This is a genomic window from Gottfriedia endophytica (assembly GCF_017814275.1).
GTDB lineage: Bacteria > Bacillota > Bacilli > Bacillales > Bacillaceae_G > Gottfriedia > Gottfriedia endophytica.
Genome location: NZ_JAGIYQ010000003.1, coordinates 1 through 115,343 on the forward strand (window position 1 = coordinate 1; position 115,343 = coordinate 115,343).

General features: G+C 33.2%; 101 protein-coding genes, 1 tRNA gene and 1 other annotated feature (1 of these 103 running past the window's edge). Of the genes, 61 read left to right on the forward strand and 41 right to left on the reverse strand.

Annotated elements, in window-relative coordinates:
* Window positions 1–167: 167 nt before the first annotated feature.
* Complete coding sequence (gene yhfH / locus J5Y03_RS04945; protein ID WP_209403176.1) at window positions 168–299, reverse strand: protein YhfH; 132 nt, start codon at window positions 297–299, stop codon at window positions 168–170.
* A gap of 461 nt (window positions 300–760) precedes the next feature.
* Between yhfH and J5Y03_RS04950 the strand changes: the two genes are divergently transcribed.
* The 5 genes from J5Y03_RS04950 to J5Y03_RS04970 all read left to right on the forward strand — a co-directional run bounded on the left by J5Y03_RS04950 (window position 761) and on the right by J5Y03_RS04970 (window position 5,393).
* On the forward strand, window positions 761–1,489 hold the full coding sequence (locus J5Y03_RS04950; RefSeq protein ID WP_209403178.1) for an MBL fold metallo-hydrolase: 729 nt from the start codon (window positions 761–763) through the stop codon (window positions 1,487–1,489).
* Between the two features lie 18 nt (window positions 1,490–1,507).
* Window positions 1,508–2,497, forward strand: coding sequence for a lipoate--protein ligase (locus J5Y03_RS04955; protein WP_209403180.1), 990 nt, complete (start codon window positions 1,508–1,510; stop codon window positions 2,495–2,497).
* A gap of 221 nt (window positions 2,498–2,718) precedes the next feature.
* The gene (locus tag J5Y03_RS04960) at window positions 2,719–4,251 is read left to right on the forward strand and encodes a fatty acid--CoA ligase family protein (protein ID WP_209403182.1); all 1,533 of its coding nucleotides are present in this window, start codon (window positions 2,719–2,721) and stop codon (window positions 4,249–4,251) included.
* A gap of 282 nt (window positions 4,252–4,533) precedes the next feature.
* Window positions 4,534–4,857: a hypothetical protein gene (locus tag J5Y03_RS04965; RefSeq protein WP_209403184.1), complete on the forward strand. Its 324-nt coding sequence runs from the start codon at window positions 4,534–4,536 to the stop codon at window positions 4,855–4,857.
* Window positions 4,858–4,982: 125 nt separating this feature from the next.
* Complete coding sequence (locus J5Y03_RS04970) at window positions 4,983–5,393, forward strand: hypothetical protein (RefSeq protein ID WP_209403186.1); 411 nt, start codon at window positions 4,983–4,985, stop codon at window positions 5,391–5,393.
* 149 nt (window positions 5,394–5,542) lie between these two features.
* On the opposite strand, the gene J5Y03_RS04975 is transcribed toward J5Y03_RS04970, so the two are convergent.
* The gene (locus tag J5Y03_RS04975; RefSeq protein ID WP_209403188.1) at window positions 5,543–6,130 is read right to left on the reverse strand and encodes an SCO family protein; all 588 of its coding nucleotides are present in this window, start codon (window positions 6,128–6,130) and stop codon (window positions 5,543–5,545) included.
* A gap of 163 nt (window positions 6,131–6,293) precedes the next feature.
* On the opposite strand from J5Y03_RS04975, the gene J5Y03_RS04980 reads away from it, so the two are divergent.
* Window positions 6,294–7,559, forward strand: coding sequence for a M48 family metallopeptidase (locus J5Y03_RS04980; protein ID WP_245208765.1), 1,266 nt, complete (start codon window positions 6,294–6,296; stop codon window positions 7,557–7,559).
* Between the two features lie 77 nt (window positions 7,560–7,636).
* On the opposite strand, the gene pstA is transcribed toward J5Y03_RS04980, so the two are convergent.
* The 4 genes from pstA to J5Y03_RS05000 all read right to left on the reverse strand — a co-directional run bounded on the left by pstA (window position 7,637) and on the right by J5Y03_RS05000 (window position 11,849).
* Window positions 7,637–8,512, reverse strand: coding sequence for a phosphate ABC transporter permease PstA (gene pstA, locus J5Y03_RS04985; protein ID WP_209403190.1), 876 nt, complete (start codon window positions 8,510–8,512; stop codon window positions 7,637–7,639).
* A 1-nt stretch (window position 8,513) separates the two neighbouring features.
* Window positions 8,514–9,437, reverse strand: a complete 924-nt coding sequence (pstC, locus tag J5Y03_RS04990) for a phosphate ABC transporter permease subunit PstC (RefSeq protein ID WP_245208766.1) — start codon at window positions 9,435–9,437, stop codon at window positions 8,514–8,516.
* Between the two features lie 77 nt (window positions 9,438–9,514).
* Window positions 9,515–10,381, reverse strand: coding sequence for a phosphate ABC transporter substrate-binding protein (locus tag J5Y03_RS04995; RefSeq protein WP_209403195.1), 867 nt, complete (start codon window positions 10,379–10,381; stop codon window positions 9,515–9,517).
* A 28-nt stretch (window positions 10,382–10,409) separates the two neighbouring features.
* Complete coding sequence (locus J5Y03_RS05000) at window positions 10,410–11,849, reverse strand: YncE family protein (RefSeq protein WP_209403197.1); 1,440 nt, start codon at window positions 11,847–11,849, stop codon at window positions 10,410–10,412.
* Between the two features lie 243 nt (window positions 11,850–12,092).
* On the opposite strand from J5Y03_RS05000, the gene aceB reads away from it, so the two are divergent.
* The 13 genes from aceB to J5Y03_RS05065 all read left to right on the forward strand — a co-directional run bounded on the left by aceB (window position 12,093) and on the right by J5Y03_RS05065 (window position 32,079).
* Entirely contained in the window at window positions 12,093–13,679 is a 1,587-nt protein-coding gene (gene aceB / locus J5Y03_RS05005; protein WP_209403199.1) for a malate synthase A, read from the forward strand.
* 47 nt (window positions 13,680–13,726) lie between these two features.
* Window positions 13,727–15,010, forward strand: coding sequence for an isocitrate lyase (gene aceA, locus J5Y03_RS05010; RefSeq protein ID WP_209403201.1), 1,284 nt, complete (start codon window positions 13,727–13,729; stop codon window positions 15,008–15,010).
* 657 nt (window positions 15,011–15,667) lie between these two features.
* Window positions 15,668–16,294 (forward strand): competence protein ComK, encoded by a 627-nt coding sequence (locus tag J5Y03_RS05015; protein ID WP_209403203.1) that lies wholly within the window; start codon window positions 15,668–15,670, stop codon window positions 16,292–16,294.
* A gap of 656 nt (window positions 16,295–16,950) precedes the next feature.
* Window positions 16,951–17,589, forward strand: coding sequence for a TVP38/TMEM64 family protein (locus J5Y03_RS05020; RefSeq protein WP_209403205.1), 639 nt, complete (start codon window positions 16,951–16,953; stop codon window positions 17,587–17,589).
* Window positions 17,590–17,623: 34 nt separating this feature from the next.
* On the forward strand, window positions 17,624–18,178 hold the full coding sequence (gene lepB / locus J5Y03_RS05025; protein ID WP_209403207.1) for a signal peptidase I: 555 nt from the start codon (window positions 17,624–17,626) through the stop codon (window positions 18,176–18,178).
* A 94-nt stretch (window positions 18,179–18,272) separates the two neighbouring features.
* Entirely contained in the window at window positions 18,273–21,794 is a 3,522-nt protein-coding gene (gene addB, locus J5Y03_RS05030; RefSeq protein ID WP_209403209.1) for a helicase-exonuclease AddAB subunit AddB, read from the forward strand.
* Complete coding sequence (gene addA / locus J5Y03_RS05035) at window positions 21,775–25,524, forward strand: helicase-exonuclease AddAB subunit AddA (RefSeq protein ID WP_209403211.1); 3,750 nt, start codon at window positions 21,775–21,777, stop codon at window positions 25,522–25,524. Before addB ends, addA begins: the two co-directional genes overlap by 20 nt.
* 22 nt (window positions 25,525–25,546) lie before the next feature.
* Window positions 25,547–25,735 (forward strand): hypothetical protein, encoded by a 189-nt coding sequence (locus J5Y03_RS05040; RefSeq protein WP_209403213.1) that lies wholly within the window; start codon window positions 25,547–25,549, stop codon window positions 25,733–25,735.
* Window positions 25,736–26,407: 672 nt separating this feature from the next.
* Window positions 26,408–27,637 (forward strand): arginine deiminase, encoded by a 1,230-nt coding sequence (arcA, locus tag J5Y03_RS05045; protein WP_209403215.1) that lies wholly within the window; start codon window positions 26,408–26,410, stop codon window positions 27,635–27,637.
* Between the two features lie 158 nt (window positions 27,638–27,795).
* On the forward strand, window positions 27,796–28,791 hold the full coding sequence (argF, locus tag J5Y03_RS05050) for an ornithine carbamoyltransferase (RefSeq protein ID WP_407648408.1): 996 nt from the start codon (window positions 27,796–27,798) through the stop codon (window positions 28,789–28,791).
* A gap of 69 nt (window positions 28,792–28,860) precedes the next feature.
* Entirely contained in the window at window positions 28,861–30,279 is a 1,419-nt protein-coding gene (arcD, locus tag J5Y03_RS05055) for an arginine-ornithine antiporter (protein ID WP_209403217.1), read from the forward strand.
* Window positions 30,280–30,303: 24 nt separating this feature from the next.
* The gene (arcC, locus tag J5Y03_RS05060) at window positions 30,304–31,245 is read left to right on the forward strand and encodes a carbamate kinase (protein ID WP_209403219.1); all 942 of its coding nucleotides are present in this window, start codon (window positions 30,304–30,306) and stop codon (window positions 31,243–31,245) included.
* A 129-nt stretch (window positions 31,246–31,374) separates the two neighbouring features.
* Window positions 31,375–32,079 (forward strand): Crp/Fnr family transcriptional regulator, encoded by a 705-nt coding sequence (locus J5Y03_RS05065; protein WP_209403221.1) that lies wholly within the window; start codon window positions 31,375–31,377, stop codon window positions 32,077–32,079.
* Window positions 32,080–32,506: 427 nt separating this feature from the next.
* On the opposite strand, the gene J5Y03_RS05070 is transcribed toward J5Y03_RS05065, so the two are convergent.
* The 8 genes from J5Y03_RS05070 to J5Y03_RS05105 form a co-directional block, all read right to left on the reverse strand.
* Window positions 32,507–32,725, reverse strand: coding sequence for a spore germination protein (locus J5Y03_RS05070; protein ID WP_209403223.1), 219 nt, complete (start codon window positions 32,723–32,725; stop codon window positions 32,507–32,509).
* A gap of 14 nt (window positions 32,726–32,739) precedes the next feature.
* Window positions 32,740–33,159, reverse strand: a complete 420-nt coding sequence (locus tag J5Y03_RS05075; protein ID WP_209403225.1) for a spore germination protein GerPE — start codon at window positions 33,157–33,159, stop codon at window positions 32,740–32,742.
* The gene (locus J5Y03_RS05080) at window positions 33,159–33,335 is read right to left on the reverse strand and encodes a spore gernimation protein GerPD (protein WP_209403227.1); all 177 of its coding nucleotides are present in this window, start codon (window positions 33,333–33,335) and stop codon (window positions 33,159–33,161) included. Before J5Y03_RS05080 ends, J5Y03_RS05075 begins: the two co-directional genes overlap by 1 nt.
* The gene (gerPC, locus tag J5Y03_RS05085; protein WP_209403229.1) at window positions 33,335–33,946 is read right to left on the reverse strand and encodes a spore germination protein GerPC; all 612 of its coding nucleotides are present in this window, start codon (window positions 33,944–33,946) and stop codon (window positions 33,335–33,337) included. Before gerPC ends, J5Y03_RS05080 begins: the two co-directional genes overlap by 1 nt.
* Window positions 33,947–33,980: 34 nt before the next feature.
* A complete protein-coding gene (locus J5Y03_RS05090) occupies window positions 33,981–34,184 on the reverse strand; it encodes a spore germination protein GerPB (RefSeq protein ID WP_209403231.1) in 204 nt (67 codons plus the stop codon).
* Window positions 34,185–34,260: 76 nt separating this feature from the next.
* Window positions 34,261–34,482, reverse strand: a complete 222-nt coding sequence (locus J5Y03_RS05095) for a spore germination protein (RefSeq protein WP_209403233.1) — start codon at window positions 34,480–34,482, stop codon at window positions 34,261–34,263.
* 134 nt (window positions 34,483–34,616) lie between these two features.
* The gene (locus J5Y03_RS05100; RefSeq protein ID WP_209403234.1) at window positions 34,617–34,784 is read right to left on the reverse strand and encodes an aspartyl-phosphate phosphatase Spo0E family protein; all 168 of its coding nucleotides are present in this window, start codon (window positions 34,782–34,784) and stop codon (window positions 34,617–34,619) included.
* 504 nt (window positions 34,785–35,288) lie between these two features.
* On the reverse strand, window positions 35,289–36,479 hold the full coding sequence (locus J5Y03_RS05105) for an ornithine--oxo-acid transaminase (RefSeq protein ID WP_209403236.1): 1,191 nt from the start codon (window positions 36,477–36,479) through the stop codon (window positions 35,289–35,291).
* 128 nt (window positions 36,480–36,607) lie between these two features.
* Between J5Y03_RS05105 and J5Y03_RS05110 the strand changes: the two genes are divergently transcribed.
* On the forward strand, window positions 36,608–36,994 hold the full coding sequence (locus J5Y03_RS05110; protein ID WP_209403238.1) for a DUF1516 family protein: 387 nt from the start codon (window positions 36,608–36,610) through the stop codon (window positions 36,992–36,994).
* A 41-nt stretch (window positions 36,995–37,035) separates the two neighbouring features.
* Here J5Y03_RS05110 and J5Y03_RS05115 read toward each other — a convergent pair whose 3' ends face one another.
* Window positions 37,036–37,599 (reverse strand): DUF2777 family protein, encoded by a 564-nt coding sequence (locus J5Y03_RS05115; protein ID WP_209403241.1) that lies wholly within the window; start codon window positions 37,597–37,599, stop codon window positions 37,036–37,038.
* A 312-nt stretch (window positions 37,600–37,911) separates the two neighbouring features.
* Between J5Y03_RS05115 and asnB the strand changes: the two genes are divergently transcribed.
* The 3 genes from asnB to J5Y03_RS05130 all read left to right on the forward strand — a co-directional run bounded on the left by asnB (window position 37,912) and on the right by J5Y03_RS05130 (window position 42,339).
* Window positions 37,912–39,759, forward strand: coding sequence for an asparagine synthase (glutamine-hydrolyzing) (asnB, locus tag J5Y03_RS05120; RefSeq protein ID WP_209403243.1), 1,848 nt, complete (start codon window positions 37,912–37,914; stop codon window positions 39,757–39,759).
* Window positions 39,760–40,496: 737 nt separating this feature from the next.
* Window positions 40,497–41,300 (forward strand): NHL repeat-containing protein, encoded by an 804-nt coding sequence (locus J5Y03_RS05125; RefSeq protein ID WP_209403245.1) that lies wholly within the window; start codon window positions 40,497–40,499, stop codon window positions 41,298–41,300.
* A gap of 187 nt (window positions 41,301–41,487) precedes the next feature.
* A complete protein-coding gene (locus tag J5Y03_RS05130) occupies window positions 41,488–42,339 on the forward strand; it encodes an aminoglycoside phosphotransferase family protein (RefSeq protein WP_209403247.1) in 852 nt (283 codons plus the stop codon).
* A gap of 609 nt (window positions 42,340–42,948) precedes the next feature.
* Here J5Y03_RS05130 and J5Y03_RS05135 read toward each other — a convergent pair.
* On the reverse strand, window positions 42,949–44,715 hold the full coding sequence (locus tag J5Y03_RS05135; RefSeq protein WP_209403249.1) for an alpha-glycosidase: 1,767 nt from the start codon (window positions 44,713–44,715) through the stop codon (window positions 42,949–42,951).
* A 221-nt stretch (window positions 44,716–44,936) separates the two neighbouring features.
* Between J5Y03_RS05135 and J5Y03_RS05140 the strand changes: the two genes are divergently transcribed.
* Entirely contained in the window at window positions 44,937–46,445 is a 1,509-nt protein-coding gene (locus tag J5Y03_RS05140) for an alpha-amylase family glycosyl hydrolase (RefSeq protein WP_209403251.1), read from the forward strand.
* 99 nt (window positions 46,446–46,544) lie between these two features.
* The gene (locus J5Y03_RS05145) at window positions 46,545–47,588 is read left to right on the forward strand and encodes a LacI family DNA-binding transcriptional regulator (RefSeq protein WP_209403253.1); all 1,044 of its coding nucleotides are present in this window, start codon (window positions 46,545–46,547) and stop codon (window positions 47,586–47,588) included.
* Between the two features lie 474 nt (window positions 47,589–48,062).
* On the opposite strand, the gene J5Y03_RS05150 is transcribed toward J5Y03_RS05145, so the two are convergent.
* On the reverse strand, window positions 48,063–48,554 hold the full coding sequence (locus J5Y03_RS05150) for a YajQ family cyclic di-GMP-binding protein (RefSeq protein ID WP_209403255.1): 492 nt from the start codon (window positions 48,552–48,554) through the stop codon (window positions 48,063–48,065).
* Window positions 48,555–48,826: 272 nt separating this feature from the next.
* Between J5Y03_RS05150 and J5Y03_RS05155 the strand changes: the two genes are divergently transcribed.
* The gene (locus tag J5Y03_RS05155) at window positions 48,827–49,702 is read left to right on the forward strand and encodes a CvfB family protein (RefSeq protein WP_209403257.1); all 876 of its coding nucleotides are present in this window, start codon (window positions 48,827–48,829) and stop codon (window positions 49,700–49,702) included.
* Between the two features lie 183 nt (window positions 49,703–49,885).
* Window positions 49,886–50,737: a YitT family protein gene (locus J5Y03_RS05160; protein ID WP_209403259.1), complete on the forward strand. Its 852-nt coding sequence runs from the start codon at window positions 49,886–49,888 to the stop codon at window positions 50,735–50,737.
* A gap of 424 nt (window positions 50,738–51,161) precedes the next feature.
* On the opposite strand, the gene J5Y03_RS05165 is transcribed toward J5Y03_RS05160, so the two are convergent.
* Window positions 51,162–51,293 carry a DUF3941 domain-containing protein gene (locus tag J5Y03_RS05165; RefSeq protein ID WP_209403261.1) on the reverse strand — a complete coding sequence of 44 codons (132 nt, stop codon included), beginning with the start codon at window positions 51,291–51,293 and terminating at the stop codon, window positions 51,162–51,164.
* Between the two features lie 214 nt (window positions 51,294–51,507).
* Here J5Y03_RS05165 and J5Y03_RS05170 point away from each other — a divergent pair, with 214 nt between their 5' ends.
* A complete protein-coding gene (locus J5Y03_RS05170) occupies window positions 51,508–52,359 on the forward strand; it encodes a YitT family protein (RefSeq protein ID WP_280849513.1) in 852 nt (283 codons plus the stop codon).
* Between the two features lie 99 nt (window positions 52,360–52,458).
* The gene (locus tag J5Y03_RS05175; protein ID WP_209403263.1) at window positions 52,459–53,277 is read left to right on the forward strand and encodes a BsuPI-related putative proteinase inhibitor; all 819 of its coding nucleotides are present in this window, start codon (window positions 52,459–52,461) and stop codon (window positions 53,275–53,277) included.
* 99 nt (window positions 53,278–53,376) lie between these two features.
* On the opposite strand, the gene J5Y03_RS19970 is transcribed toward J5Y03_RS05175, so the two are convergent.
* Together J5Y03_RS19970 and J5Y03_RS05180 are read right to left on the reverse strand one after the other, a co-directional pair.
* Complete coding sequence (locus J5Y03_RS19970; protein WP_280849515.1) at window positions 53,377–53,502, reverse strand: hypothetical protein; 126 nt, start codon at window positions 53,500–53,502, stop codon at window positions 53,377–53,379.
* A 101-nt stretch (window positions 53,503–53,603) separates the two neighbouring features.
* Window positions 53,604–54,425, reverse strand: a complete 822-nt coding sequence (locus J5Y03_RS05180) for a Cof-type HAD-IIB family hydrolase (RefSeq protein ID WP_209403265.1) — start codon at window positions 54,423–54,425, stop codon at window positions 53,604–53,606.
* A 211-nt stretch (window positions 54,426–54,636) separates the two neighbouring features.
* On the opposite strand from J5Y03_RS05180, the gene J5Y03_RS05185 reads away from it, so the two are divergent.
* Window positions 54,637–54,816 carry a YjzC family protein gene (locus tag J5Y03_RS05185; RefSeq protein ID WP_209403267.1) on the forward strand — a complete coding sequence of 60 codons (180 nt, stop codon included), beginning with the start codon at window positions 54,637–54,639 and terminating at the stop codon, window positions 54,814–54,816.
* A gap of 245 nt (window positions 54,817–55,061) precedes the next feature.
* Here the strand turns inward: J5Y03_RS05185 and J5Y03_RS05190 are convergent, their stop codons facing one another.
* Window positions 55,062–55,250 (reverse strand): YjzD family protein, encoded by a 189-nt coding sequence (locus J5Y03_RS05190; protein ID WP_209403269.1) that lies wholly within the window; start codon window positions 55,248–55,250, stop codon window positions 55,062–55,064.
* Window positions 55,251–55,377: 127 nt separating this feature from the next.
* On the opposite strand from J5Y03_RS05190, the gene J5Y03_RS05195 reads away from it, so the two are divergent.
* The 6 genes from J5Y03_RS05195 to J5Y03_RS05220 all read left to right on the forward strand — a co-directional run bounded on the left by J5Y03_RS05195 (window position 55,378) and on the right by J5Y03_RS05220 (window position 61,715).
* Entirely contained in the window at window positions 55,378–56,103 is a 726-nt protein-coding gene (locus J5Y03_RS05195) for an alpha/beta fold hydrolase (RefSeq protein ID WP_209403271.1), read from the forward strand.
* A gap of 15 nt (window positions 56,104–56,118) precedes the next feature.
* Window positions 56,119–56,916 carry an NAD(P)-dependent oxidoreductase gene (locus J5Y03_RS05200; RefSeq protein WP_209403273.1) on the forward strand — a complete coding sequence of 266 codons (798 nt, stop codon included), beginning with the start codon at window positions 56,119–56,121 and terminating at the stop codon, window positions 56,914–56,916.
* A gap of 207 nt (window positions 56,917–57,123) precedes the next feature.
* Window positions 57,124–58,059: a beta-ketoacyl-ACP synthase III gene (locus J5Y03_RS05205; protein ID WP_209403275.1), complete on the forward strand. Its 936-nt coding sequence runs from the start codon at window positions 57,124–57,126 to the stop codon at window positions 58,057–58,059.
* A 44-nt stretch (window positions 58,060–58,103) separates the two neighbouring features.
* The gene (gene fabF, locus J5Y03_RS05210) at window positions 58,104–59,339 is read left to right on the forward strand and encodes a beta-ketoacyl-ACP synthase II (RefSeq protein WP_209403277.1); all 1,236 of its coding nucleotides are present in this window, start codon (window positions 58,104–58,106) and stop codon (window positions 59,337–59,339) included.
* A gap of 712 nt (window positions 59,340–60,051) precedes the next feature.
* Entirely contained in the window at window positions 60,052–60,846 is a 795-nt protein-coding gene (locus J5Y03_RS05215; protein WP_209403279.1) for a DUF2268 domain-containing protein, read from the forward strand.
* Between the two features lie 116 nt (window positions 60,847–60,962).
* Window positions 60,963–61,715 (forward strand): YjbA family protein, encoded by a 753-nt coding sequence (locus tag J5Y03_RS05220; protein WP_209403281.1) that lies wholly within the window; start codon window positions 60,963–60,965, stop codon window positions 61,713–61,715.
* A gap of 104 nt (window positions 61,716–61,819) precedes the next feature.
* On the opposite strand, the gene trpS is transcribed toward J5Y03_RS05220, so the two are convergent.
* Window positions 61,820–62,815 carry a tryptophan--tRNA ligase gene (gene trpS / locus J5Y03_RS05225; protein WP_209403283.1) on the reverse strand — a complete coding sequence of 332 codons (996 nt, stop codon included), beginning with the start codon at window positions 62,813–62,815 and terminating at the stop codon, window positions 61,820–61,822.
* 367 nt (window positions 62,816–63,182) lie between these two features.
* Window positions 63,183–63,418 (reverse strand) — a binding site (T-box leader).
* 59 nt (window positions 63,419–63,477) lie between these two features.
* Window positions 63,478–63,852 (reverse strand): DUF3899 domain-containing protein, encoded by a 375-nt coding sequence (locus J5Y03_RS05230; protein WP_209403285.1) that lies wholly within the window; start codon window positions 63,850–63,852, stop codon window positions 63,478–63,480.
* A 668-nt stretch (window positions 63,853–64,520) separates the two neighbouring features.
* Here J5Y03_RS05230 and opp3b point away from each other — a divergent pair.
* From opp3b to J5Y03_RS05255, 5 genes are all read left to right on the forward strand, one after another.
* On the forward strand, window positions 64,521–65,450 hold the full coding sequence (gene opp3b / locus J5Y03_RS05235; RefSeq protein ID WP_209403287.1) for an oligopeptide ABC transporter permease: 930 nt from the start codon (window positions 64,521–64,523) through the stop codon (window positions 65,448–65,450).
* Window positions 65,450–66,472: an oligopeptide ABC transporter permease gene (gene opp3C, locus J5Y03_RS05240; protein WP_209403289.1), complete on the forward strand. Its 1,023-nt coding sequence runs from the start codon at window positions 65,450–65,452 to the stop codon at window positions 66,470–66,472. The genes opp3b and opp3C overlap by 1 nt, the downstream gene beginning before the upstream one ends.
* Window positions 66,473–66,493: 21 nt before the next feature.
* Window positions 66,494–67,540 (forward strand): ABC transporter ATP-binding protein, encoded by a 1,047-nt coding sequence (locus tag J5Y03_RS05245; RefSeq protein ID WP_209403291.1) that lies wholly within the window; start codon window positions 66,494–66,496, stop codon window positions 67,538–67,540.
* A complete protein-coding gene (locus tag J5Y03_RS05250; RefSeq protein WP_209403293.1) occupies window positions 67,530–68,462 on the forward strand; it encodes an ABC transporter ATP-binding protein in 933 nt (310 codons plus the stop codon). The genes J5Y03_RS05245 and J5Y03_RS05250 overlap by 11 nt, the downstream gene beginning before the upstream one ends.
* A gap of 198 nt (window positions 68,463–68,660) precedes the next feature.
* Window positions 68,661–69,083 (forward strand): 2'-5' RNA ligase family protein, encoded by a 423-nt coding sequence (locus tag J5Y03_RS05255; protein WP_322099555.1) that lies wholly within the window; start codon window positions 68,661–68,663, stop codon window positions 69,081–69,083.
* Window positions 69,084–69,362: 279 nt separating this feature from the next.
* On the opposite strand, the gene J5Y03_RS05260 is transcribed toward J5Y03_RS05255, so the two are convergent.
* Window positions 69,363–69,566 carry a hypothetical protein gene (locus J5Y03_RS05260; protein ID WP_209403295.1) on the reverse strand — a complete coding sequence of 68 codons (204 nt, stop codon included), beginning with the start codon at window positions 69,564–69,566 and terminating at the stop codon, window positions 69,363–69,365.
* A gap of 329 nt (window positions 69,567–69,895) precedes the next feature.
* Between J5Y03_RS05260 and spxA the strand changes: the two genes are divergently transcribed.
* The gene (spxA, locus tag J5Y03_RS05265) at window positions 69,896–70,294 is read left to right on the forward strand and encodes a transcriptional regulator SpxA (RefSeq protein ID WP_209403297.1); all 399 of its coding nucleotides are present in this window, start codon (window positions 69,896–69,898) and stop codon (window positions 70,292–70,294) included.
* 139 nt (window positions 70,295–70,433) lie between these two features.
* On the opposite strand, the gene J5Y03_RS05270 is transcribed toward spxA, so the two are convergent.
* Complete coding sequence (locus J5Y03_RS05270; RefSeq protein WP_209403299.1) at window positions 70,434–71,108, reverse strand: TerC family protein; 675 nt, start codon at window positions 71,106–71,108, stop codon at window positions 70,434–70,436.
* Between the two features lie 428 nt (window positions 71,109–71,536).
* On the opposite strand from J5Y03_RS05270, the gene mecA reads away from it, so the two are divergent.
* From mecA to pepF, 4 genes are all read left to right on the forward strand, one after another.
* Entirely contained in the window at window positions 71,537–72,211 is a 675-nt protein-coding gene (gene mecA / locus J5Y03_RS05275) for an adaptor protein MecA (RefSeq protein WP_209403301.1), read from the forward strand.
* Between the two features lie 50 nt (window positions 72,212–72,261).
* On the forward strand, window positions 72,262–73,812 hold the full coding sequence (cls, locus tag J5Y03_RS05280) for a cardiolipin synthase (protein ID WP_209403303.1): 1,551 nt from the start codon (window positions 72,262–72,264) through the stop codon (window positions 73,810–73,812).
* Between the two features lie 118 nt (window positions 73,813–73,930).
* On the forward strand, window positions 73,931–75,118 hold the full coding sequence (locus J5Y03_RS05285; RefSeq protein ID WP_209403305.1) for a competence protein CoiA: 1,188 nt from the start codon (window positions 73,931–73,933) through the stop codon (window positions 75,116–75,118).
* A 280-nt stretch (window positions 75,119–75,398) separates the two neighbouring features.
* A complete protein-coding gene (pepF, locus tag J5Y03_RS05290; RefSeq protein WP_209403307.1) occupies window positions 75,399–77,213 on the forward strand; it encodes an oligoendopeptidase F in 1,815 nt (604 codons plus the stop codon).
* Window positions 77,214–77,460: 247 nt separating this feature from the next.
* Here the strand turns inward: pepF and J5Y03_RS05295 are convergent, their stop codons facing one another.
* The 3 genes from J5Y03_RS05295 to J5Y03_RS05305 all read right to left on the reverse strand — a co-directional run bounded on the left by J5Y03_RS05295 (window position 77,461) and on the right by J5Y03_RS05305 (window position 80,273).
* Window positions 77,461–78,333, reverse strand: coding sequence for a DsbA family protein (locus J5Y03_RS05295; RefSeq protein ID WP_209403308.1), 873 nt, complete (start codon window positions 78,331–78,333; stop codon window positions 77,461–77,463).
* Window positions 78,334–78,993: 660 nt separating this feature from the next.
* Window positions 78,994–79,680 (reverse strand): lytic transglycosylase domain-containing protein, encoded by a 687-nt coding sequence (locus tag J5Y03_RS05300; protein WP_245208769.1) that lies wholly within the window; start codon window positions 79,678–79,680, stop codon window positions 78,994–78,996.
* Window positions 79,677–80,273, reverse strand: a complete 597-nt coding sequence (locus J5Y03_RS05305; RefSeq protein WP_209403310.1) for a CYTH domain-containing protein — start codon at window positions 80,271–80,273, stop codon at window positions 79,677–79,679. Before J5Y03_RS05305 ends, J5Y03_RS05300 begins: the two co-directional genes overlap by 4 nt.
* Window positions 80,274–80,684: 411 nt before the next feature.
* Here J5Y03_RS05305 and J5Y03_RS05310 point away from each other — a divergent pair, with 411 nt between their 5' ends.
* The 4 genes from J5Y03_RS05310 to J5Y03_RS05325 are packed head-to-tail and all read left to right on the forward strand — an operon-like array spanning window position 80,685 to window position 83,421.
* Window positions 80,685–81,062, forward strand: a complete 378-nt coding sequence (locus J5Y03_RS05310) for a UPF0738 family protein (RefSeq protein ID WP_209403312.1) — start codon at window positions 80,685–80,687, stop codon at window positions 81,060–81,062.
* A 15-nt stretch (window positions 81,063–81,077) separates the two neighbouring features.
* Window positions 81,078–81,701, forward strand: a complete 624-nt coding sequence (locus J5Y03_RS05315; RefSeq protein ID WP_209403314.1) for a GTP pyrophosphokinase — start codon at window positions 81,078–81,080, stop codon at window positions 81,699–81,701.
* Window positions 81,702–81,714: 13 nt separating this feature from the next.
* Window positions 81,715–82,509 carry an NAD kinase gene (locus J5Y03_RS05320; RefSeq protein ID WP_245208770.1) on the forward strand — a complete coding sequence of 265 codons (795 nt, stop codon included), beginning with the start codon at window positions 81,715–81,717 and terminating at the stop codon, window positions 82,507–82,509.
* A 12-nt stretch (window positions 82,510–82,521) separates the two neighbouring features.
* Window positions 82,522–83,421 carry an RluA family pseudouridine synthase gene (locus J5Y03_RS05325; protein WP_209403318.1) on the forward strand — a complete coding sequence of 300 codons (900 nt, stop codon included), beginning with the start codon at window positions 82,522–82,524 and terminating at the stop codon, window positions 83,419–83,421.
* Between the two features lie 404 nt (window positions 83,422–83,825).
* On the opposite strand, the gene prpE is transcribed toward J5Y03_RS05325, so the two are convergent.
* Window positions 83,826–84,569: a bis(5'-nucleosyl)-tetraphosphatase PrpE gene (prpE, locus tag J5Y03_RS05330; protein WP_209403320.1), complete on the reverse strand. Its 744-nt coding sequence runs from the start codon at window positions 84,567–84,569 to the stop codon at window positions 83,826–83,828.
* A 414-nt stretch (window positions 84,570–84,983) separates the two neighbouring features.
* Complete coding sequence (locus J5Y03_RS05335) at window positions 84,984–86,147, reverse strand: FtsW/RodA/SpoVE family cell cycle protein (protein ID WP_209403322.1); 1,164 nt, start codon at window positions 86,145–86,147, stop codon at window positions 84,984–84,986.
* Between the two features lie 362 nt (window positions 86,148–86,509).
* On the opposite strand from J5Y03_RS05335, the gene fabI reads away from it, so the two are divergent.
* Window positions 86,510–87,280, forward strand: a complete 771-nt coding sequence (gene fabI, locus J5Y03_RS05340; RefSeq protein ID WP_209403324.1) for an enoyl-ACP reductase FabI — start codon at window positions 86,510–86,512, stop codon at window positions 87,278–87,280.
* A 410-nt stretch (window positions 87,281–87,690) separates the two neighbouring features.
* Here fabI and J5Y03_RS05345 read toward each other — a convergent pair whose 3' ends face one another.
* Together J5Y03_RS05345 and J5Y03_RS05350 are read right to left on the reverse strand one after the other, a co-directional pair.
* A complete protein-coding gene (locus J5Y03_RS05345; protein ID WP_209403326.1) occupies window positions 87,691–88,356 on the reverse strand; it encodes a DUF2642 domain-containing protein in 666 nt (221 codons plus the stop codon).
* Window positions 88,357–88,572: 216 nt separating this feature from the next.
* Entirely contained in the window at window positions 88,573–89,058 is a 486-nt protein-coding gene (locus J5Y03_RS05350) for a hypothetical protein (protein WP_209403329.1), read from the reverse strand.
* 303 nt (window positions 89,059–89,361) lie between these two features.
* Here J5Y03_RS05350 and J5Y03_RS05355 point away from each other — a divergent pair, with 303 nt between their 5' ends.
* Window positions 89,362–89,799 (forward strand): CotO family spore coat protein, encoded by a 438-nt coding sequence (locus J5Y03_RS05355; protein ID WP_209403331.1) that lies wholly within the window; start codon window positions 89,362–89,364, stop codon window positions 89,797–89,799.
* A 54-nt stretch (window positions 89,800–89,853) separates the two neighbouring features.
* Here J5Y03_RS05355 and J5Y03_RS05360 read toward each other — a convergent pair whose 3' ends face one another.
* On the reverse strand, window positions 89,854–90,450 hold the full coding sequence (locus J5Y03_RS05360; RefSeq protein ID WP_209403333.1) for a CotY/CotZ family spore coat protein: 597 nt from the start codon (window positions 90,448–90,450) through the stop codon (window positions 89,854–89,856).
* Between the two features lie 156 nt (window positions 90,451–90,606).
* Here J5Y03_RS05360 and J5Y03_RS05365 point away from each other — a divergent pair, with 156 nt between their 5' ends.
* Together J5Y03_RS05365 and J5Y03_RS05370 are read left to right on the forward strand one after the other, a co-directional pair.
* Window positions 90,607–90,963, forward strand: coding sequence for a DUF1360 domain-containing protein (locus J5Y03_RS05365; RefSeq protein ID WP_407648404.1), 357 nt, complete (start codon window positions 90,607–90,609; stop codon window positions 90,961–90,963).
* A 69-nt stretch (window positions 90,964–91,032) separates the two neighbouring features.
* A complete protein-coding gene (locus tag J5Y03_RS05370) occupies window positions 91,033–91,236 on the forward strand; it encodes a hypothetical protein (protein WP_209403335.1) in 204 nt (67 codons plus the stop codon).
* 73 nt (window positions 91,237–91,309) lie between these two features.
* Here the strand turns inward: J5Y03_RS05370 and J5Y03_RS05375 are convergent, their stop codons facing one another.
* Window positions 91,310–93,583: an ATP-dependent helicase gene (locus J5Y03_RS05375; protein WP_209403337.1), complete on the reverse strand. Its 2,274-nt coding sequence runs from the start codon at window positions 93,581–93,583 to the stop codon at window positions 91,310–91,312.
* A gap of 137 nt (window positions 93,584–93,720) precedes the next feature.
* On the opposite strand from J5Y03_RS05375, the gene J5Y03_RS05380 reads away from it, so the two are divergent.
* Window positions 93,721–93,978, forward strand: coding sequence for a hypothetical protein (locus J5Y03_RS05380; RefSeq protein ID WP_209403339.1), 258 nt, complete (start codon window positions 93,721–93,723; stop codon window positions 93,976–93,978).
* A 62-nt stretch (window positions 93,979–94,040) separates the two neighbouring features.
* Here the strand turns inward: J5Y03_RS05380 and J5Y03_RS05385 are convergent, their stop codons facing one another.
* From J5Y03_RS05385 to J5Y03_RS05395, 3 genes are all read right to left on the reverse strand, one after another.
* A complete protein-coding gene (locus tag J5Y03_RS05385; protein ID WP_209403341.1) occupies window positions 94,041–94,472 on the reverse strand; it encodes a GNAT family N-acetyltransferase in 432 nt (143 codons plus the stop codon).
* Window positions 94,469–94,984: a 2'-5' RNA ligase family protein gene (locus tag J5Y03_RS05390; protein ID WP_209403343.1), complete on the reverse strand. Its 516-nt coding sequence runs from the start codon at window positions 94,982–94,984 to the stop codon at window positions 94,469–94,471. The genes J5Y03_RS05385 and J5Y03_RS05390 overlap by 4 nt, the downstream gene beginning before the upstream one ends.
* A 95-nt stretch (window positions 94,985–95,079) precedes the next feature.
* Complete coding sequence (locus tag J5Y03_RS05395) at window positions 95,080–95,808, reverse strand: alpha/beta hydrolase (protein ID WP_209403345.1); 729 nt, start codon at window positions 95,806–95,808, stop codon at window positions 95,080–95,082.
* A gap of 116 nt (window positions 95,809–95,924) precedes the next feature.
* On the opposite strand from J5Y03_RS05395, the gene J5Y03_RS05400 reads away from it, so the two are divergent.
* Together J5Y03_RS05400 and J5Y03_RS05405 are read left to right on the forward strand one after the other, a co-directional pair.
* Entirely contained in the window at window positions 95,925–96,836 is a 912-nt protein-coding gene (locus J5Y03_RS05400; RefSeq protein WP_209403347.1) for a DMT family transporter, read from the forward strand.
* Between the two features lie 236 nt (window positions 96,837–97,072).
* Window positions 97,073–97,145 (forward strand) — tRNA-Val (locus tag J5Y03_RS05405).
* A gap of 194 nt (window positions 97,146–97,339) precedes the next feature.
* Here the strand turns inward: J5Y03_RS05405 and J5Y03_RS05410 are convergent.
* Window positions 97,340–97,606: a tyrosine-type recombinase/integrase gene (locus J5Y03_RS05410; protein WP_209403855.1), complete on the reverse strand. Its 267-nt coding sequence runs from the start codon at window positions 97,604–97,606 to the stop codon at window positions 97,340–97,342.
* A 626-nt stretch (window positions 97,607–98,232) separates the two neighbouring features.
* Between J5Y03_RS05410 and J5Y03_RS05415 the strand changes: the two genes are divergently transcribed.
* Entirely contained in the window at window positions 98,233–107,754 is a 9,522-nt protein-coding gene (locus tag J5Y03_RS05415; protein ID WP_209403348.1) for an InlB B-repeat-containing protein, read from the forward strand.
* A gap of 155 nt (window positions 107,755–107,909) precedes the next feature.
* Here the strand turns inward: J5Y03_RS05415 and J5Y03_RS05420 are convergent, their stop codons facing one another.
* Window positions 107,910–109,130 carry a helix-turn-helix domain-containing protein gene (locus J5Y03_RS05420; RefSeq protein ID WP_209403350.1) on the reverse strand — a complete coding sequence of 407 codons (1,221 nt, stop codon included), beginning with the start codon at window positions 109,128–109,130 and terminating at the stop codon, window positions 107,910–107,912.
* Between the two features lie 596 nt (window positions 109,131–109,726).
* On the opposite strand from J5Y03_RS05420, the gene J5Y03_RS05425 reads away from it, so the two are divergent.
* From J5Y03_RS05425 to J5Y03_RS05435, 3 genes are all read left to right on the forward strand, one after another.
* Window positions 109,727–110,557, forward strand: coding sequence for a hypothetical protein (locus tag J5Y03_RS05425; protein ID WP_209403352.1), 831 nt, complete (start codon window positions 109,727–109,729; stop codon window positions 110,555–110,557).
* Window positions 110,558–111,245: 688 nt separating this feature from the next.
* Window positions 111,246–112,508 (forward strand): amidohydrolase, encoded by a 1,263-nt coding sequence (locus tag J5Y03_RS05430; RefSeq protein WP_209403354.1) that lies wholly within the window; start codon window positions 111,246–111,248, stop codon window positions 112,506–112,508.
* Window positions 112,509–113,452: 944 nt separating this feature from the next.
* The gene (locus J5Y03_RS05435; RefSeq protein WP_209403357.1) at window positions 113,453–113,983 is read left to right on the forward strand and encodes a hypothetical protein; all 531 of its coding nucleotides are present in this window, start codon (window positions 113,453–113,455) and stop codon (window positions 113,981–113,983) included.
* A gap of 206 nt (window positions 113,984–114,189) precedes the next feature.
* Here the strand turns inward: J5Y03_RS05435 and J5Y03_RS05440 are convergent, their stop codons facing one another.
* Window positions 114,190–114,948, reverse strand: a complete 759-nt coding sequence (locus J5Y03_RS05440) for an anti-sigma factor (RefSeq protein WP_209403358.1) — start codon at window positions 114,946–114,948, stop codon at window positions 114,190–114,192.
* Window positions 114,945–115,343, reverse strand: the 3' portion of a protein-coding gene (locus J5Y03_RS05445) for an RNA polymerase sigma factor (protein WP_209403360.1). It continues 177 nt past the right edge of the window; the window shows 399 of its 576 coding nt (coding positions 178–576); its start codon lies off the right edge, out of view; the stop codon is at window positions 114,945–114,947. Before J5Y03_RS05445 ends, J5Y03_RS05440 begins: the two co-directional genes overlap by 4 nt.

The following is a 115,343-nucleotide window of genomic DNA, read 5'->3' on the forward strand; positions in this document are numbered from 1 at the left end:
GCTTTAATTTCGAAACTATATTTTTGGAACTTCTGACCTTTTTTCGCCATAAGAAAACACCCCTTAAAGTCAATGTTGCCCAACTCTGGGTTTTTCAACATCTACTTTAAGGGGTGCAATCTACTTTAGATTGCTCTTTTTTTGCGTTTGGAAATAATAGTCTTTTATTAAAAAGTATTTTTTAAACAATTAGAGCAAGTGTTGTGATAACAATCATGTTGTTCTTCGATCGTTGTACCACAGTTAGCGCATTTTTTCTTTGGTAACGATTTTAAAAATTCTGACATCTTCTGAAGCATTCCAACCACTCCTTCTGGATTACTTACTAACATTGTATTAAAACACGATATGAAGTGTTAATCTGTATTAGTACAATTTTTAGAAAATTAATAATTTATATTGTCTGAAGTGATATTTAGGAAAGAATAGTCTTAGATAACAAGGGTATGTATATAATCACTGTACTAAGTCACATTTTTCTTATTGTTCTTTTTTAAAGATTGTTTTGCTTTCAGGTTGTGCATTTTAAAAGACAGAAGTTGATTGGAACGGAAGGATGCTCGACTCCTTTGGGAGATGCGGGAAGGCTGAGACCCCGCAGGAGCGTATGCGACGAGGAGGCTCAGCTCACGCCCCTAGGAAAGCGAGCATCCTGGAGTGGAAATTACACATACTAAATATCAACAATGTATACGAAAATATCCTTCTTTTTTAAACTCAATTATTTTAGTTATACTAAAGAAAGATAAGGAGTGAGAATATGAAAGTAACAGTCGTAGGTTATTGGGGTGGCTATCCTGAAAAAGGAGGGGCTACATCCTGCTATTTATTTGAAGAAAATGATTTTAAGTTAGTCGTAGATATTGGCTCTGGTGCACTTTCATTACTACCTAACTTTACGCAATTACAAGAAATAAATAGTGTACTAATCTCCCATTATCATCATGACCATATAGCAGATCTTGGGGTACTACAATATTTCAAATTAATTAATCAAGGAAATAATGCTTCTTTGTTACCAATCTACGGTCACAACCTTGATCAAGTAGGATTTACAAAATTAACACATCCTAATGCAACGGAAGGGATTGTTTACGATCCTAGTCAAAAGCTAACTGTTGGACCGTTTAATGTATCATTTTTAAAAACAAATCATCCGGTTGATTGTTTTGCAATGAGAATAGAAACTGCAAGTGCATCAGTTGTCTATACAGCAGATTCATCATATAAAGAAGAGTTTATTCCGTTTTCACTAGATGCAGATTTATTAATATGTGATTGCAATTTTTATGAACATCAAGATGGAACAAAAGCGGGGCACATGTCGAGTAAAGAAGTTGCAACAATTGCATCTAATGCGAATGTAAAAGAGTTATTACTATCGCATTTACCTCATTTTGGGACAATCGATGAATTAGTATTAGAAGCAAAAAAATATTATAATGGTCCTGTACAATTAGCCAAAACAGGGCTAATTTGGAAGAATTAAAACTGGGGGAAAATAAGTATGTTATTTCTTGATAATAAGGGTGTTACAGATCCAAGTTTAAATTTAGCAATGGAAGAATATGCTTTAAAAAATCTAGCTTCCGATGAGACATATTTTTTATTTTACATAAATCAACCATCTATTATTATTGGAAAAAATCAAAATACTGCTGAAGAAATTAACGCAAAGTATGTACATGATAATGATATAAAAGTTGTACGTAGACTATCGGGTGGTGGAGCGGTTTATCATGATTTAGGTAATTTAAACTTTAGTTTTATTACGAAGGATGATGGTAATAGCTTTCATAATTTCTTGAAATTCACGGAACCAGTTATTGAGGCTTTAAAAGAATTAGGCGTCAATGCGGAGTTAAGTGGACGCAATGATATTTTGGCAGAAGGCCGTAAAATTTCAGGGAATGCTCAATTTTCTACAAAAGGAAGAATGTTTAGTCATGGAACATTACTATTTGATAGTAATATTGATGAGGTTGTAAATGCTTTAAATGTAAAATTAGATAAAATACAATCAAAAGGCATAAAATCAGTTCGTAGTCGTGTTGCGAATATAAAAGAATTTTTAAAAGAAGATTTGACTATTGAAGAATTTAGACAACTATTGTTACGGTCAATTTTTAAAGAACAAGGTGAGATTCAAATTTATGAATGGACTGAAGAGGATATGAAAGCCATTCATGAACTTGCTGAAACAAGATATCGAAATTGGGACTGGAATTATGGAAAGTCTCCAAAATGTAACATCGGGCATAGTAAGCGTTTCTCTATAGGACAAGTTGATATTCGTTTAGATGTAAATAAAGGTATAATCGAAACTGTAAAAATTTACGGTGACTTTTTCGGAGTTGGAGAAGTTAGTGATATTGAAAGTCTGATTATTGGTACTCGTTATGATCAGCAAGAAATTAAAAATAAACTAAAAGAGATTGATTTAAAATATTATTTCGGAAACATTTCTGAGGATGAATTTTATAGTTTATTCTTTTAATAACAATGAGGTGATGCGTTGATGCATTACCTTTTTTTATTGTTATTTTTTGAAGTTATCTTTTATTTTACTAGGTTTTTTAGAAATAAATATTATCAGTCAGATAATAGTTTTTAATTTTCAGAAAAATTATCTTTATTCCATGCTTGTCAATAAAGTTTTCTGGCAATATAATATATTTAGAATATTTTAAAAAGTATTAAAATAAAGGAGGTATTACCTTGAATTTAGTACAAAAATTATCTGAAACAGCTATGAATCATCCTGAAGATATCGCCGTTTTTTTTGAAGGGCAACAAATTACATACAAAACGTTAGATTCTTTAATTACAAGATTTGCTTGTGGTTTATCAAAATTAGGTATTCAAAAAGGTGATAATGTAGCATTAGTAGTTGGGAATTCCCCGCATTTTATTATTTCATTGTACGGTGCATTGAAAGTGGGGGCCTCGGTCATTCCAATAAATCCTTTATACACTCCAGATGAACTACTATACATTCTTACAAATGGGGATGCAAAAGCAGTCATTACATTAGATTTATTACTTCCACTTGTTGAAAAAGCATCTCAAGTCCTAACAAAAGTAGAACACTATATTATTTGTGAAACGAAGCAGGGTGAGGAGCCAGTTTTATCTGGCGAAAAGTTGAAAACGTTTACAACGATAATTGGCTTAGGAGATACAACTTTTGGGCAGCCAGAAATACATGAAGATGATATTGCGGTTATTTTGTATACTTCTGGTACGACTGGAAAGCCAAAAGGGGCAATGTTAACTCATAAAAATATGTATTCAAATGCAATTGATACTAGCAGATTTTTATCAATATCAAGTAAAGATCGAGTCATTGCAACACTACCAATGTTTCATGTGTTCTGTTTAACAGTTGCACTTAATGCACCTTTAATGGCAGGAGGAAGTGTGATTGTTGTTCCAAGATTCAGTCCAAAAGAAATTTTCCATATTACAAAAGAATTAGGAGCAACAGTTTTTGCTGGAGTACCTACAATGTATAATTTCATGTATCAATATCCAGATGGACAGCCAGAAGATTTAAAAACGTTCAGAATTTGTATTTCAGGTGGTTCTTCATTACCCGTGGCTTTACTTGAAAATTTTGAAAGAAAGTTTAATGTTCAAGTCTCAGAAGGCTATGGATTGTCAGAAGCTGCTCCGGTTACATGCTTTAATCCTTTAGACAAAAGAAAAGCTGGATCAATCGGAAAGAATATAAATAATGTTATTAACAAAGTCGTAAATGAGTTAGGTGAGGAAGTACCTGTTGGTGAAGTTGGCGAGCTGATTGTAAAAGGTCCTAATGTCATGAAAGGGTATTATAAAATGCCAGAGGATACTGCAAAAACATTACGTGATGGCTGGCTTTATACAGGTGATTTAGCAAGAATGGATGAAGATGGCTACTTCTTTATTGTTGATCGTAAAAAAGAAATGATACTCGTTGGAGGCTATAATGTCTATCCACGTGAAGTAGAAGAAGTAATCTATAATCATTCAGATGTTGTTGAAGTAGCAGTAATTGGAGTACCAGATGAGAACTTAGGAGAAAGTGTAAAGGCGTATGTTGTCTCGAAGAATCCGTCTCTTTCTGAAGAAGAGTTAATTGAGTACTGTAAAATTCATCTAGCAAAATATAAAGTGCCTTCATCGATTGAATTCATTGAAGAACTTCCAAAAAATTCAACTGGAAAAATTTTGCGTAGAGCTTTAAAAGAAGAATTACAGACTAAATGATAGTGGTAAGGCATTCCTGAATGATTACATTTTGGGAATGCTTTTTGTTACTTGTTTTTTTGAGTGACATAAGTTACTTTCTGCTTTGGCAAAATAAACTATCGAATCATTTGAAAGAATTATAGAGGTTTCATGCGTACTTAGTACATTGGAAATAAACAAATCATTAAGGTTGAGAAACGTTGTATTTTGACACAAAACTTTGAATATTCAGGCCTTATTAATCTGAAATAGAGTATAATCAATAAAAATGAGGTTCTTTGAACAGAAAGGAATGAAAGAATGAAGAAACTTATTTTCGCTGTAATTACGATAGGAATATTATTTGGTTTAACATGGTTTGTAGCAGACTTTATGCATGGTAAAATGATCGAATATGCCTTTATCGTAGGTCTAATTGTCACTTTTAGCATTAAGTTTTTTACAAGTAGTGGAGGATTTTCATCTGATAATGCGAGGCTAATTGCTCAATCACAAACAGGAATAAAAGTAAAAGATGAACCTACAGTTCATATTGAAGGTAAATCATTTTCGTTTATAGTGTCACTTTTATTTACAATTGTATCTTTATTTGTAACTGTAATTTATTATTGGAAAGAATTTTGAATTAAAATAGTAAAACAAAAAAACTCGCTTAGTTATGGCGAGTTTTAAATTTGTCCAATTTTAGTAATAATGCCTCACATTTCATAATAAGATGAAATATCTTTGTATGAAATGTGGTGAATAAAATGAAAAACGATAATATTTATCAAATTACAGAGGAAATGTTAGCTGATTATTATGATTTAAGCCAACGAAAAAAAGAGATTGAATATCGAATGGAAGAGTTAAAGAAAATTTTTCATGGATATTTTGATCTTGAAGTTGGACAGAATGCGAATGGCGAAATTGAAATGGAACATTTTAAAGTACAGCGAACGATTAGGAACACTGAAAAATTTGATGATGCAGAAACAGTTTATAGACTTGAAGAATTAAAATTAAATGATCTTGTTCAGATCATAAAAAAACCAGATGGAGAAAAAATAAAATCGGCTATTCATCTTGGGTTTTTAGATGAAAAAGATCTTGAAGGTTGTATAGTAACCAATTCTACTCAAGCCATTTATGTTAAACCATTAAAATCAACTAAATATTGAAATGTTTGAAGGAAGTTAAACAACAAGAGAAGGATAAAATACTCCTTCTCTTGTTGTTTGTTTCAATTAGTTGTAGTTAAGCTGGTTACTTCCGTTTTTCGACTTGTCTAGTTCCCAAGAGCTAAACAAGGAGCCTCCGCTTTTCAATTTTATTGTACTGTCTTAAGTATTTGATTTTGCACATCATTAGTTTTGAATCCATTTTCGCCCATTCCAAAGCGATCAACAACGTTACCTTTTGGGTCTATTAAGTATGTTTGAGTAGTGTGAACAAGCATACCACCACCTGCATCTCGGTACATAAATTGTAGTTTTTCAGTAATTTTCTTTGTATCTTTTTCAGAGCCCCTTAGTATATGCCATCCATTTGTTTTATGCATTTGAAAGGTTTGGGCATATTTTTGTAATTGATTAGTATTATCTCGTTTAGGATCGATCGTCATTGTAATAAATTCAATTTTAGAAGGGAATACTTTTTTTGCTTGTAAATGATCACGAAGTTTTTCCATTTTATAAGTTGTAGATGGGCATATATCAGCGCAATTTAAATAGACAAACTCAACCAATCTATACTTTTTGGGTTGCCCGGTTAAGGAAAATGAATGATCTTGATCATCGACTAGTGTAATGTTTTTTGGAAAATAGGAAGTATCTTTTTGGTAAAATCCAAAATAATAAACACCTATTCCAATGAGAGAAAAAATACATGAAAAAATAATAATGTAAAATTTATTCATTTTTTACCACCCTTATTAGAACTTTCTGATTATATCATATAAAATTAGAGAAACTGATTATATACTAATGTGTGTAAATTATTGAACAATGTGTGAACTTAAGGAATAGAATCGTTCTTAAAAATCGGACAAAGTTGAAATGATGTTAATAGGGGGGATTCATTTGATCGAAGAAAAGATGAAAAAGGTGAACAAATACATACTATATGGTTATTTAATCTATATAGCATTCATTTTATGCTACTTTTATGTGTTCACTAATCCATCAATACCAGTAACGTTAAAAGGGACTGTTATGGACCCATCTACATTTATGAATAAGAAACAGCTAGAAATTAGTACAACATATAGTACGATAAAAAATGTGATTTACTTTATTAGTCTTCCATTTGACTGGTTTGTTTTTTTGTGGATTATCAGTAGTGGATTTGCGAAAAGAACAGGTGAACGGTTAGAGAAATTAACAAAGTTTCGTTCTATCCAAATACTACTATTCTTTTTCTTTGTCTCAATCAGTACATATCTTGTAACGTATCCAGTTGATGTCATTCGATTTTTCCTATCGAAGCATTATCATATAAATACTCAAACCTTTCCAAGTTGGATGAAAGATCAAGTGATCGACTTTTGGGTTAATTTTATCATTATGTATTTGGTCGTATATGTGGTGTTATGGTTAATGAAGAAGAGACCTAAAAGATGGTGGTTTACGGTTTGGTTGTTAAGTATCCCATTTACAGTTTTTTTAACATTTATTCAGCCGGTTGTAATTGATCCACTGTACAATCAGTTTTATCCATTAAAGGACAAAGCACTTGAAAAGGAAATTATGACATTGGCTCATAAAGCAAATATTCCAGCGAAGCGAGTGTATGAAGTGGATATGTCGACAAAGACAACGACCTATAATGCGTATGTTACGGGAATTGGAAATAATGCTCGTATTGTTTTATGGGATACAACAATAAATGGTCTAAAGGATGATGAAATCTTGTTCATCATGGCTCACGAGATGTCTCACTATATTAAGAAGGATATCTATACATCAATGTTTGGTGGAATTGCTGGAAGTTTAATTGGATTATATTTAATTGATTGGTTAATAAGAAGGGTATATAAAAATCGAAATGCTTATGAAAAAGTTACAATGGTTCATTTGACATTATTTTTATTGTTTAGTTCATTGCTTAGCTTTGCAGCGACTCCGATCGAAAACGCTATTTCACGCCATGCTGAAAAAGTTGCTGACTTATATGCTGTTAAACTTACAAAAGACCCTGAAGCTGGAGTAACAGCTTTTCAAAAATTAACAGAAAATAGTTTAACTCAGGTGAATCCACCTGGATTAGTTAAGTTCTTTCGATACGACCATCCTACTATGTTAGAGCGTATAACTTATATTGAAAATGCTGTACCACAGAAGAAGTAGTTAGGAATAAATATGTAAGCATATATAGAAGAATAGAACCCCACCTGACAAAGGTTGGGGTTCTACTTATGAGAAGACTATTTACGTTTAATCATAAACGGTAAACGGATGATTAGCGATAAAAGTAGTACAATAACTACTAACAAAGCTGCTGCCTGATCAGCGATTTTAGTTGCATCCGGTACTACAGCTGCAGATAAAACATACCATAATTGAACTGGCAAGGTTGCACCAGGAGCGGTTAAAGAAAAGTCCCACATTTTGTCTGAAGCACTAGTACCACCGGCTAATAAAATAATGGCAGATTCACCTAATGCACGACAAGCTGCTAATGAAATACCTGTAAAAATTCCTTTTAATGCTGCAGGGATAATGACTGTAATGATACAAGTTGCCTTAGAAGCACCAAGAGCGTAAGATGCTTCACGAAATGAAGAGGGAACACTACGTAATGATTCCTCTGTAACTCTTGTAAGAACAGGTAAATTTAAGAATGATAATGTTACAGCAGCACCAATTACTGTTAATCCAATATTGAAAACTTGTACAAATAATACATAACCAAATAATCCAAAAAGTATAGAAGGGACAGAGGCTAAAGCTTCTACACAAGTACTAATCCATTCGGTTAATTTATTTTTTTTAGCATATTCAGCTAAGTAGATCCCAGCACCAAGTCCAATTGGAATCGAAATTAGTAGTGATAGTAATAAGATATAAAAACTATTAAGTAAGAAAGGTCCAACACCACCACCAGCTAACATTTCATCCGGTAAACCAACTAAGAAGTGCCAATTAATTGTAAATAATCCATTTTTGACGATTCTACCTAATAATGCTAGTACTAATGCTAAAACCGAAAATGTAAAAACAGTAATCAAGGATTTATATAATTTATTTAAACGATTATTCCGTTTAATCGATGAATTCAAGTTTAATGGAGTATGCTTCACGTTATTGAACTCCTTTGTTTCGTAATTTTCGAACAATGACAATTAATAGCAATGAAATACATAATAAAAGGAAAGCCATCATATACAGTGCGTAATTCCAAGTAGAATCGAATGCTACATCCTGTATTTGCATAACTATATTACTTGTTAGTACAGCTGTTGGTGTTGTCAATGTATGTGCCAATTGAGCTGTATTTCCAATAACCATAACAACTGCCATTGTTTCTCCGATTGCGCGAGCCATTCCTAAAACAACTGCTGTTGTAATACCTGAAAGGGAAGAAGGGATTAGCACTCTTCGGATCATTTGAATATGGGTACTTCCAAGGCCGAAGCTAGCCTCTTTTAATTCATTTGGTACAGATAAAAATGAATCTTCTGTAATTTTTGCAACAGTAGGTATACACATAACACTTAAAACAAGTGCTGCTGCTAATAGGCCATCACCAATAGAAGTATGGAATGTATCACGAATAAAAGGTACTAATAAAGTAGCTCCTAAATAACCATAAACAATTGACGGAATCCCAACTAGAATATCAAGGACCAACCCAATAATGTTACTTAGCCACTTTGGAGCAAATTCTGAATTATAAATAGCAATACAAAGAGAGATTGGCACAGTAATTAACATAGTTAGTGCCGTTAAACTAAAAGTTCCAATAACAAAAATGCCTGCTCCAAAATGATTTGATTCAGGTTTCCAATTTAGAGAAAAGAAAAAATGATTTGGTGAAACGTCTTTAAAAACTAGTAATCCAGTTTTACCAATAAATAGAACAATGGCTAAAAGAATTAGTCCTAACAATAAGGAACTAGTTATACAAGCAATAAAATATGATCGATTAAAAAATGATGTTTGTAAAAATGAAGTCTTTTTTTTAATTTTAGTGTTTGATTCTTCTTGGAGTAAAGGAATTGCCATTTTGAAAACCCCCATGTTCATAATATAAGATACAAGCCCCATTAGACTTGGGGCTTGTATCTACTTATTTATCTGTATTATTTTGCTTGTTTGAAAGGAACGAATTTTAGGCTAGAAAGTGTTGTGTTTTGGAATTTACTGCCTTGGATATAATCAATGAATTTTTTGTTAGCACCAGTAGCATTTCCTTTAGTTAATAAATAGCCATATGCCCAAACTTTATATGTACCATTTTTAACATTTGTGATAGATGGTTTTACATTATTTAAACTTAAAGCTTTTACATTACCACCAACATAAGCTAAGTCAACAAAGCCGATAGCATATTTATCTGATCCGATAGAGCTTACCATTGAACCACTGCTTGCTTGTTCTTTGTAATTCCCACCAGACATAAAATCTTCACCATTTAAAGCTTTTGCTTGGAAGTTTAAACGAGTACCAGAACCAATTTTACGGTTGTTTACGATGATATCATGATCAGGACCGCCAACTTCTTTCCAGTTAGTGATTTTACCTGTGAAGATTTTTTGTAATTGAGCTGTAGTTAAATTTGATACAGGGTTATCCTTATTTACAATTGCAGCAAATGGAGTTGCTGAAACTTTATAAGCAACAAGTCCGCTAAATGCTTTAAATCCACCTTGTGCTTTTGTTGCATCCCAGTCACATGCACCGATTGTTGCAGCACCTTTTTCTACAGCTTGCGGGCCAGCGATAGAAGAAGAAGCTGAAACTAAAACACTTACGCTAGGATTAGATTTAATGAATTCTTTTTTAGCTTGACTTACTAAAGGTAGTAAAGCAGATGATCCAGCTACGACTACTTTATTACTATTAGACGCAGCACCTACAGTTTTATTATTTACAAATGTAGTTCCGATACCAAAAGCTAAAGAAGTTGTTAAAGCTGCCACTGTAATTTTTTTTGCAATATTTTTCATTTTTTTTCCCTCCAAAATGGTTTTATATTTATTTTGTAATTTGGAATACTTTTCCGTTAGCTTCATAAGCAACTTTTTCAGAACCATCTTCACCATAAGTGAAAGTGATTGAATTACTATTCATTGCTTCGATTGAATTAATCGTTTGAGATGTTGAGAATAATGATTTTAATGTCCAATCTTTTGTTAATTGAACTACTTGATCTCCATTTTTCTTAGGAATTACCAATAAGATATCTCCATTAGCTGCTTTTGTAATAGAACGAGCTGGATTATCAGCAAGGACTAATAATTGCTTTGTAGCACCAGTTGCGTGATCAATTAACATTAATTTTTCTGGAGCTGAATCATCATCAGTATTTTTAGTGATGTATAGAAGGTCTCCATTAGCTAAAGTTGTAGCAAAAGCCTTATTTTCAGTTGGAGCTGTTGTCAATTGAACAGCTTTTTTATCAGCTGAAGTTGTATCATAAGAGAATAATTCATTTGATGCTTTACTCTCATCTTGACCTGAATAATCTCCATTAGGATCAGTTGTAGTAGAGAATTGTGACTCAACTTTATAAGCAAATTTTAAAGGTGCTTCACTAAGAACAATTAGGTCTTGTTTGAATTTTACTCCATCAGTTACAACATCCGTTACGCTATTATCAGCAAGGTTTAAAACTGAAACAATTTCATTGTTACCACCTTTAAGGAAGTAAACTTTACTGTTATCTTTTGACCAAACTAACCCAGTTTTTGGATCATCGCTTTTGTCATTTACTAACGTTTTTCCAGTCGTAAAATCATAAACATTGATAAATCCATCTTCATCAACGAAAGCAGCTTTATTTCCGTTTGGAGAAACGACTGAAACACCAAATGGTAATGTTTTTTCTACTTTAAATGTCACTGGATTAACAAGATAAGATACAGCACCATCATCAGTATCAGCTTTTAGAAGTAGTTTGTTACCAGCGACAAATTGTGCATCGTTAATGTCACCTTGTAATAAATTACTTGATGTAATAAATAAATCAGATGTATTTTCAGTTTTAATGATTTCTTTACCAATCATTTTTACAAATGATTGAACATCACCAAAAGGAATATTATTTACTGAAGTAACCACAAAGTTTACTTTTTTATTATTTAACATCGTAATATTTGTTTTTAAATTAATGACTAAGTTAATTTTGTTCTTACCTGCTGTTGTACTAAATGTCATTGTATTTGCTTTTTGGTTATATACACTTGAAATCTTTAAACCACTGCTAATTTCATTTAAAGAAAATAACATTTTTCCATTGTAGTTAATTGCGCTAACTTTCTTAAAAGAACCATCAATTGAAACTTGTTGTTTCGTTGTTACATATTTTACAGATGAAATTTTTGTTTCAGCATGTGCACGATCTTGATGGAATAGTCCAGATTGACTTGTTAATAAAGCTGAAGCAACAATAAATGCAGGTAATGCTTTTTTCATTTACTTTCCCCCTCGGATTATTAAGGAATATGTATTATTCCTAGTTCACAAATCCATCTTACTACCCAAATGTTGATATAATATTAAGAAAAAATTTAAAATTGTAAATTGATAGTAAATAAATATAAAGACTTTGTCGAATTTTCTTGAAATTATAAAAATGAAAAGAAGTATCGTTTTCTTGGTTCTGTTATATAATAATTTAAAATAAATTAATCTGTTATATAACTAAGGAGGATGGAAATGGCGATAGATCTTTCGGATATTAAAATCATTGGAAACAGTCTAGAAGGTGGAAATGAAATTCTTACAAAAGAAGCATTATTGTTTTTAGGAAAACTTCACAGTCAGTTTGAGGATAGAAGACAGGCCTTATTATTAAATAGAAAAGAAAGAATGGACAAGTTGAAAAATGGAGAAAGCCTCCACTTTCTAGACGAGACAAAAGATGTTCGAGAAGGCGAATGGACAATTGGTCCACTTCCGAGTGATTTACAGAACCGAAGAGTAGAAATTACTGGTCCTGTTGATCGTAAAATGGTCATTAATGCTTTGAATTCAGATGCATTTGTTTTTATGGCTGACTTTGAAGACGCTACGTCACCGACATGGGAAAACATAATGAATGGCCAAATCAATTTACGTGACGCTGTGAACCGCACCATTTCTTTTTCTTCAAATGGAAAAACGTATCATTTAAAAGATAAAACGGCTACTTTAGTTGTAAGGCCACGTGGTTGGCATTTAAATGAAAAACACATTCTAGTTAATGGGCAACAAATGTCTGGTAGTTTAGTAGATTTTGGACTTTATTTTTTTCATAATGTTAATCAATTGTTAACAAATGGATCAGGACCGTACTTTTACTTGCCTAAGATGGAAAGTTATTTAGAAGCTAGGTTCTGGAATGATGTATTTATATTTGCACAAGAATACTTGAATATACCAAGAGGAACAATCAAAGCAACTGTATTAATAGAAACAATTGCAGCAGCTTTTGAAATGGAAGAAATTTTATTCGAATTGAGAGAGCATTCTGCAGGCTTTAACTGTGGGAGATGGGATTATATTTTTAGTGTTATAAAAATGCTTCGATATGATAAAAAGTGTATTTTACCCGATCGTTCTGAAGTAACAATGGAATCACCGTTTATGAGGGCATATTCACAAAAAGTAATTCAAGTTTGTCACAGGAGGAATGCACCCGCAATCGGAGGAATGGCAGCTCAAATCCCTATTAAAGGTGATGAAGAGAAAAATGCAGCAGCCTTTTCGAAAGTAAGACTAGATAAAGAACGTGAAGCGCGTGACGGACACGACGGTACATGGGTTGCTCACCCAGGGTTAGTTCCTGTTGCTCTAAACGTATTTGATGAGTTGATGCTTACGCCGAATCAAATTCATGTAAAACGTGATGATGTAAATGTAAAAGAAGAAAATTTATTAGAACTACCAATTGGAAAAATTACAGAACAAGGGTTACGTACAAATATCACCGTTGCTATCCAATACATTGAAGCATGGCTTGGTGGGAAAGGTGCGGTCCCTTTATATAACTTAATGGAAGATGCTGCAACAGCGGAAATCTCTCGTGCTCAAATTTGGCAATGGATTCGCCATGAAAAAGGCGTATTAGAGAACGGAGAAAAAATCACATTAAATCTAGTTCATACGTTGAAAAACGAGGAAATGAACAAGCTACAGCATGAAATTGGAATGGAACGGTATAATAGCGGTCGTTTTTCTGAGGCAATTACATTGTTTGATCATTTAATTGAAGAAGATGACTTTGAAGATTTCTTAACATTGAAGGGGTACGATTATTTATAAAGATAAATTTCTGAAAAATATGAAAATAATTTCGGAGGGAAGATAAAATGAATCGTGAACAACGCATTATAGCTTTACAGGAAAATTGGGAGTTGGATGAACGCTGGAACGGAATTACTCGTCCTTATCGTGCTGAAGAAGTAATAAGGCTAAGAGGATCGATTGATATTGACTATACTTTAGCAAGGAATGGTTCAGAAAAATTATGGAAGTTACTACATGAAGAAAGTTACATTTCTTCATTAGGTGCATTAACTGGGAATCAGGCGATTCAACAAGTTAAAGCTGGGCTTAAAGCAATTTACTTAAGTGGATGGCAAGTTGCTGCTGATGCCAATTTATCAGGACATATGTACCCAGACCAAAGTCTTTATCCAGCAAATTCAGTACCAGCAGTTGTAAAAAGAATAAATCAAGCATTCCAACGTGCAGATCAAATTCAATATGTTGAAGGTGTAGAAGAAATAGATTACTTTGCACCAATTGTTGCAGATGCTGAGGCAGGATTTGGCGGACAATTAAACGTATTCGAACTGATGAAAAGTATGATTGAGGCAGGTGCAGCAGCTGTTCATTTTGAAGATCAATTGTCATCAGAGAAAAAATGCGGCCATCTTGGAGGAAAAGTCCTATTACCAACACAGACAGCCATTCGAAATTTAATTTCTGCTCGACTGGCAGCTGATGTAATGGGAGTGTCAACACTTATAGTGGCTCGAACAGATGCAGATGCTGCTGATTTAATCACAAGTGATATTGATCCAGTTGATCAACAATTCATTACTGGAGAAAGAACAACTGAAGGCTTTTATCGTACTAGAGCAGGATTAGATCAAGCAATAGCTAGAGGTTTAGCTTATGCACCATATGCTGACTTAGTATGGTGTGAAACATCTGAACCAAATTTAGAAGATGCAAAACGTTTTGCAGATGCGATTCATGCAAAGTTCCCTGGTAAATTACTCGCATATAATTGTTCACCCTCTTTTAATTGGAAGAAAAAATTGGATGATGAAACAATCGAAACGTTCCAACAACAAATTGCAGAAATGGGATACAAATTCCAATTTGTCACATTAGCAGGTTTTCATGCCTTAAACTTTGGGATGTTTGAACTTGCACGGAAATATAAAGAACGTGGAATGGGAGCATATTCAGAACTACAACAAGCTGAATTTACAAGTGAGCAATTTGGTTACACTGCTACTAGACACCAGAGAGAAGTAGGAACTGGTTATTTTGATGAAGTAGCACAAATTATAACAGGTGGAACTTCATCAACAACAGCATTAAAAGGTTCAACTGAAGAAGAACAATTTACGGGTAAATAATATGAGTAGTCATCCAATAAATGCTTTGGGTGACTTTTCTTTTTTATTTGCTCTGCTTGACTAAAATCCTGATATTAAAGACTGTTTAAATATAATAGTCTTATTACAACCTTTTCTAAAAGATTATTGTTTTAAAAGATTATCTTATAGGTAACTGTTGATAAAGAAGTTGATTGGAACGGAAGGTGCGAGACTCCTGTGGGAGCAGCGGGACAGGTGAGACCCCGCAGGAGCGATAGCGACGAGGAGGCTCACCGCCCGCCCCAAGGAAAGCGAGCATCCTGAAGTGGAAATCAACTTCTCCTCGTAAATATCGAAAATAACCGAGCTGAAAAATTAAAAAATAGAGCTGAAATTCCTAGTTAATAAGATTGATGTGAACATTTTTACTTATTTTTGTTTTGTATCGGTAATAGGTAAAGAAGTAATAAGTAGTGAAATGTTATTTTAAAAAAATATGAATATTTTGTTAAAAATTCTGATAATTTGTATTTTTATGTAAAAATTATGATAACATGTCACTAACAACGTAGAATAATCATTGTTTTAACTGCGAGACAATATAGAAAATCTATTCATTTAAAGATTTTTAAAAATAGTATATAGAATTGGATTTTGTATGACTATTGTCTCATCTACTAAAAAGGAGGAATTTATTTGTACAATTATACTAGAGTAGAGAAAGGAATTAATGTATTAAACCCGACCACTGATCGTGTAAAAGTTTTGGTTGATTATGAGATTAATAAATACACGATGTTGATTATGGCGGAATATACCGTTGATCATGCAGTTATTTCAAAAGTGTTTGAAACAGAAGAAGTTTTTTATGTATTGCTAAAACCGATGGAAATTATTGAAAGAAGCTGTGCCTATTTCGGAAGTAGTTATAAAGGAAGAAAAGAAGGCACAAAAAGAATGATTTCCATTTCCCATAAGGCACCAATTGCGATTAGCGCAACAAATCAAATCTTCGTTTTTCCCACAACTTCCTCTAAAAAGAATGAATGTACTTGGATTTCTCATCAGCATGTAAATCAGTTTAGAGGTGGACGTTTTAATCGAACGATTGTACGATTTTCAAATGAATTAGAAATTGAATTAGATATTTCGAAAGGTTCTTTTGAAAACCAGTTATATCGTACAGCACATTTAAGAGCAATTTTTGAAGAACGAATGAAATGTCCATCAAAACCGAAAAAGAATTACACCTTAATTCCAAATCAAGATATCAACACATATATTAAAAATGTGTTAGTAAGTGAAGACTGCCATCAGGTATAATGTAATAATTATATTTTTAAGCTGTTTTCTTATACTTTAATACTATTAAAAATGTGATAAGTTGATTTCCGCTTCAATCAACTTCATGATCAGCAATTTACTATTAAAAAATAATAAAAAAACAATCTATTAAAATAGATCCTATTTTTAACAAAAATCCTTATTTCTTAATGGATAAGGATTTTTTATTTTGAGTTAAAAGAATAGGATAAGCTTCTATAAAATAAAATTTTACTAACTGGTTTAAATAGGCTCTTTTTATAAAGATTGTTGCTTTTAGGGATTGTAATTTAAAAGACAGAAGTTGATTGGAACAGAAGGGTGAAGGGCTTCTGTGGGAGATGCGGGAAGGCTGAGACCCCACAGGAGCGATAGCGACGAGGAGGCTCAGCTCACGCCCCTAGGAAAGCGAGCATCCTGGAGTTGTAATCAACTAACGCATTCTAAAATAGCAAAAATGTATACGAAAACAGCCTTTAAATTGAAAAATAAGATAGGAGAAAATTAGATAAAAAGAACGATTTTAATCTGAAATAAAAATTTCTAAGATCAAGTTAAAGGGATTTAAATGAATTTATTGAAATAATTAATAGATGTGTTAATGTAAAGAGTAAGACAGTTAAGTGTTAATAAGGGCTTAAGGAGATACTTACTTCATGGATTTCTATAGTATAAAGGGATTTTTTACAGAGGCACATTTCTTAGAATTAATTGATCACTATCGAGGATTTGGACCGCTAATTGGTATATCTTTACCATTAATAGAAGCTTTTTTTCCAATACTTCCTCTTGTTGTATTTGTTTTAGCAAATTCAGTTGCTTTTGGACCATTTTTAGGTTTCATTTATTCGTGGCTTGGTTCATGTTTAGGTTCAATTTTATTGTTCTATTTAGTTCGTAAATTTGGGCAAAAGCGCTTTTATAATTTTTTGAATAAACATCCAAAAGCAAGTAATGCAATTAAATGGATTGAAAAACGTGGATTTGGTCCTATATTTTTATTGTTTTGTTTTCCGTTTTCGCCATCATTTTTAATTAATATTGTTGCAGGTATTTCAAAAATTAATATAAAACAATTTATTATTGCTTTAGTACTTGGAAAATTTACATTGATTGCGATCATTAGTTATTTAGGAAAGCATATTACATCCGTCTTTCATGATCCAAGGAAAGCAACAGTTACAGTTATATTAATTGCAGTTTTATGGGTTGTTGGAAAAGTGATTGAAAAAAGAATGAACTTCAATGAGAAAACTCCCTCAGACACTGATCAAACTCAACCTTCTGACGAGTAATCGTACGATTCGTTATTTAAAGGGGAGACACTGAGTGAAGGTGAAGAAATTTGTTTTAGATTGGGGTAAAGCAATAATTGTTGGATTGGTAATTGCGTTTCTTGTAAGGAATTATTTATTTTCAACATATGTCGTTGATGGAGAATCGATGATGCCAACTCTTCAGAATGGTAACTTACTAGTTATTAATAAAATTGGGTATCAAATTAGTGATTTAAACAGGTTCGATGTGATTGTTTTTCATGCCAACAAAAAAGAAGATTATGTTAAACGAATTATTGGTTTACCTGGAGATTCGATTGAGTACAAGAAAGATCATTTATATATAAATAATAAACAATATTCAGAACCATACTTAGATCAGTATAAAAAGAACTTAAATGGTAGAAGTTTTACAGGTGATTTCACGTTAAAAGAAATTACTGGTAAAACAGTGGTACCTCCTGGCTATATTTTTGTAGAAGGAGATAATCGTCCGAAAAGTTACGACAGCCGTTTGTTTGGTTTCGTAAAAATTGATAAAATTGTTGGTAAGGTAGATGTACGTTATTGGCCATTATCGAAATTCAATATAGATTTTTACAAATAACGAATGAAAGCTCCTTTAAGGGGCTTTTCTTTATTGGTAAGGTCTGAAAATCAAAATTAAAATAGTAAAAAGCATTTGTAAAGGAGGTTCATTTATGTCATTCCAATTTATTCTAGGTCCTGCTGGGAGCGGGAAGACTTATTTTTGTATAAATGATATTAGTATGAGAATGAAAAATAATGATGAAAAAGTTATTTTTATTGTTCCTGATCAAATGACATTCCAGATGGAATATGAGCTTGTAAAAAAAGCAGAACATAAGGGGATGTTAAACTCACAAGTATTTAGCTTTTCCCGTTTAGCATGGAAGGTTCTTCAAGAAACTGGTGGAATGAGTCGTACTCATATTAGTGATGTTGGAATTTCAATTCTCTTAAGAAAGATTATTGAGGAACGAAAAGAAGAATTGAAGATTTTAAAAAATGTTTCCAATCAGCAAGGTTTTTTTGATGATTTAACGAAGTTGATGGCAGAATTTAAAGGATTTCAAGTATCATCTGATGCTCTTCAAGAGATTATTCATCAATTAGAACAAGAGCAGTCTAAGAATACTATGTTTGTACAACAAAAGCTACATGATATTCGAATTGTGATGGATGCTTTTGAGGAACATGTAAAAGATAAGTATCTAGATTCTGAGGACTATTTAAATTTACTAATTAAGCAAATTCCTACTAGTGAATATGTAAAAAATAGCATCGTTTATATTGATGGTTATTATGACTTGGCACCACAGGAACGAAGTGTTGTTGAAGCGTTAATGAAGGTGTGTAAAGAGATCAAGTTTAGTTTAACGATTGATCGTGCGTATGATAATGGTTTACCTAATGAGCTTAACTTATTTTATAAACCAGCTGTGCTTTATCAACAGCTATTAGGACTTGCAAGTGAAAATAATCAGGTAATCGAAGAGCCAGTTCGACTAACGAATACTGAAAATCGATTTGGTCATCGTAAAGATCTACAACACCTTGAACAAAATTTTGATTCTCGTCCGGTCAAACCGTTTCTACAATCTGAACATATTTCGATTATCGGGGCAGTTACAAAGCGTGCTGAGGTCGATGCGGTTGCAAGAGAAATTACTAGTCTTGTAAAAGAAAAAGGTTATCGTTACCGAGATATTGCAATTTTTTTACGCAATAGTGATGATTATAGCCACTTGATATCTACTATTTTTCAATCATATGATATCCCTCTTTTTATAGAAGAAAAGCGTTCGATGATGCAGCACCCAATGTATCGACTTTTACTAGCTGTAATTGACATTATCCAAAAAAATTGGAGATACGATGGTATTTTTACTGCGTATAAAACAGAATTATTATATCCATTACAAAGCCATATGAAAAAAAGACGCGAGAGAATTGACGCATTTGAAAATTTTTGTATTGCTTACGGAATGCAAGGGAAAAAGTGGACAAGCGAAGACCGCTTTACGTATCGAAAATATCGTTCACTAGATGGTGTCAAAGCTACTGTGACAGATGAAGAGAAGATGTTTGAGGAACAAATTAACGAAGATCGCGCTCTATTAGTTGAACCGGTTCAACAACTTGTTTCAGAGTTGAAGAATGCTAAAAATACGAGAGAAATGTGTATAGCATTATATGAATTTACTGAAGAAATTCAGTTACCTGAGAAGCTGCAACGATTAAGAGATGAAGCAGAGGAACAAGGTAGGTTATTAGAAAGTAAAGATCATGAACAAGTCTGGAAAGGATTTGTCAATTTACTTGATGAATGCGTTGAATTAATTGGGGATGAGAAAATTTCAAGAAAGACATTTTTTGAATTACTTCAAACAGGGATCCAATCGTTACAATTTGCAAATGTTCCTCCTTCTCTTGATCAAGTTTCTGTTGCAAACTTTGACCATTCTCGTTTGCAGCGTGTGAAGTGTGCTTATGTAATTGGGGTTAATGAAGGGGTTATTCCAAGTAAGGTTAGAGAAGACGGGTTATTAGGTGATGAAGCTAGAACCCTTCTAATTCAAAATGGAATTGAAGTAGCTCCAACAAGCACCTATCAGCTATTTGCCGAGAATTTTAATATGTATGTCGGTTTAACAAGAGCAAGTGAACGATTAACAATCACATATCCTCTTACGAATGATGATGGAAAAGCATTAGCACCTTCTAGTTTAATTTCTAGAATGAAAGGGTTGTTTCCTGGCTTTCAGCAACGTTTTGAAAGTGGTGACATTTCAATGCGTACACCTAAAGAACAATTGTCTTATGTAACAAACAAGGAAATGGCTGTTTCCAATCTTGTTCTTCAAACTCAAAATTGGATTGTTCAAGAAGAACGTGTAAATATGGATTTATGGTGGACTATTTACAACGTGTTAATTGAAGATGACATCTGGCGCGATCAATTATTCAAGGCTTTAAGTAGTATAACGTATGATAATGTCGCAGTTTCTCTAGGAGAAGAGTTAAGTAGTGAGTTGTATGGTGAAGAGTTACAAGGTTCCGTTTCCCGAATTGAATTGTTCCATCAATGTGCTTATGCTCATTTTGCAAGATTTGGTCTTCAGCTACAAGAACGTGATGTTTATAAATTTGAAGCATTTGATATGGGACAACTTTTCCACAGTGCCTTAACGGTAATTGGAGAAGCTTTAATGAGAGAAAATAAAAGCTGGAGTAATTTATCACAGGCTGAATGTGACAAGCTAGCTCATGAAGTAATCGAAGAAATTGCTCCAAAATTTCAACGTGATATATTGCATAGTACGAATCGCTATCGTTTTTTAAAGAAAAAAATGCAATCTGTTATTTCAAAAGTTTCCTATATTTTAAGTAAACAAGAGGAAGTAGGAGAGTTCAGACCAATTGCGTTAGAGGTTGGGTTTGGAAAAAATCAAATATTAAGTTCGTATGAATTACCAATCGGTAAAAATAAAAAAATGAACTTAGGCGGACGTATAGACCGTATTGATGAAGCAGTTAGTGAAAATGGAGAATATCTCAGAATTATTGATTATAAATCAAGAGATAAAGCTTTAAAACTATCGGATGTTTATTATGGATTAGCATTGCAATTACTAACTTATTTAGATATTGCAATTACAAATTCGCAAACACTTACTGGTCAAAAAGCAAATCCTGCAGGAGTATTATATTTTCATGTTCAAAATCCAATCGTTGATTTAGGGAATAAAGTAGATGAAAGTGATGCTGAGGACGAGCTTTTTAAAAAATTTAAGATGAATGGTCTATTACTTGGTGAACGAGAAAGTAATGTGTTAATGGACAGAACGTTGGATCAAGATGGTGGGTCATCTAGCATTGTCCCAGTTGCTATTAAAAAGGATGGGAACTATACAAAGAGTTCAAAGGTTATTGATAAAGAACATTATCCTTTAATGAGCAATTATATTAAACAAAAATTTACTGAAGCTGGTGAACAAATTTTAGCAGGGGAAGTAACGGCAAATCCTTATCAGCAAAAGGATCATGTACCGTGCAAATACTGTTCATATCAATCTATATGCCAATTTGATAAAACAATAAAAGGTAATGAATATCGTATTTTACCACCTTTAAAAGATGAAGATGCAATACAAAAGATGATTGAGGAGGTGGCGAATAATGAGTCAAGAACAAAATAAAACACCAAAAAATCAATGGACCGAAGACCAATTAAAAGCGATTGAAATGGAAGGTAGTGACATTTTAGTTGCAGCAGCTGCTGGGTCTGGAAAAACTGCAGTTCTAGTCGAGAGAATAATTCAAAAAGTACTTCGGGAAGAAAATCCAATTAATGTTGATGAATTACTTGTTGTAACGTTTACAAAAGCCAGTGCTCAAGAAATGAAGGAAAGAATTGGGAATGCACTTGAAAATCAGCTCCAAATTAATCCAACCTCTGATCATTTACGAAAGCAAATTGCTCTCTTAAACAAGGCATCTATTTCGACAATACATTCATTTTGTACAGATGTTATTCGTTCGAATTATTATTTATTAAATATCGATCCGAATTTTCGAACAGCAGAAGAAATTGAAATTAAGCTATTAATGGATGAAGTACTCGAGGAATTGTTAGAAGAAGAATATAGTAATGAGACGAACGAGGTGTTCTTTGAATTTGTATCACGGTATACAAGTGATCGTGATGATCAAGAGCTATCGCAATTTATTTTAAAATTATATCGTCATGCAGTGGCAAATCCCGATCCAAATGCATTTCTTGATCAACTTCTAAAAAATTATGATGTAGAAGATAAAACAATTGATGAGCTTCCTTTTGTTGAGTTACTAAAAAAATATCTAGAAGAAGATATCCGATCTTTCCGATCTTCTTATGAACAGGCATTACAACTAGCAAACAGCCCGGATGGTCCTATTAAATATGTTGATTTATTTCAAGAGGAATATTTTTCTCTAGAAAAACTAGCTAGATTAAGCGGAATGAACTGGGATGATATTCGAAATGAGTTTCAAAATATCCAGTTTAAACGCATTGCTGCAATAAAAAAAGGCGAGTGTAATGAACAGAAAAAAGAGTTAGCTAAAGGGTATAGAGATGATGTGAAGAAGGGAATATCAGATCTTTTAACAAAGTATTTTTCACGTCCATCTTCAGGCTATATTGAACAGCTAAGAGAACTTCAGCCACTATTAATGAAGCTGGCCGAATTAGTTAAGAATTTTCGATTAAGATTTCAAGAAGCCAAAATGGAAAAAGGGATTCTAGATTTTAACGATTTAGAGCATTTTGCACTTCAAATTTTAATGGATGAAAATGGAGGGGGTAAGCTTCTACCATCAGCCGTTGCAAAAGTTTATCAAGAGAAATTTCATGAAGTGCTAGTAGATGAATATCAAGATACAAATTATGTACAAGAATCCATTTTAAAATTGATTACAAGTGGTGAGGGTGCTGATGGAAACTTATTCATGGTTGGCGATGTGAAGCAATCTATTTATCGTTTTCGTCTAGCTGAACCACAGTTATTTATTTCAAAATATAATACCTTTCATAAGAACAAGAATGAAGAAACAGGCTTAAAAATTGATTTATCGAAAAATTTCCGTAGTCGTGCCGAAGTGTTAGATTCAACAAACTTTATATTTAAACAAATAATGGGTGAGAGTCTAGGTGGTATTGATTATGATGAAGATGCCATGCTTAAACTAGGCGCGAGTTATCCATCATATGATGCATGTATGAGTGAACTAGTCCTTTTAACGAAAGCAGATCTTGATGAAGAAATTCAGGAAGAAAGTGAAAATCCTGAAGAAATGAATACTAGTTTAATAGAGGAAAAGTTAGAGCAAATCGAAGCGAGATATGTTGCTAAACGAGTGAAAGAACTTGTTTCAACAGGTTATCTTGTAACGGAAAAGAACGGTAATATGAGACCAGTTCAATATAAAGATATTGCTATTTTAGCGCGTTCACTTTCTAATGCGGACATGTATATTGAAGAGTTCAAAGCTCAGGGCATTCCTTTGTATGCAGAAAAGAGTAATAATTTATTTGAAACGATTGAAATAGCGATATTTTTAAATTTATTAAAGGTGATTGATAATCCAATCCAGGATATTCCTTTAGCTTCAGTTTTACGTTCACCAATCGTAGGACTTTCAGAAAAAGAGCTTGCTGAAATTCGAATTCAGTCGGGAAAAGGGTCTTTCTACGATGCAGTTATGAAGGTAGTAAATGGTGATATAGTAGAATATAGTAATTCACGAGTGAAAAGAATTCTTTCAAATTTTATCGAACAACTTAGCGAATGGAGAAGTATAGTTCAAAGTGAAAGTTTATCGCTATTTATATGGAGAGTATTAAAAGCCTCTTCGTATTTTGATTTTGTAGGTGGCTTACCAGGTGGAAAACAGCGACAAGCAAATTTAATGACAATATTTGAAAAAGCAAAAGTTTTAGAGGAAACAAATTACCGAAGCTTGTTCCAGTTCTTACGATTTCTCGATCGAATGCAAGAACGTGGAGAGGAATTAGGAGAAGTTCGTTTAATTGGTGAGCAAGAAAATGTTGTTCAAATGATGACGATTCATAAAAGTAAGGGGCTAGAGTTCCCAGTTGTCTTTGTCATTAATACGTCTAAACAATTTAATACTAGGGATTTAGCTTCAAAATTAATCCTTCATAAAGAATTAGGATTAGGTATTAATTATGTACATCCAGTTTACCGAACATCTACCTCAACTTTGTTAAAAGAAACAATTAAACGTACAGAGAGAGACGAGTTATTATCTGAAGAACTACGTATCTTATACGTTGCGTTAACACGTGCAAGAGAGAAACTGATATTAGTAGGTAGAGTAAAAGACATAGAGAAATCAGTTTCTTCGTGGCGAGAAGTTGAAAATATAGAGGAATGGTTACTTCCTCGTAGTGTAATTTCAGGTGCGAAGAGTTATCTGGATTGGATTGGTGCTTCGATTATTCGTCATGATTCTAGTAACGTTTTAAGAGATGAGAAAGAAGACTGGCACACTATGGAGGAGATAAAATCCCATCCTACACGCTGGCATTTTGAGATCATTGATTCATCAACGCTAACGAAAGATGAAACCGATGAATACTTAAATGAAAAGGAAGATGTATTAACTAGTATTCAAAAGAAAGAAATGATAGAAGTCTCTGAAAGTGATTTAGCGGATATTGTGAAAGAACGTTTGCAATGGCAATATCCATATTCCCAAGCAACTCTCGAACGACCAAAGCAGTCTGTTACTGAATTAAAGCGAAAAATGCAGGAAGAAGAACTGTTTGCTCCAAAATTTATGAAACAGAAACGAATGACACTTTCCAGACCGAAATTTATGGAATCAATGAAATTAACTGCTGCTGAAGTTGGAACAGCAACACATTCTGTTATGCAGTACTTAAATTACGATAATGTCGATACAATAGATTCAATAAAAGGTCAATTGGAAGAAATGGTTCAGAAAGAATTACTAACTAGCGACCAAGAGAACGCCATTGATATAAAAAATATTTATGGTTTTTGTCATTCTCTTCTAGGTCAAAAGGTTAAAAATGCAAATCAAATACAGCGAGAAGTGCCTTTTAGTTATGGGATTTCTGCATCTGAATTATATCCGAATTGGATAGAGGAAGATGAATTGATTTTAATTCAAGGGATCATTGATTTACTGCTTGTTGAAGAAGATGGAGTTGTATTAATTGATTATAAAACCGACAAAACAACTGCATATCAAGAAGAAGGTGCCCTTGAAAAAGAAGCAAAAAAACGTTACGGTGTTCAAATTGATTTATATTCAAAAGCAATAGAAGCTAGCTTAGGTAAAGAAGTGAAGGAACGCTATCTGTATTTCTTTGACGGTGGGCATATTATAAAATTATAATTAATTTTGAGTAGAGGAATATATGAAGATTGAAAATGTATATCTAAGGTCGTTCGTGATAAGTTTAATTGGTTCGATTATGCTATTTATTTTAAGCTTATTTTTTGGGAAAAATGTTAATTATTCATGGGAAATTACAATGGTTTATTTTGTATTAATGATGCTTGCCATTATAGGTAAACACTTTCTCAAAAGATACGATAATAAATAAAAAAGTGCTAAGGAGCTTTTTAGCACTTTTTTATGGCATATAGATTATGTCCTTCCAATCAAACACCTTGTTTGTTCTTCCAATTCTTTGAACAGTAGTATGCATTTTCTTATTACTGCCTTTTCGGTAGATTTGAAGAATATTTTTTTAAGAATGTCTGACTGAAAAGGGAATGGAAGAAGAACTAATTTTTTTTTAAGAAGGCTCTTTTCTAGAAGATTGTAGTTTTGAGATTTATAATTTTAAAGACAAAAGTTGATTACAATGGAAGGTGCGAGACTCCTGTGGGAATAGCGGGATGGCTGAGACCCCGCAGGAGCGATAGCGACGAGGAGGCTCAGCTCACGCCCCACGGAAAGGGAGCAACCTGGAGTTGTAATCAACTAACGCATTCTAAAATGGCAATAAAGTTTACGAAAACAGTCTAAAGTAGGATAGTAATAAAGTTAAACCACAAAGATTAATTTTCTCTGTGGTTTTTTTATTAAAGTTTTATATTATTTATCATAAAAATGTGAGCGTTTTCACAAAAGTGGTGTGATGAAATAAATCTTTAATCTAGTAAACTTTCACATTAATTATGTGAATTGTTTCACAATGCATTTACCGTATTAATTCTATACTTACAAGTGTAATAGGTTATACAAACAAACAAACTTCGAGGTGAGAAGAATGAAACACCCAATCAATGTTACATCAGAAATCGGTGAATTGAAAACTGTTTTATTAAAACGGCCTGGCAAAGAAGTTGAGAATTTAACACCCGACTTCTTGGAGAGATTATTGTTTGATGATATTCCTTATTTGCCAACTATTCAAAAAGAGCATGATTATTTTGCGAATGCTTTAAGAAATCGTGGAGTTGAAGTTCTTTATTTAGAAACGTTGGTTTGTGAAGCATTACATACTCCAGAAATTCGTGAACAATTTGTTGAAGAGATGCTGATAGCGAGTAAGGCAAACATTAATGGTGCCTTTAATCAGTTAAAGAATTATTTATTGGAAATGACCAATCAACAATTAGTAGATAAAGTGATGAGTGGAATTTTGAAATCAGAAATTCCATCTAACCAAAAAACTCATTTATATGAGTTAACTGAAGATTTTTATCCATTCTATATCGATCCAATGCCAAACTTATATTTCACACGTGATCCGGCTGCATCAATTGGGAACGGAGTAACGATCAATCCAATGAAACGAACAGCCCGTAAAAGAGAATCGCTTTTTATGAAATATATTATTAACCATCATCCACGTTTTGTAGGACATGATATTCCAGTTTGGATTGACCGGGATTATAATTTTTCGATTGAAGGTGGAGATCAATTAATCTTAAGTAAAGAAACGATTGCGATAGGAATTTCTGACAGATCGACTGCTCAGGCAATTGAAAAGCTTGCAGTGAATCTCTTTGAAAATAACAGTACGATAAAAAAAGTGGTAGCGATTGAGATTCCTAAATGTCGTGCGTTCATGCACCTTGATACTGTATTTACAATGGTTGACTTTAATAAATTTACGATTCATCCAGAAATTCTAGGTAAACATGGGACGATGAGAATTTACATTTTAGAAAATGGTAGTGATGGGGCGGTCCAAATTACGGAACGAAACAATCTCAAAGAGGTATTAATGGAAGTACTTGATTTAGAAGAGATTGTCTTAATACCATGTGGCGGTGGAGACCAAATTGCTGCTTCTCGTGAACAGTGGAATGACGGATCAAATACACTTGCAATTGCTCCAGGCGTAGTAGTGACTTATGACAGAAACTTCGTATCGAATGAATTGCTACGTCAACATGGCATCGAGGTAATTGAAATCCCAAGTTCGGAATTATCTCGTGGCCGTGGGGGTCCCCGTTGCATGAGTATGCCAATTTATCGTGAGGATCTTTAAAAACAGGGGACAAGAGACAAGGGAAAAGGAACAGGACTTAACGTCCGCCCCTCAGAATGCGAGCAACATGGAGAGGAAATCAACTTGTCACATTGTTAAATAGTAACAAAGTTTACGAAAACACCAAAAAATAAAAAGGGATGATAAATATGATAAATATGACATCAACACATTTAGTTGGACGAAGCTTTTTAGCAGATAAAGACTTTTTACCAAGTGAGATTTTATATTTAATTGATTTAGCAGCCGAATTTAAAGACTTAAAAAGAAGAAATGTTTCTCACCGTTACTTAAGAGGAAAAAATATTGCATTATTATTTGAAAAACCATCTACTCGTACTAGATGTGCATTCACTGTTGCTTGTACAGATCTTGGCGCACACCCAGAGTACTTAGGTAAAAATGATATTCAGTTCGGTAAAAAAGAATCCGTCGAAGATACAGCGAAAGTATTAGGCCGGATGTTTAATGGAATTGAATTTCGAGGATTTTCTCAAGAAATTGTTGAACAATTAGCTGAGCATTCAGGTGTTCCTGTATGGAATGGGTTAACAGATCTTTGGCATCCAACACAAATGCTTGCTGACTTCCTAACAATTAAGGAGAATTTTGGATACTTAGAAGGAATCAAACTTGTGTATGTTGGTGATGGTAGAAATAATGTTGCCAATAGTCTATTAGTTGGCGGAGCAAAAATGGGAATGGATGTCAGAATTTGTTCACCAAAAGAATTGTTCCCTCACGAGGAAATTGTCTTAATCGCAAACGAAATTTCTAAGGAAACAAATGCAAAAATTACAATTACAGAAAGTATAGATGAAGCAGTAAAAAATGCAGATGTCATTTATACAGATGTTTGGGTTTCTATGGGGGAAGAAGATCTGTTTGCAGAGCGCATTAGACTATTAAAACCATATCAAGTAAATATGGAAATGATTGAAAAAACAGAGAATGGTAATGTTATTTTCTTACATTGCTTACCTGCCTTCCATGATTTAGATACAAAAGTAGGTAGAGAGATTTATGAGGAATTTGGTTTAGATGCAATGGAAGTTACTGATGAGGTGTTCCGAGGTATGCATTCAAAAGTGTTTGATCAAGCTGAAAATCGTATGCATACAATTAAGGCGGTCATGGCTGCAACATTGTGTTAAATAAGTAAACAAGTAAAGGAGGGGATGTCCCTCCTTTCCATTCTAAATCGCCAGATAGAGGTGGTCGAGTTGAAAGAGGAAAAGAAATTAGGTCTCTTTACATTAATTGCGATGGTAGTTGGATCGATGATTGGTGGAGGTGCATTTAACTTAGCAGGTGATATGGCTAGAAATGCTAGTGCAGGTGCAATCTTAATCGGTTGGATTATTACCGCAATCGGTATTATTGCATTGGCTTTATCTTTCCAAAATTTAACGAGTAAACGTCCAGATCTAGAAGGAGGAGTTTATAGTTACGCAAGAGCGGGCTTTGGAAATTTTATGGGGTTTAATAGTGCATGGGGATATTGGTTAGCAGCTTGGCTTGGCAATGTTGCTTATGCGACTCTTCTATTTTCATCGTTAGGATATTTCTTTCCAATTTTTAAAGGTGGACAAAATATTGCATCAATCATTGGTGCCAGTATTCTACTTTGGTTAGTGCATGCGCTAATTTTAAGGGGGGTACAAGGTGCAACTCTTGTTAATTTAGTGACAACAATTGCAAAGTTAGTTCCAATCTTTGTTTTTATCGTTGTCGCAATTTTTGCTTTCAAATGGAAAACGTTTGTGCTTGATTTTTGGGGAACAAATGGTAGTGACTTTTCATGGAAAGTCATTGGTGGTCAAGTAAAAAATACTATGCTTGTAACAATTTGGATATTTACTGGAGTAGAAGGTGCGGTTGTTTTTTCAAGCCGAGCAAAAAATAAATCGGATGTTGGTAAAGCAACAATCATGGGGTTATTAGGAACATTAGTTATTTATGTATTAATCTCATTTGCATCTATAGGAATTTTAGCGCGACCAGATGTAGCCAAATTGCCGAACCCAACTATGGCTTATGTACTTGAAGCGATCGTTGGTAAATGGGGAGCAATCTTAATTAATGGAGGTCTAGTAATTTCTGTATTAGGAGCTTGGTTAGGATGGACATTATTAGCAGCTGAAATCCCATTTCTTGCAGCGAAAGATGGATTGTATCCAAAGATTTTTGCGAAAGAAAATAAACATAAAGCGCCAGTCATCTCATTATGGGTTACAAATAGTTTAGTTCAATTATTTTTAATTACATTAGTCATTTCAGATGCAGCTTATACATTTGCATTTTCTTTAGCATCATCAGCAATATTAATTCCTTACTTGTTCTCAGCATTTTATCAGTTTAAATATTCGTTACAAACGAAGGATAATGATCATAAAAAAATGGTTGCAATTGGTTTCATAGCCAGTATCTATGGTGTGTGGTTAGTTTATGCAGCGGGCTTAGATTATTTACTGTTAACTTCCATACTCTATGCACCAGGGATTTATATTTATCGTAAGGTACAAAAAGAACACGCTGAAGGAACATTCCTTACGAAGAAAGAAATCTATATTGCGATTGGTATAGGAGCTGCAGCTATCTATGCACTTTATGCACTTATTTCAGGAAGCATTAAAATTTAAAGAATGAAATAGGAGAGAAGTAAAATGGGAAATAGAATGGTTATTGCGTTAGGTGGAAATGCAATTCAATTAGGAAATGGTTCGACAGCAGCGGAACAACGTGAAGCTTGTTATCATACTGCAGAACAATTAGTTTCTATTATTCGTAATGGATATGAGATTGTCCTTGCACATGGTAACGGTCCCCAAGTAGGAAATATCATTTTACAAAATCAAATTTCTCAATGTGAAAAACTTCCCGCAATGCCGTTAGATACTTGTGGTGCAATGAGTCAAGGAATGATTGGATATTGGTTACAAAGTGCATTATATGAGGTATTTAAACAACAAGGTATTGAGAAAGAAACAGTTACAATCTTAACTCAAGTACAAGTAGATAAAGAGGATCAAGCATTTCAAAATCCTACAAAACCGATTGGATCATTTTATACAAAAGAAGAAGCGGATAAATTACAAGAAGAAAAAGGCTATACAATGGTGGAAGATGCAGGTCGTGGGTTTAGGAGAGTTGTTGCTTCACCTAAACCAATTAATATAATAGAGAAAAACGTTATAAATTCCCTATTAAATCAACAAGTTGTAGTAGTCGCTACAGGTGGAGGTGGCATTCCTGTAACAATCTGTGGATCACATCTTGAAGGTGTAGAGGCAGTAATTGATAAAGATTTTGCTTCTGAAAAACTAGCAGAATTAGTTGATGCGGAGACTCTATTAATTTTAACTGCGGTAGAAAAAGTAGCAATTAATTATGGGAAGGACAATGAACAGTGGTTAAGTGAGTTGTCAGTAGAAGAAGCTGAAGAATATATTAAAGAGAAGCATTTTGCACCTGGTAGTATGTTACCAAAAATAGAAGCTGCCATTACTTTTGCTAAATCTAAACCAGGTCGAAAGGTTATTATCACATCTCTAGATAAGGCAAATGTTGCAGTTGAAGGAAGAACAGGAACTGTCATTAGTGCTTGAAGTGATGTTTAATCTACTTGTTCATAATATAGACAAACCTTTCATCGTTCTAGAGTTTTTTTAAGATTTTTAAAATGGTAGAATTAGATTGAAAAATCTAAATAGTAGCTTTCGGTAAGGAGTTATACGATGCTAAATACCATAAAAAAAGACTTAAAGGACTATGAATTACTTTCGATATTAGATAATACAGAACTAGAAGAGGTTATTAGTAATTTTCATCGGAAGCAATATAAAAAAGGACAAGTTCTATTTATGGACGGTGATTCACGTAAAAGGATTTATTTTTTAGAAAAGGGTTACGTACGCATTGAGAAGAGTGATCTAAATGATTGTTATACGTACTATGATTATATCAAGCCTTACTTAATGTTCCCATTTGCAGGTATATTTCAAGATGAATATTATCAATATACATGCGAAGCCGTAACAGATGCAACAGTCTTTTATATTAATGTGGATGTTTTAGAAAAACTATTAAGTGATAACCCTAAAGCTATGGTTTATATAACAAAAAGTTTGACACGCCTTCTTAGATTACAAGAGTGTAGGGTTCAAAAATTATCAAATCAGATTGCGAGTGAAAGAGTCATTCAATCAGTCAAATACTTAGCTGAAAACCTAGGGTCCAAAAAAGGGAATGAAATTATTATTGATTGTCCATTAACTGCAAAAGACATATCAAACTTCTCCAGTACGTCTCGTGAAACTGTTTCTCATGTGTTGAAGCAAATGAAAGAGGATAATATTATTCAAATGAAAAATAAAAAAACATATATTTATAACCAAAATTATTTTGGGGATATTCATTTGCATCATCATTTGGTTGATTAGAGTTTTCTAAGGAAAAAAATATTTAGTTTAATTTCCAAGAAAGGAGCTATCTCAATGTTACTTTTGAGATAGCCCTGTTCTTTTTTATTTAAATAGAGTCATGATGTTTGATACTAAATGTAATTCTAGTGATCTATAAGTTTGAATATCCGAGCTAAACAAATTTTCTCCACTTTTACTGTCCAACTACAGTACCTACCTCCTCGGCCATTTCACTAATAGCAAGTGAAGGGAAAAAGCACCCTTCCCATGGTATTTCCTCCAATGCCTTTCAGAGCTAAACAAGTCTTCTCCACTTTTCTTACTGTCCAGCTACAGTGCCTACCTCCTCGGCCATTTCACAAATAGCAAGTGAAGGGAAAAAGCACCCTTCACTTGCTATTTGCTCCAATGTCTGTCGGAGGTAAACAAGGCACTTTCGCATTTCTTACAATGTAGCGATGTTGTCTTGATCTGCAACATCAGCGTCTAATGTATTTGTAGCACTAGCACCATTTATCGTTACAGGAAATAATCCGGTGTTGCTCCCTCCAGAACCGTTATAAGTTTTAGAAGCTGTTTTGGGTGAGATATTATTTAAATCTCCTGTTGCAATAATACTATTTTCATTAGCTGGTATAAAAATTGCTCCAACAAAAGTAGGCATATCGTAACCTCCTTTCAAATGTAATCTAAAATAGAAGTATCAGGTTTTTCTTCCTGACTAAAATCACGAAAATGTTTGTTTCGAACGATATTCGACACACTGTTGATCGACCCAACCATAAGTACCCCTGAGTTTGAAATGGCAAGACCAGAAATAGAGTTTACAGATATTACTGGTTCCGGATTGTTAAAAGTTACTTGAATATTATCTGTTAAGTCTGGCATGGCTGGTACATGAGAGTAAAATGAAGCATATATTTTTTCAATATCTGATTGGACAAAGTCCGCAACATTTTTTTGATAAGCAAGAACTTTTGCATCAGCCGATAGTGAGAAAGCATCACCAATTTGAACAACACTACCAATAATAACAATCGTGAAATCAATACATTGCACAACCGATAAACGATTGAGATTTCTTAAACATGTGGCCATTATATTACTGCTAATGGAACAAATGGACCAGCGATTAACGCTTCAGGTGGCGTATCAAATTCTGAAGAAAGCAAGATGTTACATGCATCTCCAATTAAGACTAAAGAGGATGATGTAACACTCAATAAATGGATATCGTTGACACATAGCTGATGATTTGTAACGTTAAATTTCATTAGTTGTTCCCCTTTCTAATGTTTTCCGGTAAATTGTGAAGAAAAGCAACAAATGCTTGATTAATATCTTGAAGCATTTTTTGAATGATTTCTTCTTTAAACAGTGAAGGATTGACAGAGAAGTCAGGGTGGTCTTCAAATTGACTAATATAGTAAGGGATTCTTGTTTCCATTTGATTTCGAATGTCATCAATCATCATTTGTCTATAATAGTCATCCACATGGCTTCTAGTTGATTCTTCAATACCCCTAATTTGTGACCATGCATCTTCTTTTAAATGCTTCTGAATTCGATCTGTAATGTACTGTCTTAACTCATCAAATTGAGGTTGCTTCTGGACTAGAATTGATTGATTTTCTACTGTGAAATCATCAATTGAAGGAGCTTGTAAAGGATTTAATCCAATATTTAACGTACCTTCCAGGCGTTCAACCTTCAATTGATCGAATTTATATTCAACTTTTTCGAAGACAGTTTGAGGGCGTTTTTTTAATTCAGATACTTCTTTTTCTAATTGCACTATTCGTTCTTGTAAAGCAGTAAGTAAAATAGACTGCTCTTGAGCAAGTTGTTGAAGATAATAAATTTGTGATGAAATTGTAGGGTCCATATTTAAACCTCCTAAGAAGTGAGGGTATCTCTATTTAGTCCTCACTAGTTTCAGGCGTTGAAATCTCTTGACCTGCTTCTATGATAGGTGGAGCGGGCTCTGTAAAGCCACCAGTGTTTTTAGTCAAGGATTGAGCTTTTATACTTCCAGCACTTCCGATTTGGAAAACAGATGAATTTGTTAAGTTCCCTAATTTTAATTGTTGAATCGTAATATTTTGGTGTATATAAATATTCAAGATGATCGCCTTCTTTCTTTGCAAGCGTCACGAATAAATCTAAGTTAATTTAGAATAGCTTTTCTTTCTGTTATATTCAAAACGTTCCAGCAATATTTTGATCGAATTGATCAGAATCATTTACATTGGAAATACTTTTATTATTATAGACTGTTAATCCGTTACCGGTGTTGAAAGAACCAGCACCCGCAAAAGTCTTGGCTTCACTTCGTGGTGCAATTGTATAAGTATCCCCAATATTAATAACACTCCCAGTACCAACACTTACGATATTAATGAATCCAACACTTGCAGGCATTTTAAACATCCTTTTTTTTTGATGATACTTAATATATGCCTATTCGCCCTATTTGGTGCTTTACAACAGAAGTAGCATATTATTTAGAATGAAAAAAACAGGTGGACAAATTAGTCAATCTCGACTACTTTTGTTCACCTGAGAGCACGTTCATTTATTTGTTTAGAAGATGATAATAGAATCATATTGATGAGCTTGTCCAATTCTTGGCTACATAGAATTGTCTTTTTATCTGTAAATCCATATCGGCTTGCATAATATACCATAAGGGCACGTTTTTTTTCTATTACAAGTAATAACAAAATAGTCACCAACTTTGTTCAGAAATAGGAGAATATGTCTACGTGTCTCGATGTATGTATTGTTATTATACAAAATCATTTGTAAATGAGAAGGCTTTCGCTAAAAGAAGTGTTGAAGTTACAAAATATTACAAAGTTTTTAATTTTGTAACAACCTTTACATTGTAATAAAATAAATAGGTTTTAAGTCATATAGTTTTGAAATGAGTACCAACCTTTTTACTTAAAAAAAAGTTGCTTTCGTATACATTGTTACTATTTTAGAATACGATAGTTGATTACAACTCCAGGATGCTTCCTTTCCGCGTGGCGTGAGGTAGCCTCCTCGGCAAGCCTACTGGGTTAAGTCTTCCCGCTATACCCCAGGAGTCTCGCACCTTCCGCCCGAATCAACTTCTGTCTTTAAAGTTACAAATCTCGGGTAGCAACAATCTTTTAGAAAAGTGCCTAATTAAAAAAAGATTAGATCCTACCAAAAGAGGGAGAATCTAATCGCTCATTTAATTAAAATACAGATTTGATTTTTTCGATTGCAAGATCTAAATCTTCTTTTGAAATGATTAGAGGTGGTGCAATGCGAATGACATAATCATGTGTCTCTTTACAAAGAACACCTAATTCTTTTAGTTTTTCGCAATATGAGCGTGCATGCTCTGATAACTCGATTCCAACAAATAATCCACGACCACGGATTTCTTTAACCACTGGAAGAGATAGAAGTGTTGATAATTCATTCATTAAATAATTTCCAAGTTCATTTGAACGATTGACTAAGCCTTCATCTTCTAAAACATCTAAAGATGCGATAGAAACTGCACATGCTAATGGATTTCCACCAAATGTAGAACCATGAGAACCTGGCTCGAATACTTCTAATATTTCACGGTTTGCAGCAACACATGAAATAGGGAATACCCCACCGCCAAGTGCTTTTCCTAGAATATACATATCAGGAATCACTTCTTCCCAATCACAAGCAAATAATTTCCCAGTTCTACCTAAACCAGTTTGGATTTCATCTGCAATAAATAGAACATTTTCTTTCTTACAAAGCTCAGAAGCAGCTTTTAGAAAACCTTCTTTAGGGATGATAATTCCTGCTTCTCCTTGAATTGGTTCAAGTAAAAATGCAGCAGTATTAGGTGTAATAGCAGCTTTAAGTGCTTCAAAATCACCATATGGTATAATTTTTATATTTGATAATAATGGTCCGAAACCACGTTTATACTCATCAGTTGAAGATAATGAAATTGCTCCAAGTGTACGACCGTGGAAATTATTTTCACAAACAATAATTTCTGCACAATTGTCTTCTACTTTTTTCACATCATAAGCCCATCTTCTAGCAGTTTTTAAAGCAGTTTCAACGGCTTCAGCACCACTATTCATTGGAAGAATCATTTCTTTATTTGTTAATTTAGCAACCTTTTCGTACCAAGGTCCTAAGTTATCACTATGGAAAGCACGAGAAGTTAATGTAACTTTATCAGCTTGTTCTTTAAGAGCAGAAATAATTTTTGGATGACGATGCCCTTGATTTACAGCTGAGTAAGCGCTTAATAAATCTAAGTAACGATTTCCTTCTGGATCTTCTACCCAAGCTCCTTCTGCTTTCGTAATTACGATTGGTAGTGGATGATAGTTTTTTGCACCAAACGCTTCTGTTTGTTCGATGATTGATTTAGTTTGTAGCATGAGTAATTTCCCCCTTTTTGATCTCACTGAATATTGTAACATTTTAAATGGAATAAGCATATTTTTATGAGGATTGTAAAAATTTATGGTATGATATGATTGACTAAATATGATTTAGGAGGAAAAAGATGGTTAATACAGTGCTTCATTTACATATTGCAAGCTGGATTATTGGTGTTTTATTAGCGTTGTTTGTTGGACACGGATATAGTAGAGGAAAGAATGTAAAAGTACCACATATGATTTTACGTTTAATTTATTTTGCTATTCTTGGAACGGGTTTATATGTTTTTATCGAAATTCCAAAGGCAAATATGCCAACTAATTTGATGATGTTATATAATATCAAAATGACTGCTGGTATCATTATGCTTGGGATTTTTGAATTTTTTACAATTTCATCAAAAAAAGGCCGCAAAATGTTAGTTCCTGCAGTAATTTTTGGACTATTATTTTTAACGCTTCTATATTTAGGATTCCGTTTACCAATGGGTATCCAACTTTTTGGAAAATAATAAAAAATAAACCAGCCTACTAAATAGGTTGGTTTATTTTTTTAAGAAAGTTGAGTCAATAAATATCTCTTACCTGTTGCTTCTGTTAACTCAAATCGGTGGTTTTGTCCTTCTGGAGTGATCCGGAATAAATGATAGACAGAACAAACCATATCATTGTTATCAAATACTAGAAAATTAACTCCTTCTGCAGGATTTTGCTCAGATTGGAATGCTAAAAAGTTGTGACAATAAAGGCAGTCATAAAAAGAAAATGAATGACTATTTAATAAATGAGCGAGAGTAAAAAATGATTCGTCACTTAAGCTCTTTAGTAACAATTCGAAACTGTAAAGTAATTTTTGGTGAATGCGGATCGTATCACCATTTTCTAATTTTTTTCTTGTTGGGTGAGAAACTGTAAATTCTCCCTTTTGATGAAGTACGGGAAACCATTCTTCATCTAGCTCTATTTCGCATTCTTCACTAACTATTTCTTCAAGTAAAAAAGCTTCATCTGTTTCCTCATCAAAAAAGATCCATTCTGTATTCATTTTTTCAATAGAACCAATAATAAAAGCACGAGGCTGTTCTTTGAATAGTTTCATTCGGTGTTTTTGAGACATATAGTAACCTCCAGTTACCATTTAAATGTAAACTGAAAAGAATGTATTTCATTTCACCATGCATGAAAAGTTGTGATAAGGACATTTCGTCTTTACATACAGATTTAGTAAGTAATTCTTTCTTGTTTTCGTTATTGACATAACATTACTATTTTATAACTATGCATTATTTGACAAGTGGTATGGACAAATATGGATAGGCTTCAAAAATATTTTTAAAATATGCACCTATTTTTTTAGTTTTTAATAGCATATAGGATTAATGCATATAAAAAGGCGCTTTAATAGTGTCTTGAAAGGAGCCAATTCATTATGTGTGGAATATCGGGTTGGATTGATTATGGGGTGAACATTCAAAATGAGGCAGTAAAAGTACAGAAAATGGCTGCAACACTTTCAAAAAGAGGACCAGATGAATCCAATATTTGGCTATCGACTCATTGTGGTTTCGGTCATAAACGGTTAGCTGTTGTTGATCTAGAAGGCGGAAAGCAGCCAATGAACAAAGCGAAAGGTGAAGAGATGTATACGCTTTGTTATAATGGAGAGCTATATAATACCGAGGACATTCGAAAAGAACTATTAAAACGTGGTTATACTTTTCAAGGACACTCAGATACTGAGGTGCTTTTGACTAGTTATATAGAATGGAAAGAGAAATGCCTTGATTTCTTAAATGGAATTTTTGCTTTTGCAATTTGGGATAGTCAAAGAGATCAAGTTTTTATTGCACGGGATCGTCTAGGGGTTAAACCATTATTTTATAAAGAAGATTTTAAGAGATTATTGTTCGCTTCTGAGGTTAAAGCTATTTTAGCACATCCAGATGTAAAAGCTGAATTAACTGAAGAAGGGTTATCTGAAATATTTGGGTTAGGGCCATCGCGTACACCAGGTAACGGTATTTTTAATGGAGTGAAAGAATTAAGACCAGGTCATGCGATGACATTTTCCAAAAAGGGATCAAGAATATGGGAATATTGGGAAGTAACTAGTAAAAAACATACTGATTCATTAGAAGAAACAATTGAGAAAGTACGATTTCTTGTGAAAGATGCAATTGTGCGTCAGCTTGTTTCTGACGTCCCTCTTTGTACGTTCCTTTCAGGTGGAGTAGACTCCAGTGCTATTACAGCAATTGCTTCGAATCATAACAGTGAAGTAGGAAGAGGAAAGCTTACAACGTACTCAATTGATTATGAAGATAATGAAAAATACTTTAAATCTAGTGTATTTCAACCAAATTCGGATGCTCAGTGGATTGAGCTAATGTCGAACACATTTGAAACGAATCATAAGGGTTGTGTGATATCTAATGAAGAACTTGTCAATTTATTAGAAGAAGCAACGATATGTAGAGACTTACCGGGTATGGCAGATGTAGATTCATCATTATTATGGTTCTGTCGCCAAATTAAAAAGGATTTTGTCGTTAGTTTATCAGGAGAATGTGCAGATGAAATTTTTGGAGGCTATCCATGGTTTCATCGAGAAGAAGATTTAAATCGGTCGGCTTTTCCATGGATGCGTTCAACTGAAGCTCGTCAAAAATTGTTGAAAAATGAATGGAATGAAAAACTGAATTTGGCCCAGTACGTACAAGATCGCTTTGATGAAACTGTAAAAGAGACTCCACTTTTAGAAGGTGAATCGGATTTAGAGTCCAAAAGAAGACAACTATTTTACTTAAATAAAAACTGGTTTATGGCTCAGCTTCTTGATCGGAAAGATCGAATGAGCATGGGGGCAAGTTTAGAGGTTCGAGTTCCATTTGCAGATCATCGTTTAGTTGAATATGTGTGGAATATCCCGTGGGAAATGAAAATGTTAGGAAACAGGGAAAAAGGTATTTTACGAAAAGCGTTAGAAGGTATACTTCCCGAAGAGATATTATATCGTAAAAAGAGCCCATATCCAAAAACTCATAATCCAATGTATACAAAGCTAGTTGTACAATTATTAAAAGAAAGTTTATCAGATAAAAGCTCAGCTCTTTATGAATTTTTTGATAAAGATGAGCTAACTCAATTAGTAGAAAGTGAAGGGAAGTCTTTCAAAACACCTTGGTATGGCCAGCTAATGTCAGGTCCACAGCTGTTGGCATATTTATACCAAATTCATGTTTGGTTTAAAAAATACGGAATTAATGTGAAGGCTTAAATGTTTCTCCCGCATTAACGGGCAGTAAGACCCCCACCTCAAGATTTAAAGTTAAACGAGGAAGATTGGTGGGGGATAACTGCCCGTAAAAGCCCGATTGGTTCAAACTTCCATCAGTAGGGATGAACCCCCCCACTGATGGAAGTTTCACTTTATGAAAGCTGCCTCTTAAAAGGAATTTATTTTCTTTTTGAGTCAGCTTTTTTGTTTTGGCTACCCTGAAAATTACATCTTAAAAGACAATTATTATAGGGAGAATTCCTTATTTTCATGGGCCATGGTACGAATGTTATTAGCAGGGCTGTCTCTTTTCTAAAAGAGTGTTGCTACCCAAGATTTTTCATTTTAAAGACAGAAGTTGATTCGGACGGAAGGTGCGAGATTCCTGTGGGAATAGCGGGAAGGCTGAGACCCCGAAGGCTTGCCGAGGAGGCTAGCTCACGCCACGCTGAAAGGGAGCATCATGGAGTTGTAATCAACTAACGAATTCTAAATAGCAACAATGAATACCAAAACTGCCTTTTGTTTAGAAAAGATTTCTGCTTCTTTAATAGATTTAATATTTGTCGAAATGAGACGATAAATAATAATAAGATAATACTTTTTAGGATCAATCTGCCAACTAGAACATTTGAATTTGCTAAACATAGTCTATTAAGGCAAGAAACTAAAAATTGTTAGAGTAAATATCCTTATTTAAGAAAAACTATAAAAAAAAGCAATGGTTGGTAGTTAGTATGATGAATAGAAAATATATTAATAAACTTTTTATTTTTTTAACAGCTATTTTTGTATTTAGTTATTTTCCAATTGAAGGAATGGCAGCTACGATATTCAATGTTATTAAAGGCAATTTACTATTTGGGATAGAAAGCAAAGATAATATGCAAGGTGTAGCTTATGCTAATGGGTTTTATTATGTAAGTTTTGATATTGGAAAAGGCTACGGTGTAATAAGAAAATATACAAAAACTGGGATACTTGTACAACAATCCCCACCTCTTTTAATTGGTCACAGTTCTGAAATAGATTACCGTGAAAAAAATGGTAACTTCTATGTTTCAAATGGTGGAGGAACGAATCCAACAAAGATTACGGAGGTTAATTTCAATACCGAAAATCCTTATGTAGTTCAAACTATAGACCTTTCTTATCTTGGGAATGCTGCTTTAGTCGCAGTAGACAATTATTCTGATACGCTAGTTGTTCATACGGCAGCGAATAATAAAGCTAACCCAACCATTAATATTATTGATTTTAATGGAAAGTTAGTAAACAAATTTTCAATAAAAAACCAAGGAGTGCCTCAAGGGATAGCTGTCAATAATAGCATCATTTATTACTACACGAATAATAAAATTACGTTGATAAATTATAGTGGTCAAGTGATTGGAACAGTAAGAATCTGGCAGCCCGGTGAAAGTGAAGGCATCGCGATTGAACAAGAGGGATCAGATGCATCCGTGGTTTATGGATATAATAAATCAAATCGTCTTCTTAAAGTTGATATTAATGATATCCATAAAATAATGACTCAATAATGATTAATTAACAAGAAATAAAAAATATATGAATTGTAAAAAAGTCAGCCTTCATTGCTGGCTTTTTTTTGCTTGTTAGATTGTTGCTTCTTTACCTAAACATAGTAAATTACTGAAAAAGGACTTTTAGATTAATAAACAGAATATAAGTAAATGATGAGAGATACTTAAAAATAAGGGGTAGTGTATGAATATTGAAATCATTTTAAATGAATTAAACATTACTTCATTTCTATCATATGAAAATATTATTGGTGGTAGAGACAGTTCAGTGTGGAAAGTAAAAGTTTCTGATGAGGATTCATATGCATTACGTTTAATACCTAAACATAGGCATCAACAATTCAAAGAGGAGAAAATGATCATTCAATTAGCGGAGGAAAATGGTATTCCTGTGCCAAAAGTTCATTTTGTAAAAAAAATTGAGGATTATTCCTTGATGTTAATGGATTGGGTAGCAGGTAAAACGATCTTTAATGAATTATACGAATATCCTGAAAATGCACGGGAAATCGGGATTCAGTTTGGTAAGGTTCAAGCAGCAATCCATATGATTTCTTTACCAAAAACGGGTGAAAGTGGTTCAGAAGAGTGGCTATCACCAAAAACGTCGGAAGAAAATGAAATCTTAGATTTAATTTCTACTCATGGATCAAAAAATGAAAATGTTTTACTTCATTTAGATTATCATCCATTAAATGTGTTAACAGATGGTGAGAAGATTACGGCTGTGATTGATTGGAACAATGCTTCTAGAGGTGATTACCGTTTTGATCTAGCTCGGACATTATCCATTCTTCGGATCGAAGCGACTAAACCAGGTACACCTTTTGAAAATTCTCCATCTGTAATTGAAGAATTTGAGAAAGGCTGGCTAGAAGGGTATGGAGAGATAAGAAAAATAAACATTGAACCTTTATCTTTATACAATGCTTGGGCTGGTATTCGAATGAAACGTGATTTATCAGAAAATCTACTAGAAACTGATCGATTAAGAATTCAACAATGGATCTCGTATTGGCTTGAAAAAAAGAAATGAAAATAATAAATCAATTTGGCGAGAAATTATTAAAATTTCAAGCTATTTTTATATATTGTTTTTACTTTAGTATGTGTAAGTTGATTTCCACTCGAGGATGCTCGCTTTCCTAGGGGCGTGAGCTGAGCCTCCTCGTCGCATACGCTCCTGTGGGGTCTCAGCCTTCCCGCATCTCCCACAGAAGCCTGGCACCCTTCCGTTCCAATCAACTTCTGTCTTTTAAATTACAAAACCTTAATGCAATAATCTTATAAAAAGAGCCTAATTATAGGAATAACCCATGTATTTCAAAGGTGGCAAACTATCATATTTTAAGATGTTCCAATTTCTTTTAATAAAAGGAATAGTCCAGATTAATCCAATTTTTAGTATTATAGGGCATTATTAGAATATTAGTTAATTCAGGCTGTAATCCGTATTTTCATATGTTCGAAAATATTATTCATAAACATTCTCCTCTTGCAAATTCTCAGTTCGTTTTATGGTTTGATTTCATTAATTTTTCGAAGGGATTATTGTTAATTGTTTAAAAAGTAAATTGAAATGAAATAAAAAAAGAAGACCTAACCCTATTTCGAACGAAATAAGCAGGTGGCCTTCATTAAATACTTAAATAGGAAAGTGCAAAATAAGGTAAGAATAAGGTGTAACATCTACAAAAATAGCATTACTTTCCGCAGAAAATTGTTCATTCGTCCAAATGTTTGTGATTTTTTTACTTAGTAGTTGAAAAGGGAGCTTTATAGACGAGGTTTTTTCATTACGATTAAGAATTATTAAATAAACCTCTTTTTCATTCGAGCGCTCATATATGATTAAATTTGGTTCGTTTTCAAATGAATGCCATTTGAATTGTCCATCATTTGCAATAAGAGGATGGTTTTTTCTTAATGAGATTAATTTTTTAACTACATCATAAATTTGTTTGTTTTGATCTGATTCGTTCCAACTCATACAACCTCTACATTCGGGATCTCCTCCACCAATAAGGCCAATTTCATCTCCATAATAAACACATGGTGTTCCATAAAAGGTAAATAAGAAAACATAGATTAAAATGACCAATCGTTCATTCTGTTTACATTGAGTTAATATTCTCGGAGTATCATGGCTCCCTACCAAATTGAAAAGTGAAAATAAGGTTGGTGTAGTGTACTGAGAAAAAAGATAATTTATGTTATTAATAAATTCAGCTGAGTTACAATTTTGAAATGCAAAGAAAGAAAGTATTGCATGCGATAATGGATAATTCATCACACTATCAAATTGATCTCCTTTTAACCAAGGAAGTGCGAAATGCCAAATTTCTCCTAATAAATAAACATCTTTCTTGATAGTCTTCATTTCTTTACGAAACTCTCTCCAAAAGTTGTGATTAATTTCATTTGCAACATCTAATCTCCAACCATCAATATCATATTCTCTTAGCCAATAGGCACCAACTGAAAGTAAATATTTTTGTACATCTTTGTTTTCAGTATTTAGCTTAGGCATCGCACTAACAAAAGAAAATGTTTCATAATTTGGTACTGGAGAAGAAACGACTGGAAAAGAGTGAATATGAAACCAATCTTTATAAACAGAATTTATTCCATTTTTTATAACATCTTGAAAGGGAGGAAAGTATTGACTTGTGTGATTAAAAACCGCATCAAGCATTACTTTTATTCCTCTTTTGTGGCAGATTTGGATTAGTTTTTTTAATTGCCTTTCATCCCCAAATTGAGAATCAATTCGAAAGTAATTTGTCGTATCATATTTATGATTAGATGGAGATTCGAAAATTGGTGTTAAATAAATTCCAGTAATTCCAAGTCCTTTTAAATAATCTAGTTTATCGATAATGCCTTGTAAGTCACCTCCATAAAAACTTGAAGATTTAGGAGGTAATCCCCAAGGTAAAATGTTAACTGGATCATTTAATTCATCGCCATTTTCAAATCTATCTGGAAAAATTTGATACCATACTGTATTTTTTACCCATTTTGGAGGATAATTACGATCACTTAAATGAAGATAAGGCTTCGTAAAATAAAATGATAAATCAAAAAGAGGAAGTTGATCACAAAATCCAGTTTCTCCAAAAAATAGATTATTTGATTGATTCGATACTTTAAATGCGTATTTTAAACGTTTATTTGGAGGTTCCACTAAACACTCCCAAAAATCATGGAGCTTAGTTGAAAATACTTTTTTCATTTCAATCGGCTGTTCATATTTCCAGCCACTCTCCGAAAATAAAAAAGGATCACCATAATAAACTTGAACCTTTTTTAAATCATCTTTCTTCGATTGTAGACGAATGACGTATGAATGATTGTCGTTTATATATAAATATGGTTCATATGGTTGATGAAAAATCGTTTCGATTTGCATTTAATATCACCCATTCTAAAACTAGTGAAATTGTCGAAATTTCTATAAAAATGTAGGAATTATCTTGATATATGCCTTATTCAAAGTATAATAAAGTTAGTTTATGCAATCGTTTTCATATCTATTTAAAATAATTTACACATTGAACAAATACCAATTACTGTGCAAAAATAGAAAATATAGGGAAAAGATAGAGTAATTGAATTTTTGGGGGAATTGAAATGAAGAAATTGAATTGTTTTCTATTAATTTTTGCACTTGTATTTAGTTTATTTCCAAAACAATCTAACGCCGCAACAAACGATCAAAACGATAGCAGTCAGATGATCTATCGAATTATGGTTGATCGTTTTTTTGATGGGGATCCTACAAATGACCAAAATAGTAAGCCATTGGATCCAAATGGTTTTCATGGTGGAGATATTCAAGGAATCATTAAAAAGTTAGATTATATAAAAGGATATGGCTACACGATGATTTCGTTGACACCTATCCAACAAAATGATGAAAATGGATACCATGGATTTTGGATAACTGATTTTAATAAAATGGACAAGCGATTTGGTAATCTAAACGATTTAAAGAAGCTCGTAAAGGAAGCTCATAAACGTAATATAAAGGTAATGTTAGACTTTGTTACAAATAATACATCATCAAAGTCACCATGGTTAGAGGATCCAGCGAAAAAAAATTGGTTCCATGAGAAAAGTTCAACGAACAATAAAGAAAACCAATGGGTTAACAGTTTACCGGATTTGAATCAAGATAATCCAGCAGTTGCGAATTATTTAATTAATTCTGCAAAGTGGTGGATGAATGAAACTAAAATTGATGGATATAGATTAGACCATGCTGATTATGTGCCTGTATCCTTTTGGAAGAAATTTGTTAGTGACATTAAATCAGTTAATTCGTCCTTTATTTTAATGGCTGATGTAAAAGACACAAGTGATCAAACAATAAAAGAATTTAAAAATGCTGGGTTTGATGCAGTATCTGATACAGCTTTATTTACTGATTTAACGAATTCATTTTTAACGAAAGGTGTTTCAATTGCTCAATTAGTTAAGCATCAATCTGTATTAGATCAAACTAATATTCCATTAGTAAATTACTTAGATGACGAAACTACTAAAAGATTTGTAAATAATGTTAATCAGAAATATGAATATCCACCATCACGTTTAAAATTAGCATTAGTCTATCAATATACGACACCAGGAATTCCTATGAATCTATATGGAACAGAAATAGCAATGAATGGTGGAGAAATACCAGACAATTTAAAAGACATGGATTTCCGTACAGATGATAAATTTTCAGATTATATTACAAAATTAATTGAGCTTCGTAAGACTTTGCCATCCTTAACAAAAGGTTCTTTTCAACTTATCTATGATAAACAAGGATTGTCAGTGATTGAACGAACTTATAAAAATGAGACAACTTATACAGTTATTAATAATACAGCCAAAGATCAAACTGTTCACTTGAGTTTTAATAAAATATCTAAAAAGAACGAGCTTAGAGGGTTACTTGCTGATGATTTAGTCCGCGCTAACTCAAATGGATTTGATATTGTGATCAAACGTGAGTCAGCTAATATTTATGCTGTGGCTCCAAAAACAGGTGTACGCTATGGAGTAATCGCAATTCTTATTTTCATTTTTGTCGGATTTTTTATGTTTATAGCTTTCGCAAAAAAGAGACAAAAACAAGCAAATAATTAAGAACTAGAAGGAAAGGTGACTTAGAACACACCTTTTCTTTTATAAAAATATGTTAACGGTTTCAAAAAGTGGAATTGGTAAGGGAGAGGGGCTTTCAAAATGTCTGTAACTATAAAAGATGTTGCTAAACTAGCAAACGTCGCACCTTCAACAGTATCTAGAGTTATTTCAAATAGCCCTAGGATTAGTGAAAAAACAAAACGGAAAGTAAGAAAGGTGATGGATGAACTTAATTATCATCCAAATCTTAACGCTCGCTCACTTGCAAATAGTTCAACAAAATCAATTGGTGTAGTTTTGTCACCTACAGTTAATACTTCATTTCAAAATCCATTTTTTGCGGAAGTAATTAGAGGAATCACATCATATATAAACCAAAAGGACTATTCATTATATTTTATTACTGGTAAAAATGAAGAAGAAATTGCCCAATTAGTAAATAAAACTGTAAAAGGTGGCAGAGTCGACGGGATAATTTTACTTTATTCTAAAGAGAATGACCCGATTATCCAGTATTTAAATTCACATAATTATCCTTTTGTTTTAGTTGGAAAACCATACTCTCATTTAGAAGAAATAACGTATATCGATAATGATAACTATAGCGCTTCTAGAGAAGTAACAAATTATTTACTTTCTCTTGGCCATAAGAATATTGCTTTTGTTGGTGGAGAGAAAAACCTTTTAGTGACAAAAGAGAGACTTCGTGGATATGAAGATGCATTAAAATTAAATGGTTTACGAATCATAGATGAGTTCAGTATTTTTACCTCTTTTACTAGAGAAGGTGGGATGAATGCTGTAGAACAGTTGTTAAGTATTAATCATGAGCCTACTGCAATCGTTGTAACTGATGATATTCTTGCGTTAGGAGTCATTAGTGCATTAAAAAATAAAGGATTTTCTGTGCCAGAAGATATATCAGTTGTTAGCTTTAATAATGCGCTCATTGCTGAATTAGCTTCACCTCCATTAACATCAGTTGATATAAATATTTATCAATTAGGATATGAGGCAGCTAAAAATATCATTTATAAGGTAGAAGAACCAGATGGGTCAGAAAAGAGTATTATTGTACCTTATAAGTTAATTATTAGAGATACATGTAGTATTAATAATGTGAGAAAATTGATTGAAAGTTGAGAATAGCAGTAATTAAGATTTAAAAATTGTACGTTATTAGTAAAAAAATAAAGGCTGTTTTCGTATACATTGTTACTATTTTGAATGCGTTAGTTGATTACAACTCCAGGATGCTCGCTTTCCGAGGGGCGAGAGCTGAGCCTCCTCGGCAAGCCTGCGGGGTCTCAGCCTTCCCGCTATTCCCACAGGAGTCTCGCACCTTCCGCCCGAATCAACTTCTGTCTTTAAAATTAATACACTCAAAAGAGACAATCTTTTAGAAAAGAGACATCCATGCTAATAAAATTTGCACCATAGCCCGTGAAAATAAGGAATTCACCCTGTAACAAGTTTCCTTTAACATGTTATTTTCAGGGTTGCTTATTATTAATAATAAAACCCACATTCAGTTAATTGGATGTGGGTTTTAATATCTTTTTATGTATTTTTTGCAAATCTCATCGGAGTTAAACGGGTCTTTTCCGCTTTTCTACATTATCGATAATTTAAAAATTGAACATCAATCGGTAAATCGGCAGCTCTTACTGCGGCGATAATTGATTGTAAATCGTCACGGCTTTTGGCAGTAACTCGAATTTGGTCATCTTGGATTTGAGATTTAACTTTTAGACCTGAGTTTTTGATAATCGTATTAATTTTTTTTGCATTTTCTTTATCAATACCTTGAACTAATTTAGCTCTTTGACGAACTGTACCACCAGATGCTGGTTCAACTTTGCTGTAGTCTAGGTTTTTGATCGGAACATTACGTTTAACTAATTTACTTATTAATACATCTTTCAACTGCTCTAATTTAAAATCGTCGTCTGAAACTAATACAAGTTCTTCTTTTTCAAGAGCAATTGAACTTTTACTTCCTTTAAAATCATATCTAGTAGCAATTTCTTTTGTTGCAAGCTGAATTGCGTTTGATACTTCTGGTAAATCTACCTTTGATACAATATCAAATGAACTTTCTTTTGACATAGATAGAAACCCTCCATTAAGTTAATAATTGTATTATAAGACATTGTAACAAAAACCAAAAGAAGTGTGAACTTCAGAAAAGCGGAATGAACTTGTTTAGCACTGATAGACGCTTTGAGGAAACTATGAATGAAGTGCGGTTTTCACAAGTGCTAGTTCATGTAACTAGACAATAAGAATAGCGGAACCTTCCAGGTACTGCCACGTATAGCTATAAAAAAAGAAAGATGATATAATCTAGTTTCTAGGAAAGACAGAGAGGATGTAATTTAATGACATTACAAGCGGGCGAGATTGTTACATTAGTGTGCAGTCGTGAAACAGATATAGGGTATATGTTAGGAAATGATCAAGAAGAGGTTTTTTTACATAAAAACGAAGCGGCTGGAGAAGTTGAGTTAGAGCAGGAGATTACGGTTTTTTTATACCATGATTCTAAGGGACGTTTATCTGCAACAATGTCAATGCCTCATATTTCATTAGAAAGTTACGGTTTTGCAAAGGTTGTTGATGTATTAGAAGGAATCGGTGTTTTTGTAGATATCGGGATTCAAAAGGATATCCTTTTAGAAAAAGGAGATTTACCACCTCTTGAATCAGTATGGCCAAATGAAGGTGATGAAGTTTACTGTACACTGAAACGCACGAATAAAGGCAGACTTCTAATCAAACTTGCAACTGAGCCAGTAATGAAAATGATTGCAATTCAGCCGGAACCGAGTATGTTAAATAAAAATGTATCAGGGATTATTTATCGTACATTACGTGTTGGATCTTATATTTTAACTGATGAGCGTTTAATCGGATTTATTCACGAGTCACAGCGTAGAACGGAGCCTAGAATTGGCGAAAGAGTAAATGGTCGGGTTATTGATATTAAAGATGATGGCACAGTAAATGTTTCTTTATTGCCACGAGTACATGAAGGTCTAGATGAAGATGCGAGTCAACTTTTTGACTATTTAATGGGCCGTGGTGGGGCAATGCCGTATTGGGATAAAAGTGATGCTGAAGATATAAAAATACGCTTTAATATGAGTAAAGGTTCTTTCAAACGCGCATTAGGAAGACTAATGAAGGAAGATAAAATTTATCAAGAAGAAGGCTGGACATACGCAAAAGAGCTTTTTCAAAAACATAATCAATAATTAATAAAGGTTGTTCCATCATTGCATTTAGTAATGGAACAACCTTTTTATAAATAAAAAAATTCCCAAAATTCAATTTATGATAATTGAAAAGTTGAACAATGTTCTTGTAACTCTTAACAAATGCAATAAAATATACCATTTAGCACATAATAGAAAATACAAGAACTAGGAGGAACTTTCGTGATTTATGCAAAAGAAAAGATAATTAAGTTAATAGTAGTAATTGTAGGAGCTTTTTTGATTGCAGTAGGAATGAATTGTTTTTTAATTCCGGTTAAAGTTTACTCTAGTGGTTTCTCAGGATTAGCTCAATTATTATCAAGCATACTTAATGATTACACATCGCTAAAAGCTTCAACTGGGTTATTGTTAGCATTATTAAACATTCCTATCATTTTTTTAGCATGGAAGAAGATTGGAAGATCATTTACATACTATAGTATTTTAAGCGTTGGAGTCATGTCATTTTTTTTAGAAGTCATACCAATTACACCTCTTTTTTCTACTAATATCCTTTTAAACTCTGTTTTTGGCGGAATAGTTAGTGCAGTTGGGATTGGTTACACTTTGAAATATGGAGCCTCAACAGGTGGAATGGATATAATTGCTTTAATATTATCTAGAACAAAGGGGAAACCAGTTGGCACATATTTCTTTTTATTCAATGCTGTCATTATTTTAACTGCAGGCTATCTATATGGAATGGAAAAAGCACTTTATACACTGATCAATCTTTATGTTGCCTCACGAATTATTGATGGTATACATACAAGTCATGTTAAATTAACAGCTTTAATTGTGACAACGAAGGGTGACGAGTTAAGAAAAGAAATTCATTCAAAGCTTGTTAGAGGAATTACCACAGTCAATGTAAAAGGAGCTTTTACAAATCAAGATAAACAAATGTTGATGATTGTCCTCTCACGTTACGAATTATATGATTTAGAACGTATTATTCGAACAGTAGATTCTAAAGCTTTTACGAATGTAGTCCAAACGATAAATGTCCTTGGAGAATTTCGAAAAACATAAAAGAAAAACGAATATGAAAGTGAATATAAAAGGAAATGAAAAAGTACAGATAGAAAGACTACTGAAACAAAAACTCTATTTTGATTCAGTAGTCTTATTTTTGTTGAAAAGGCTTTCAATTATTGGAAAAATTTAAATCTTGGAGCTTTTCTTTCGTTGATAATATCTTGTTGTTTTTTGCTTAGATTTCTTTATACTTATTATTAGAAGAATGATTTCTCGGTGAATAAATATTCATTTTTATTCATTTTTTTTAATAAATAATTAATTTTTTTCGTTTTTTATCCCGCATTAACGAGCAATAATACCCTCACTTCAAGATTGAGAAAAGAAGATAGGCCCTGGAATAACTGCCCCTATAAGCCCAATTGGGCGGGCTAACCATCAGCGGAAGGTGAAAAAACCCACTGATGGAAGTTTTAATTTATAAATGATCTACACTTTTAGAATAAGAATTTTTTGCTGATTGAGCATTTTTATTTGCTAATGCATTGTTCTCTTTTCGAGCTGCATTTTTATCTTTTTTCTTTTTATCATTGTCACTTGTATTTGGCATATAATTTGCTCCTTTCAATATGCAATTCACTTTAGTTTTACCCTTTATAAATAAAAATATGTAAATCAAATAATTTAAAAAATGGCTCTGTTAAAGTTTATTGTTGATTTTTAATACAATTGAGTTTTGAGATATAATCCGATTTTAGCGAATATCAACAATCTTGTTTAACAGAGCCAAAAATATAAATTGGCATCAAGAGGAGGAAGGTTGGTTGGAAAGAAATAAAGATTTATTGATTAAAATTTTTGTTGTAATCGTTGGAGCATTTTTAAATGCTTTTGCAATGAATTGTTTTTTAATTCCTGTTCATGTATATTCAAGTGGATTTGCAGGACTTGCACAACTTCTTTCTAATATTATTGGTGATTTTACACCTTTTACTGTATCAACTGGTTTTTTATTAGCACTATTAAATATTCCTGTAATCATACTTGCATGGAAGAAGCTTGGACGTTCTTTTACATTTTTTAGTGTTCTAAGTGTTGGTGTTATGACTTTCTTTTTAGAAATCATTCCTGTTAAACCACTTTTTTCACATGATATTTTATTAAATTCAGTCTTTGGTGGTTTAATTGCTGCAATTGGGATTGGATATACATTTAAATATGGAGGATCTACTGGTGGTTTAGATATTATTGCTCTTGTCTTATCTAAATTAAAAGGTAAATCCGTTGGTAACTATTTCTTCTTGTTTAATGCAATTATCATTTTAACAGCTGGCTATTTATATGGAATGGAAAAAGCTCTTTATACATTAGTGAATTTATATGTTGTGACAAAAGTAATTGATACGATTCATACAAGTCATGTCAAAGTAACAGCTATGATTATTACTTCAAAAGGTGAAGAATTAAGTAAGGAAATTCATTCAAAACTTGTTCGTGGAATTACCAAAATGGATGCAACTGGAGCATTTACAAATCAAGAAAAAGATGTCTTGATGATTGTCCTAACTCGATATGAATTATATGATTTAGAACATATTATAAAACAAGTTGATCCTAAGGCTTTTACAAATGTAGTAGAGACTGTAGACGTATTAGGAGAATTTCGTAAAGCATAAAAGGTAGGTCTTCCTGCCTTTTTTTTAATTATTTTACTTTTATTTGATTGTTTTTTGGTATAATTCTGAATAAGGATAATACAAAGGTGGAGATGGATTATGAAAAGACGTATCATTCTAATTGCAGCATGTCTATTTACATTAAGTGCTTGTGGGGTAAAGGAAAAAGATGTTAAACCTGCTACAAGTACGAAGCAAACTATCGAACACAATGACTCATTTAAAGTAGAAAGTCTAAAACCGGGTTTAAAGGTTAATGTTGCGAGTGGGCTATTAACAATGTCTTACTCCATTAAAAATGGAAATACAGTCCCAGCAAACATATCATTTCCAACCGCTCAACAAATTGAATTTACGATCTCTTCAGAAGATGGGACAATCGTTTATCAGTCATCAAAAGATGGTGCTTTTTCTAATATCGAAACAAATAGTGACATATTAGCAAATCAAACGAAAACATGGGAAGAACAAGTCAATCTTTCCACAAGAAATTTACAATATGGAAAATTTAAAGTACAAGCTGAATTAGTGGCTAATAAAATTAATGATGAAAAGGTAGTAAGTCCTTCACAAGCTTTGTCAGATGAGTTTTCATACGAAAAAGTAAAAGTTAGTCCAACGAAACAAACTGATATACAAGTAACAGGTGAAAATGGACTGTATCATGTGAAAGGTACTTTTGTGAAAATAGGTCACAAGGCATATTATACTGTTGAAGACGGCCACAATAATTTAATTGATGAAACGCTATTACCAATTAAAAGTAAAGATGGCTCTGTTGCAAACTTAGACTTTGATATTAAAATTCCAAAAAGTGATTTACCAAAAAATGGAGTTGTATCATTAGTTATTTATGAAAAAGATAGTGATGACCAAATTAGTAACTCTGTTGATACAACACTTCAAGATTTTCAATAAAAAACGACAAGGAAAAAACAAGGCTGTCTTATTTTGAGACAGCCTTGTTTCCATTTTCAATAGGCTTTTAGGCGTTTGCAGATGAAAGATAACACGATTTTATCGTTTTGTTTTTCGTTGTTCAGCTTCAGCAAGTGTAGAGTGATAAGGGAACTTTTCAGAATGCTTTGTAAGAAAATCTGTACTTTGTTGAATAAAGCGTTTAGATTTAGTACCTCTGCCCATCATCATTCCCCCCTTAAAAATAACACTTATTAAGTGTCATTTCTAGTTTGGGCAAATCGCGATTTTTTATAATTGGTTAAATATGATTAATCAGTCAATATCTACTTTGTATTTGGTAAATTTAAAAAATCTTCCAGAAAAATAGCGAGACCATCTTCTTCATTTGTTAAAGTTTGATAATTGGCGATATTTTTGAGCTTATCAATGGCATTCCCCATTGCAACACCATGACCAGCGTATTCAATCATTTCTAAATCGTTATCCTCATCTCCAAATGCGATAATATTTTTTTGTGGAATGTTATAATATGACGCAACTTTTTGGAGACCAATTGCTTTATTGATGCCTGCTTTAATCACTTCTATTACATGAAATGGTGCAGCCCATCTACGATGATCAATAATCTCAGCGTGAACATTCGATAAGTGCTCACGAATGCTACTTACATGTTTTTCATCACTATCAATTAGTAAACAAGTTGGTGGATTAGTTAAATTTTCTAATAAATCACCATGCTTTATGTCTTCATATATATACTGAAAAAGCGAAATCGATTCCTCGATATCTTTATCAGCATAGATGTCATCTAATACTTCAGCATACATATTCTTTAATTCATATTCTTTACATGAAGCAATGACTTCACGTGCGACTTCTAGAGGAAGTGTTTCATGATAATATCCAAAGGAAGGATCAAGTGGGTGATGTACATATGCCCCATTGAAATTCACGATTGGCGTAGTTAATTTTAACTCATCATAATACATTTTACTTGCCCTAAAAGGACGCCCAGTAGAAATAACAATTTGGTGTCCAGCTTGTTTAGCTGCTTCGATTACTTTTTTTGTTTTGGTTGAAATTGTTTTTTGATCAGTAAGTAATGTGCCATCTAAATCAATTGCGATTAAATAGTTGGAATTCATGGAATCACCCTTTCTTATTTATAAGTGTAAATGTATCTATATAGAATTGTCTAGAAAAGATATTGTAATGTATGTTTTAAGGTAGGAAGAAAATAAAAAAAATTTCTGCATTATTTTAAACCAAGAATTGTTAATCATACCACTAATTATATAGCAAAAATAAAATTTAAAAGGTAATAATACAAACATATATAGAAGGGAGGAAGTACACTTGGGACAACAACATCAATTTCGCGCAGGAGATAAGGCTCCTAATAATGGAATATACATTGAAGTGGGTGAAACAAATAGTAACGTAAATCACCCTAAGATGATTAAGCTAAAAGCCGGAGAAAAATTCCCGAGAAACAGCAACCATAACAGAAAATGGACGTATCATGAAAAAGTGTAATCTCTCGGGTAGCCTCGACAGGCACTAAATGCTCAGACTGAAGAAGTGTGGTTTTCATTCTGAGGTGAAGTGACCATGATGCTTAAAGATGGAACCAGACAAGAAAAGTGTAGGCGACTAGCTAAATAAAAAAATAAAGTCAAAATAAAAACGCCCAACTATGTGGGCGTTTTCATTTGTGTTTATACATAAGAAAGCACTTAACTTGAACGTTTTATCGTCAAGTCTCATATGTTATGTATAGATTAATGATGTTTTGTTACTGGTTCATTAGGGATTAAAGCTTCGCTAAGTACAAGAATAATGACAGTAAATACAACTGACATGATTGTTGAAGAAGTAAAATTATACGCTCCACCAGTCATTGAACTTAGTACGTAGCCACCCATGTTTGATAAAACGAAACACCAGAAGAAAGCTGCAATAATACGCACTGATATCACTCCTAATTTAAGCTATTCTTATCATACCACAATCATAGATTAGAAATAAATAATGTTTTTTTTAATGAAAGATGTTGAAAGTGTATGAAGAATATACAAGCAAGGTAGGGTGAGGAGAATGGAAATTACGGAACGCTATTTTTTCCAAGAAGACCAACAAGCTGTTATTCACCTACCTCAAAGACCTAATGGATTTGGAATACTTTATATAGGTGGTCGGTCGCATTATGTTGAGAATCAAGAAAGTTGTTTAATTCATCACGTCGATAAAAAGGGTATGATTGAATATTTTAGAAGTCAAGGTTACACAATTTTTACTTGTAATTTTTATGGGAGACATTGGGGAAGTGATCAAGCCGTATTTTTAGCAAACACTTTGTATCACTCTGTTATGAGAAAAGAAACACTAAATCCAGCTATTCATATTATTGGTGAGGATATGGGTGCACTGCTTGTCTGTAAATTATTTCGAAACAGTCCCATACGAATTAGAAGTATAGTCTTAATAAATCCAATTTTAAATCTACAAGATGAATTAGAAATGGAACGAAAAAATATCGTATTTTTTAAAAGAACTCTTCATGAAGTATTAAATGCATATCAAACTAATCATTTAAATTTTGCATTAAAACAAGGTTGTAATTTTTACGAAAATATTACCCCGATTAAAATATACTCTTCTACAAGGAATCATTATAAATGGAAAAATCAAATTCGCCTAATAGAGCAAGAGAGGCTTAGCAGAAAGTTGGATTTTTCTTTACTCATTTTTCATGAAGAAAAGAAATATGCTTATGCAAGAGATATACATCATTTTTTTAAGCTACATCAAAAAGTTTTATAGAATGGGGGATGTCATTTGGAAAAATGTGTTGTTTTAGGAGCAAGTGGATTTATTGGGTTTGAGCTGGTTTGTAAATTAATGGAAAAATATTGTGTGACAGCCATTATTACAAATGACACAAATGATTGTTATGAATCAAGGGAGGAAAAAATTTTTGCAGTCGGCAGAAATGCAAATGTAAAGTTTATTGATATAAGTGACTTTCAACATGGGAATGAGGAATACAAACTACTGTTTAATTGTCATTTAATAGATAAAAATCAACGAGATGAAACAAATAATATAATCGATTATTTTGATCACTTTAATTTTGATCATATAAAAGAAATTATCTGGTTAATGGATAAGAATAAAATAAATAATAACATACAAAAACTAATTCATGAGTATATGGAGGAAATAGGAAAAAAAGGAACAATTATTCAAATACCTGATGTCTATGGTCCATGGCAACCAGTTCGTCATTCAATTCATCAAATGATTGTTCATGATATTGAACAACGAGGCAATCCCTATGTTTTTACGTTACCTATAAAAGAATTGCTGTATGTAGAAGATGTAGCAAGTGCAATTATTTCAATTAGTGAAAAGGAATTTAAAGAAGAAAAATATGAATTAACTTCAGATGCATCTGTTTCATTGAAAGAAGGGACAATCACAAATGGTATTCAAGACTTTATTGCTAAGCTTAACATAAATAGTAAAAGAACTCATTCGGAGGTAACTCCTTATATTATCAAAACACCTTTTCCTCTTAATGAAGGTTTAGCTAAACAAAAACAACATATTCAGCAGTTTTTTCACTTATACTAATTAAACGGTTTAGTATACTATTGGGGTAAGATTATGAATTTATTTTCCATTTCAATCGCGATATGAAGTATAATTTGTTATTGTTCCAAATTTCATAAAAAAACTTTTGGCGTCTTCATTAAAAATAATAGACAAAGGAAGTTTTTTTCTTTAAAATTAGTACCAGATACTAGAGTTAAGTGATAAAACCGAAAGGATTGATTGATAGTGAATGCAGGAATAATCGGTATAGGATCCTATGTACCTGAAAAGGTGTTAACAAATAAAGATTTAGAAAAAATGGTTGATACAAATGATGAATGGATTGTTACTCGTACGGGAATTAAAGAAAGAAGAATAGCTACAGATGATCAAGATACATCTGACTTAGCATACGAAGCTGCTAAAAGAGCGATTGAAGATGCGAAAATTTCTGCAGAAGAAATTGATTTAATTTTAGTTGCAACTGTAACACCAGATCGATCATTTCCATCTGTAGCTTGTATGATTCAAGATCGTTTAGGAGCGAAAAAAGCAGCAGCAATGGATTTAAGTGCAGCATGTGCTGGTTTTATGTATGGTGTTGTAACTGCTTCTCAATTTATTAATGGGGGTAGCTATCGACATGTATTAGTAGTAGGTGTTGAGAAGTTATCAAAAATAACTGACTGGACTGATCGGAATACAGCAGTTTTATTTGGTGACGGTGCTGGTGCAGTAGTTGTTGGACCTGTTAGTGATGGGCGTGGTATTTTATCATTTGAATTAGGTGCAGATGGAAGTGGCGGAAAACATCTTTACAAAAAAGATGATTATATTTTTATGAATGGTAGAGAAGTATTTAAATTTGCAGTTCGACAAATGGGTGACTCATGTGAAAATGTCTTGAAACTTGCAGGATTAACAAAAGAAGAAGTTGACTTTCTTATTCCTCATCAAGCAAACACAAGAATAATGGAGGCAGCAAGAGAAAGACTTCAGCTACCAAAAGAAAAAATGAGCGTCATAATTGATCGACATGGTAATACCTCTTCATCATCTATTCCGATTGCATTAGATGAGGAATATAAAAAAGGAAATATAAAAGATGATGACGTGATCGTGATGGTTGGTTTTGGCGGTGGTTTAACTTGGGGAGCTATTACGTTACGTTTTGGAAAATAATCAAAAAATAATATATAAATATAGATAGAAATGGAGAGATAAACATGACAAAGAAGAGGGTAGTCATTACAGGAGTAGGAGCAGTAACACCTGTAGGTAATGATGTAGAAACAATGTGGAAAAATTTAATAAATGGAGTAAGTGGTATCGGCGTTTTAACACGTAAAGATCCAGAAAGCTTCCCTGTTAAAGTTGCAGGAGAAGTGAAAGATTTTAATCCTGAAGATTTTATTGACAAAAAAGAAGTGAAACGTATGGATCGTTTTACTCATTATGCAATTGCAGCTTCTAAAATGGCTCTTGAAGATTCAAAGTTAGCAATTACAGAAGAAAATGCAAATGATGTTGGTGTATGGATTGGTTCTGGTATTGGTGGAATGGAAACATATGAAGACCAATTTAACGTTTTTCTAACAAAGGGAACAAGACGTGTAAGTCCATTCTTCATTCCAATGATGATTCCTGATATGGCATCTGGACAAGTATCAATTTTTACTGGTGCAAAAGGTCCAAACGGCTGTACAGTAACTGCATGTGCTTCAGGGGCAAATTCAATTGGTGATGCGTTTAAAATTATTCAACGTGGAGACGCTAAAGCGATGATTACTGGTGGTGCAGAAGCTCCAATCACTAGCATGGCTCTTGCTGGATTTAGTGCAGCACGTGCTTTATCATTAAATCCTGATCCTAAAGAAGCGTGTAAACCTTTTGATGCAGCTAGAGAAGGCTTTGTTATTGGTGAAGGTGCAGGTATTGTCATTTTAGAAGAGCTTGAAAGTGCTCTTGCTCGTGGAGCAAAAATATATGCTGAGATTGTTGGATATGGTACTACTGGTGATGCTCACCATATTACTGCACCAGCTCCAGGTGGAGAAGGTGGAGCTCGTGCGATGAGAATGGCTTTAAAAGACGGAGGATTAAACAAAGTCGACTATATTAATGCTCATGGTACAAGTACAGAATTAAACGACAAATTTGAAACAATGGCAATTAAAGAAGTATTTGGAGAAGAGGCAGCTAAATTATCTATTAGCTCAACAAAATCAATGACGGGTCATATGCTAGGAGCAGCAGGTGCTGTAGAAGCGATTATAACTGCTTTGGCAATTGAAAGAAGCATTATTCCTCCTACAATAAACTATAAAAATAAAGATGAAGAATGTGATTTAAATTATGTTCCAAATCAAGCAGTTGAAAAAGAAGTGAACTTTGCAATTAGTAACTCTTTAGGATTTGGTGGTCATAACGTTACACTTGCATTCAAGAAATACGAAGCTTAGGATTTCCTATAACAGGTCACCTTTGAGAGAGAAAAGTAAATAATAAATAACGAAAAGACAGACCCAACAACAAAATCTGGGTCTGTCTTTTTTATTGTTAAATCAAGGTTTTCATAGAAATTGTTATTATAATCACAGAAAATTAACACTTACTTTATCGATGGAATTCAGAGTTGGAGTAACCGTAGGGCGGGTCAAGAGATAGCTGAACAGCTTTGTATTAATAACGATAACCGAAAAAGAGTATTGAATTCAATTTCAATTTCAATGCTTTTTTTACTACGATTTATTGTGTTAATTTTATTGCTATTTGAATTGGAATTTAGCCTCAATTAAATAGCTTTTCTCTGAAAAGAGAACCCGTGAGATTTCATAAGTTCTTTTTTGGGGGGCTATGTTCTAAAAGATTGTTGCTCTGAGGTTTGTAATTTTAAAGACAGAAGTTGATTACAATGGAAGGTGCGAGACTCCTGTGGGAATAGCGGGAAGGGTGAGACCCCGCAGGCTAGCCGAGGAGGCTCAGCTCACGCCCCACGGAAAGGGAGCAACCTGGAGTTGTAATCAACTAACGCATTCTAAAAAACAACAGTTAACTACAAATTTTACAAAAAAACAGCCATTCTGATTTATCATTCAAAGGGTGTTTTCTTTTATGGACGACTTTCTAATTTACCTCATGACCATATGCTAATTAGTAAAGGGGAGTGAGTAAATGGGAGTTGTGCAAACGTATAATTGGTTTGAGAAAGATCAATTTAATAAACAAGAAATCTTGAAAAAGCTTCTACACTACTTTCATTTTCCTAATGGTAAAGAATTGTACAATCATTTGCGCAAAAATGGGATGTCAGAATGGGATGATGACTTCATAGAGCGAATAAGATTATTAAAAGAAGCGGGAGTTTGGAAAGAACTTCAAAATGAATATATAAAAATAAAAAAAGAATGGAATGGTCCTGAAATTCCTATCTTTATATTTCCTTGTGTAAGTGTAAGGCAATTTCTACGCTCACCTACGTTTCATCGTGGTGGAGTAGCGTTTGATAATGGGATTTGCATATTTTTATCTCCACTAGAAGGAATAAAGCAACATAAAGCAGTATTAATACATGAATACAATCATGTTGTCCGTTTAAAGCGATTATATCAACATAAGAAGGTTACTTTATTAGATGCAATGATATTAGAAGGACTTGCTGAGAATGCAGTAAATGAATTGGTAGGAGAAAGGTATCAAGCACCATGGACAACACTTTACTCTTCTGAGAAATGTCGCCAGTTTTATAAACATTATTTAGAAGAGCATTTGAATCTAACAAATGAAGATGAGTTATATCAAACGTTATTATTTGGGTTAAAAAGTTTTCCAAATTTATTAGGATATTGTGTAGGTTACGATATTGTGAAGGAATGTGTAAAAAAGAAAAATTGGTCATCAAATCAACTTATCTCGATAAATAGTCAAATAATAAAAGATCATGCAATAAGTTATCTTGCTAATAACTAATTATTCAAAATGTGAATAAAAAATGAGTTTTTGTAATTAGGGATTTTGTTGGAATAATTTAGTTATTCACTGACCATACTGATGGTTACATACAGTTGTGAAGTGAGGGGTAGTAAATGTTGTATCTACATGATGTATGGGTCAATTGGTTTGAAGGTGAAGAGAACGGTTATAATGTTTGTCATTTTTTTGAATGGCGTAAAGAAGACAATGTTGAATTATTGGATCAAGTTCCTATTATTAAAGTTACACCTGTGCTATTTCATTTTATTGAGAATGAATTACTTGAACTACCTTCAGAGCTTATTTCAGAAGTGTACCAAAAGGCATATGTCCGTAAAAATCATGAGCGAATACAGTTAGACTATTGTTTTGTTGTAACTGACGGCAGTGGTATATTAGCGGTAGATACAATCGGTTACAATATTCCAATTCGGAAAAGTCGTTTAATTCCTAGACAAGAACAGATGGTTTATGAAATGACACAAGAGTTAGAAGGAAATGATTTTAACTTCCAAATTTTAAACAAAGAAGAACAGAAAGAGCATCATATTCTGTCACCTTCTCCAAAGATCATGAATGGTTTAACAAGAAAAGAACGCCAACTTAAACAGCTACTTTTTATGGCACTTGATCAATTATATTCCATGAAAAATACATCTGAGATTCGCTACTGGTATACTGAATGGAATCCCAGTTCATATAAAGATATCCAAGCTTTGGTGTTTGATGATATTTGGGTCCAATTATATGAAGAAATAAAGTTTGGGTGGACTGAGCGTCACGAACAATTATGTGAGCGTATTGTAAAAGGTCAGCCTTTTTTTGAAAAGCTCTGGGAAATGGAACATGAGCAAAAGGTAAATTAATAACAAGTATAAGATTTAAAAATCAGGCTAATTTAGAAACTCTTCTAAATTAGCCTGATTTCATTTACTATTGGTCCAAGAACCTAGAACCTAGGCCCTGCTTTTTACTTTCTTTTCCTTCCTAATCCCATCGCATTTTCCATTTTTTTAAGCATTTTATTTGCTACCATATTTGCTTTTTGTGCGCCATTATCTAATATTTGATCTAATTCTTCAGAGTTAAGGATTTCATGATATCGCTCACGTAATGGTCTTAAACCTTCAATGACAACGTCAGCAACCGCTTGTTTAAAATCACCATAATTTTTGCCTTCAAATTTTTGTTCAAGTTGTAGAATTGTTTCACCAGTGAAGGCAGAATAAATACTTAGAAGATTTGAGATACCTGGTTTATTGTCTTTATCAAACTTTACAATACCTTCAGAATCAGTTACAGAACTCTTAATTTTCTTTTCAATTACCTTTGGCTCATCTAATACAAAAATAGTTGCTTTTTGATTTTCGTCTGATTTACTCATTTTTTTTGTTGGCTCTGCCAAGGACATGATGCGTGCTGCATTTTTACTAATACGGATATCAGGAATTGTAAAGATATCATTATATTTTTTATTAAAGCGTTCAGCTAAGTCACGTGTCAGTTCAATATGTTGTTTTTGATCATCACCAACAGGAACTAAATCTGTTCCATATAGTAAAATATCTGCAGCCATCAAAGGAGGATAAGTTAACAACCCTGCAACTACACCTTCTTTACCTGAAGATTTATCTTTAAATTGTGTCATACGTTCTAATTCACCAATATAAGAAACACATTGCATCATCCATCCGGCTTGTGCATGAGCAGGTACTTCAGATTGAATAAAAATTGTAGATTTTTCAGGATTTAAACCTGCAGCAACATAAATAGCTGCTAAACTACGGATGTTTTTTCGAAGTTCTAGGCGATCTTGTGGAATAGTTATAGCGTGCTGATCAACAATGCAAAAATAGCAATTGTAATCATTTTGAAGCTCAATAAACTGTTTTAAAGCTCCTAAATAGTTACCTAAAGTAATCCCGCCACTTGCTGTTGGTTGAATACCACTGAAAATTGTTTGCATACTAATTACCTCCAAAAAATTAATTTAAAAAATAGTTTGATTCTCGTAGTTAGCAACAAAGTTGTTAACAGAGCCAAATGTTTAAAAAAAGGCTTTTTCGTTACTATTTTAGAATGCGTTAGTTGATTACAACTCCAGGATGCTCGCTTTCCTAGGGGCGTGAGCTGAGCCTCCTCGTCGCATACGCTCCTATGGGGTCTCAGCCTTCCCGCATCTCCCATAGGAGCCGAGCACCCTTCCGTTGTAATCAACTTCTGTCTTTTAAAAGCAACAATCATTAAAAAAATAGCCAAAATTAAAAATCTCAAAGCAACAATCTTTTAGAAAAGAGCTAAAAAATAAAAAAAGCGGCATAATCTCTCTAAAAAATAGAGACGATTAAACCGCGGTACCACTCTAGTTATTTCCTCCAAAGGAAATCACTTATCGCATAGTGAAAAAACTATGCACTCTATTAACGTCAGAGTCACGTCGAAGCCTACTTAAAAATTGTTCAGTCCGAAGCTCAGAAGTCCATTCCTTCAGTATGTAAGACTTGTTTGCACCAACCACAAGCTCTCTAAACATACATTACTGAGTACTACTCTTCTTCATAGCTCAATATATATTTTACTAATAATAATATATTAATTATATACATATTTCAAGCGAATGATACAGTTTTACGATAAAATAATAAAACTAAAAATCAAAGATAATGCAATAAAACTAAATGCAGAAAAGAGAAATGGCTTAGTGATTGAAAAAGAATATTTTTTATAGATCATCTCTTTACTTACTTCAGTTGATTCTTCACCAGTCATTGATAGTACTTTATCTTCATTACGTTTAAAAACTTTTTTCATTCCAAAACGAGTAAGATTAAAAAATCCACTCTCAATTACAAATAAAAATCCACCAACGATTAACAAAACTAAACCTATATAAAAGATTGAATTCGTAAAATGAAGAAAGACTTTTGAAGTACCTTGAATAATTGTTAGTAAAAAAGAAACGATCGTACCCACGATTAAGATTGTAACTATTTTTTTTTGCATCAAATTAACTCCACCCCTAGAAGTAAAAATAGATTGAAAAGTATTCTAAGTATAATATAGTATGAATTTAAGAAGTTTGTAAACAAGTATGAAAATTGTTAAAATTAGTTAAATAATTAACAGTTTTTTCAAAATGTATAGAATTTTATCGCAAAATTCTTGTAAAAATCTGATAAATCGGTATAATAAAAATTGTAGAAAAAAATCGATTTTAATCGAAAATCATTTCGTGCTAAAAATTCAGAATTGTAGATTAATATTTTTCTATAACAATCTTATAGACATCTAGGGGGTAAATCGAATAAAATCAGAAACTAAGATTGGTAATTTGAATTAATCAATTTTTAATGAAGGATTTAGTACTTTTATACTAGAATTAGTAAAGGTAAATATTTCTAATAAGTTAAAAAATATGATAATTTACATAATTAATAAGTGTAAAAAGTTGTTATCAATTTTCTAAAAGAAAGATAGCGCTTACTTTTTGGATCGATAGTTTAATTACTATTTTTTATTAATCATTTAAAAGACTTGTATTCTTTAATAACTGAAATTTGGAACTAATTAGTAAGTTCTGGAGAGTATTTGGGATGCCACATACTCTCCTTTTATAAAAAGAATTATCAAAAAATAAAAAATATTAGAAAGTAAATTGAGGAGGTGCTATTGTGGGACGTTATGTACTACAAAGATTTGTTTACATGTTTATTACACTATTTTTAATCTGTACAGTTACTTTTTTCTTAATGAAACTATTACCAGGTTCTCCTTTGCATAACCAGGAGAAATTAACACCTGAACAACAGCACATTATTTTAAAGAAATATGGTTTAGATAAACCAGTAGCAGTACAATATCTAACCTATATTAAAAATCTGGCAAAGGGTGATCTAGGGGAATCATTTAAATATGATAATCGACCTGTTACACAAATGATTACTCAACGTATTGGACCGTCTGCACAATTAGGTGGTCAAGCACTTTTATTAGGTACTTTTGTTGGATTAATATTAGGTATTATTTCAGCACTTAAAAATAATACGATATTTGATTATGGATCAACAGTTATTGCTGTTTTAGGGATTTCGATTCCGTCCTTCGTATTTGGAGCTTTATTACAATTTGAATTTGCTGTAAAACATGAATGGTTCCCTGTAGCATATTGGGATGGTTTTCAATACACAGTATTACCAACAATTGCATTATCAGTGTTTGTAATTGCAACAGTTGGTCGTTTTTCTAGAACTGAATTAATTGAAGTAATGAATTCAGAATATATTATTACGGCAAGAGCTAAAGGTATTTCTAAGTTAGGCGTAATTTTAAAGCATGCTTTACGAAATGCGTTAATTCCAGTTATTACGATTTTAGGTCCATTAGCAGTTAACTTAATGACAGGTACATTAGTAATTGAAAATATGTATGCAGTACCTGGTTTAGGGTCTCAATTCGTAAATTCGATTACAGTTAATGACTATACAGTTATTATGGGTACTACAATTTTCTATAGCGCATTTTTATTAATCGTTATTTTTGCGGTTGATATTTTATACGGAATCATTGATCCACGTATTCGTTTAGCGGGAGGTAAGAAATAATGAATAATAATACAGCACAAAAAATTTCATCAGATTTATTTCAACCTGCTAAATCTGATTTGCATAGTGCAGAGAAGATCACTAGACCTGCAGACTCATTTTGGAAAGACGCTACAAGAAGACTGTTCAAAAATAAAGGGGCAGTTCTTGGGCTGGTTATTCTTGGGATTTTAATATTCTTTATAATTGCTGGTCCATCCATGAGTAAATACTCTTATAAAGACCAAGATATTAGTCGTGCAAAATTACCACCAAAAATTGGAATACTAGCAAATGTTCATTGGTTACCTTTTGATGGTGTAGATCAATATGGTGTTGATCAATATAAAGCTAAAGGAGTTAAGTATAACTTTTGGTTCGGAACGGATGATCTAGGTCGTGACCTATGGACAAGAACATGGGAAGGTGCTCGAGTTTCCATTTATATTGGTTTACTGGCAGCTGCAATTGACATGCTTATTGGTGTAACATATGGAGGAATATCTGGTTTCTATGGTGGTCGAACTGATACGATCATGCAGCGCGTTGCAGAGGTATTAATGGGAATTCCATACTTGATTGTTGTAATTCTATTTATATTAATCTTCAAAAATCCTGGTATTTTATCAATTTCATTAGCAATGGTAATTACCGGATGGGTAAATATGTCTCGTATTGTTCGAGGACAAATGTTGAAATTAAAAAACCAAGAATTTGTATTGGCATCTAGAACGTTAGGTGCATCAAATTCAAGATTAATTGCAAAACATTTAATTCCAAATGTTCTGGGACCAATTATTGTAATGATGATGTTTACAATTCCAAGTGCGATTTTCTCAGAAGCATTCTTAAGTTTTATTGGATTAGGAATTCGTCCGCCTTTCGCTTCATTAGGTTCACTAGTAAGTGATGGATTTAAATCACTTCAAACGTACCCACACATGATGGCGATTCCAGCAGTTGTCATCAGCTTATTAATTTTAAGTTTTAACTTATTAGCTGATGGATTACGTGATGCTCTTGATCCAAAAGCAGGTAAGTAATGATTGAAAGGAGAATGAAAAATGAGTAAAATACTTGAAGTAAAAGATTTATGTGTCTCCTTTTATACACATGCTGGTGAAGTACAAGCTGTACGTGGGGTTAGCTTTGACTTGAAAAAGGGAGAAACATTAGCAATCGTAGGTGAATCTGGTTCGGGAAAATCAGTTACATCTAAAGCTCTAATGGGATTAATTCCAAATCCGCCTGGTAAAATTAAAAAGGGTGAGATTTTATTTGGTGGTAAAGATTTAACAAAATTAACTGATAAAGAAATGCAAAATATACGTGGTAAAGAAATATCAATGATTTTCCAAGATCCAATGACATCATTAAATCCAACAATGACAATTGGATATCAAATTATGGAAGGTTTAATTAAGCATCAAAAGATGAATAAAGCTGATGCGAGAAAAATAGCTTTAGATCTTTTAAACTTAGTAGGTATTCCTAATGCAGAAGTACGTTTAAAAGAATATCCTCATCAATTTTCGGGTGGGATGAGACAACGTGTTGTTATTGCGATGGCACTTGCATGTAATCCAAAGCTTCTAATTGCTGATGAACCAACAACAGCGTTAGACGTTACAATTCAAGCTCAAATTCTTGAATTAATGAAGGATATTCAAAAGAAGACTGATTCAGCTATTATCTTTATTACGCATGATCTTGGCGTTGTTGCAAATGTAGCTGATAAAGTAGCAGTAATGTATGCTGGTAGAGTAGTAGAGATTGGTACAGTAGATGATATATTCTACAATCCAAAACATCCATATACTTGGGGGCTATTAGCTTCAATGCCAAGTTTAGAAAATGAGGAGGATGAATTGATTGCAATTCCTGGTACACCGCCAGATTTATTACATCCTCCAAAAGGAGATGCATTTGCTCCACGTAATCCAAATGCTTTAAAAATTGACTTTGAAATGGAACCGCCAATGTTCAAAGTATCTGATACGCATTATGCAGCAACTTGGTTATTACATGAGGATGCTCCGAAAGTTGAGCCACCTGAAGTTGTTAAAAAACGTATCAGTCGTATGAAAGAAGGTGTAGTAAATGTCAAATAGTACAGAAAAATTGATTGAAGTCAAAAATCTTAAACAATACTTTAATACTGGAAAAACAGTAGTAAAGGCAATCGATGATGTTACTTTTGACATTTATCGTGGTGAAACGTTTGGATTAGTAGGAGAATCGGGATCTGGTAAATCAACTACTGGACGTACAATCATCCGATTATATGATGCTACTGATGGTCAAGTTATCTTTGATGGAGCAGACGTACATGGAAAGAAAAATAGAAAAGACTTGAAACAATTTAATCGTCGTATGCAAATGATCTTCCAAGATCCTTATGCATCATTAAATCCTCGAATGAAGGTTGCAGATATCATTGCTGAGGGAATTGATATTCATGGTCTTGCAAAAAATAGACAAGAACGTACTAAAATGGTATATGATCTGTTAGAAACAGTTGGGTTAAACAAAGAACACGCTAATCGTTTCCCACATGAATTTAGTGGTGGTCAACGCCAACGTATTGGTATTGCAAGAGCGTTAGCCGTGCAACCAGACTTTATTATTGCAGATGAGCCAATTTCAGCACTGGATGTGTCAATTCAAGCACAGGTAGTAAATCTTCTAAAAAAATTACAAAATGAAAAGGGCTTAACATATTTATTCATTGCCCATGACTTATCGATGGTTAAATACATTAGTGACCGAATTGGTGTAATGTTCCATGGTAAAATTGTAGAATTAGCTGATAGTAATGAATTGTATAATTATCCAATTCATCCTTACACGAAATCTTTATTATCAGCAATTCCTTTACCAGACCCTGATTATGAGCGCAATCGCAAACGTATTGTGTATGATCCAAAACAACACAACTACGGAGACGAAAAACCAGAATTCAGAGAAGTTCGTCCGGGACATTTTGTGTTATGTTCTGAAGCGGAATTTAAACTTTATAAAGAAATGTATTAATTATAAAAACCAAAAAGTGATAGCTTTTTCTATTAAAAGAAAGAGCTGTCGCTTTTTGGTTTTTATTAAACTTGATTAAGGAGGATATGAATGCAATTTTTTATTGGTGTAGTACCACCTGATGAATATAAAAATAAAATTATGTAATTCCAAAACCAATGGTCAAATAATTTTCTAATTGATGTTGTTGAACCTCATATTACTGTAAAGGCTCAAGGAGGATTAACAAGCGACAAAGATTGGTTAGATAAAGTGAATAATATTTGTGAAAGTTTTCCATCTTTTGAAGTAGTGTTAAATAAACCAGCTTTTTTTGGAGATAGCGTATTATTTTTAACTGTTGACTCTGATAAAATATATGATTTACATAAAAAAATTATTGAAGCAGTTTCACCTACTGAAGAAATAATCAAACAATATTTAGAGCTAGGTGACTATACGGCTCACTTAACATTAGGACAAACTTATTTTGGATTAACAAGCGAAGAATTAAAAGAAATGGCTTATAGGGCAGAAAAAGAATTAATACCTTATCCAACATTTGAGGTAAACTTCTTAAGAGTGTATCAAGAAATTGAAGCAAATAAATACTTCAAATACATAGATATTCCGTTAAAATAAGGCTCTTTTTTAAAGAATTGTTACTATTAGGTATTGTAAATTTTAAGACAGAAGTTGATTGGAACGGAAGGATGAACGACTCCTATGGGAGATGCGGGAAGGCTGAGACCCCGCAGGAGCGTATGCGACGAGGAGGCTCAGCTCACGCCCATAGGAAAGCGAGCATCCTGGAGTGGAAATCAACTTACACATACTTATATAGCAACAATATATACGAAAACAGCCTAAAATAAAATGACTGTCCTAGACAGTCATTTTAAGCTTTAAAACTAGATTATTTTAATAAGTTTTTTTGCGGTAAATTCCTTTACCACCTACACGGTTGAAATTTGCTGTCATGCGATCAGACATATCAACAAATTTACTTTTTTCCTTGCGACCAAATAGTTTTTCACCAATACTATTTGTAATAACACCATTAAACGCTGTTATACCAATAACGAATATTGCAACAAGCACTAGATCTATAAAATAACCTACCATATATAAACCTCCGATATTGTTCTCTATTTTATTTTAATAGATTTAAAAGTTATATGAAAGCGTTTAGTTGTAAAAAACTTAAAAATATACAGAAAACTGTTGATGATTGTAACATTTTTTTAAGTTTTTTTTTATAAATTAGTGTATATTTATAGAATTTAGTATAGTATAATGTGAACATAAAGTGATAATTTATAGTTATTATAAAAAAGTAATTTATCTAAAAAATAGCTATGTTGTTTTGTGAATATAAACAATGTAATTAAACAGAGCTAAAAATAAAAATTGATTATGACTTTCAGACTAATGTATATTAGGGGGAGAGCAGTATGGTAATCTTATATAATTCACCAAGTTGTACTTCTTGTAGAAAAGCTAAATTATGGTTAGAAGAAAACAATATTCCTTATAAAGAAAGAAATATTTTTTCAGAGCAATTGTCAATCGAAGAAATTAAACAAATTTTAAGAATGACAGAAAGCGGAACTGATGAGATTATTTCTACAAGATCTAAAATTTTTCAAGAGTTAAATGTTGATTTAGAGAGTCTTCCACTTCAGGATTTATACGATATCATTCAAAAATATCCTGGATTATTAAGAAGACCAATTATTATCGACGATAAACGTCTTCAAGTAGGCTACAATGAAGATGAAATTAGAAGATTTTTACCACGTTCAGTGCGTACGTATCAATTAAAAGAAGCACAAAGATTAGTAAATGAATAATTTTTTAATCTTATCTATGTGAAACATAATACAATATTAATCAGTTAAAAAGATTATTATTTAACCTATGAATTCACTTATTATTTTATGTTTGATATATAGCTGTAGAAAGTAACGCATGTACTTTCTACAGCTTTTTTTACATTTCTCTTTTTTTAAGCTTCAAAAAGTTAAAGAATCCTCCTACGGTAGTAATCAATAAAACACATGATGTCGGGATTAGAATGTTGAGATAATTGTCATTACCAATTAATGATGCAATAAATGGTTCCTCAATCAACATATTTCCTGCAGTTATTGCAAGAACACCAGCTCCTATAAAAACTAGGATGGGGAAACGTTCTAAAAAGAATAAGACAACCTTACTACCCCAAATGATGATTGGGATGGAAATACAGAGACCAAATATTACTAGGGAAGGATGCCCATTTGAAGCACCTGCAATAGCTAATACATTATCAATCCCCATTACTAAATCAGCAAATACAATCGTACGAATCGCTTGGAAGACCGAATAATTTTCTTTAATACTTGATAAGTGATCATTTTCTTGAATTAATAAATTATAAGATATGTATAATAAAAGAATTCCTCCGATTAAATGTAAGAAAGGTACTTTTAATACAAATATAGCTCCCAGTGTAAGAATTATTCTTAACGAAATCGCAATGATTGTCCCTAAAATAATTGCAAAGTTCCGCTTTTTAGAAGGAAGCTTTCTACATGCAAGTGCAATTACAATCGCATTGTCGCCACCTAAAATAATATCAATTGTAATAATAAAGAATATAGACCATAGATAAGACAGTTCCAAAAGAATTCCACCTCATTTTTAAAATTGTAAGAAATGTTTAATGTTTGTCCTTGTATATTCTAGGTATATGTTTGTTTTTCAAAATTAGGTGAATTATATTTTCAAAATGGGACTTCTTATCATAAAATAAACTTAGATATGTTGCCATATAGGTAATCATATCGATCAAATAAGGAAATGTAATCCAAGTAAAAATATGTAAAAGTTCTCGTATTAGCTTTTACAATTTATTCATGATAAGATAGTACAAATTATGATTTAGATGATTAATTTTGAATCTTTTTAAAAAAATGTTGCTTCCCGAGATTTTTAAATTTATAGATAGAAGTTGTAATCAATTAACGCATTCTAAAATAGCAACAATGTTTACGAAAACATAGCCTTAGTTCTTATATAAATGATGAATTAGCAGGAGAGGAGAGGAAGAAATGGAAATCGAACGCATTAACGACAATACTTTTAAATTCTCCATATCCTATATGGACATAGAAGAAAGAGGTTTCTCTAAGGATGAGGTTTGGTTAGACCGTGAGAGAAGTGAGCAACTATTTTGGGAACTAATCGATGAGGCTCATTTAACAGAGGAATTTATTTCAGGAGATCCTTTATGGATTCAGGTTCAAGCTTTAGATACTGGAATTGAAGTAGTTGTTACGAAAGCTGTTTTATCAAAAGACGGGAAAAAAGTAGAAGTTAATTTAGGAGATCATGAAAAAAATCTAGAAATTCCTTTTATCCCACTTGATGAAGACGATGAGTCAGAATTAGAAGATGAAGAATTCTATGAATCATCTCATGAAATACATGAACAAAAAAATTATGTCATTTCTGTAAAAAATCTTGAAGATTTAATTGAAATGTCTCACGCGGCAGATTTATCAACTGTTTTTAATACGATTTATTCTTATAATGAACAATATTATGTATATGTAGAATTTAATGAAGAGGCATATAACGAAAAAGAAATTCTTCAAATTATTTCTTTATTATTAGAATATGGTCAACGATCAAAAATAACAGTTCATGTATTAGAGGAGTACGGAAAGAAGATTTACGAGGAAACTGCATTGTCATTTTTTAAATCAATGTTTTCAATTTCCTAGGAGCCTATTTCACATGAAATCGGCTTCTTTTTTTCTGAAGGAGAGGTAAGATGAGATTTAGGTTTAAAATAGCACTATTTATTATTATTGCATTAGTCATTCTTTATTTTACTTCACCAATGCTAACATATAACTGGCTACTTGATATTATTCTTTATGGAAAAATGAATTTCGTTAGTGGAGTTAGTGTTATGTTTTCCATTACTGCTATTGGTGTTGCATTTATCATATTCTTAGAAAATCGAAATCCAGCGAGGACATTAACTTGGATTGTTGCTTTAGCAATATTTCCAGTGTTTGGTTTTTTCTTTTATTTGTTATTTGGTCAAAGTTATCGAAAAAAACGAATTTACAAAAAAAAGTCTATAATTGATGAACATGTCTATCAATTATATAAACGAAAGAACCCTGTAGATGTTAGTGATTTGGCCGAAAAGAACGATAAACTAGATTATTTACTGAAAGTAGGACTGACTCAAGGGAATATTGGTTTATCCAGAAATACAAAAACGCAAGTCCTAACGAATGGTACTGAAACCTTTCCTGCCATTTTAGAAGAGTTAAAAAAAGCAAAACACCATATCCACATGGAATTTTATATTGTTCGGGATGACGATATAGGTACTCAAATTAAAGACATCTTAATTGAAAAAGCTAAACAAGGTGTTGAGGTTCGCTTTTTATATGATGGAGTTGGAAGTTGGCAACTTTCCAAAACATATAAAAATGATTTAATTGAAGCTGGTGTTCAAATCGTTCCATTTTCACCAGTAAAAATTCCGATTTTAAATGATACGATTAATTATCGAAACCATAGGAAAATTGTGGTGATCGATGGGCAAGTTGGTTTCGTAGGTGGTTTAAATATTGGTGATGAGTATTTAGGGAAAGATGAATACTACGGGAAATGGAGAGATACTCATCTGAAATTAGTTGGTGAAGCTGTCCAATCTTTACAGGTTATCTTTTTACAAGATTGGTTTTATATGACAAATGAAATTATTAAAGGCCCTGTTTATTTTCAAATAACTGATTTGCCTGAATTCTATTCTGAAGGGGTCGTTCAAATTGTTGCAGGTGGTCCGGATAATAAACATGATGTGATAAAGCAATTATTTTTTGCAATGATAACGAATGCAAGAAAAAATATCTGTATAATGACTCCTTATTTTGTTCCAGATGACGATCTGTTAACAGCACTTAAGGTTGCTGCTAATGCAGGTGTTAAGGTGCAAATATTAGTGCCAGATCGTCCAGACAAAAAAATTGTATTTCATGCTTCAAGGTCATATTTCCCTGAATTATTAGATGCCGGCGTTGAAATTTATGAATACAAACAAGGCTTTCTACACGGCAAAATACTAATGGCAGATGATGAGGTAGCTTCTATTGGTACAGCAAATATGGATATGAGAAGCTTTCATTTAAACTTTGAAATAACAGCCTTTTTATATTTAGAACAAAGTATAGAAAGATTAGCAGCAGATTTTCAAGATGATTTGAAGAATTCACGACAAATCAAATATACCGACTTTTTGAAAAGACCAATGTATTTACGAATTTTCGAATCATTATCAAGATTACTAGCACCATTATTATAGGTGAGTAATAACCCAATCTAATTGGGTTATTTTTTTGCTTTAAAATTCAAATTTAGAATGAAAGTAGGATAATCCAAGACCTTAGTCGAAGGAAAAGAAATAGAAAGGGAGGGATAAAATGCTAGTAGCAAGTACAAAAAACAAAATATTAATCAATTTAGCTGATGCTAAATCAAAGGAAGAATTAATTTTGTTGAAAAAACAAAATCAATATTACTGTCCAATTTGTAATGAATCGGTTATTTTGAAAATTGGAGAAAGAAAAAGACCTCATTTTGCTCATAGTTCATTAATTCACTGTATAGGAAGGGAAGGGGAATCAGATGTTCATAATCATGGGAAAATTGATATTTATAAATGGTTAAAAAAACAATATGAAAACGTAGAACTAGAAAAGTATTTTCCAGAAATAAATCAGCGTACAGACATATTATTATCACACAATGAAATTTTCCTATGTATAGAGTATCAGTGCTCAAAGATTCCAAACGCAAAATTAAAAGAGAGGACAATAGGTTATAAAAATCAGGGTATTCCAGTTCTATGGATTCTTGGGCTTAGGCATTTGCTACGAAAAAAAAACAATATTTTTCGTTTAAATGAGATTTCACTAAACTGCATGATCGAAACAAGTAGCTTCTGTTTATTCTTTTATGATCCACATATTAAATCTTTTATTCAATTATCCTCTTTAATTTCATTTTCTTCCACAATATATATTGGTCAGTTAACCATTCTTCCATTGAAAGCATCAAACTTTATAGATTTAGGAAAAAAACATCAACTTTCTCAAAAACAATTTATCGAGAGTTGGTGTAATTTAAAAAGAAAATACCGTCTTAGTCAGCACTTACTAATCAATGGGAATTTTTATCCTTTCAAACAACTTTTATATAAAAATTACATTCCATATATGCCTGGACTTATTGGAGTACCTTTAAAAGAAAACTGTCTATTACATGAACATTGCATCATTTGGCAAGGGATGCTTTATTTAACATTTATTTATCCTAAAAATCGGAATGAAGAAATTTGTTTTAATGATATGGTTTGTTTTGTTCAAAATAAAATAGATAACGGATGTTGGAAAGTAAACGTTTTACAAGTAATAAATCATGTCACAATTTGTGACCTAATAAATAGTTATTTGACTGTTTTAGAGCATTTTGGAATCATACGAAGAGAAAAAAATGGTAAAATCAAGAAAATGGTGGATAATTCTAATCCTAATTCTCTTGAGGAAGCATTTATAGAGGATGAAAAGATTTGCCAAATAGCCTATCTTATCCTATTCCAAAAAAAGTAGGGAATTTTATCCCGCTATTCGCGGGCAGTAAGACACTCACCTCAAGAATCAAAGAGAAACGAGGAAGATAGGTGGTGGATAACTGCCCGTAAAAGCCCGATTTGGCGGGCTAACCATCAGTGTGGGAAAAAAGAAATCCCCCTCTGATGGAGGTTTCACTTTATTGGGTAATTTATCATAAATTTAAGAAGGGAAATACAAAAGATGGACAGAATAGTATAAAAGAGTACTTATGTTCATACTTCCTAATAAAAGGTTAAAATTTTAAGGGGGAATTAAAATGTCAGAGCAAAAAACAGTAAAAAAATTACCGAATCGTTCTGAGGTAGATGCTCAGTTAACTTGGAGATTAGAAGATATTTATGAAACGGATCAAAAGTGGGAAGAGGAATTTAAAAAAATTCAATCACTGATTCCTACAATGAAAGAGTATAAAGGGAAATTAAATCAGTCTTCTGAAACATTAGTAGAATCTTTAAAGAAGAACGATGAAATTTCATTATTAATGGGAAAACTGTATACATACTCTCACATGCGTTATGACCAAGATACAACTAATTCTACATATCAAGCTTATGACGATCGTGCAAAGAGTTTATACTCTGAATTTGCTAGTGTTACATCTTATTTTATTCCGGAATTATTATCCATTGAGGAAGAAAAGCTAAATTCATTTTTAGAAGAAAATAAGGACTTGCAACTTTACAAACATTCATTAGAGGAAATCTTAAAACAAAAACCTCATGTATTGTCAGCGGAGGAAGAAGCAATTCTTGCACAGGCTTCAGAAGTTTTATCATCTTCTAGTTCAACTTTTGGCATGTTAAATAATGCAGATATAAAATTTCCTACAATTGAGGATGAAAATGGAGAGCATGTTGAAATCACACATGGCGGATATATACACTTGCTAGAAAGTAGTGACCGTCGTGTAAGAAAAGAAGCGTTTGAAGGAGTATATAATACATACGATTCGTTTAAAAATACATTTGCTAGTACACTAAGTGGAAATGTTAAAAGAGATAATTTTAATGCAAAAGTTCGAAAATATGAAAGTGCAAGACAAGCCGCACTAAGTAACAACAATATCCCTGAGTCAGTTTATGATCAATTAGTTGGAGCGGTAAATGATCATTTACATTTACTTCACAGATATATTAATATCCGCAAAAAAGCGTTGAAGCTTGATGAACTTCATATGTATGATTTATTTACTCCTCTTGTAGAAGAAGTGAAAATGGAAGTAACGTATGATGAAGCAAAGGAAACGCTGTTAAAAGCTTTAAAGCCTCTTGGAGAAGAATATATTGAGGTTTTAAAAGAGGCTTATGAAAACCGATGGGTTGACGTAGTTGAAAATAAAGGAAAACGTAGTGGTGCATATTCTTCAGGAGCATATGGAACAAATCCTTATATTTTAATGAACTGGCACAATAATGTAAATAATTTGTTTACATTAGCTCATGAATTTGGTCATTCAATGCATAGTTATTACACTCGAAAAACGCAGCCTTATGTATATGGAGATTACTCAATTTTCGTTGCAGAGGTAGCTTCAACTTGTAATGAGGCAATTTTAAATGATTACCTGTTAAAGAATACAGAAGATCCAAAACAACGTTTATATCTTTTAAATCATTATTTAGAAGGATTTAGAGGTACAGTTTTCCGTCAAACGATGTTTGCTGAGTTTGAACATACTATTCATCAATTAGCACAAAATGGTGAAGCATTAACGCCTGATTTATTAACAAAAACGTATTATGAATTAAACAAAAAGTATTTTGGGGAAGACATCGTAATTGATGAGTTAATCGGATTAGAATGGAGCCGAATTCCTCATTTTTACTATAATTATTATGTTTATCAATATGCAACTGGATTTAGTGCAGCTACAGCTCTTTCTAAGCAAATATTAGAAGAAGGGGAGCCTGCTGTTGAGCGTTACTTAGGCTATTTAAAATCAGGAAGCTCTGATTATCCAATTGAGGTGTTGAAAAAAGCTGGAGTTGATATGACATCTTCTCAACCAATTGTAGAAGCATTAAAAGTGTTTGAAGAAATGTTAAATGAACTTGAAGAGTTATTATTCTAATTAGTTCCTTTATAGAGGAACAAAAATGATACTTTTGATTGTATCAAATTAAGCGAAAATGTGTCTAAATTGTGAAATACTGTTCAAAGGGTTGCAAAATAAATCGAAACGATGTATTATATGGGTGTGAACTAATTCACAAACACAAATACCCCTTTGTTTGAACGTGAAAATTTCTCCCATCCCCTATGATGTCTTAATTGACATCGAAAAAAAGGACTCGGCGTAAGCTGAGTCCTTTTTTATTTCAATGTATATATTGGTAAAATTCAGTGTCGTTCTGGATAACCTTTTTAACTTTTCTTAATAACATCATTTTCTTTAGATATAATTCAATTTGTTGTATTGATTGCTCATACACATCACAAAGCTCATTCACTGTAACGAAAGGATTCACCTTAATATAATCAAGTAAATCTGGTAAATTTCGTTTAGTTAATTTTTCTTTACTCATTAATTGAAGGATTTTTACATAAGTTTGATAACTTTCAAATCCATTAATTTTTAAGCCTTCTTCTTCAATATTTTCACTAAAAAATACTACACTTGGAATTTCGGTAATAAGCATTTCTTTTGTAATTTTTAAATCACATTGAAAGGCTTTGATTGATAGAGGTCCGTTTAAATCATCAATAAATTCTTTCACATCAATATTAATTTCCTTGGCACATTCGATTAGCACTTCTTTTTCAGTAATATCTTTATTCATTAAAAAATAATATTCTTGGAGCTTCTTTAAATAATTAAGGCCAGCATGTCGCCCTTGAAGTTCAGCTGCCTTAATTGCAATGGCAGAATAATAAGGATAAAGCTCTTTATTATCAAGCCAAATATCTTGATCACATAGAATATCAGAACGTCTAGCAGTTTTTTCCCATACAAATGAAAGTGAATTAAAATTTTTTTCTAGTAGTTTTTTTGTTGTATAATATCCGCTAACTGGAATAAAGGTAGCGGAAAAGTAATGACCGTATTCTAAGATGAACTTTTTAAAAGATGCACTAAAATCCCAACAATTTCTACAAAGAGGATCTATAAAAACATAGAGTTCGATTGGTTTCTTAGTGCAACAGGTTTCTTTTGATGGATTAGATTCATTGTTACAATAGTTGTCATGCATTCTTTTCACCCTTAATAAAGCTAATTTCTGATTTTTTTAGCATTATTTGAAATAATGCTTACCAATATATACTCTCGCTTTATCTAAAAATATTGTAGCAATGTGAAACAAATATATCAAATGACATGCATTACAGTATGAGTATTTTTTAATAATCAAAATTTTTCATCTAAGCTTTTATTGAAAATATTGTTGCTTTTTCAGTATGTGTAAGTTGATTTCCACTCCAGGATGCTCACTTTCCTAGGGGCGTGAGCAGAGCCTCCTCGTCGCTAACGCTCCTGTGGGGTCTCAGCCTTCCCGCATCTCCCACAGGAGTCGAGCACCCTTCCGTTCCAATCAACTTATTATCAATATCAAATCTCCAAAAAAAGACAATCGTTTAGAAATGAGTCTATATCTAAGTAATTAGTCTCAGTTAAGAAATTCGATCGTATAAAAATGAGGCTCTGAACTATTTAATGTGTTTTTTTAGATTGTTTGAACCGACACTCTTTAAGAAAAAAGGCTCCGAGATTTCGCAGAGAGGAAGGGGCGAAGAGGATGTTAGTCCATAAAATGGATGTTTTCTTGCAAATATCAAAAATTGAGTTCATCATAAAAAAATAGCTAACCAATTAGCATTGCACTAATAAGTTAGCTATATAATGGAATTTGTTTTTAAGCTTCTAAATAAGTTTGAGACACCTTTTTAACGTAATCTTGTGTTTCTTTAAATGGTGGAATTCCGCCATATTTACGAACGTTTCCCATTCCTGCATTATAAGCTGCCAGCGATAATGGTAAATTATTATCATACATTGTTAAATAACGCTTAATTTCGCGAGTACCAGCTTCGATGTTCTGTTTTGGATCAAAAGGATTTGAGACACTATATTCTTTTAAATTTACGGGCATTAATTGCATAAGACCTTTTGCACCAGCATGACTTACTGCATTTGGATTAAAGTTTGATTCATGCTGAATAATTGCTTTAATCAAATTAGCATCCACATCATATTTTTGTGACATCTCTTGGATAATGTCATCATATTGGGTTACTTTACCACTTATATTTTTATTTGGAGAAAGCTCTGTTTTTCCTACAGGGTATGTATTACTGATATCCATTGTTGGATCATTAGTTAAAAATGGATTTCCATAAGATAAGGCCGGTTGCTGAACATTAATGATGTTATTTGAGTTTTGATCGGTTTGATCTTTTGATAACAATGATTGAAGCTCATCATTAAACATTGCATTGAAAATAGAGCTTGTATCATTGTTGCTTGTTTGATTAGATGATGAAGCACTAAGATTTGATAAGGCTTGAAGCTGAATAAATTTTTGAATCGTTTCAGTGTTCATTCTATTTTCTCTCCTACTAGCTGTTGTTTAACAGTGAAAAAACGTTTAATTTTATTTGGAGTTTCACGAATTGGGATCTGTAATTGGTTTAATAGATTAGAAAAAACCTCTGATCCAATTTTTTCATCAGTTACTTCATATTCTATTTCATAATCATCTATATGAAAATAAGTACTATGGTCTAAAACAAGTAACCCTTCTTGGTATAGAAGTTCTGCACGGTTTGTAGCAAGTTCACCAAATAAGCACAACTTTTGACATGACACTCCATTTTCTTCCAAATAACTCTTCACTTCACCTGTTGGTATAGCATTTGAATTTAGCATATTTTTTGCAGGTTCTTCTGTTAATGTTTGATGTATTTCTAAATGACCAACTGATTGTTTTAATTTCAATGTTAATGTATAGGAATTATTTTTTTCTCTAATTCTTAAAGCTCCACCTAATCTTTTGATATCGAATGTTGGTGAGTCAAAATAATAATTAATTTGTTTTTTAAATAAATCAGATTTAATAGCGAATTTTTCTTTTAGTAGGTCAAATTCTTGTTTAGTAAGTAGATTTTTAAATTCAATTTCAATTTCTCGTGACATAATATTGATCTCCTTTTTGGTTAAGCGGGATTGTTTTTGAATACATTGTGTTTGATGAATATCATTAAATATTGAGGAATTTCATCTCTGATTATCGTTTAACTTTATGATACAATAGGATAGATTAAAACAAGTGGCTCTTTTCTAAAAGATTGTTGTTTTTTAAGAGTTTGTTAAAGCAAACTTCTAATAAAGCTGAAGTTAGTTGGAGCTGAAGGTGCGAGACTCCTGTGGTAGCAGCGGGTCAGGTGAGACCCCGCAGGAGCGATAGCGACGAGGAGGCTCACCGCCCGCCCCACGGAAAGCGAGCATCCTGGAGCTGAGACACCACACTACTTTTTAAATAGCAATATTTACGAAAAAAGCTAATAAGTATGAAACAACTTAGTATTATCGGAGGCAAACTATAATATGCGAAAAATAGAATTAGTTCATGAAGTAGTTCTTGAAGAATCAAGACTAAATCTTAAAATAAAATCAAATGATGTAGATTTATCACAAGCTGTTGAAATAGGAACTTTAATTGCAGATTCGGACAATGCATCATTATTGTATATAATAGAAGAAAAGGAAGATTTTGTATATATTTCGATTCCTAGTTCATTATGGAATGAAATCAATAATGCATACATAAAGGAATTACCAGTATATTTGACTTGTGAAAAAGGAGAAATGCTGCTAGAGAATTGGCAATTCGAACTTTCCACATTTTTAGAAAATGTAGAAGGGAATTTCAACTATGGACAAGAGTTTGTAGAAAAGGTAAATGATGTGTTTTTAAAAAGGTAATTGGTGGTGAACCATATGATAGAACAATTGGAAAAATTTCTAGCTCCTTATGATCAAGCTGTAAATGAATTGAAAGTAAAATTAAAAGGAATACGTAAACAATATGAGGAAACGAACCAACATTCTCCAGTTGAGTTTGTAACAGGTCGTGTTAAACCAGTACATAGTATAATTAAGAAAGCAATACGTAAAAATATCCCAATATCTAATATAGAAAGCGAAGTGCAGGACATTGCTGGACTTCGTATGATGTGTCAATTCAAGGAAGATATTCAGATTGTTGTAGAACTTTTAAGGGAAAGAAATGACTTCAAAATAGTCGAAGAACGAGATTATATTGCTCATAAAAAAAAGAGTGGCTACCGTTCGTACCACGTTGTAGTTGAATATCCAGTTCAAACGATATCTGGTGAAAAAAAAGTACTTGTGGAAATTCAAATTAGAACACTTGCAATGAATTTTTGGGCTACAATCGAACATTCTTTAAATTATAAATATAAAGGGCAATATCCTGAAAACATTCATGAACGTTTGAAGAGAGCGGCAGAAGCAGCTTTTTTACTTGATGAGGAAATGTCTTTAATAAGGGGAGAAATCCAAGAAGCACAAGCGATATTCTCCAAAAAAAATGACCAATAAGGATGGGCAAAAGATGAAATTCGCTATTATGTCAAAGGGAGACCAGGAATCAAATGACATTGCAGAGAAAATGAGAACCTATTTAAATGGGTTTGATTTTGAATATGATGAAGAGCACCCAGAAATTGTTGTTTCAGTTGGGGGAGACGGCACATTACTGCAAGCTTTTCATAGTTACTCTCATATTTTGGATCAAGTGGCATTCGTAGGTGTTCATACAGGACATCTTGGCTTTTATGCTGATTGGTTACCAAGTGAAATTGAAAAGCTTGTCATTGCAATTGCTAAAACGCCATTTCAAGTTGTAGAGTATCCACTGTTAGAGGTAATTGTTCGCTATGTAAATGGACAAAAAGAAATGAAATATTTGGCTTTAAATGAAAGTACAATCAAAGGATTGGAAGGAACATTAGTAATTGATTTAGAGATAAAAGGTCAGCATTTTGAAACCTTCAGAGGAGATGGATTATGTATGTCTACTCCATCAGGAAGTACTGCATATAATAAAGCTCTTGGTGGTGCAATAATCCATCCTTCTATAGAAGCGATCCAAATTGCTGAAATGGCTTCAATCAATAATCGTGTGTTCCGTACGGTAGGTTCACCACTAGTCCTGCCAAAACATCATACATGTTTACTAAAGCCAGTACGTAATGCTAATTTTCAAATTACACTAGATCATACAACAATCGTTCATGAGAATGTTAAATCGATTCAGTGCCGAGTTGCAAATGAAAAAGTACGTTTTGCAAGATTTAGATCATTTCCGTTTTGGAAGCGTGTTAGAGATTCATTTATTAAAGAGTAAGTTGGTGAGTACTTGAAACCTTATACCATTCAGTGGACAGTCTCCGAAGCAGATAGTGGGATATTATTGAGGGACTTTTTGAAAAGAAATGATATTTCAAAAAAGGCTTTAACTGATATCAAATTTAAAGGCGGTTTGATTTTAGTTAATGGAGAAGAAAAAACTGTTCGAACTGTTTTAAATACAAATGATATAGTAAAAGTACAGTTCCCTAGTGAAATATTTAGTGAAGATTTAGTTGTAGAATACATTCCGTTTGACATTGTCTATGAAGATGATTTTGTTTTAGTCATTAATAAACCTTTTGGAATACCAAGTATCCCTTCGCGGGAACACCCAAAAGGGACAATAGCAAATGGCTTACTTTATTATTTTTTTCAAATTGGATTACAATCAACCGTTCATATTGTAACCAGACTGGATAAAGATACATCTGGATTAATGCTGATTGCGAAAAATCGATTTGTACATCATTTATTTTCAAAGAATGGGTTAGAACATATACAGAGGAAATATCTAGCGTTTGTGCATGGACAATTAGAGGATAGCTCTGGAATCATTGATGCTCCGATTGGAAGGAAAGATGATAGTTTGATTGAACGGGAAGTACGGCAAGATGGTCAGAAGGCGGTAACACATTTTGAAGTAATTAGTTTCAATGAAAAGTATTCATTTCTAAGATTACAACTTGAAACAGGTCGTACCCATCAAATTAGAGTTCATTTATCTTTCATAGGTCATTCGTTAGTTGGGGATGATTTATACGGAGGATCAGTTGAAACGTTAAAAAGACAGTCGCTTCATAGTTATGCAATTCAATTTTACCATCCATTTCATCAAAAAAATTATTTGTTTGAGATAGGATTACCTTCTGATTTAGCAGAATGGAAATCAATCCATATGCCTGAATAGAAAATAGTTTAGTAGGTCACTGTTCTTACTTTAGTATGATTAATCTAAAGTGAAAATACAGTGACCTTTTTAATATAGAATTGAAACCAGATAAAATAAATTTTTCTGAAGTGTTATAAAGGTAGGTAAAAATAAAAAAAAGTTTTTTGAAAGCCTTTACAAGAAAACGTTTTCGTTATATAATTTTCAATGTAAAGGGAATAAATTGACTTGCTTAAATTTTATGAAGATTATTGACAAATTTTGTCAGATAGTCTATTTTTAAAATGTATTATTTCAACCATGGGGATGGGAGAAATACATATATAGAATGGAAGGAAAGGGATCCTTCCAAATAAAGGTAGATTACGCTAAGTAATCTACCTTTATTTTTGTAACATAAATTTTTTTTTGAGGAGTCATGTTTATTCAAAATGAGTAAACTTCTCTTCTAAAAAAGGCATACTTGATTTTACCTTCGTAAAAGTTAATGAGGGGTAAGAGAGAGCAGTTAAGTGTCCTCCAAAAACTGCACCTGTATCAATATTGTATGTTTTGTTTATCACTCTAGGCTCTAAAATAGGTGTATGACCGTACACAATGATTGATTCCCCTGTATATTCTTTTGCCCAGTCTCTTCGTACTGGCATTCCATTTGGAAGAACTTCACCTGTTATATCTCCATACAATACAAATGTTTTTACTGAATTTGAGGTTTTACCAATCATTTCTTCTTTAATTCCAGCATGACAAACAATAAGCTTTCTTTGATCTAACATATGATAAAGAGGAGAACCTTCATAAAGTTTTATAAACTTTTCTTTATAATGATTATATTGTTTAGAAGAAAGAGCATCTAATTCTGCTACTGTTGTTTCTAAACCATGCTTAATCTGGACATTTCTCCCGATAAAATAGCGGTAAAGTTTATTACAATGATTACCAGGAGCATAATAGGCAATCTTTTTTCTTATTACAAGTTCGTATACAACATCAATAACTGCTAATGAATTTTTTCCACGATCTGTTAAATCACCTACAAATACTAATCGATCTCCATTGGGATGCATTGGAATCTGATTTTTCCATTCAAAACCAAGTAATTTTGTCAAATTAACAAATTCCTGAAAACATCCATGGATATCTCCTATTATATGATAGGTTTGCATTTGAACACTTCCTTTAATTCCTTAATCAGTGAAATTATCTTATCATCATATAGTATCTATTACAGGATAGAAAATATGAATGTATATAAAAGCTTTATAAAAAATTCTGTTTTCATATACTATGTTGCTATTTAAAAGTACTCTTAGTTGATTGGAGCGAAAGAAATACTCGCTTTCCTTGGGGGGGCGGTGAGCCTCCTCGTCGCTATTGCTCCTGCGGGGTCTCACCTGTCCCGCTGCTCCCACAGGAGTCTCGCACCTTCTGCTCCAATCAACTTATTTATGTCACAGTTTCCAATAACAAAATCTTTATAGAGCAACAATACTTTAGATAAAACCCTAAAAAAAACGAGCCTTAGATAAAATTCTAAAGGCTCGTTTTACAAAACTTTTTTACCTCTACTTATGAGAGTTTTAGTCAAACATGTATTTATTTGTTCTTGATCGTACGTTTAGTACAAAACCGACTGCTAGTAAGTTTGTTGCAAGAGAACTACCACCATAACTTACAAAAGGTAATGTTATACCTGTGATAGGTAGTAATCCAATTGTCATTCCGATATTTTGAAATACTTGGAATGCGAACATACCGACAACGCCAGCACAAATGTAACTTCCAAATCGATCATTGCTTTCTAGTGCAATATGAATCATGCGATAGATTAATAAGAAAAATAGAGAAATAACGATACTAGCACCTATAAACCCAAATTGCTCACCAATTACTGTGAAAATAAAGTCCGTATGTGGCTCAGGGAAATATGCATTACCTTGATGGTATCCTTTTCCGAATAATAATCCGGAACCTGCAGCCATTAGGGCTTGTGTCAATTGGAAACCTTGAGTTGGATACTCATAAGGTGCTAACCAACCATAAAATCGATCAAGTTGGTATGAATGTAAAATATGCGTGATAAAAAATTCGTTATGATAGAAAAATAAATAGACTAAAAAAGCACCTAAACCAAGTGTAATGAATACTAAACTTAAAATATAACGTAAGCGAATTCCTGAAACTACAATAATTGTCGCAATAATTGCACACAGAACCCCTGTATTCCCTAAATCTGGTTCTTTTGCAATTAAGATAAGTGGTGGTAGTGAGACAGCGAATATTTTCCCTAGAAGCAATAAATCGTCTCTTTTTTCTTTAGCAGGATATTTATCATTATGATCAGAAACGATTGTTCCCAAGATAAGTATCATAAAAATCTTCATTAACTCTGAGGGCTGAAAGTTTCCTATGCCTGGGAGTTTATACCATCCCCAACACCCTTTAATTTGTTGTGCACCAGGTACATGTAACGCTAAACCAATTAATAACACCATTCCGATCCCATATAAATACCAAATGATACTTTTATAGCGATCAAAATCAATAATCATGATAAGTGCTATTCCAATAAACCCAATGATATACCATTCAATTTGTTGAGCAGCAAAATTTATATGACGTAGATTACCAGGTAAACTTGGTTCTGCAGCAGTGATGGCAATTACACTTACTGTTGCAATTAGTAGTAAAATAAAGATTAATTTAAAATCGATTTGAAAGAGAGTTGTACGATCTTCCTTCAATTGACTTCACCTCTCTTAAATAAGTAAGTAATTTTTATCTATTTAGTTTGACTTTGTAAAATAAGTAAATAATGAAGATAGTCTGAGAAAACTAATCTCAAACTAATATATCCTAGAATCGATGTAGAAACAATTTTCATTTAACTAGAGGTGCTAATCGTTGATTGATATTCCACTTTTTTAGTATGGTAAGTTATAGTCTATTCTCATGTACGACAATCCCCATTATAATTTATTTTTGTTAATTTAGGAAATAGAATGTCGAAACTTAATAAGAAAATAATGTTTTAAATTTAGTTTTGATGTGATAGTATAATTAGTATCTGGTACTAATATTAAGTTATAAAATAGGAGGATGAAAAATGATTTCATTATCAGGGAAAACTGTTGTAGTAATGGGCGTTGCAAACCATCGCAGTATTGCATGGGGGATTGCAACCTCACTTCATAAAGCTGGTGCAAAGTTAATTTTCACTTACGCAACTGAACGTCTAGAAAAAAATGTACGTGATTTAGCTAATACACTAGGAAGTGAAGATATTCTAGTTTTACCATGTGATGTGACAAGTGATGAAGATATTTATAAATGTTTCTCAACCATTAAAGAAAAAGTAGGCGTAATTCACGGTATTGCTCATTGTATTGCATTTGCAAATAAGGAAGATTTATCAGGTGAATTTGTCGATACAAGTAGAGAGGGCTTTTTACTTTCACAAAATATTAGTGCTTTTTCATTAACTGCTGTTGCACGTGCAGCAAAAGAAGTGATGGTTGAAGGTGGAAGTATCGTTACGTTAACATATTTAGGTGGAGAAAGAGTTGTAAGAAATTACAATGTAATGGGCGTTGCGAAAGCATCTCTTGATGCATCTGTAAGATATCTTGCAAATGACTTAGGAAAGCACGGTATTCGAGTAAATTCAATTTCAGCTGGTCCAATTCGTACACTTTCGGCTAAAGGTGTAGGTGGTTTCAACTCAATCCTAAACGAAATTGAAGAGAAAGCACCACTACGTAAAAATGTAACTCAAGAAGAAGTAGGAGATGCTGCATTATTCTTATTTACTGATCTTTCTAGAGGAATTACTGGCGAAAATATTCACGTTGATTCAGGATACCATATTCTAGGATAATAAAGAAAAGCTGTTTTCGAAACCTTTGTTGATATTTATTAATGATAGAAGTTGATTTCCGTTCCAAACAACTTTTATCAACTTTACTTAATAAAAACTTTTATAATAAATAATCTTTAGAAAACAACATAAAGAAAAGAGATTTCTCACTTGATTGAGAAGTCTCTTTTTCTTTAGCTCTATTTTATAAGATTGTTGATTTTGAGATTATAAATTTTAAAGACAGAAGTTGATTACAATGGAAGGTGCGAGACTCCTGTGGGAATAGCGGGAAGGGGGAGACCCCGCAGGCTTGCCGAGGAGGCTCAGCTCACGCCCCACGGAAAGGGAGCAGCCTGGAATTGTTATCAACTAACGAATTCTATAATAGCAACAATGTATACGAAAACAGACTTTTCTTTTGTATTTATTTAAGGAAGATGAATGGTTTTGACATGACGTAATCCTACTGAAGTAACCAATCCTTTGGCAGAGATTAATTCGATAAAATTTGAATCGATTGATTTTACTTTACCGATTTGCTCATTTCGTTCGCCATTATTGATTATGATCAGCTCATCATTTAATTTTTCTAATTGTACTTCTAGTGTTCTAGCTAAAGGAATACTATTTGGGTTAACTGGAAGGAATTTATTGCTTAAAGAATAAGGCGTTTGGTTATTTACATAAGGAATTAACCATTTTAGATGTTGTAAAGAAATGTACATCGTTTTATTGACTGGTGTATAAAATGAAAAATAATTATTTAGTATACTCGTAACATAGCCGTGGAAAGTTTGGTTATTTGTTACTTTAATTTCGACAAATATACCTTTTGCATTTGTTAAAATTTTGCGTAAAGATAAATCTTCGTGTTCTGGTTGAAAAACAGGTGTTGATGAATCATTTATTAGGTCATTCGGAATAGGTGCTTCATAACAATACTGAATGTGAAGAGTGGGTATATAATAATAATCTTGTCCATTGTGAAGTACAATTAAGTCATTTCCTACATCAATTAATTGACCGTTTAAAGCTTTATTCCCTGAAATTTCAACTGCTATATATTTACTTATTAGGGATTTCAAAGAACTCAAATTTATTTCACCTCTTTAATGATAACCCCATCTTTCTATGAATTTAGACTAAAAACTTTTTTGCCGTTTTATTAAATTTTAGCGTAAACTCATAAGTTTATCTTGGAAGTTAGTTATTGTTTGTACGGAATGAAGGATTGATTTTTCCTATATATAGTTATAATTTAGAGCAAAGGTCGTTTTATTGATAAAATAAAACGACCTTTTCAATTAAACTTATTTTCTTTTTCTTCTAACTGCTCTTGTAGAACTAGAATTAGATTCTTCGCTAACAGATTCATATTTTTCTCCAAAACTAATGCTTCGAATATGGAATGTAGCAAGGTGTATTACTTCGTCATGAGTAATGATTGTTACGTAGTCATGATTTGCATCTTCAAGAATTCCTTCTAATTTTTCATGTCCACCACGATTAATTTTTACCCATTGGTGTTTAGCGGAATGTAGTAATTCTGTAAAATCATCAGCATCTTTATATTCATATTGCTCTAGTTCTTCTAAACTTAAGTCAGAATCTTTTCTAGGGTATTCTGTTAAACTCTTAATATGAAAATATTGATAATATAATATTCCATCATGTTCATTATAAACTGCAAAATGCGATTTGTTAGCGCCTAAAATGAAACCTGTGCTAGATTCATGACCGCCACGATCGATTTTTACTGTTTTACCAATAAAAGAACGTAATAAGTCTTTATTCACTTTTTATCTCTCCTTGAATTTTCTGTGTGATTACATAGTATATATATGAGCCCTGCAAGGGATGTGTACTGAGATATTTGTCCAATTTAACTCTAATCATTGAAAATAATAAAATAGCCTAGTTGATAACTAATTTTTTTAGAAGTGCATAGTGTAAAAAAGGCGTTATTGAAATAACTTCTTGTCTAAAAAATACAACCTAATATTAAAGATGTAGGGTAAATAAGATTTTCTATTCATAACCTGTTTATCTTCTTCATATAATGATTGTAGTGAAGTATATGTATATAGGAGGGGAACACTTTGGTTAAAAGAGAGACAAAGGAAGAATTAAAACCACTATTATACGTTGCACAGCCAGAACTTCCACAAGCAAAATTAAAAGTACAACAATCATTTGTGCTCAAAGGTAAACAAATGAATAATAAAGATGACTTTTCTGACGTGGAATTAAAAACGGAGCCGATTGAAGAGGAGAAACCAATTGAGGTAAAAGAAAAGAAATCGTGGAAAAAAAAGCCATTTAGAGAGATGAGTATTGAAGAAAAAGTTTACTTTATGATCAATAAACCCCACTATATCCCAAAGGTAGAATGTCGTATCCAAACGATTCATGATTTATTGATTGGGTATATCACTGGATATGAAAATAATGAAGTACTGGTTAAAGTTTCTTCAAACTTAACAGAAATGAAAATTCCTATTGTTGAAATTGAGTCAATACAAATGGCAGGAATTTGATACATGAAAAAGGCGGTAGATAAAATCTACCACCTATAGTTTTTTAGTTTACAATTAAAGATTTCTTACGTGAGTATCACGTAAACATTGGATTGCAGCGAAGAAGTTTAGATCTACTGTAACGCAAGTATTAGATGCGAAGAACATATTTTGATTGTTTTGATTGTTCGTTCCATTTACCATTTCACAGAAAGTAACAGTTTGATTTTTATTGCCATCTTTACCGCCAGCTTGATTATTATTTACTAATGCTCTTAAAACTGCACAATTGTCATCGACGCTTTCTACTCTGAAAACAACTGAATCAACACATTGTTCAGTATTCATATTTGCGTTTTGGCCTCCACCAGCACCAGCACCTGCACCTTGCCCCATGGTTTGAGGATTGAAGAATGCTGGTACTCTGAATAATTCGCCGTTCTTTAAAAATAGTAGGAAAGGTCGAGTATTTGCAAGAGGAACGTTAGGGTTTGCACCTAAGAATGGAACATCGCAACCAGTTGGGCAAACGTGAGTAGCACATTCTTGTAGTTCTTCTATAAATTTTATGACATCTTCAACACAGCGTTCACGATTTTGTCTCACTCGAATGTTTTCTCTTTCTCTAACTTCTCTGTTTTCTCTTTCTCTTTCTCTTTCTCTGCCATTCATCTTTTTCACTCCTTATCTTTCAATATGTGATATTACACTACTATCATATTGAAGGACGTAATAAACGGTTACTGATGTTTTAGGGATTTATAAGAAATGGGCTAAGCATGGGCTAAGCATGGGCTAAGCAGATATAGGAAGTGGTGAGATCAAATTGTGATTCATTTAACATGGTATTCACTCGTACTTTTAATATTGGCAAGTTTTCGATTAACTAGATTAGTAGTACATGATAAAATTACCGCGTTTATCCGGAGACCCTTTATAGAAGAAATAATAATAGAAGAAAAAGGTGTACCAGTAACGTATTTGAAAATTAAAGGGAAGGGTTTAAGGAAATTTATTGGAGAATTATTAAGCTGTACTTGGTGTAGTGGGATATGGTGTACTGTTTTTTTAATAGGAAGTGTAGTGTATTTCCCAACCATAGGAGAATTTCTCGTACTGTTATTAGCGATTGCGGGCGGGGCAGGAGTCATTGAAACAATTGTTAGTAAATTGATAGATAGTTGAATACCCCAAACGAACGTTTGAAAAATTCATATAATAAAATGGAATGAATAGATAAGGAGGAACAGACTAGTGAATAATCAACATCAAAATCCTTATTCAAATGTTCCAATGAACCAAGCAGAATTAATGCAATATCAACAACAACTCCATTACCAACAGATGCAGCAAATCCAACATATGCAACAGATAGAGCAACAAGCGCAAACGGAAGGCTATGAAAGAAAACAGGGTTGTGGTTGTGGTAGTAGAGCTAGAAGAACTCGTCGGAAATAAACAAGTGCCAGCTACTTTTGTTACAACACAAAAGTGACTGGCACTTGTTTTGTCTTTTGATAGACTAGCTTCATCATCTTGGAATTAATCTTTTTATCAATCTAGATGGATTTGCCTTTTTATTTCTCCTTCTCTGAAGTATTGAGAGATAAAGAGAATTTCTTGCTCGTGTAATCGCTACGTAAAGAAGTCTACGTTCTTCTTCAATTTGAGTAGAATCGCCATTTTTTAATGCTTCTAATGCATAGTCATGTGGGAAACCACCATCAACTGTACCTAATAGATAAACATAATCATATTCAAGTCCTTTTGAACGATGTGCTGTTAATAAAGAAATACTTGATGTAGACTGTTTGTTTTTTTGAGATCTATATTCTTTGAATTTAGCAGAAATATGAAATGCATGTTCAACGAATTCTCTTTGAGACTTGAAATTTTTACTCACTACCTTTAAATCACGAATATCATCACTTGGCCGTTCGATTTTATTCGCTTCGTTTCCTCTCTTTTTCAAGTAATCCATAAATGCAGGACTTTCTTCAAGTCGTTCGATCGCTTCAAGAGGAGGTAACTCTTTAATTGTTCGAATGAGTTTAATTAGTTTTTCAATTTTTTTAATTTGAAAAGGAGCAGCACTATTTATTGTTGTTAAAGCTTCTAAAAAAGTAAGGTTTTGAAGCACACTATTCATCTTTGCTTCTTGCAAGGCTTGTTGTTTTAAAAACAAAACAGGTAGAAGTTCTTTAATTGCTCCTTGATGATCTTCATCTTGGGTTAACATCAATAAAGAGATCATTTTACGAATAATCGGTCTGTCATAAAATGATTCGCCGTCTTGATCAATGGTAAAAGGCAAGCTTGTTTGAATTAAACGTTCAAATATTGCTCGTGATGCAGTATTTGTTCTGTACAAGACCGCAAATTGTTCAGGTTTTGCACCATTTTTAATTTTTTCTTTTATATCACTTACAATCATTGTAGCCTCTTCTTCTTCATCATAAGGAAAAAAGAATATAGGCACTTGACCTGAATGATGTTGTGCATTCATTGATTTCGCGAAACGGTTATTATTACCTTTAATCGTCTCATTTGCAAGAGAGACAATGCTATGTGTTGAACGGTAATTCTCACTTAAGTGAAGGATTTTTGCATTTGAAAAATGACTTTGAAATTGCAATAGATAATCTGGATTACTCCCTCTGAACGCATAGATCGATTGATCATCATCACCAACAACGGTAATATTTGACGTATCCTGAAAGAGGAGTTTAATGATTAAAAATTGAATTTTATTAATATCTTGAAATTCATCAACAAGTAAACATTTATATCTACTTTGATACTGTTTTAATAGAATAGGGTGCTCTAGTAGCATTTCGTAACATCCTATTAACATATCATCAAAATCAAATAGATTCTGTTGTTTTTTACTATTTTCATATCCTTCATACAGTGCAGCAACTTGCTCTTCCCATGTATCACTAGGTTTAATATCACTTGGATAAATAAATGAATTTTTCCAAAGGCCAATCTGTTGAATAGCTTGGTCAAATGCAAATGATTTTTCTTCAATATCTAATTGTCTTGCAAGCTGTTTTAGCATATTTTCCTTTTGAAAATCGAATTTGATCAGTCTTGATGAATCCCATAATTGACGGTCAAAACGTAGCAGCATTTTATAGAATATACTATGAAATGTTCCAATTTCCATATCTGCAATTGAGTAACCAAAGCTTTTAATTCGTTCTTTCATTTCTTGTGCAGCTTTTGAGGTAAACGTTACAAGCATCATTTCATGTGGCCTGATTCCATACGTACTCATCATATGAATGGCTCTTGAGGTAATTACACGTGTTTTACCACTCCCAGCACCTGCTAATACTAGTAATGGAGAACCTATATAGGTAACAGCTTCCCATTGGTTTGCATCTAAGGTTAAGTTGCTGATTGAAAAGGCCTCTTTGCTACTACTTTTTTTGGAAAATGGAGGAATGCTATGGTATTGTTTACTTTCTAAAAATACTTCCTCATCATTTGTTTCCGAAATTGCTCGCTTTGCAGGCATGCGAAATCCATTTACTTCTCTGATATTATTCATTTCATCTTCAGATTGTTTTTTTCGATTACGTTCCTTGAGTTCTACAACATGCCTGCATAAAGTAGTTTGTTCGATTGTTGAATGGATAAAATGAGGTAGATCATGAATACTTAATGTCATAAAAAGTGGTTTTTGACACTCACAGCATAGTATTTCACCACGAATACTCGCTTGATATAATTCCTCATATCTTTGACGAGGGAATTCAGGTAAATAGATTGTTTGATGTTGATATTGTGCAAGTTTCATAGTCTTTCCCCTCGCTCCGTTTCTATATTCAGACCTTACTATGTTATCAAAAAGAGGAGATAGAGAAAAGAGAAAGGAATAATTTGGACAAATTTTACCGATATAAACTATAAGAATAGTAGAAGAGGGTGATGAAAATGGGTTTTATCCCACCAGTTCAAAGTACTCCTACGAATGACCATATTAATCAAGCAAATAAATATGCCTCACAAAGGTTTAACATTGGAGAAGTCATAAAACCATCAATTTATACAATTCTTCAGCAAAGAAAACGTGAAGTGTATCTACGTAACCATAAAAAAATAAAAAGTAATCAATACGATTCCTCAATTGAAGAACAAAATCTTATTAAATCAATCACTGGAAAAGGAAAAACCATTAATGAGACGATTTGATGTGAAATAAAAAAGGTAATCCCTTTAAAAGTAAGACAATACTTTTAGGAATTACCTTTTTTTTAGTTTAAATTAAATGTCATTTCTGCATGTCGAATACCTGCTTCATAGAAAAAATCAGACGAAATGGTATAACCTAACTTTTCATAAAAAGGTATTGCTGTTTCTTGTGCATTAAGAACTAATTGCGATACATTGTGATCCTTAGCAGTTTGATGGATTTTTTCCATTATTTGTTTTCCGGCATCTAACCCTCGAAATTCTTTTAAAACACAAATTCGTTGCACCTTGCCTTTGTTATTTAAAATTCTTAAACGACCAGCGGAAATAGGCTCGGAATTCGAGTACCCTACAAAATGAATACATTCATCATCTAATCCATCAAATTCTAATTCTTGTGAAATTTGTTGTTCTCCTACAAATACTAATTTTCGAATAGACAATGCATCTTGAATTTCTTTTTCAGATGCTGCTTCAATTGTTTTCAAACTCATTTAGATCCTCCAAAATCAAATGACTCATAAACTTCCCATGATCCATTCTCTAACTCATAAACTAACTGAAAAGATGAGATGGTTTCAGTGTGAGAAAATTGTTCCATACTAAGTTTCCCGAAAATGTCAGAAAACTCAGCGCTTGAAAGTTCTTGAGATAATGTAATATGTGGAACAAATGAGTATTCCTTCTTAGTTGTTAGTGGACTACTGTACATTTGTTCATGCAATTTTTTCAATTCATCGCTTGCAGTTACTTTTAAGTAAATCACATTGTTGACTGGAGCAAAATGACTAACTTTATTAATCTCAATTTCAAATGGTTTTGTCTGACTTGCAATTTCTTTTAAGGTTTTAACGATTTCAGGTAACTTATCCTCAGTTAGTTCAAAACTTCTTTTAATGGTTATATGAGGAGAAATAAGAGTGTACTTAGGATCAAAACGTTTTCGGTATGCATTTACTTTTTCTTGAATTAAAGTAGATGGAAAAATCACAACGCCACATTTCATAATATTCAGCCTCCTAAGATCATTTTTTGTAAGGAAATTTGAAAATTCCTACTATTAGTATATCAGAAGAAAGGTAAGAAAATAATGTAAACGCGTTACTTCTTTAAACATAATTTTAATAAATCGTGTAATTGCTTCTCCCAATTGGTCCAAGTATGATCTCCTTCAAATTCTTCATATACATACTCAATTGTTAACTTTTGCAGCAATTCCTTTAATTGATGACTTCCCTCTACAAAGTTTACTAACTGCTTACTAGGTGTAAAAACATTTGTTTCTTCCGTACCGACAGTTTGATAAATAGAAAGAGGGATTGGCAAAGCATTTTCTTGAATAAATTGAAGAACAGTATCATTTACAAATGGTGACTGTAAAATAACTTTTCCAAAACTATGTGGATATTGAAATGCTGCTTGTAGTGAAACAGTAGCGCCTAATGAATCACCAATTAATGTACGGCCATGAGCCAGACTTAGTGTTGGTAAGGTTTGATCCAAGTATGGTAAAAGTTCTTCTGCCAAAAAGCGGATATATTCAGTTTGTTTCGGCTGCGATGGATGATAATGTTTAAATCTCTCTTCTACGGATTCATATGGTAAGCCAACGATAATAGTTGGTTGAATGACTCCGTCTTTCATTAATTGATCAACCACTCGATGAACTTTTCCTAAATTAAAATAATCTTGTCCGTCTTGAGCAATCAGTAACTCATGCTTTAAAAGTGGACTAAAATGAGTTGGATAATAAATTGTAAATGTGAATGAGTTTTGTAAATGCTGACTATAAATTGTATGTTCTTCTCTAACCCCAGTATGTTGATGCATAACTATCTCCCATCCTATCCTAATAGTGCTATAATTTAGATGTTACTATATTTCTGAATTAAACAAAAAGTAAAAAGGATTGAAAATCACATTAAAAATTTTTCTAGAGGTGGCACATGAAAAAAACAACAGCAAATGGCATGATGATCTTAATGATCTTATCTATCCTATTTATTTCAACTTCTGCCATTTTTGCAAAATGGACAACAGCATCGCCGTCAGTCTTAAGTATGTACCGTTTATGGTTCGCATGTATTTGGATGATTCCAATTGTATTAAATAGGAAAGAAGAAGTAAAATCTATCCCAAAAAAGAACTTTCGAATATTTGCACTTGCTGGGTTCTTTTTAGCTTTTCATTTTATTTTATGGTATGGATCTTTAGTATTTACTTCTGTAGCAAGTTCAACAATCATTCTTGCACTTCAGCCACTTGTCGCAATGATCTTTGGCTATTTTCTTTTTAAAGAAAAAACAAATAAATCCTCACTCATCTGTATGTTGATTGCGATTTCAGGTGTTGTTTTTATTGGGATGGGAGACATAGGACTAAGTGTAAATGCATTCAAAGGCGATCTTCTTTCATTTTTTAGCGTAATCGCAGCAGTCGCTTATTTATTAGTAGGTCAACAAAATGTTAAAGGCTTAACACATTGGATTTATACTTTTTTTGTATTCCTTTTTGCAGCGATTTTTCTAACTATTTATAATGTTATTACAGCTGATAACTTCTTTCATTATAAATTGCAGGATTGGGGAATATTTGTTGCATTAGCAGTGATCCCTTCACTGGCTCATATTATACATAACTATTTACTAAACTATGTAAATGCAACGACAATATCAATGAGCATATTAGGGGAGCCAGTAGGTGCTTCAATATTGGCATTCTTTTTATTAAATGAAGTATTAGCAGGGTTCCAATTAATTGGTGGAGTGATTGTAATCATTAGTGTGTTTTTATATCTTGTGCAGCAGCAAAAAGTACTAGCTATGAAGATAAGTGAGGAAACCATTACTTCTGCTTGAAGGCAGGGAACAAAGGACAAGGGATAAAAGGTAGGAACAAGGGGTCAGGTTAAAGGCAGGAACAAGAACTAGGATTAAGGGTATAGGAAGGAGGCTGAGCTTATTTCTCAGCTTCTTTAGGTTTCTAGGAAAAGGAATGTGATAATGTAATTTTAAAAATAGAGCGGTTTGCTTATGAAAGTAAATTGACATAATTGACAGAAATTAGTATAGTATATGTACATTATTTATATCATGATTCCATAGCTCAGCTGGGAGAGCACTACCTTGACAGGGTAGGGGTCGCTGGTTCAAGTCCAGTTGGGATCATACACTTGAGAAGGATCAAACCCTTGGTACATAAGGGTTTGATCCTTTTCTTATTTTTCTGTCAGTTCTATTTTTAGATTGTATATTTATACATTGCACAAAGACTGCACAAAAATTTCATGAGACCACTTTCCGCCCCTACAGTATCAAGGATTCCAAGAGTTCTATTTTTCCTATATTTTCTTTTAAACCCATTACGTCCAGTACTTTTCATCAAATCGTTCCGGGGTATTCTTTTGCATTTCTTCGTTTGTATTAGAGCATAGATCTAGCGTAGTTCCAACTCTTGAATGACCTAATCGTTTACTTACTACCTTTGGATTTTCACCCATTCTCATTAATATTGTTGCATGAGTATGCCTTAAATTATGAAACGGTATTGAAGGAACATTTGCTTTTTGAATTAGCTCTTTAAATTTTCGAATTAAATTACGAGACTCTAAAAAATTGTTAGGTATAATTTACGTTTTTTTATATCTATTTCATGTCGACGAAATGCTTATTGGTTTATTTAAAAAGTTATCCCCAATACTCTCTAAATTTAATAATCATAAGATCATTTTTGTTTTTTCTCAGTTTCGTTCTTTTTAAACTCTGTCATAAACTAAGTCTTCGTAATTAAAAAATTTTAACTTTAAGTAAAAAAAATTCAATCTCAATCAATTATGTTGTGAAATAAAAGCTATCATTTCTAGTGTTTTAAGAGATTGATAGCTTTTTTGCTTTTAATATTGTAAAATATGGAATTTTTCAAGTTTAGGGTATTTTTCTTTAAAAAACAATAAATTACCCCAAATTAGATCGACAAAACATTTTTCCATAAAACCTTAAATTTAAATATTTTCTGCACTAAAACTACTAAAATCTTTAATGATATTTTGGTAATTAAAGAAATAATTTACTTTTTTGTCGAGTTGAGTCGTTGAAAAAGAGCAATTTTCCCCCAATACACAAAATTTGTAGATTCAATTAAAATGGTTTTAATGTAAAAATATTAGGAAAATTCATAATATTTTTATGAATATCTGAAATTTGGGTTGAGTTAATGAAATTTACTTTCATTATGCTCCGTCTGGGGGGGGAAATCATGAAGCAAAGAAAAAAAATAAGTAAAACGAGAAAATTATTTTCGATCCTTACGTTAAGTGCAATGCTTTCAAATGTAGTATTGCCTCTAGGTTTAACACACGTACATGCTGCAACAGATACTAGTTTGCAAACTCCATCTGATGGGAAATTTACAGCAGATGAAGTGAATCGCATTTTGGATGGATTAACACCGGAACAAAAAGCGAGCATAAATAAACTGACCGGTGCGGATAACTCACAAAAAATCCACGTCGATCAGAAAGATTTAAAAAGCGGGAAAAACATTAATGTGATTGTTCAATTTAAAGTGGATCCAGCAAAGATTCAAATCATTAAGCAATCACTTGAAAAAGGAAGCGCGAGTACACAAAAATTTGCGGCTGATTACACAGAAGCAAAACAAAAAGTTGCGGATGCACATGCAAAATTTAAAGCGTTTATCACGACACAACCGAGTAAGCAAATCATTGGTGGACAACAAGTTTCTAATAATATCCAAATAACAAGAGAGTATACTGATGCATTTAACGGGGTTGCGTTATCTGTTCCTGCGAGTATGGTTGAAACAATTGCAAGCCAGGCGGATGTCGCTTCTGTTTGGTCAGTGATCCAATACGAAGTAGAAGAAGAAACCCCTTCAACTGGCGAAACAGCGACAGCGACTGAGGCTCCAACGACTGGAAAGCCAACTGCAGGACTTTCATTAATGGGAGTCGACAAACTACACGCAGAAGGAATCACAGGAAAATTCGTGTCAGGTCAAAGACAAGGTCAACGAGTAAAAGTTGGGGTACTTGATACAGGGATTGATTACAACCACCCTGATTTATATAAAGTAACACATGATGCGGACGGTCATTTATACGAAGGACACGACTTTATTAATTCTAAGGTTGATGCAGATGGAAACGTGGTCCAAGTAGATGATCATGATCCGATGGAAACAATCTATCCGGATTGGGAAGCAGCAAGAGAAAATCCGAATCCATTAGAAGGTGCACCGTCACCTAATTACAAGGATTATATTACGGAGCACGGTACACACGTTTCAGGTACGATTGCAGCGAGTACGACAAATAATAATAACGTTTATTCAGCGGATGGTGTTGCACCAGATGTTGAACTTCACGGCTACCGAGTACTTGGGCCGGGTGGACATGGATCTTCTTACTCCGTACTTAGCGGAATTGACCAAGCAGTGAAAGATAAAATGGATGTGATTAATCTGTCACTAGGTGCGACGATTAATGACCCATTTTACCCGACTAGTATCGCGATCAACAATGCAACATTACAAGGTGTCGTTTGTTCAGTCTCTGCAGGAAATGCAGGACCAGGTGCTTCGACAGTAGGGTCACCAGGGACATCACCGCTTGCTATTACGGTTGGCGCAAGTACCGTTCCAGAACAAATTCCTGTGCAAACATTGAATTTCGGTAATACGCCTTATCAAGCGCGTTTATTCGGGAAAAATTTTGCAGACGCTGATGATGCGTTCAAAGGATTGTCGATTCCAATCGTTGATGTTGGTCGAGGAAGCCAAAGTGATTATAATGGACTAGATTTGAGCGGAAAAATCGCCCTTGTGAAACGCGGATCCGATTATTTATCTCAAAAAATGGCCTATGCAAAAGCTTCTGGGGCAAAAGGGATGATTATTTGGGATAACCAAGCGGATGAAGACAGCCAAGGATATATTCCAAACTTCTTAGGGATTAGCGCTGACAATATTTATGCTGTTTCCATTACACAAGCACAAGGTGAGGCACTGGTTGACGCAATCAAAGCCGATCCTAAAAACGCAGAGATTACGTTCCCAATGACACTCGATGCTCCACTCAACAAATCGGCTGATGAATTGGCATCGTTCAGTTCAACAGGACCAGTAAAAGATTGGAGCATCAAACCAGACGTTATAGCACCAGGTGTCGACATTTTCTCAACCGTTCCATACGATACATGGGAACCAAATAGCAATAAAGATTACAAGTATTCATATGAATCAATGTCAGGTACATCAATGGCCGCACCTCACGTAACAGGGATTTCAGCGCTTGTGTTAGCTGCACATCCGGATTACACACCATCCGATGTCAAAACGGCATTAATGAATACAGCAAAAGATGTGAATACAGATTCAAAAACATATAGTGTGTACCAAGTTGGTGCAGGACGCGTGGATCCAGTTCGAGCAGTTCACTCAGACATCAAAATCCAAGTATTAGACAAAGCGACAAGTATTACAACAATCGATGGGCAAAGTCAGTATACACAAATTGATAACACGACAGGTAGCTTCTCGTTTGGATTTAACGGACGCGGAGAAGGAGCGAAACCTGGCTCTGATGATGTCGTAAAGTCAAAAGAGTTCACGATTACAAACCAAGGTTCAACAAGTAAAACATTTAAGCTAAGTTCAAAGTTTTTCACAACAAAATTTGCGAGCTCAAATCCAGTTGGAGAAGGTACTGGAAATAATGTCAAAATCGACTTTTCAACTGGTGATACAAATGTAACGTCTTTAAGCGTGGACGGAAGTAGCTCTGTGAAAGCAAAAGCGACGATTACCGTACCAGCAAACGCAATAGACGGTACGTATGAGGGATATGTAAATGTTGTGAATACAAATGATGAGAACGAATCATACCGCCTTCCGTTTACAATCACCGTTGCTGAAAAAGGAATCGATTTTAAAGTAGACATCAAAGCGATGACACTGACAGAGCGTTATACTGGAAACTATAACCCAAATGGGGGACAACCTGGCTCAGGATTTTATTTTTCTGTTAACAGTGCAATGGATAGTGTATACGTTCTATTGAAAGATAAAGATGGAAACTATATCGGAGTCGTACAAAATGTCAGCAGTATCAGTGGGGCTGGTCCTGGGATCATTTATGGTCCTATACCAATGCTTTTAAATGGACTTTATCTACCATTTACAAAACCATATAACGGATCACTTGATCAATCTAGCATCGGAAAAACGCCTGCAGTTTTAAAAGAAGGTGTCTATTCAGTTGAGATGATCGCAACTGACAAAGATGGAAAAAAATTCACGAAAGAAGACAACCTTTATGTAGACTATAAAGCGCCTACCTTAACGATGGATAGCGATTCGCAGCCGGGTATTTATGAAATTGACCCAACAGGATACAATCCAGGACAAGAAGTGAAGAAGATTTATGGGACCGTTTATGACTCGAATATCGATGTCATGAAAAACAATGGCGAAACAACGTTAAAAGATTATGATACTGGTAAACCTGCACCTGTCGATCAAGGACAGAACACAGTGTTTGGTTATCAAGATGGTCCATTTGTTTCGAAAATTTACAAAACGGATGGAAATGGTCGTTTCAATTTCGGCTTAGAGCCTGATGACATTAAAGCAAGTGGAATGAAATTTGTCATCTATCCTTCCGACTATGCTGGAGCAGGCGACTGGTATTCAACGAAGAAAAAATATTACTTCATCAAAAAAGGCTCGCCGTATCTAACAGTCACAACTTCTGGAGGCGTAGACCCGGAACTAGAAAGCAAAGGGAACGTGGTCGTTGAACCGAATAAACCATTTAAAGTGTCGCTAGCGACGAAAAATGGAAATGGAATGACTGGCGGTACGTTTACAATTAATGCGGATCCTACGCTTGAGTATTCGAACATTAAGCTTTCTGACGAATATGTACAGTATTTAAGTGGCAAAGACATTACACCTACACTAACAGTTGGTCAACCTTATTTAGATCGACAAACAGGCAGAAATTCAATCGATGTGACCATTTCTGGCATTTCTGAAGCAGGTGCGCTGACGCAAGACATGAAGATTTTAGAAGCAGATATGACGTTCAAATATGCTAATGCTTATGTTGGCCCAATAGACGAAAGTTTCGCTGTTGATCATTCGAACTTCACATTCGCTGGAAAAGACACAGCAGTCCCGGCTTTTCCAACGAATATGCCACTTGTCAAACAGCCGAACTCACAAGTGACGGGCGGTCTGTTTGCGGAAAGCTTCAGAGCAAACAGTCTAAGCGGAAGTTTTACGAACATTACGAAGGATTCAGGTGCGACCGTTACGGCAAAAGATGCGGATGGGAATGAGTATGTAACGGATAACTCAAGCGACGCAAACACCGTTCAAATCGGAAATCAAACGGCAGGTACCTATTCAATTTTAATGAAAGTAAGTGACAAACCTTATTCAATTGAAACGTATATGCCTGGTCATTTCAAAGGCTATCAAACAACGCCAGTCATTGGTTATAACAAATTTGGTTATCAATCAGGCTCATACTTTAATTTCGCATCGATGAACACACCACTTTTACTTGGTGGAGATGTAAATGGCGATAATGTGATTGATATGAAGGATTTAGTTTCAGAAATCCAAGCATATGCTGATTTCGATTTTCTAAAAGGTGTTTCAGCACCTTCTAAGGAAAAAGCGGAATTCTTTACAAATTCTACTGCTCATAGAAATAATGACATTAGCTGGGCTTTCTCAGGACTAAATGCATTTGGAAATTACTCTTTCAGTAATATTGATTATAGTGATTTTTACTATATCTTTAAAAACTTTGGTCAGAAAAATCAAAGTGCGATTGCTGCAGGTAAGGTAGTCCCAGAACCACAACTTACCTTGCCAGAAAATCTGTCTATTACATCAAATAGAGGAACCTATACTGATTCTTCTTATAATTCAAAAGTTAAAACATATAACTTATCTGCTGGTAATGGTCTAGATGAAGTAATGGCGATGCTAAACTTTGCAGGTCCAACGCAAAAAACATCCGTAACGCAATTACCAACTTTCCAAGATCTGAAAAATGGCTCAACTGTTTCGTTAATCCCAACGAGCAATGTCATGTTAGATGATGTAGTATGGCGAAATAAGATTACAAAGGTTGAATTAGGACAAGGCGGTAATTTCACTGACGTAACGAATGCAGTTGTACCAAATACAACCGATCAAGCTGTTTCGATTACATCAGGATATACTAAGTTTGATCCGCAACTAGGAAATGTTTTTGTACCGGCTACACTAAAGTTACATGGTTCATTATTTAATACGACTGGTACGTACACGGTTCGGATTACAGCTGCTGGCTATCAACTAGTCACGACAAGCTTTACAATTGCATCAGTGCCGATTCCAACTCCGACAATTCCAATCGTCACTGATCCAGCAAAAGCTCATATTGGAAACGATATCACGTTCAATTACACATTTGCTCAAGATACAAATTGGCGAAATGGAATCAATAGAATCGTTGTAAAAACATCAGGTTTTAAAACAGGCTTAGATATTACGAATCTAAAAGATGGTAATGGTAACTACTATTATGATCTTTCGAAACCTGGACAAATTACATTTAAAGCAGCTTTATTTAAAACGGATGCAAAACTTGATCCGAAAAACAGCACATCGTATAACGCAGCCATCAATCCAGGTGGAGCGAACTTTTTACCTCAGCTATATCGATTTGAGATTGATTCAACAGGTGTAGATGGAACAATTTACCCGACGGTAACGATTGGTGGAGATGGCACCGCTGCGTCGCAACCAATTGGATATGGCATTACGTTTGATTCAAAAGGTGGAAATGTCATTGACCCATTTGCAGTCGGATTTAACCCAGGCAATTCTCGATATGGTAGCTCCGGAAATTTGATGGCTAATAGTACGTCATCAAATGGTTTTACTAATCCGAAACCTGTCAGACCTGGTTATGCATTTGCTGGTTGGTATAAAGTCGATCCAGCGACGAATGAATTAACAACCCTATGGAGTGTAGCTGATATCTTAACGTCAGATTTAAAAATTGCTGCAAAATGGCAAGTGAGTTACACACAAAACTATTCAGCTGTTGATCAGTCAATACAAGATGGTGATAAATTGCCTGGTTTAGTACTTGGTGAAGGGCCACTTAAGATTGTGATCCCGGACTACAAAACAACTGCACCATGGTTAAAGACAAAGAGCGATATCACAAAAATTGACGCAACTTATAATAAAATGAAAGAAGATGGCAGTGGCACATTTGAAACAACAACGACTACGTATACATTAGATCCAAGTACGTATCAATTAGTTGCTAATGATGACGGTAGTGATTCGTTAACCTTTACAACGGAGACCGAAGCCTATGCAACAGCTCATCCAAGTGAAATGTTTGCATTTAGTCATGCGCCAAGTTTTAACGGCTATCAACTGACAGTGACATCAGCAACAGGAGAAACCATTCAAATTCCAAATGTGAAGTTAGGTTATCGCCGACACATTGATTTAAATGGAGGCACATTAAATTCATCAGGTGATGCAGCATTTTTTAGTGATAAACTAGTCAACGGAAAAGCATATGGTATTGATATGCTTTCAGCAGCGCAAAAAGTAAAAAATGGCACCCTTTCAATGATGCCAAGCCTTTATTATGATGCGGCTGGAACAAGCGGACAAACTGTACCAATTTCAACAGCAGTTGGTAAGGTCTTAAAAAACAATGAAACGTACTACATCGTTTGGATGAAAACACCACCTCAAGTCACAAAAGATGTCGTCGGGAACATTGTTGGAAGTGATATTACATTAGCCTTTACAGATGACGGAACTTGGCGAAATAATATCAAGAAAGTAAGCATAGGTTCAAAAGAACTAAACGTAGGTACTGAATATAAAATTACGTATGATTCAGTCACACACAAAGGTTCGATTACACTTGATAAATCATTATTTACAGCTGGACAAAAAGTAAATGTGAATATTTCGTCAGAAGGATACACGGATGCGACGGTTACAGACCAAGTCATTGGCTACACAGTCACATTTGAAACAAACGGAGGCGATGCAATCGATCCGCAAATCGTAGACTCACGTGTCGAAAAACCAACTGATCCTACTAAAGTTGGCTTCAAGTTTATGGGATGGTATAGTGACGAAGCGTTAACGACACCATATGATTTTACAAGCGTTGTGACAAAACCAATGAAACTGTATGCAAAATATGCCTTAGCAACTTCGATCGTATCAGCCGATACAACTGATAATGCATTAGGTAATGAGATCACACTCGAATTTAGCGACAGAGATTGGGCAAATGCGATTACGAATATCAAAGTAGCTGGTTCAACAATTGACGCAACAAACTACAAAATCGATGCAACGCATGGCACACTGACAATCGATCAGAGCGTATTCAAAAAAACAGGTGAGTTTATCATCAGCATTAGCGCAAATGAATATGCGGATGTAACAGTGACCCAAAAAATCGTAAACGGAAACATCATTCACTTCATTCTAATAGGTGAAAAAGCGCCATTCGAAGTAAAAGACCAAATCGTCGTACGTCGTATCACAGAACCAACCGTATACGGATATGATTTAACATGGTACGCAGATGAAAATTGCACAATCCCTTGGGATTTCACAAATTCCATCTATTCTGCAAAAACAATTTATGGAAAATGGTCACCTACTAAATTCACTGTTATTTTTGATCGACAAGATGGTGGATTAGTACAAAGTAAGACAGCAGAATATAAAACAACAATCACTGCACCGAATGTACCAACAAGACCTGGTTATACATTTGTTGGCTGGTACAAAGATGCAACTGGAGAAAATGCATGGAACTTTGCAACAGAACAAGTTACTGCAAACACGATTCTTTATGCGAAGTGGAGTATTAACTCGTATACAGTTTCATTTAATAGCCAAGGTGGTAGTGCAGTAGATTCGAAAACAGTAGTCTTTAATACGACTGTTGGAGAACCGACAGCACCAACAAGACCTGGTTATACATTTGTTGGTTGGTACAAAGATGCAACTGGAGAAAATGCATGGAACTTTGCAACAGAACAAGTTACTGCAAACACGATTCTTTATGCGAAGTGGAGCATTAACTCGGATACAGTTTCATCGTATACAGTTTCATTTAATAGCCAAGGTGGTAGTGCAGTAGATTCGAAAACAGTAGTCTCTAATACGACTGTTGGAGAACCAACAGCACCAACAAGACCAGGTTATACATTTGTTGGTTGGTACAAAGATGCAACTGGACAAAATGCATGGAACTTTGCAACAGAACAAGTTACTGGAAACACGATTCTTTATGCGAAGTGGAGCATTAACTCGTATACAGTTTCATTTAATAGCCAAGGTGGTAGCGCAGTAGATTCGAAAACAGTAGTCTTTAATACGACTGTTGGAGAACCAACAGCACCAACAAGACCAGGTTATACATTTGTTGGTTGGTTCAAAGATGCAACTGGACAAAATGCATGGAACTTTGCAACAGAACAAGTTACTGCAAACACGATTCTTTATGCGAAGTGGAGCATTAACTCGTATACAGTTTCATTTAATAGCCAAGGTGGTAGTGCAGTAGATTCGAAAACAGTAGTCTTTAATACGACTGTTGGAGAACCAACAGCACCAACAAGACCTGGTTATACATTTGTTGGTTGGTACAAAGATGCAACTGGACAAAATGCATGGAATTTTGCAACAGATAATGTTACTGCAAACACGATTCTTTATGCGAAGTGGAGTATTAACTCGTATACAGTTTCATTTAATAGCCAAGGTGGTAGTGCAGTAGATTCGAAAACAGTAGTCTATAATACGACTGTTGGAGAACCAACAGCACCAAGAAGAAAAGGTTACACATTTATCGGCTGGTATAAGGATGCAAAAGGCCAAACTGCATGGAATTTTGCGACAGATACAGTTAGTGGTAATGTAACACTTTACGCAAAATGGTTACCAATTGGACCTGTTATTAATCCAGTTGATGACAATGATACAACGATTTCAGGTAAGACAGAAGCAAATGCAACTGTTGTAGTGAAAAACAAAGATGTGGTAGTTGCAACAGGTAAAGCAAATGCAGAAGGAATCTATAGTATTAAAATCACACCTCAAAAAGCAGGAACTGTATTAACAGTAATTGCTACAGATGCTGAAGGAAATCAAAGTGAAGCATCATTAATTACAGTATTAGATCGCACTGCGCCAAATGCGCCGTCAGTAAATGCAATTGATGACAATGATACTAAGATTACTGGTAAAGCAGAAGCAAATGCTACAATTGTTGTGAAAAACAACGGAAATACAATTGCAACTGGAAAAGCAGATTCAAAAGGTTTCTTTACAATTAACATGAATCGTCAAAAAGCAGGAACAGTATTATCAGTAAATGCGACTGATGCAGCTGGAAATAGAAGTGCTAGTACGAATGTTAAAGTTTTAGATCGCACAGCACCAAAAGCACCAAAGATTACAAGTTTCATAGTAAAAAATAAAAATCAAATTCAAATCTCTGGTACAGCAGAAGCTAACTCTACAATTATTGTAAAGATCAATAATAAGGTAGTAACGAATGTTAAAGTATCAAGTAAAGGTACATTTACAGTAAAATTATCAAAAGTAGGTAAAGGTAAAAATACTGTAACATTACAAGCAAGAGATATTGCTGGTAACAGTAGTAATGTAGTGAGTCGTTCAGTTACTATAAAGTAATTGACTAGTAAATAGGGGGCTTAAAATTGAATTTTAAGCTCCTTATCATAATTATCTAGATAGATTATTTGAGATCTTTTAGATTAAACTCCCCAACTAATAAAAAAAACCCAAGAATATGAAATTCATAATCTTGGGTTTTTAAAATTGTAAAATTAATCATTAATTAATAAGTGCGCCATCTCTAATGCTTTTTCAGAAAAATTCATTTTAGAATAATATAAGAATAATTCCTTTATCGAACTATCCACCAAATAATTAACTCCCATTTTACTAAACATTGGTAAACCTTTATTGATTAAGAACTGAAAGTATTCTTCTTCTTTTGATTTTAATAAATATAAAAGTAGTTTAAATAGATAAGTATATAATATTTGATTATTTCGTATTGAAATTGTTAAACCTTCTTCAGCATTTGCTATTAATTCTACAGATGAAATTAATTTACCCTCAAAAGCACAACGAATATATTCTTCTAATGAAAGTAAATAAAATGGGGACTCTGTTTTTTTTAAAGCCATGGATTCTTTATAATGTGTAATTGCTTGTACAAAATTTTTCCTACGATAATATTCGAAGCCTAAGTTATGCAAAACTTTAGCTTTTCGATCAGGAGCACTACATAATTCACAGCTTTTGATTAAATTTTTATATCGATTAATAATTTCATCATCATTGGTATCATCTTTAACTTGTATAATCATGAGCATTTCTGCATCAATTACTCTCAAATAGTTGTTGGTTGTTTTAAAAAATTGATGGGATTTTTCAGCATAATAATATGCCAATACAGGTGATTGAATCGTATGATAAGCAACTGCAAGGTGATAATAATATTCTGGATTAATATAATTTTCGATTTGAATTTCTTTTAATATTTGAATAGCAGCGTGGTAATCCTGTTTCGCAATATAATAGATTCCTAAAACATGCTTTAAAAGATTTTTTTCATAAGGAGATAATTTTGTTTCGATTTTTTGAATTTGTTTAATGATTTTATATGCTTCAGTTAACTTTTTATGAAATAGTAAATACCTTACACGTAGCAATTGATACATATATTTATATTCTGAAATTTCGATTAGTTCTACTTGTTCGAGCTCCTCATTAATTCGATCTATCTCTTCATATAATTCCATAATAATCGCGTCATACCACTGAGTTAAACGATGTTTTATATTGAATAACTTTTGGGCCTCTTGCTCAATATTTATTCCTAAACGTCCAGACAATAAAGTAATAGTTTCAGTTGAGTAAACTGTTTGAAGACGTTCAATTTTACTAATATGTGTAACTGAGCAAATATCCTTGCCGAGCTGTTCTTGAGTTAGTTTGTACTTTTCTCGATAATACTTGATGATTTTTCCTTCATACATACTAATCTCCCCTTTATAAAGAAGTTATTTATTACGATTCTCCATTTAATAGTTAAAATTATACAATATTCACTAAATTTAGTACAATCAGAAAATTAGTGTTTATTTTGAAGTTTTACTTAAAGATAATGTCAGTAATATATAAAATAAAAAGTTTGGATATCCAGTGTACATAAGGATTAAAATGCTATTGATTTGGAAGAAATTAGAAATATAGAAATTTGTCGAAGTTTAACAAAGGAAGAGTGTATTTAACTGCAGTTGAGGAAAATACCAAATTTAGATTGTATTCTTTTTTTTTAAACTAAAGTCAAGTGGGAAATAAAAATATTGAAAATTCCTGAAGTTGAGGTGAAATAATGAATTTTGAAAAAATGCAATATATAATAACAGTTGCAAATGAAATGTCAATATCAAAAGCAGCTGAGAAATTGCGTGTATCTACCTAATTAATGAGTGTGAACATGCTAATTGATTTCGTTCAAATAGTCTAATTAATACTTAAAATTTTCCGTGTATTTTGTGTTCTTTAAATAAGAGCTATTATTAACAAAAATTACCTTTTGTCGATATTAAATCATGAAAGGGTGATTAGATTGAAAAAACTACTAATAATGATATCAATATCTTTATCTTTTATATTATTTTTTACACAATTTCCAAATCCAATTAAAGCTGGCTATTTTACTCCTGATAATAATAGTGTTAATAGTAAAAATTTAAAAGTTAATATAAATTTTGATAGCGGAGATTCATATGTTGAAGTTCACGTATACACTAAGGATGGAAATAGAATAATGGTACCTGTTAAAATAAACAATCCATTTGGAACAGGTGCAGGAACTATGAAATTAGTTTTTAAAACTAGATATTGTGGCGAATATCAATTTCCTACTTTTAAACCTGATGGTACTTCAATGGCTAGTGGTACATATATAAACTTTGAATGTGTAAATTATAGTGCTTCCAAACCAATAACTGATCCGAGTAAATTGATTGAAAATTTTAAAACTTATAAAAATATAGATTTTAGGAAGTATGAAGGGGAATGGAGTACTTATCCTGAGCACGAACCACTAGTAACAGACATGACTGGTAACAATATTATTCTTGATTTTAAAGATAAAACTCATGCTAATGTTCAAATAGTAAATAGAAAGTATCATAATATAGACGGGAGTGATCTTCAGCTGAGTAAATCAAGTATAGGTAATGTTGTTTTTGATGAATCAGGAAAAGCTACATTTATATTTAATGATAGTTTCTCAGGAGGTAAAGGAGTTGCTATTATTACGTTAAGTAATAACTCAGTGAAATTAAATATATCTTTTCCTATAACATATAAAGAAAATACAAAGAATCTAAAAGCAAATTTTATAAATGGAATAATGCCTGTAAAATGGTCAAGTTCTCCAAAGTTTTATTAAATACATCTCTTCGGAGGTGTTTTTTTATGAGTGGAGAAGTTAAATACTTAAAGCTAGTTTTAGTATGGTCACAAAAATGATCACAAATTTATAATAATACAATGAAATATAAGGTAATTAAAGATAAAAATAAGTTTTAATTTTCTGTACCAAAATCTATCAATATACACAATAGTATTAATAAGGATATTTTTGACAAATCCTTGACAGGTAGGGGGCGCTTGTTCAAGTCCAGTTAGAATCATACGAGAAACCCTTGATTATCAAGGGGATTTTTTTGAAGATTACTTTTACAAGTTATGAAAACTTTATTAGTGACTAATTGGTTACATTGATAAAGATATAAATGATTAACTCTATTCACTAATTAGCTGTCTTCACTCTCCTCGTGGAAGTTCCCGTAAAATTTATAGTTTAAAGAGACTGTAAAACACCCAAATTTCGGGTGTTTTTTATTTTTGAAAAAATCTGATAACTGGGTTGAAGTACACTATTTTCAGTTATAAAATAATTTTAACGAATAGTTCTCTTTTTGTTCGTTAAATAGACTGATAAAGAATAAAAAACGGAGACGTTAATGTTATGGAAGAGAGACTATTTAAGGGGTGAGGTGAATCGATTAAGGCAAAGTATTCATTTACATGGCTACCCAGTAGATTGAAAAAATGTAATTGTTAAGGAGTTGGAGATGTTGGATATTATTGCATTAAGACGAGATTTTCACCAGTATCCCGAGGTAGGTTTTACTGAATTTCGGACTGCTTCCAAGGTAGTAGAAATCCTGACTTCACTAGGATATGACGTCATATATGGAAAAGATGCTTTAGATGGCGACTCTCGCAGGGGGCTACCGGCTGAAGAAGTGCTTGATGAGGCATTTGTGAGAGCCCTAAGAGATGGAGCCAATGTTGATATTTTGGAAAAAATGAAGGGAGGATATACTGCAGTCATCGGAATTTTAAAGGGGAAAGAACAAGGCCCTACAGTTGCATTTCGTTTTGACATGGATGCCTTGCCTATCCATGAAAGTATTGATTCTGATCATTTTCCGCAAGCAAAAGGCTTCCGTTCGAAATATGAAGGTAATATGCATGCTTGTGCACATGACGGGCATACAGCAATTGGGTTGGGGCTTGCTGAAAAGCTATCAGATCGAAACTTTTCAGGTACGATAAAATTAATTTTTCAACCTGCTGAAGAAGGAGTACGCGGGGCATATTCAATTGTCCAAAAAGGAATGCTGGATGATGTAGATTATCTTTTCTGTCATCATCTTGGTACAGGTGTTCCTTTAGGAGAATTTCATGGAGGGGCCTCTGGATTTCTGGCAAGTACAAAGTTAGCCGTCCATTTTCATGGCATTTCCTCACACGCGGGTGCTTCACCGGAAAAAGGACGGAACGCTTTATTAGGAGCTGCCACCGCCTTGCTGAACATTCATGCGATCTCACGCTTTAGTTCGGGATCAACCCGTGTCAATGTAGGAGTATTAGAAGGCGGAACGGCCACTAATATTATTCCTCAGCATGCAAAAATGTTAGTTGAAACACGATCTGTATCAGAAGAAGTTAATGAGGAAGTGGAAAGACGTGTTAAAAAGATTATCGCTCATAGTGCTGAAATGCATGAACTTCAACATGAAATTCAAGTGATTGGATCAGCCATTCCAATAGATTGTGATCTTGACCTTGTGACATTAGCTGTAGAAGAAGCAAGAAACATTGAGGGATTTTCCTCATGCAAAAATTTCGGGGATTCCAATTCAACGGGAAGCGAGGATGCAAGCTTTATGATTCGCCGGGTACAGGAAAACGGGGGAAAAGGAACCTATATGATTATTGGGACAGGCATTCCAGCACCCCATCATCATCCAAAGTTTGATATTCAAGAGGAAGTTCTTCCTTGGAGCGTCGAACTTTTAGAACGTATCGCCAGAAGAACATTAACATAATTCCTCTATATAATAAACAGCTTGTATGCCTAGATTTACAGATAAAGATGGAGATAGACTAAGTGACACATTCCAAAGGATTACTAAAATAAATGAGCAGGAGAGAGGCATAGCGATTAAGGGTAGTGAATGTAAATGGGAATGTGCTCAAACTCGTGAGAGTAACAATACATAAAATTCCAACAGCCCATTGATTTATTGGACTATATTGACCATAAAGATTCAGTATTACTGAATAATCCTCGCACGCTGTATTTGACAGGGTCGCTGGTTCAAGTCCAGTTGGGATCATAAAATTGAGAAGGTTCAAACCATTGTAAATAAGGGTTTGAGCTTTTTTTCTTTAAGTTCCATTTTTTGTCAGTACATTATGCATTGCACAAAAATTTCACAAAATCACTTCCGTCCTTATAGTATCAAGGATTCCAAGAGTTCTATTTATTCCATGTTTTCTTTAATATCCATTATCTCCAGAACCTTTCATCAAAACGTTCCGCGGTATTTTTTGCATTTCTTAGTTTGTGTGAGAGTAAGGATCTAGTGTAGTTCCAAACCTTGAATGATCTAACAATTCCCTTATTCCTGACACAAAGGATTAATAAAAAACTCTCTATCTAGAGATAGAGAGCGTTTCAAAAAAATCAACTTCAAGATAGATGTTATTAAAAAATAAGGGTGATACAATCCTCAAGTAAACAAATAAACAATGAATTGACAGGGTAGGGCGCTGGTTCAAGTCCAGTTGGGATCATACAGTTTAGCTCAATCTCTTGATGCATAAGGGTTTGAGTTTTTTCTTTTTTTCTGTAAGTTTCATTTTTTGGTCTGTATTCCTAAATATCAAAATAAAAAAATATAAAAAATTTTATTTTCCTTCGAACCTTTTTTATATCTCCTTCGTTACCTTATATGAAACCCAATATTAAACAAGGAGATGTACATTAATGAGAAAAGTTCGATTTACAATTGTTTCTGTTATGTCTTTAATTTCTATGCTTTTGTTTGGAGCGGTGGCATTTGCAGCGACTGATTTCACCCAATTCGGATTTCCTAAAGTAATTGCTCAAAAGAAAATTGAAGCAGGAGAATCAGCTAAGATTAGTCATGGTGGGATTAAAATTGATATTCCAGAAGGAGCGTTTAGTAATGACGTTATTTTTCAAGTGTTAGAAGGGGATAATAAACGCTTCCAAGCGAATGCTCCCGATGGTGAAACAGTCATTATGAACTTTGCCTTTAGAGTAATAGACTCAAAGACAAATGAAATTATTGCAAAGTTTAACAAACCGGTAATATTTAGCTTTAAAGATAAAGATGTTAACGAAGGAAGTATATACTATAATGTAAAGCCAGATGGGAGTATCATGAAGAATTCCGTACCTGCTGAGATTGAAGGTAGAACATTAACACACGGCAATGGGGGTGCGCCAGTTGGCTGGCTAATTACATCGCCAACAAACAGCATCAAAAAATAAATGAGGTAATAAACTATAAAAATGCCCGTGATTCTATTCTAGAATCATGGGCATTTCTATTTATCCCGCATTAAGCAGTAAGACCCTACTCAAGATTGATAGAGAGGAGAAGAAGATAAGTAGGTGCTAACTGCCCGTAAAAGCCCGATTAGTCGGACTAACCATCAGTGTGGATGAAGAAAACGCCCACTGATGGAAGTTTCACTTTATGTGCCTAGCACTTTTTTTCCACGGGGCTGAGTTCCATTTCCATTTGGCTCAAGTGAAATTCCGATTGCTTCAAACATTGGCTCATTAATATTGAATTGATAAGATAGGAATCCATTTCCATTTTTATCAACATGAAAAGTTCCAGCACTTCTTCGCTGTCCATCATGGATTAGCCATACTTGATAAGCCTCAGAACCTTTAGTAAGTGCAAGGCCTTTAAGCTTGAATACAATTTCTTTCCGATTGCCGTTCATGTAAACCCATGCATTTCCTTTTGCTGAATTTACTTTTGGATCGGATGATTTTAAAGAATAAACTTGAACTATATCGCTTGGGGACAATGTATTTTCCTTTACTTGCTTCAATTCTTTCCGAAGCTGAAGATTATTCCAAATGACACCTCCAAAAGATAATAGCAATACAGCTGCTGCCAAAACATATTGGAATTTACGAAAAGACCACTTTGTTTTAGACTTTGTCTCGATAGCTTTTTCTAAAGGATCTTTATGATTAGAAGAATTGTCGGCTTGAAAAATAAAATTCATTACTTCTTCCTTTAAATCAAAAGGTACTTCTACATCATCCAATTTAAACGGAATCATATTCCATGCCACCTCCATCTCTTTCAATTCCAAACAACAAGATGAACAATGTAATAGATGTTTTTCAAATAATTTCATTTCTTCTACTGTAGCTTCTCCGAGCATATAAGAGACTATTTCATTGGAAAATGAACAACTTTGATTAGTAGTCATTTTTTCATTCCCCCTATCTCTGGTTCCATCCGATTTCTTAATATTTTTAGTGTCTGATGCAGTCGACTTTTAATCGTGCCTATTGGTTCCTGTTTCATTTCAGCTATTTCGCGAAGTGTATAACCTTCCCAATATAGCCACTGAATTAGCTCAATTTGATTGTTAGACAAATATTGATAGGCTTGTTCGATCTGTTCTCTAAAAAGCTTTTTTGACAAGATTTCGGCAGGATTATTGGATGAGTGTTCTGGTAGTTGCTCCAACTGTTCCTGTCCAATTGCAACTATACTTTGCTCCTTTTTTTCCTTCCGATGATGATCAATGATGATATTTCTAGTAATAGTGAGTAGCCAATTTACAAACTGACCCTTTTCCGAATTATAGACATTCTCAGT

Coding starts and splice junctions, on each gene's coding strand:
- pstC (WP_245208766.1), bottom strand. CDS start 9,437: ATGGCAATTCCTTTACTCCAAGAAGAATCAAACACTAAAATTAAAAAA.
- yhfH (WP_209403176.1), bottom strand. CDS start 299: ATGCTTCAGAAGATGTCAGAATTTTTAAAATCGTTACCAAAGAAAAAA.
- J5Y03_RS05075 (WP_209403225.1), bottom strand. CDS start 33,159: ATGGCCACATGTTTAAGAAATCTCAATCGTTTATCGGTTGTGCAATGT.
- J5Y03_RS05310 (WP_209403312.1), top strand. CDS start 80,685: ATGCGAAAAATAGAATTAGTTCATGAAGTAGTTCTTGAAGAATCAAGA.
- J5Y03_RS05220 (WP_209403281.1), top strand. CDS start 60,963: ATGTTGTATCTACATGATGTATGGGTCAATTGGTTTGAAGGTGAAGAG.
- opp3C (WP_209403289.1), top strand. CDS start 65,450: ATGAATAATAATACAGCACAAAAAATTTCATCAGATTTATTTCAACCT.
- asnB (WP_209403243.1), top strand. CDS start 37,912: ATGTGTGGAATATCGGGTTGGATTGATTATGGGGTGAACATTCAAAAT.
- J5Y03_RS05245 (WP_209403291.1), top strand. CDS start 66,494: ATGAGTAAAATACTTGAAGTAAAAGATTTATGTGTCTCCTTTTATACA.
- J5Y03_RS05175 (WP_209403263.1), top strand. CDS start 52,459: ATGAAAAGACGTATCATTCTAATTGCAGCATGTCTATTTACATTAAGT.
- prpE (WP_209403320.1), bottom strand. CDS start 84,569: ATGCAAACCTATCATATAATAGGAGATATCCATGGATGTTTTCAGGAA.
- J5Y03_RS05155 (WP_209403257.1), top strand. CDS start 48,827: ATGACATTACAAGCGGGCGAGATTGTTACATTAGTGTGCAGTCGTGAA.
- J5Y03_RS05105 (WP_209403236.1), bottom strand. CDS start 36,479: ATGCTACAAACTAAATCAATCATCGAACAAACAGAAGCGTTTGGTGCA.
- J5Y03_RS05000 (WP_209403197.1), bottom strand. CDS start 11,849: ATGAAAAAAGCATTACCTGCATTTATTGTTGCTTCAGCTTTATTAACA.
- J5Y03_RS05215 (WP_209403279.1), top strand. CDS start 60,052: ATGGGAGTTGTGCAAACGTATAATTGGTTTGAGAAAGATCAATTTAAT.
- J5Y03_RS04975 (WP_209403188.1), bottom strand. CDS start 6,130: ATGAATAAATTTTACATTATTATTTTTTCATGTATTTTTTCTCTCATT.
- arcA (WP_209403215.1), top strand. CDS start 26,408: ATGAAACACCCAATCAATGTTACATCAGAAATCGGTGAATTGAAAACT.
- J5Y03_RS05110 (WP_209403238.1), top strand. CDS start 36,608: ATGGTTAATACAGTGCTTCATTTACATATTGCAAGCTGGATTATTGGT.
- J5Y03_RS04950 (WP_209403178.1), top strand. CDS start 761: ATGAAAGTAACAGTCGTAGGTTATTGGGGTGGCTATCCTGAAAAAGGA.
- trpS (WP_209403283.1), bottom strand. CDS start 62,815: ATGCAAACAATTTTCAGTGGTATTCAACCAACAGCAAGTGGCGGGATT.
- J5Y03_RS05395 (WP_209403345.1), bottom strand. CDS start 95,808: ATGCATCAACATACTGGGGTTAGAGAAGAACATACAATTTATAGTCAG.
- J5Y03_RS05080 (WP_209403227.1), bottom strand. CDS start 33,335: ATGAAATTTAACGTTACAAATCATCAGCTATGTGTCAACGATATCCAT.
- J5Y03_RS05285 (WP_209403305.1), top strand. CDS start 73,931: ATGCTAGTAGCAAGTACAAAAAACAAAATATTAATCAATTTAGCTGAT.
- J5Y03_RS05375 (WP_209403337.1), bottom strand. CDS start 93,583: ATGAAACTTGCACAATATCAACATCAAACAATCTATTTACCTGAATTC.
- J5Y03_RS05150 (WP_209403255.1), bottom strand. CDS start 48,554: ATGTCAAAAGAAAGTTCATTTGATATTGTATCAAAGGTAGATTTACCA.
- J5Y03_RS05145 (WP_209403253.1), top strand. CDS start 46,545: ATGTCTGTAACTATAAAAGATGTTGCTAAACTAGCAAACGTCGCACCT.
- J5Y03_RS05020 (WP_209403205.1), top strand. CDS start 16,951: ATGGATTTCTATAGTATAAAGGGATTTTTTACAGAGGCACATTTCTTA.
- arcC (WP_209403219.1), top strand. CDS start 30,304: ATGGGAAATAGAATGGTTATTGCGTTAGGTGGAAATGCAATTCAATTA.
- J5Y03_RS19970 (WP_280849515.1), bottom strand. CDS start 53,502: ATGGGCAGAGGTACTAAATCTAAACGCTTTATTCAACAAAGTACAGAT.
- J5Y03_RS04995 (WP_209403195.1), bottom strand. CDS start 10,381: ATGAAAAATATTGCAAAAAAAATTACAGTGGCAGCTTTAACAACTTCT.
- aceA (WP_209403201.1), top strand. CDS start 13,727: ATGAATCGTGAACAACGCATTATAGCTTTACAGGAAAATTGGGAGTTG.
- J5Y03_RS05115 (WP_209403241.1), bottom strand. CDS start 37,599: ATGTCTCAAAAACACCGAATGAAACTATTCAAAGAACAGCCTCGTGCT.
- J5Y03_RS05250 (WP_209403293.1), top strand. CDS start 67,530: ATGTCAAATAGTACAGAAAAATTGATTGAAGTCAAAAATCTTAAACAA.
- J5Y03_RS05130 (WP_209403247.1), top strand. CDS start 41,488: ATGAATATTGAAATCATTTTAAATGAATTAAACATTACTTCATTTCTA.
- J5Y03_RS05300 (WP_245208769.1), bottom strand. CDS start 79,680: ATGAACACTGAAACGATTCAAAAATTTATTCAGCTTCAAGCCTTATCA.
- J5Y03_RS05305 (WP_209403310.1), bottom strand. CDS start 80,273: ATGTCACGAGAAATTGAAATTGAATTTAAAAATCTACTTACTAAACAA.
- J5Y03_RS05040 (WP_209403213.1), top strand. CDS start 25,547: ATGAAGATTGAAAATGTATATCTAAGGTCGTTCGTGATAAGTTTAATT.
- J5Y03_RS05415 (WP_209403348.1), top strand. CDS start 98,233: ATGAAGCAAAGAAAAAAAATAAGTAAAACGAGAAAATTATTTTCGATC.
- J5Y03_RS05385 (WP_209403341.1), bottom strand. CDS start 94,472: ATGAGTTTGAAAACAATTGAAGCAGCATCTGAAAAAGAAATTCAAGAT.
- J5Y03_RS04965 (WP_209403184.1), top strand. CDS start 4,534: ATGAAGAAACTTATTTTCGCTGTAATTACGATAGGAATATTATTTGGT.
- gerPC (WP_209403229.1), bottom strand. CDS start 33,946: ATGGACCCTACAATTTCATCACAAATTTATTATCTTCAACAACTTGCT.
- aceB (WP_209403199.1), top strand. CDS start 12,093: ATGGCGATAGATCTTTCGGATATTAAAATCATTGGAAACAGTCTAGAA.
- J5Y03_RS05380 (WP_209403339.1), top strand. CDS start 93,721: ATGGGTTTTATCCCACCAGTTCAAAGTACTCCTACGAATGACCATATT.
- fabI (WP_209403324.1), top strand. CDS start 86,510: ATGATTTCATTATCAGGGAAAACTGTTGTAGTAATGGGCGTTGCAAAC.
- J5Y03_RS05420 (WP_209403350.1), bottom strand. CDS start 109,130: ATGTATGAAGGAAAAATCATCAAGTATTATCGAGAAAAGTACAAACTA.
- J5Y03_RS05320 (WP_245208770.1), top strand. CDS start 81,715: ATGAAATTCGCTATTATGTCAAAGGGAGACCAGGAATCAAATGACATT.
- J5Y03_RS05400 (WP_209403347.1), top strand. CDS start 95,925: ATGAAAAAAACAACAGCAAATGGCATGATGATCTTAATGATCTTATCT.
- J5Y03_RS05295 (WP_209403308.1), bottom strand. CDS start 78,333: ATGCATGACAACTATTGTAACAATGAATCTAATCCATCAAAAGAAACC.
- cls (WP_209403303.1), top strand. CDS start 72,262: ATGAGATTTAGGTTTAAAATAGCACTATTTATTATTATTGCATTAGTC.
- J5Y03_RS05140 (WP_209403251.1), top strand. CDS start 44,937: ATGAAGAAATTGAATTGTTTTCTATTAATTTTTGCACTTGTATTTAGT.
- J5Y03_RS05070 (WP_209403223.1), bottom strand. CDS start 32,725: ATGCCTACTTTTGTTGGAGCAATTTTTATACCAGCTAATGAAAATAGT.
- J5Y03_RS05430 (WP_209403354.1), top strand. CDS start 111,246: ATGTTGGATATTATTGCATTAAGACGAGATTTTCACCAGTATCCCGAG.
- J5Y03_RS05390 (WP_209403343.1), bottom strand. CDS start 94,984: ATGAAATGTGGCGTTGTGATTTTTCCATCTACTTTAATTCAAGAAAAA.
- mecA (WP_209403301.1), top strand. CDS start 71,537: ATGGAAATCGAACGCATTAACGACAATACTTTTAAATTCTCCATATCC.
- J5Y03_RS05095 (WP_209403233.1), bottom strand. CDS start 34,482: ATGCCTGCAAGTGTTGGATTCATTAATATCGTAAGTGTTGGTACTGGG.
- J5Y03_RS05360 (WP_209403333.1), bottom strand. CDS start 90,450: ATGAATGGCAGAGAAAGAGAAAGAGAAAGAGAAAACAGAGAAGTTAGA.
- J5Y03_RS05135 (WP_209403249.1), bottom strand. CDS start 44,715: ATGCAAATCGAAACGATTTTTCATCAACCATATGAACCATATTTATAT.
- fabF (WP_209403277.1), top strand. CDS start 58,104: ATGACAAAGAAGAGGGTAGTCATTACAGGAGTAGGAGCAGTAACACCT.
- pepF (WP_209403307.1), top strand. CDS start 75,399: ATGTCAGAGCAAAAAACAGTAAAAAAATTACCGAATCGTTCTGAGGTA.
- J5Y03_RS05435 (WP_209403357.1), top strand. CDS start 113,453: ATGAGAAAAGTTCGATTTACAATTGTTTCTGTTATGTCTTTAATTTCT.
- addA (WP_209403211.1), top strand. CDS start 21,775: ATGAGTCAAGAACAAAATAAAACACCAAAAAATCAATGGACCGAAGAC.
- spxA (WP_209403297.1), top strand. CDS start 69,896: ATGGTAATCTTATATAATTCACCAAGTTGTACTTCTTGTAGAAAAGCT.
- J5Y03_RS05440 (WP_209403358.1), bottom strand. CDS start 114,948: ATGACTACTAATCAAAGTTGTTCATTTTCCAATGAAATAGTCTCTTAT.
- J5Y03_RS04955 (WP_209403180.1), top strand. CDS start 1,508: ATGTTATTTCTTGATAATAAGGGTGTTACAGATCCAAGTTTAAATTTA.
- J5Y03_RS05065 (WP_209403221.1), top strand. CDS start 31,375: ATGCTAAATACCATAAAAAAAGACTTAAAGGACTATGAATTACTTTCG.
- J5Y03_RS05230 (WP_209403285.1), bottom strand. CDS start 63,852: ATGCAAAAAAAAATAGTTACAATCTTAATCGTGGGTACGATCGTTTCT.
- J5Y03_RS05195 (WP_209403271.1), top strand. CDS start 55,378: ATGGAAATTACGGAACGCTATTTTTTCCAAGAAGACCAACAAGCTGTT.
- J5Y03_RS05180 (WP_209403265.1), bottom strand. CDS start 54,425: ATGAATTCCAACTATTTAATCGCAATTGATTTAGATGGCACATTACTT.
- J5Y03_RS05315 (WP_209403314.1), top strand. CDS start 81,078: ATGATAGAACAATTGGAAAAATTTCTAGCTCCTTATGATCAAGCTGTA.
- addB (WP_209403209.1), top strand. CDS start 18,273: ATGTCATTCCAATTTATTCTAGGTCCTGCTGGGAGCGGGAAGACTTAT.
- J5Y03_RS05260 (WP_209403295.1), bottom strand. CDS start 69,566: ATGGTAGGTTATTTTATAGATCTAGTGCTTGTTGCAATATTCGTTATT.
- J5Y03_RS05125 (WP_209403245.1), top strand. CDS start 40,497: ATGATGAATAGAAAATATATTAATAAACTTTTTATTTTTTTAACAGCT.
- J5Y03_RS05165 (WP_209403261.1), bottom strand. CDS start 51,293: ATGCCAAATACAAGTGACAATGATAAAAAGAAAAAAGATAAAAATGCA.
- argF (WP_407648408.1), top strand. CDS start 27,796: ATGACATCAACACATTTAGTTGGACGAAGCTTTTTAGCAGATAAAGAC.
- J5Y03_RS04970 (WP_209403186.1), top strand. CDS start 4,983: ATGAAAAACGATAATATTTATCAAATTACAGAGGAAATGTTAGCTGAT.